The sequence below is a fragment of the Pseudomonas sp. MLB6B genome (assembly GCF_054508135.1).
The window spans coordinates 973,899-1,089,241 of sequence record NZ_CP199313.1; the positions used below are offsets into that span (position 1 = coordinate 973,899).

Here is a 115,343-nt window from a genome sequence, read left to right on the forward strand (position 1 = left end):
CTTCTTCGCCTTCATGGTGCTTGGCCTGGTGGCGCGCCTGTTCGGCTTCTCGGTGATCAAGATCATGCGCATCATGAAAGACGAGCTGATCCTGGCCTACTCCACCTCCAGTTCGGAAACCGTGCTGCCGCGGGTGATCGAGAAGATGGAAGCCTATGGGGCGCCGAAGTCGGTGTGCAGCTTCGTGGTTCCGACCGGCTACTCGTTCAACCTCGATGGCTCGACCCTGTACCAGAGCATCGCCGCCCTGTTCATCGCGCAGCTGTACGGCATCGACCTGTCGATCGGCCAGCAATTGCTGCTGGTGCTGACCCTGATGGTCACCTCCAAAGGCATCGCCGGCGTGCCGGGTGTGTCGTTCGTGGTGCTGCTGGCGACCCTGGGCAGCGTGGGCATTCCCCTGGAAGGCCTGGCCTTCATCGCCGGTGTCGACCGCATCATGGACATGGCACGCACTGCCTTGAACGTGATCGGCAACGCCTTGGCCGCCCTGGTCATCGCCCGCTGGGAAGGCATGTACGACTCGGTCAAAGGCGAGGCGTACTACAACTCGCTGCCGCACATGACTGGCAAGCAGGCCGCGACCGGCGCCGCCACCCGTTCCTCGCAGGCGGTCAAGCAGTAAGCTGGACCTGCGCGGGCTCGCCCGCGCCCCTGGAAAGCCCCGCGGGGTCGCCACAGCGTTCACTCACCTGAACCGTGACGGCCCACCGGGGCTTTTTCGTGTCCATGCAGATCACGCCGGTTACCTGGCCCGGTGGCGACGACGACTGCGCTATGATGCGCACTTTTTCCAGGGAGACTCGCAAATGCTCAACGGCCTGTGGCTCGGCTTTTTCCTGGTAGGCGCCATCTCCGCCTTGGGGCAGTGGCTGATCGGCGGCAACGCCGGGATCTTCGCGGCCATGGTGGAAAGCATCTTCGCCATGGCCAAGCTGTCGGTCGAAGTGGTGATCCTCATGTTCGGCACCCTGACCCTGTGGCTGGGCTTTCTGAAGATCGCGGAAAAGGCGGGCATCGTCGAATGGCTAGCCAAGGTGCTCGGGCCATTGTTCGCCCGGCTCATGCCGGAAGTGCCCAAGGGCCACCCGGCGCTGGGCCTGATCACCATGAACTTCGCCGCCAACGGCCTGGGCCTGGACAACGCCGCCACGCCCATCGGCCTGAAGGCCATGCGCGCCCTGCAGGAGCTCAACCCCAGCAGCACCACGGCAAGCAACGCGCAGATCCTCTTCCTGGTGCTCAACGCCTCCTCGCTGACCCTGCTGCCGGTGACCATCTTCATGTACCGCGCCCAGCAAGGCGCGCCCGACCCGACCCTGGTCTTCCTGCCTATTCTGCTGGCCACCAGCATTTCCAGCCTGGTGGGCCTGCTGTCGGTGGCGGTCATGCAGCGCCTGCGCCTGTGGGACCCGGTGGTGCTGGCCTACATGATCCCCGGCGCCTTGCTGCTGGGCGGTTTCATGGCCTTTCTCGGCACCCTGTCGGCCGCAGCGTTGGCCAGCCTGTCGTCGATCCTGGGCAACCTCACGTTGTTCGGGGTGATCGTCACCTTTCTGGTGGTCGGCGCGCTGAAGCGGGTGCAGGTGTACGAGGTGTTCGTCGAAGGCGCCAAGGAGGGCTTCGACGTGGCCAAGAGCCTGCTGCCGTATCTGGTGGCCATGCTGGTGGCGGTCGGCGTGCTGCGCGCTTCCGGCGCCTTGGAGCTGGCCCTGGACGGCATCCGCCATGCGGTCGGCTGGTTGGGCCTGGACACGCGCTTTGTCGACGGCCTGCCCACGGCGCTGGTCAAGCCGTTCTCCGGCAGCGCGGCACGGGCCATGATGATCGAGACCATGCAAGCCCAGGGTGTGGACAGTTTCCCGGCGCTGGTGGCGGCGACGATCCAGGGCAGCACGGAAACTACCTTCTACGTGTTGGCCGTGTATTTCGGTGCGGTCGGCATCCAGCGCGTACGCCATGCCGTGGGCTGCGCCCTGCTGGCCGAGCTGTGCGGCGTGGTGGCAGCGATCTGCGTGTGCTACTGGTTCTTCGCCTGAGCGTCTGCGACGACCTTGAAGCGCAGCACGCCGATCACCTGGCCGTCCTCGGTCAGTACCCGCACCTGCCAGCGGCCGACCGGGTCGGGTGGGAAGTTCTGTTTGTGGCTCCAGGCGCGGTAGCCTTCCTTGCGCCCGCCGCGGATATCCAGGGCGATGCGGTCGACCTCTTTGCCGTCCTTCTGCCACACGTGGTAGATGCGTTCGTCGAGCCCGCGCGGCGCATTGATCGAGGTGTAGGCGTACAGGCCATTGCCGCCGATGCGGCTGGCCGGCACTTCCTTGAGCGAGTCGCCCGGCTCGCGGTTGTTGACCTGGGTGCTGACGGCCACTTCGGTCATCCACAAGGTCGCCGGCGGCACCCAGGAGCGCAGCATCCAGCCGCCGCCACCCACCGCCAGGGTGATCAGCACCAAGGCCACGCCGTTGCGCCAGTTGTTGATCGGGAAGCTGCTGACCAGGCTGGGGAACGACAGGGCCATGGCCGCCACCAGGGCCAGCTTGAAGCTTTGCGCAGTGGTCAGGTGCAGGATGATCGGCAAGGCGGTGAGCAGGGCGGCGAACAGCGTCAGCATGTGCAGCGCCATGAATAGCCAGCGCCGCGGCGCCAGCCAGCGGTAGTACAGCGGGTCGACGATCGAGATCAGCCCCGCCGCCCCCAGCAGTCCGGTGAACACCGACTGGCCACTGTTCCAGGTGGTGGTGACGAAGAAGAACGGCAACACGAAGAACAGGCTTTCCTGGTGGATCATCTGCGTCGCGTAGCGCAGCAGCGGCTGCGGAATCTCGCGCTTGAACAGGCGCGCGAAGAGCTTGGTCAGGCTGTTCTCCAGCATCAGCCAGACCCAACTGACCAGCAGCACGATGGCGATCCAGCTCGCCAGGCTGGCCTGGCGGTCGACCAGGATGAAGCTGCCGATGCCCGACAGGAAACCGCCCAGGGCGATCACGCCGGGGTAGCGTTTGAGCAGTTCGATGATGCGTTGCACGAGGCGAGGAATGGGCAGCATGGGTTAGCGACAAGACCCCGAAAGGAAAGCTGCGTCGGCGCGGGTGCCGACGCTGGCCGAAGGATAGCGCCGAATCATCGTTGCCGTGTAGCGCCAGTGGGGCGAGGCGCCGGTTGGCGTCGCCGACGGCGCAACAGGCCGATGGCCAGCACCGATGACAGGATCAAGGCCAGCAGCAGGCCGATCCAGCCGTACAGCCCGTCGTACCCCAACAGCGGCTGCTCGATGCGCAGGTAGCCTGGGTACTTGAGCAGTTGTGCGAGCGCGGCGTTGGCCTCCTTGAGGCTGACCTTGCGCAGCGCGGCGATCGGGTCTTTGTAACGGCCGTCTTCATAGTTGTTGAGCCCGCCCCAGTAATAGTCGGCCAGGGCGCTGTTGCCCTGGGTGGTCCAGCTTTCCCGGGCGATGGCCGCTTCCTTGATGCGGGCGAAGGTGGCGGGGTCGAGCCCATCCTTGCGCAGTTGCTCGAACAGCGCTTCGAAGGCGCTGATGGCCGCATCGACGTCTTCGCGCTCCAAGTCTGCGGTGAGGCTGAGCATGCCGCTGTCGCCATAGCTTTCGCGCTTCACCGAAGGGCCGTACGACAGCCCATGGCGCAGGCGCAGTTGCTGGTACAGCGCCCAGTCCAGGTAACGCGATAGCAGCTCCAGGGTCTGGTCATGCTCGTTGTCGAGCACAGGTTCGATGAACAGCCAGCTCAGCTTGGCGGTATCGCCCAGCCAACCCCGGTTGAGCGTGCGCCTGGCCTCGGCCTGATGGGTGATGGTGTCCAGATCGCGGCGCTCGCCGGGCTCGGTGGCCGGCAGTTCGGCGAAGGTGCGCTCCAGATAGGCGGGCAGCAATTTGTCCAGGCCGCCGACGACGATCAGGGTCATGTTGTTGGCGGCGTACCAGTGTTCGCGCGCCTGGGTGACCTGCTCCAGGCTGAAATCGGTGACGTCGGAGCGTTCCGGGCATTTGAGGCCCAGCTCCTGCGCCACTTGTTCAGTGGCGCGCTGGCCGATGTCCTGGCGGTCCAGCCAGCGTTGCAAGTGGCCGTAATGGCCGCCGTCCTCGCGTTCGATGATGGCTTTGGCCTTGGCCAGCGCCTTGGCGTCGATGCGCGTGTCGCGCACGATCGCCAGCAACAGGTCGAGCACCTTGCGCTGGTTGCGCGCCGGGGCCTCGATGACGAAGGTGGTGTCGGCACTGCTGGTGAAGGCGTTCCATTCGCCGCCCAGGGCCTGCAGACGCTCTTCCAGGCCGCCTTCGCCGGAGTCGTCGATGCCGCTGAACAGCAAGTGTTCGATCAGGTGCGGCAACTCGCGCTGCTCGCAGGGGAAGTCGTCCAGGCCCACGCCGACCACCAGGCGGATCGACACGTGGTCGCGCTCGTAACCCGACTTAAGTACCACCTGCAAGCCGTTGGGCAACAAGTAGCCTTCGACCTTGGAGCGGTCGAGCGCCAGTGACGGCAAGGCGGCGAGCAACAGGCAGACGAACATCAGGTAACGCATGGGCAGGTCCGGCACTCTCCGAGATGAGCGGGTTCAGGCTTGACGGGGTTCCTCGGCCTCGCTGTCGAGCAGTAGCCCGCCGGTGTCCGAGCCGCCCAGTACCACATAGGCACTGCTGCAGAACAAAGAGTTCAAACGCTTCATGTCGGCGATCAGCTCCAGGTGCAGCGAGCTGGTCTCCAGGCTTTGCACCACCTTGCGCTGCAAACGGCTGACATGGGCATGGGCCAGACGCCGTTCCTGGGCGCGGAAGCGGCGCTTTTCGCGCAGCAGCAGGCGCGCACTTTCCGGGTCGGCGCTGAAGAACACCGAGAGGCCCAAGCGCAGGTTGGCCAACAACTGTTCCTGCAAGCCGGTCAGCTCGTCCAGGCCCACGGCGGAAAACTCGCGGCGCTGGCTGGTCTTCTGCTGCTGGACCTTGCGCAGCATGCGTTCGATCAGGTCGCTGGAAAGCTTGAGGTTGATCGCCAGCTCGATGATTTCGGCCCAGCGCCGGTTGTCGTGCTCGCTGAGGTCTTCACGGGTCATCTGCGCCAGGTACAGTTTGATGGCGCTGTACAGCGCGTCGGCATCTTCGCCCAAGGCCCGTACGCGCTGAGCCATGGCCGGCTGGGTACCGCGCAGCGCACCGAGCATGGCGGTCAGCAGGTTGTCGACGATGTCGCCCAGGCGCAGGGTTTCCCGCGCCGCGTTGGCCAGGGCCAGGCTGGGCGTTTCCAAGGCAGAGGGGTCGAGGTGGCGCGGCAGGGTCTGGCTGTCGCCGTCGTCCTGCTCGGGCAGCAGGGTGTTACAGATGCGCCCCATGTACTTCACCGTAGGCAGCATCAGCAGGCAGCGCAGGGTGTTGTAGAGCAGATGGAAGCCGATCACCAGTTCCTGGGCGCTGTAGCTCAGGCTGTCCATCCAGCTCACCAGCGGGTTGAGCACGGGGATGATCAGCACCAGGCCGATCAGCTTGTACAGCAGGCTGCCCAGGGCCACACGGCGCCCGGCGGTGTGCTGCATGCGCGCACTGATGAAGGCCAGCAGGCCGCTGCCGATGTTGGCGCCCACCACCAGGCCGATGGCCACCGGCAGGCTGATCAATTCGGAGCCGGCCAGGGTCGCGGTCAGCAGCACGGCGGCCAGGCTGGAATAGGAGATCATGGCGAACAGCGCACCGACCAAGGCGTCGAGCAGGATGTCGCCGGTCAACGAGGCGAACAGCACCCGCACGCCTTGCGCCTGGGTGATGGGCGCCGCGGCCTGCACGATCAGTTCCAGCGCCAGGATGATCAGCCCCAGGCCGATCGCCACACGGCCCATCTGGCCGACGCGCGTCTGCTTGCGCGACAGGAAGAAGATCACCCCGACGAAGATCAGCAGCGGCGACAGCCACGACAGGTCGAAGGTCAGCACCCGGGCCATCAGCGCCGTGCCCACGTCGGCACCGAGCATGATCACCAGCGCCGGAGTCATGGCCATCAGGCCCTGGCTGACGAACGAGGTGACCAGCATGGCCGTGGCGTTGCTGCTCTGCACCATGGCCGTGACCACGATGCCGGCGATGAACGCCAACGGGCGTTTGTCCATGTTCTGGCCGATCACCCGGCGCAGGTTGGAGCCATACACCCGCAGGATGCCGGTACGCACGATGTGCGTGCCCCACACCAACAGGGTGACGGCCGATAGCAGGTTGAGCAGGGTCAGCATGGGCAAGCCCCCCTTCGAACGATGCCCTGAGCGGGCCAATGGATGACGCGGTGAGCCTGGCCTTGGACGGGCGATTCTGGCAGGTCTCACTCAAGCTGTAGTTGCCGTGGGCAATGGCTGCCAGCTTGGCACGGCTGAAATATATTTGAAACATTTGCCGCTGTGGAGGCCGCACGGTAGCGGCTGGCGCACCGGTATGCCCTCAGCCCAGGCATGCCGGCGCGGGAAGGACGTCTCAGAGGCTGCCGAACAGCGGGAAGATGCCCATCAGCAGTGCGGCGAACAGGATGCACAGGCACACCAGCACGGCCCACTTCAGGGTGAAGCGCTGGTGGTCGCCGAACTCGATGCCGGCCAGGGCAACCAACAGGTAAGTGGAAGGCACCAAGGGGCTGAGCAGGTGCACCGGCTGGCCGACGATCGACGCACGGGCCATTTCCACCGGGCTGATGCCGTAGTGGCTGGCCGCTTCGGTCAGCACTGGCAGCACGCCGTAGTAGAAGGCGTCGTTGGACATGAAGAAAGTGAACGGCATGCTCACGATCGCGGTGATGACCGCCAGGTACGGCCCGAGCGCCTCGGGGATGACCGCGAGCAGGCTCTTGGACATCGCCTCGACCATGCCGGTCCCGGACAGGATGCCGGTGAAGATGCCCGCCGCGAAGATCAGCCCGGTGACTGCCAGCACGCTGCCGGCATGGGCGGCGATGCGGTCCTTCTGCTGTTGCAGGCAGGGGTAGTTGACGATCATGGCGATGCTGAAGGCCACCATGAACAGCACCGGCAGCGGCAGGAGCCCGGCGATCAGCGCCACCATCAGGGCGGCGGTCAGCGCACCGTTGAACCACAGCAGCTTCGGCCGCCGCGCTTCGGGGAATTGCGAGACGCTGATGTCGCCATGGTCGATGTCGTCGGTCGGCAGGCGCAGCTCGCCAAGTCGGGCACGCTCGCGCTTGCCGTAGCAGTAGGCGATGGCGAGGATCGCCAGCACACCGGCGGCCATGGCCGGGATCATCGGTACGAAGATGTCCGACGGGTCCACCTGCAATGCACTGGCCGCGCGTGCGGTAGGGCCGCCCCACGGGGTCATGTTCATCACGCCACCGGCGAGGATGATCAGCCCGGCCATGATCCGCGGGCTCATGCCCAGACGGCTGTACAGCGGCAGCATGGCCGCGCAGCAGATCATGTAGGTGGTGGCGCCGTCGCCGTCGAGCGAGACCACCAGGGCCAATACGGCGGTGCCGACCGACACCTTCAACGGGTCGCCCTTGACCAGCGCGAGGATCTTGCGCACCGCTGGGTCGAACAGGCCCGAGTCGATCATCAATGCGAAATAGAGGATGGCGAACATCAGCATCACGCCGGTGGGCGCGAGCTTGCTGATGCCCTGCAGCATCATCGGCCCGATGTCGCCGGCGAAACCGCCGAACAAAGCGAACAGGATCGGCACCAGGATCAGGGCGATCAAGGCCGACAGGCGCTTGGTCATGATCAGGTACATGAAGGTGATGACCATGGCGAAGCCGAGGAAGGTCAGCATGGCGGTACTCCAGGCGTGGGGATGCGGACGGAAAAGACGCGTCGGGTCAGCGCGGGACGGGCGGGGCCAGGAGTAGGGGAAAGGGAAGTACGGGCGCGTGGGCACGGAAGGACATCGGTATCACCATTTTATTGTTGTTGGATTGGCCAGGCGCACGGCCTTGGCGGACCGGTCCATTGCCGGTCATGGCGACATCCTAGGGGGCGAAGCTTTCAGCCAGCTTTCGCGTTGGGGGCGGCGATGGAAGGTCGGCGCCGCCTATACGGCGCCGGGGGTGGGCTCAAGGCAGTTGCAGGCCGCCCGCAGCTTTGTGCAGGGCGCGCAGGTGGTCGCCGATCAGGCGGGTGTTGGCTTCGACCGCCGAGATTTCCTTGGCCCGGTCCGGGGAGAGCAGGGCGCGCACTTCCTTGTCCAGGTTGGTGCTCAAGCGCAGCAGCTGAGCCTGGCGCTCGCCGGCGGTCTTCTCCAGGTAGGCGCGTTCGGCCGGTTGCGGCAAGCCGTAACCCTGCGTACCGAGCAATTCGGCCGGGCGGCTGAGGAAGCCGCTGTTGGCGAGCATCTGTTGCAGCACGTCGTTGGCGTTGTCGACCGAGCCGTCCTTCGACGTGCTGGCGTTGAGGTAGCGCTGCTTGACCTCGTCCTGGGCCAGCAGCAGCTGGCGGCGCAGGCTGGCCTGCTCGAGCAGCAGCAGGGCCGCGCTGGTGCGCAGGTCGGCCTTGGGGAACCAGGCGCGGCGTTTTTCGGCATCCTGGGCCAACCAGTCCTCGACGTTCGTCTGCGGCACCGGCAGCTGTTTGCGCAACACGTCGAACATGGCCTGGAAACGGTCGCGGTAGGAGTCGAAGCGGTAACCCAGACGCAGGGCGCGCTTCGGATCGTCGAGCACGCTGGTATCGGCCAGGCCACGGCCCTTGAGCACTTCCAGCAAGCCGTTGGGCATGATGCTGTCCAGGTCGTTGAAGCGCGGGTTGCCAGTGCCGCTGCGCAGCAGCTTGAGCGACTCCACGGCGCAGTTGTTGGACAGGAAGTAATAATTGCCGTCGTAGCTCCAGTGCATCTCGGCGGCCTGACGCACCACGTTTTCCACTTCCGCGCGGCTCAGCTTCAGCGGCACGGAGGCCAGGCTGCGCAATTCGGTCTTGGTGTACTCGTCGATCACCTGGCCCAGCGGCAGCACGAACAGCCGCGACGGGTAGTTGCCGACCAGGCCGTCCCAGCTCGACAGCTGGACGTCGTTGACGAAGGCGCGGTACGACAGCACCAGATGCTGGTCGAGGTCCAGCCGGCAATCCGGGCCGCGTGGCCGGCCCGGCGCGCAGATGACCAGGCGCAGCATGCTGTGGCCCCAGCGGCTGACCCAGTTCTGGTTGGCCTCGGCCAGCAGGTAGTCGACTTCGTAGACGCGCTCGGGGTCGATCTCGCCCAAGGGCTGGCGGGCGAAGTCGTTGCCGGCGTTGATGAAAGGCAAGCCCTTGGCGCAGGTGTCCTGCTGGGGTGCCCAGCCGAAGTGCTCGCGCAGATACCGGTTCAGGGCCGGGCGGCGGCAGCCGTAGCTGGGGTCGAGGAGGAAGTACTCCATGTTCACGGCCACGAACTCCTTCGGGCTGCTCAGCTCGTAGGCATCCGGGCTGCGTACGTTCTGGCCGTTCCTCTGCTCGCGCTCGCCGCGGCGGCCGACGTATTGCTGCCAGCCGGCGAGGTCGAGCAGGCGCGGGTCGTCGCTCAAGGTGAAGCGGCGCTCGGTCTGGCCGCGGCATCGCTCGGGCAGGCCGATCTTGCCCAGGCTGCCGAGCTGACGTTGGCAACGGTTGAGCAAGGGGCGTTCGGCGGCCGACCACAGGCGGGCGCGGTCGTAGATATGGGTGAGTTCGTGCAGCACGGTGGCCAGCAGCTCCTCGCGCACCGTGCCGTGTGGGCGCTGGGTCTTCTGCGTGGCGGCGCTGCCGTCGACCAGGCCGGGCAATAGGCGCCGGTTCAGATCGAGGGTGTCGACCAGCGAGGCCTGCCCGTAGGCATCGGCCGGCATGTTCGCGCTCCAGCTGACGCGCACACGACGGTCGAGCTGCTGCCTGAAGCGTGGCGGCAGCTTGCTCAGGGCTTCGTCGAGCAGGATCTGGGTGGCCTGGCGTTGCGCGGCATCGAGGTCGGCGTCTTGCAGGTTAAGGCGCAGGTCGGCCAGTACGGGCGCGCCCAGTAACGTCAGTGCGCAACCGAGAAGCCAGGCACGCACGCCCTTCACAGTGCCAGGATGGCTTCTGCGAGCATCTGGTCGCTGGCGCCACGCGCCTCGGGCAGGCGTTCGCGCAAGGTGCCGAAGGCGGCTTCGAGCTGGGCGCCGCGGATGTCGCCGTTGGTGGCGACGAAGCTGGCGGCGTCGTCGTGGGCCTCGCGCACGACTTTGGAGTCGCGGATCGAGGTGGTGGTGTCGGAGGTGAAGTCGATCGAACGGCCGAAGGCGCGGACGATGATGTTGCTGGTGGCCACCAGCGTTTGGGCCTGGGCCAGGTCGGCCAGCAGGAACAGCCCCAGGGTGGCGGCGATCAGCGGTTTACGCATGGAGCATCTCCAGAAAATACGGTGGAATCGAGGATGGAGCATTGGACGAGGATTGCGCGCGCCAGTTCAAGGTCATCGGCAGATTGTGCGGGTCGTGCCTGGCGCAATGCCAGCAGTGCTGCTTCGAGGCGCGCGCCGCGTATCCGTCCGGCGCTGGCGACGAACGCCGCGGCATCGTCACGGGCTTCGGACAACAGCTTGCGGTCGAAGGGGGCAGTGGTCAGTTGGCTCGTGCCGTAGCTGCCGATCACCAGGCCTTGGGTGGTGGTGTCGAAGGCGAAGGCATGGGGCAGAGCCAACAGGCAGATCAAGGCGAGCGGATAACGCATGGGCGGTCTGGGTAGCAGCGGTTGAGCGGGCACGGTCGGTCTGCCGCACGGGCCTGGACCCGTGCGGCGATGGCGACGTTACAGCGCGAGGATGGCCTGGGCCAGTTGCGCATCGCTGGCCTGCAGGCTTGGCGCCTGCTGGCGGATGAAGCTGAACGCGCTTTCCAGCTTGGCACCGCGGATCTCGCCTTGGCTGCCGACGAAGCTGGCGGCATCGTCACGGGCAGCCTGTACGATCTTGTTGTCGCGCAGCGACGAAGAGGCGTCAGACGTGGCGTGGGTGGACGCAGCGATGCCGTCGACCACCGCATCGGTGGTGACGATGAAGCTGGAGGCCTGGGCAGTGCCGGCCAGGGTGAGCAACAGTGCGGCGCCAAGCAGCGTTTTACGGGACATGGGATGAGACTCCTGACTAAGTCGAAGATCGATCTGCGTATCGGACGCTCGCAGTGGCCGTTAGGGTACGTCTGCAACGGGGCTTTCTAGCAGAGGCATAACGGCAACGTAGCACATGGAGTTATTTCCAGATGTAAGCTGGTTATAACTGTACCTGGATAAATTGAGATTTTCTAAACTGTACCTCTAGCGGAATTGATCGCTCTAGCCCGGCTTTTGGAATAAAAAAACCCGTCGCAGTTCCCTGCGACGGGTTTTTCGAAAGCGTTGCCGGCGAACCGGCTAGCCAGGGTTCAACGCCAGAACGGCTTGCCCAGCTCTTCGTAACGTTGCGATTCGCTGATACCAGCGTCAGCCAGCAGGCGCGCGTCGAGACGGGCCAGTTGACGACGGCTGGACAGGCGGCGCTGCCACAACATCAAGGTAGAAAAAGCACGCAGCGGCAGCGAGGCCTGGGCGTTGGAGGATTGTTCGAAAGCCAGATCGGAACTGAGTGTACGTTCCATGATGTCGTCCTTCCGCTTATGGCGGGATTAGATAGTGATTAACTGATGCCAATCATCCTCCTCCCGTGTCCAGAACAGTAGGTACAGTTCAGGGGTATTGCATGTGCTCAGTTAACTGTGAAATGCAGCTGTTGCACCTGAAAACGGCACAACTGTACTGGTCTGCACTGATAGAGTGCAAAACTACTTTCGTTGCTTGCTATGAATAGCGTTTATCTCCTTGTCCGGCAGTACAGTAGAACAGTTTTTTATGGATCGAGGCGTACAGTCATCAACAAAACAAAACCCGCCAAACATGCCGCTTAGGTTTCGGCATCTCGGGCGGGTTTGCTCCTTCGACGGTGCGGCTACACTGCGAGCATCCGCCCACCTGCTTCGAGGTTCTCATGCCAGCTCAACGCCTCGCGCAGGATGTGCGGGGTATGCCCGCCGCGCGCGCAGGCACGGGTGAAGTAGTCGTCCAGAGCAGCGCGGTAGTCCGGGTGTACGCAGTTGTCGATGATGACCCGCGCCCGCTCGCGCGGTGCCAGGCCACGCAGGTCGGCCAGGCCTTGTTCGGTGACCAGGATATCGACGTCATGTTCGGTGTGGTCGACATGGCTGACCATCGGCACCACGCTGGAAATGGCACCGCCTTTGGCGATCGACTTGGTGACGAAGATGGCCAGGTGCGCGTTGCGGGCGAAGTCGCCCGAGCCGCCGATGCCGTTCATCATCCGCGTGCCGCATACGTGGGTGGAGTTGACGTTGCCGTAGATGTCGAACTCCAGTGCCGTGTTGATCCCGATGATGCCCAGGCGCCGCACCACTTCCGGATGGTTGGAGATCTCCTGCGGGCGCAGCACCAGTTTGTCCTTGTAGCGCTCCAGGTTGCCGAACACATCCGCGTTGCGCCGTTCGGACAGGGTGATGGAGCTACCGGAGGCGAAGCTCATCTTGCCGGCGTCGATCAAGTCGAAGGTGGAGTCCTGCAGCACTTCGGAGTACATGGTCAGGTCATCGAAGGGCGAGTCGATCAGGCCGCACATCACTGCGTTGGCGATGCTGCCGATGCCGGCCTGCAGCGGGCCGAGGCGGTTGGTCATGCGCCCGGCGTCCACTTCCTGCTTGAGGAAGGCGATCAGGTGGTCGGCGATGCCTTGGGTTTCGTGATCCGGCGGCAGCACGGTGGACGGCGAGTCGGGCTGGTTGCTGATGACGATGCCGACGATCTTGGCCGGGTCGATGGGGATGGCGCGGCTGCCGATGCGGTCGTCGACCTTGATCAGTGGAATCGGCGTGCGGGTGGGCCGATAGGTCGGAATGTAAATGTCGTGCAGCCCTTCCAGATTGGGGTTGTGCGACAGGTTGATCTCGACGATCACACGCTTGGCGAAAATGGCGAAGCTGGCCGAGTTGCCCACCGAGGTGGTCGGCACGATATGCCCCTGCTCGGTAATCGCCACCGCCTCGATGACGGCGATGTCCGGCAGCTTGAGCTGCTGGTTGCGCAGCTGCTCCACGGTTTCGGACAGGTGCTGGTCGATGAACATGACCTTGCCGTCGTTGATCGCGCGGCGCAGGGTGCTGTCGACCTGGAACGGCATGCGCCGGGCCAGCACACCGGCTTCGGTGAGTTGCTTGTCGAGGTCGTTGCCCAGGCTGGCGCCGGTCATCAGGCTGATCTGCAACGGCGAGTGGCGCGCGCGCTCGGCCAGTGCATGGGGCACGGCCTTGGCCTCGCCGGCGCGGGTGAAGCCGCTCATGCCGACGGTCATGCCGTCTTCGATCAGGCCAGCGGCGTCGGCTGCACTCATTACTTTGCCGTGCAGGGAGGACAAGCGAATACGATCACGGTACATGGATTTTTTCTCAGGCTACTCAAGCAAGATGCGCAGTCTAGTGCCTTCGCCGGGTGCCGTCCCACGACCAAGGTCTATGAAAGGTGGGGTTTGGAGGGCTGTTCGTCAGGTGAAACCTTCGTTTCGCTCGCTGCACAGGGGCGTCGACGTGCGATTCGACTCGCTACAGGCTGCAAAGCGGCCAAGCGCTACCCGGCGCTGCTTCTATATATAGAAGCAGTGCCTCTGGCGGGGCGCGAGCCTACGGCGTCAGGTTTCCTGTCGAGTGGCGCTGCAAGCTTCGTACTGCGTGGCGTTGTCGACCAGCCATCGGCGAAAGGCGCGAAGCGATTCGGAGGCTACCTTGCGTTCGGGAATCATCAGGTAGTAGGCCTTGTCGCTAGTCAGCGCATGCTGGTGAGCGATCACCAACCTGCCCTCCAGCAATTCGCGCTGAATGAGGAAAGGCGGAATCAGCGCAATCCCCATGTGGTGCATGGCCGCCTGGGCCAGCATGGAAAACAATTCGTAACGCGGGCCGGCGAGGTCTTGGGCGATGCTCAGATCCAGCGAGCCGAACCACTGTCGCCAGGCATAGGGACGAGTGGTCTGCTGCAGCAAGGGCAGGGTCGCAATCTCGCTCGCCGATAGCGTGCTCTGCTGACCAAGCCAGTCAGGGCTGCATACGGGCAGAGGGTTCTCGCTCATCAACCGATGCGCCTGGGCACCTGGCCAGTCGGCGTCGCCGAAGTAAATGGCCGCGTCGAACGTGGTGTCGGCGAACAGGAAGGGACGAGTGCGGTTGGTGAGGTTGACGGTCACTTGCGGGTGCTTGGATTGGAAGTCCTTCAGCCGCGGCAGCAGCCACTGCGTACCGAAAGTCGGCACCACGGCCAGCTCGATCACGTTCGCGCCCTGCTGGCGCATGACCGATAGCGTGTCGCGCTCCACCGCATCCAGTTGTGCCGCGACTTGACGACTGTACGACAGCCCGGCTTCGCTGAGTTTCACCCCGCGCTGCGAGCGTCGGAACAATTCCACGTTGAGGAAGGCTTCCAGTCCCGCGATCTGTCGGCACACGGCGCCTTGGGTCAGGGACAGTTCACAGGCCGCCTTGGTGAAGCTCTCGTGGCGTGCGGCGGCTTCGAAGCAGATCAGGGCGGTGGTGCTGGGGATTGTGCGTCGCATGTACGTTGGGCTCACTCTTTGAGGTGCTTAGGGGCAGAACTCCCGATTTCCAAAGTGAGAAATTAGCACTGATAGGTGCGTATTCGTGGTTTGTCGGATGAGCCGATCGGGCCTAGGATCAATTCACTTCCGCATTGCTCTCATACCTGAGGATTTCGCCCATGGCCGACAAGGCGCATTTCAACTGGATCGATCCGTTGCTGCTCGACCAGCAGCTCACCGAAGAAGAACGCATGGTGCGTGACAGCGCTTTCCAGTTCGCCCAAGACAAACTGGCTCCGCGAGTGATCGAGGCCTTTCGTCATGAGCGGACCGATGTCGCGATCTTCCGCGAGATGGGTGAGATCGGTCTGCTCGGCGCGACGATTCCGGAAGCCTATGGCGGCAGCGGCCTCAACTACGTGTGCTATGGCCTGATCGCCCGGGAGGTGGAACGCATCGATTCAGGCTACCGCTCGATGATGAGCGTGCAGTCGTCCCTGGTGATGGTGCCGATCAACGAATTCGGCAGTGAGGCGCAGAAGCAGAAATACCTGCCGAAGCTGGCGAGCGGGGAGTGGATCGGCTGCTTCGGCCTGACCGAGCCCAACCACGGGTCCGACCCAGGCGCCATGATCACCCGGGCGCGCAAGGTCGACGGCGGTTATCGCCTGAGCGGCGCGAAGATGTGGATCACCAACAGCCCCATTGCCGACGTATTCGTGGTCTGGGCCAAGGACGACGAGGGCGACATTCGCGGTTTCGTTCTGGAGAAAGGCTGGGAAGGGCTGAGCGCTCCGGCGATTCACGGCAAGGTCGGGCTGCGTGCGTCCATCACGGGGGAAATCGTCATGGACAACGTGTTCGTGCCCGAAGAGAACCGTTTCCCCGAAGTGCGCGGCCTCAAAGGCCCGTTCACCTGCCTCAATTCCGCGCGCTACGGCATTTCCTGGGGGGCGCTGGGAGCGGCGGAGGCTTGCTGGCACACCGCTCGCCAGTACACCCTCGACCGTCAGCAGTTCGGCCGGCCCCTGGCGGCCAACCAGCTGATCCAGAAGAAGCTGGCCGACATGCAGACCGAGATCACCTTGGGGTTGCAGGGCTGTCTGCGTTTGGGGCGGATGAAGGATGAAGGCACGGCGGCAGTGGAGATCACCTCGATCATGAAGCGCAACTCCTGCGGCAAGGCGCTGGACATCGCGCGGCTGGCGCGTGACATGCTCGGTGGCAACGGCATCTCGGACGAGTTCGGCGTGGCGCGTCACCTGGTCAACCTGGAGGTGGTCAACACCTATGAAGGCACCCATGACATCCATGCGCTGATCCTGGGGCGGGCGCAGACCGGTATCCAGGCGTTCTATTGATAGAGGTGCAGGGTATGGGCGCGCTATCGCATGTACGGGTACTGGACCTGTCGCGGGTACTGGCCGGGCCTTGGGCCGGGCAGATTCTCGCCGACCTCGGGGCAGACGTCATCAAGGTAGAGCGGCCAGGCAAGGGTGACGACACCCGCGCCTGGGGGCCGCCCTTCCTGAAGGGTGCCGACGGACGCAGCACGGGCGAAGCGGCTTACTACCTTGCGGCCAATCGCAACAAGCGTTCGGTGACCATCGACTTCACTCAGGCGCAAGGCCAGGCGCTGGTGCGGGCCTTGGCGGCCAAGTCGGATGTCGTCATCGAAAATTTCAAGGTAGGCGGGCTGTCAGCCTATGGGCTGGACTACGAGAGCCTCAAAACGATCAACCCCAAGCTCATCTATTGCTCCATTACAGGGTTCGGCCAGACAGGGCCCTATGCCAAGCGCGCGGGCTACGATTTCATGATCCAGGGCTTGGGTGGATTGATGAGCCTCACCGGGCGGCCGCAGGGTGAAGCCGGAGCGGGCCCGGTGAAAGTAGGGGTAGCGCTGACCGACATTCTTACAGGGCTTTACTCGACGTCCGCGATTCTGGCCGCCTTGGCGCACCGCGAGCAGACCGGGATCGGCCAGTGCATCGACATGGCGCTGCTCGATGTGCAGGTCGCGTGCCTGGCCAACCAGGCCATGAATTATCTGACCACGGGCAATGCACCGCAACGCTTGGGTAATGCCCACCCGAACATCGTTCCTTATCAGGACTTTCCTACGGCCGATGGCGATTTCATCCTGACGGTGGGCAACGATGGGCAGTTCCGCAAGTTCGCCGAGGTGGCAGGGCAGCCGCAGTGGGCCGACGACCCACGGTTCCATAGCAATGCCTTGCGCGTCGCCCACCGGGCTGAGCTGATTCCGCTGATTCGGCAAGCGACGGTGTTCAAGACCACGGCGCAGTGGGTCGAGCAGCTGGAGCGTGCAGGGGTGCCCTGTGGGCCGATCAATGACCTGGAAGGGGTATTCAAAGATCCGCAGGTGATTGCGCGAGGGCTGGCCATGAACCTGCCCCATGCGTTGGGCGGAGAGGTGCCGCAGGTGGCCAGCCCGATTCGCTTGTCCGAGACGCCGGTGGAGTATCGTCGCGCCCCCCCTTTGTTGGGCGAGCATACCGAGTCGGTGTTGAGTGACGTACTGGGTTTGCAGACTGGCGAACTGGCCGAGCTCAAGGTGGCGGCTGTTATATAGAAGGGTTTTGACGGTCTGGAGAGTAAATGTCATTTATTTCAAATAAGCCCTTGACCCCTCGCCAGATCTCTTTATACTGCGCACCAATTCCGGGGCAAACGGAGCGGAAAACTCCTTGAGATTCAATGAGTTGAACGTTTTCTGAAGGCTGGAAGCGCTTCGATCTTCTGATCGGCAGCGGTGAAAAAGGCAGTTGACAGCAGGTTGTAACGCTGTATGATTCGCCTCCCGCTACGAGAGATCGCAGCGAGCCAAGTGGTTGAAGTTGAACGAGATTCTCGCAAAACACTTCAAAATAAACACTTGACAGACACTGAGGACAGCGTAGAATGCGCGCCTCGGTTGAGACGAAAGGCTCAACCAACCGCTCTTTAACAATTTGAATCAAGCAATTCGTGTGGGTGCTTGTGAGTACGGACTGATAGTCACCAAGATTATCAGCATCACAAGTGACCATGCGAGAAATCACATAGTCATTTGAGATTGCTGAGCCAAGTTTAGGGTTTCTTAAAAACCCAAGCAGTATTGAACTGAAGAGTTTGATCATGGCTCAGATTGAACGCTGGCGGCAGGCCTAACACATGCAAGTCGAGCGGATGAGAAGAGCTTGCTCTTCGATTCAGCGGCGGACGGGTGAGTAATGCCTAGGAATCTGCCTGGTAGTGGGGGACAACGTTTCGAAAGGAACGCTAATACCGCATACGTCCTACGGGAGAAAGCAGGGGACCTTCGGGCCTTGCGCTATCAGATGAGCCTAGGTCGGATTAGCTTGTTGGTGAGGTAATGGCTCACCAAGGCGACGATCCGTAACTGGTCTGAGAGGATGATCAGTCACACTGGAACTGAGACACGGTCCAGACTCCTACGGGAGGCAGCAGTGGGGAATATTGGACAATGGGCGAAAGCCTGATCCAGCCATGCCGCGTGTGTGAAGAAGGTCTTCGGATTGTAAAGCACTTTAAGTTGGGAGGAAGGGCAGTCAGCGAATACCTGGTTGTTTTGACGTTACCGACAGAATAAGCACCGGCTAACTCTGTGCCAGCAGCCGCGGTAATACAGAGGGTGCAAGCGTTAATCGGAATTACTGGGCGTAAAGCGCGCGTAGGTGGTTTGTTAAGTTGGATGTGAAATCCCCGGGCTCAACCTGGGAACTGCATCCAAAACTGGCAAGCTAGAGTATGGTAGAGGGTGGTGGAATTTCCTGTGTAGCGGTGAAATGCGTAGATATAGGAAGGAACACCAGTGGCGAAGGCGACCACCTGGACTGATACTGACACTGAGGTGCGAAAGCGTGGGGAGCAAACAGGATTAGATACCCTGGTAGTCCACGCCGTAAACGATGTCAACTAGCCGTTGGAATCCTTGAGATTTTAGTGGCGCAGCTAACGCATTAAGTTGACCGCCTGGGGAGTACGGCCGCAAGGTTAAAACTCAAATGAATTGACGGGGGCCCGCACAAGCGGTGGAGCATGTGGTTTAATTCGAAGCAACGCGAAGAACCTTACCAGGCCTTGACATGCAGAGAACTTTCCAGAGATGGATTGGTGCCTTCGGGAACTCTGACACAGGTGCTGCATGGCTGTCGTCAGCTCGTGTCGTGAGATGTTGGGTTAAGTCCCGTAACGAGCGCAACCCTTGTCCTTAGTTACCAGCACATCATGGTGGGCACTCTAAGGAGACTGCCGGTGACAAACCGGAGGAAGGTGGGGATGACGTCAAGTCATCATGGCCCTTACGGCCTGGGCTACACACGTGCTACAATGGTCGGTACAGAGGGTTGCCAAGCCGCGAGGTGGAGCTAATCTCACAAAACCGATCGTAGTCCGGATCGCAGTCTGCAACTCGACTGCGTGAAGTCGGAATCGCTAGTAATCGTGAATCAGAATGTCACGGTGAATACGTTCCCGGGCCTTGTACACACCGCCCGTCACACCATGGGAGTGGGTTGCACCAGAAGTAGCTAGTCTAACCTTCGGGAGGACGGTTACCACGGTGTGATTCATGACTGGGGTGAAGTCGTAACAAGGTAGCCGTAGGGGAACCTGCGGCTGGATCACCTCCTTAATCGACGACATCAGCCTGCTGATGAGCTCCCACACGAATTGCTTGATTCATTGTACGAAGACGATGCTGTAACGCGACCCTGTTATAGGTCTGTAGCTCAGTTGGTTAGAGCGCACCCCTGATAAGGGTGAGGTCGGCAGTTCAAATCTGCCCAGACCTACCATTTCATGGTGCGGCTAGACGCTACGACACACGGGGCCATAGCTCAGCTGGGAGAGCGCCTGCCTTGCACGCAGGAGGTCAGCGGTTCGATCCCGCTTGGCTCCACCACCTTTTAGCATCGTTTGCCTGTTCAGAACTTAGAAATGAACATTCCACTCACGGTTTGAGTGCGCTGAATGTTGATTTCTGACTTTTGTCAGATCGTTCTTTAAAAATTCGGATATGTGATAGAAATAGACTGATGGCCACTTTCACTGGTGGTGATCAGGCTAAGGTAAAATTTGTGAGTTCTGCGCGTAAGCGCAAATTGCGAATTTTCGGCGAATGTCGTCTTCACAGTATAACCAGATTGCTTGGGGTTATATGGTCAAGTGAAGAAGCGCATACGGTGGATGCCTTGGCAGTCAGAGGCGATGAAAGACGTGGTAGCCTGCGAAAAGCTTTGGGGAGTCGGCAAACAGACTGTGATCCAGAGATCTCTGAATGGGGGAACCCAGCCAGCACAAGCTGGTTATCTTGTACTGAATACATAGGTGCAAGAGGCGAACCAGGGGAACTGAAACATCTAAGTACCCTGAGGAAAAGAAATCAACCGAGATTCCCTTAGTAGTGGCGAGCGAACGGGGACCAGCCCTTAAGTTGGTTTGAGATTAGTGGAACGCTCTGGAAAGTGCGGCCATAGTGGGTGATAGCCCCGTACACGAAAATCTCTTGTCAATGAAATCGAGTAGGACGGAGCACGAGAAACTTTGTCTGAATATGGGGGGACCATCCTCCAAGGCTAAATACTACTGACTGACCGATAGTGAACCAGTACCGTGAGGGAAAGGCGAAAAGAACCCCGGAGAGGGGAGTGAAATAGATCCTGAAACCGTATGCGTACAAGCAGTGGGAGCCTACTTTGTTAGGTGACTGCGTACCTTTTGTATAATGGGTCAGCGACTTATATTCAGTGGCGAGCTTAACCGAATAGGGGAGGCGTAGCGAAAGCGAGTCTTAATAGGGCGTTTAGTCGCTGGGTATAGACCCGAAACCGGGCGATCTATCCATGGGCAGGTTGAAGGTTAGGTAACACTGACTGGAGGACCGAACCGACTACCGTTGAAAAGTTAGCGGATGACCTGTGGATCGGAGTGAAAGGCTAATCAAGCTCGGAGATAGCTGGTTCTCCTCGAAAGCTATTTAGGTAGCGCCTCATGTATCACTGTAGGGGGTAGAGCACTGTTTCGGCTAGGGGGTCATCCCGACTTACCAAACCGATGCAAACTCCGAATACCTACAAGTGCCGAGCATGGGAGACACACGGCGGGTGCTAACGTCCGTCGTGAAAAGGGAAACAACCCAGACCGTCAGCTAAGGTCCCAAAATCCTGGTTAAGTGGGAAACGATGTGGGAAGGCTTAGACAGCTAGGAGGTTGGCTTAGAAGCAGCCACCCTTTAAAGAAAGCGTAATAGCTCACTAGTCGAGTCGGCCTGCGCGGAAGATGTAACGGGGCTCAAACCAGGTACCGAAGCTACGGGTATCACCTCTTGGTGATGCGGTAGAGGAGCGTTCTGTAAGCCTGTGAAGGTGAGTTGAGAAGCTTGCTGGAGGTATCAGAAGTGCGAATGCTGACATGAGTAACGACAATGCGAGTGAAAAACTCGCACGCCGAAAGACCAAGGTTTCCTGCGCAACGTTAATCGACGCAGGGTTAGTCGGTCCCTAAGGCGAGGCTGAAAAGCGTAGTCGATGGAAAACAGGTTAATATTCCTGTACTTGCGATTGTTGCGATGGAGGGACGGAGAAGGCTAGGCCAGCTTGGCGTTGGTTGTCCAAGTTTAAGGTGGTAGGCTGAGATCTTAGGCAAATCCGGGATCTCAAGGCCGAGAGCTGATGACGAGTTGCCTTTAGGCGACGAAGTGGTTGATGCCATGCTTCCAAGAAAAGCTCCTAAGCTTCAGACAATCGGGAACCGTACCCCAAACCGACACAGGTGGTTGGGTAGAGAATACCAAGGCGCTTGAGAGAACTCGGGTGAAGGAACTAGGCAAAATGGCACCGTAACTTCGGGAGAAGGTGCGCCGGTGAGGGTGAAGGACTTGCTCCGTAAGCTCATGCCGGTCGAAGATACCAGGCCGCTGCGACTGTTTATTAAAAACACAGCACTCTGCAAACACGAAAGTGGACGTATAGGGTGTGACGCCTGCCCGGTGCCGGAAGGTTAATTGATGGGGTTAGCGCAAGCGAAGCTCTTGATCGAAGCCCCGGTAAACGGCGGCCGTAACTATAACGGTCCTAAGGTAGCGAAATTCCTTGTCGGGTAAGTTCCGACCTGCACGAATGGCGTAACGATGGCGGCGCTGTCTCCACCCGAGACTCAGTGAAATTGAAATCGCTGTGAAGATGCAGTGTATCCGCGGCTAGACGGAAAGACCCCGTGAACCTTTACTATAGCTTTGCACTGGACTTTGAATTTGCTTGTGTAGGATAGGTGGGAGGCTTTGAAGTGGGGACGCCAGTCCTCATGGAGCCATCCTTGAAATACCACCCTGGCAACTTTGAGGTTCTAACTCAGGTCCGTCATCCGGATCGAGGACAGTGTATGGTGGGTAGTTTGACTGGGGCGGTCTCCTCCCAAAGAGTAACGGAGGAGTACGAAGGTGCGCTCAGACCGGTCGGAAATCGGTCGTAGAGTATAAAGGCAAAAGCGCGCTTGACTGCGAGACCCACACGTCGAGCAGGTACGAAAGTAGGTCTTAGTGATCCGGTGGTTCTGTATGGAAGGGCCATCGCTCAACGGATAAAAGGTACTCCGGGGATAACAGGCTGATACCGCCCAAGAGTTCATATCGACGGCGGTGTTTGGCACCTCGATGTCGGCTCATCACATCCTGGGGCTGAAGCCGGTCCCAAGGGTATGGCTGTTCGCCATTTAAAGTGGTACGCGAGCTGGGTTTAGAACGTCGTGAGACAGTTCGGTCCCTATCTGCCGTGGACGTTTGAGATTTGAGAGGGGCTGCTCCTAGTACGAGAGGACCGGAGTGGACGAACCTCTGGTGTTCCGGTTGTCACGCCAGTGGCATTGCCGGGTAGCTATGTTCGGAAGAGATAACCGCTGAAAGCATCTAAGCGGGAAACTTGCCTCAAGATGAGATCTCACTGGGATCTTGAATCCCCTAAAGGGCCGTCGAAGACTACGACGTTGATAGGTTGGGTGTGTAAGCGCTGTGAGGCGTTGAGCTAACCAATACTAATTGCCCGTGAGGCTTGACCATATAACACCCAAGCAATCTGCCAAGCGCAGGTTGGGTGGAAGACGCATCGACGAAGATTCGCACACAAATCATCACATATCCGAATTGGCTGGCACGTCGGCAACGACGAACCGGCAACCGAATTTCTTGACGACCATAGAGCATTGGAACCACCTGATCCCATCCCGAACTCAGCAGTGAAACGATGCATCGCCGATGGTAGTGTGGGGTTTCCCCATGTGAGAGTAGGTCATCGTCAAGATTCATTTCGCAAAACCCCTATCTGCACATGCAGGTAGGGGTTTTGTCTTTAAGTAGAGACTACAGAGATTCGCGGGTACGTCCTACGGACGGGCCCGCATACAGAATTTCTTGACGACCATAGAGCATTGGAACCACCTGATCCCATCCCGAACTCAGCAGTGAAACGATGCATCGCCGATGGTAGTGTGGGGTTTCCCCATGTGAGAGTAGGTCATCGTCAAGATTCATTTCACAAAACCCCTATCTGCGTGAGCAGGTAGGGGTTTTGTCTTTTCACGGGTTTGAAAATCCCAAGCAGTAGCTCTGGAAATAAAGTCGCAAACGAACCAATGCTGGGTCGAGCGAATCTAGAACCCAGGGTTAGTCGCTAAGCTAGGGCCGCCCCAAGCACCACCGTTGATCGAAACACACCATAATGGTGGCTAAGTGCGATTGCGTTCCGGCAAGGCCGGCCGCACCATCGCTGCACTCGATGTTTTGAATGGACTCCCCCGTGGCGATCACCAGGATGCTCACAGTTGCCGCGCGGCGTTGCGGCCTTGCCGTACTGCTAGGTTGCTTGCTGCTGGGCGGGCTGCATGCGGAGTGGGATTTCTCGCTGATCAGCCGCCGCGCCGAAGCGCTATATGGGCCGCTAGGCACAGGCCAAGGTCGTATCGATGCCTGGCAAGCCATGCTGGACAGTCCACGCTCAGGCAGCGAGCAGGCGCGTCTGGAGCAGGTCAACAGCTTTTTCAATCGGCAGCTGCGTTATGTCGAAGACATCGATCTCTGGCATGAAACCGATTACTGGGCCACCCCCGTGCAATCACTGATGAAAGGTGCCGGAGATTGTGAAGACTATGCGATCGCCAAATACTTCAGCCTGCGGCACATGGGTATACCCAGCGAAAAATTGCGCATTACCTACGTTAAAGCACTGCGGCAAAACCGTGCGCACATGGTACTCACCTACTATTCGACGCCCCAGGCACAACCCCTGGTGTTGGACAGTCTCATGGACGCCATCAAACCCGCCAGCCAGCGGCCCGACCTGCTTCCCGTGTATGCCTTCAACGCCCAGGGCCTCTGGCTACCTGGTGCGGGAGGTAATCGCAAGGTCGGTGATACCAAGCGCTTGTCGCGCTGGCAGGATGTCTTGAAGAAAATGCAGGCCGAAGGATTTGCGGCCGACTCGATCGATTGAAGGAGCGCGGATGTCCCTGTTCAAACAACTGCTGTTGGCAATCTGCCTGTTTCTGCTGATCGCTTTCAGCGGCAGCTTCATCGTCAGCCTGGAGAGTTCGCGTAGCCAATACGTGAACCAACTGCGCTCTCATGCACAAGACGCGGCTACGGCGCTTGCGCTGTCGCTGACGCCCAACATCGACGACCCGGCCATGACCGAGCTGGTTGTCAGCTCGCTGTTCGACAGCGGTTACTACGCCAGCATTCGTGTCATCGACCTCGATACCGACAAGGTTCTGGTCGAACGCCAGGCCGAGCCTGACAGTGGTGGTGTACCGCGCTGGTTCGTCAGCCTGATCGGCCTGGGCGCGGAAGGCGGCGACGCGATCGTTAGCCGCGGCTGGCAGCAGGCTGCCCGGGTCGAGGTGGTCAGCCACCCGATGTTCGCGTTGGCCAAGCTCTGGCAGAGCGCTTTGGGCAGCCTGGCCTGGCTGCTGCTATGTGGCGTGATCAGCGCCGTGCTTGGAGCGCTACTGCTGCGTCGCCAACTGCGGCCCCTCGATGCCATGGTCGCGCAGTCCCAAGCCATTGCGCGTCGTGAGCTGGTGAGCATCTCCCCGGTGCCGCGTACTCCCGAACTGCGCCGCGTGGTGCTGGCCACCAACCTCATGGTGGAAAAGCTCAAGGCGCTGTTCGCCGAGCAAGCCGAGCGCAGTGAGAAGCTGCATGCCGAATCGTATCAGGACAGCCTCACAGGCCTGGCCAACCGGCGTTACTTCGAGATGCAGCTGGCGGCGAAGGTCAGCAACCTCGAAGAGACCCGTGCTGGTTATCTGCTGTTGTTGAGGGTCATGGACCTCAGTGGCCTGAACCTGCGCCTGGGTGGGCAGCGCACCGACCAACTGCTGCAAGCCGTCGGCCAGCAGCTGCAACGCGCCTGTGCCCGCCACCCGGAAACCCATGACCTGATCACCCGAAGCCGCGGCGGTGAGTTCGCTGTGCTGGCCCCTGGCATGGTGCACGAAGACGCCGTTCGCCTCGCCCAGGCCCTGACCGTCAGCCTGCAGGACTTGCATGCCACCGGCGCCAGCGACATCAGCCCGATCGCCTGCATCGGCGTCGCCCCTTACAGTCCAGGGGATGCGCCCCAGGCACTGCTCAAACTGGCCGACGAGGCCCTGGCGCGCGCAGAAAGCCAACCCGAGCCCGGCTGGGTCTGCCTGGAGCAGGGGATGTCGGCACAAGCGGCCGACAGCCAGCACGCTTGGCATGAACGCCTCGACCGTGCGCTGAACCAGGGGCTTTTCGCACTGTTCCTGCAACCGGTGGTCGACGCCGACAATGCCGAGCGGGTGCTGCATCACAAAGTCATCTCTCGTCTGGACGACGGCGCGGAAGTGCTGGCCGCTGGCCGTTTCCTGCCTTGGTTGGAGCGCTTCGGCTGGACGCCCAGGCTGGACCTGCTAGTGATCGAAAAGGTACTGCAGCACCTGCGCGAGCATCGCCAGCCGCTGGCCCTGAACCTGTCGGGTGCGATCCTGACCGATCCTGTAGCCCTGCAACGCGTGTTCGACCTGCTGGGCAAGCACAGCGCCGTCGGTGCTCACCTGACCCTGGAAATCGGCGAGGAACAGTTGCCCGAGCAGGCCAAGCTCGAAGAGCTGACCCGTCGCCTGCACGCCTTGGGCTTCGCCGTGGCCCTGCAGCGCTTCGGCGGTCGTTTCAGCATGATCGGCAACTTGGCCGACCTGGGGCTCGCCTATTTGAAAATCGATGGCGGTTATATCCGCAACATCGATACCGAACCGCACAAACAGCTGTTCATCGAGGCCATTCAACGCGCAGCCCACAGCATCGACATTCCGCTGATTGCCGAGCGGGTCGAAACCGAGGGCGAGTGGCGGGTGCTCAAGGAAATGGGTGTGCAAGGCATCCAGGGGCAACTGACGGGCGAACCAGCGCCCTGGCGTTGAGCGGCGCAGGCGCGGGTCAGGCCAAGGCGGCCTGAACCTGCGTCATCCAGTGCGGTGTAGGCGTTATCAGATCAAACCGGTATCGGCATCCTCTTCTATGAGATCGGTGAGGCTGCCCAGTGCCTTACGCGCCTTCTTGCGCTGATTCAGCTTGGTCTGTGCGCCTTGCGGCAAGTCGCTCAAGTGAATCACGCCCTTGCTGGTCAGAACCTCGATGAGGTCTTCCAGTACCCGGATCATGTCCAGATCGCTCTGCTTGAGCTGCTTCAAGCCATTCTGCAACTGATCGTCGGAGAACCATTCCTGAATTTCGGCATGGTCGGCCGGCAACTCCTCGGTGTACCCCTCATAAGGCGTGGCTTGCACCTGTTGCAGCTTGCCCCGCGCATTGCGGTGGACGTAGAACATGGCGAATCCTCGAGACGATGGTGCGTTGTTGTAGTGGTCAGCATAGGCAGGATTTGACGCCTGCCCGGGTTTCGCCGATGCCGGCGACCCTGAGGTCGCCGGCCTGCTGATCAGGTATTGGAGTTGTCGATCTTGATGGTCGGGTCCGCACCGCTGATCAGCGAGTTGATGGACGTGTTCGACCAGTTGACGCCTTCGAGCTTGATCGACACATCGGCGTTGGCCAAGCCACCTGCTGCGTTGAGCTTGCCTTCGCTGCTGACCTGCAAGGTCGACTCTCCTCCGACCGTGGTGATCTTCAGATAGTTGTCGATAGTGCTGCCACGCTCGCCCTGCAGCAAGTCGCTGAGGTCGAGGCGATCGCCTTCGCTAGGTTTGAAGTCCTTGATCACGTCGTTGCCGACGTCGCCGGATTTCCACACGAAGGTATCGGCACCCGAGCCACCGCTGAGGATATCGTCGCCCTTGCCGCCCACCAGCACATCGTTGCCGCTGCCACCGAACAGCATGTCGTTGCCTTCGCCACCGTAGAGGGTGTCGTTGCCGCTGCCGCCGAGCAGGATATCGTTGCCCTTGCCGCCGTCCAAGGTGTCGTCGCCACCCTGGCCGAAGATCAGGTCGTTGCCGGCGCCGCCCAGGAGGGTGTCGTTACCGTCGCTACTGCGCGAGACGTCGAACTCGGTGTAATGCTCGGACACATACTGGTGCATCATCCGCGCATCCACGTCACCCGCATCCAGGCCCAGCTTGTTGGCCACGTAGTTCTGGATAGCTTCAACGCCCGAACCTGGGATCGAGTCGAAGCTGACCAGGTCCCCGAAGATGATGTCGTTGCCATCGCCACCGTCGACTTGGTCATTGCCCGGCTGGATTACCTCGGTATGGCCGAGGATGGCATCGGCAAGTTTGCTCGAGTCGATGTTGTATTGCGGCACGCCATCGGAGTCGTACTTGGCCAGATCGCTGGCCTTGAGTTCTGGCCCCAGGCCGATAGCCTCCACCGAACTCAGCGCTGCAAGCAGCTTGTAGCCGTCTGCTGAGTTGGAGATAGCGCTGCTGGTCGTGGTGCCATCGCCACTTAGGGACGACAGCTCGTAACCGCCGTTACCTTCGGCGTGAATGGTGCCAGTGGTCACATTGCTCCAGTAAGAGCCAAACCAGCTAGAAAAGCGTGCTTGCGCGACCAGGTTGCCACTGCTGTCGATCGATACGCGATTGTTGGAATCGAGCTGATAGTTGGTAACCGTGTTTCCTATTTTGTAACTGATGCTGGACAGGAAGGTATCCAACTTGACGGAGCTGTTTGCCAGCGTCGGGTTGGCCTGCTCGCCGGTTTGGTAGTAGGTCGGCTGGCCATCGGTGATGAAGTAGGTCTGGCTGATACCGGTGCTACCCCCATCCTTTAGGTTCTGGAACCAGTTGGCAGTAGTCTTGAAGGCATCTTCGTAGTTAGTGCCGCCGGCGGCACTCATGGTCTTCAGGGCAGTGAGGAGGGTCTGAAGACCGGCATCGTTGAGTTTGACCGCCACGGTGCTCTTCACTTGGGTCGCGAAGTCCACCAGCAGGATATTCACCGTACCCGACAGGTCACCTTTTACGCTCGTGGCCAAAGTCTGGAACACCGACGTCAGCGAATTTTGCGCGTCCGTCACGCCTTTTGTGCCCATGCTCGACGAAGTATCGACCACGAAGGCAAGGTTGTAGTCCTTGCCCTTGACCACGTGCAGACCAGTGACGTCGGACACGATGATGTCGCTGGCCACAGTGCCGGTGCCCACATCGTTGCCGGCGCTGAGGTTGCTGGTGGCATAGGTGTCCGGGTACACGGTGACCTTCAGCGAGCCCTCGGTGGTCGCGGTGCTGCCGCCAACGCTTTCGCTGGAGACCGACGTCACCTTCACGTCGAACTGGCCGTAGTAGTAAGCCGGTGGCTTGATGACCAGGCTGGCCATGTTCCACCCGCTGACGTCCACGGCGGTCGCGCCCACGGTCAGGCTGTGGCCGGCGTTATCGCTGACCACGGAGCCGGATGGGATACCGCTGAGTTTGACCGACAGGGTTTCCGAACCGTCAGTGTCGGTCAGCGCGCTGCTGATGCCGACCAGTTTGACGCTACCGTTCTCCGGCCCTTCGTTGAGCTTGTAGCCGTCGTAGTAGCCCTGGCCGCTGCTGCCGTGCAGGTCCGAAACGCTGACGCCTGCGTTGATCAGCGCGGTGACGTTCTGGTACATCGGCACCGCGGCGCTGTTCAGGTCGCCGGCCGTGCCATTACCCACCTTGACGTTGATGTCGTAACTGCCTGGACCTGCCTGGTTGGCGTGGTAGATCTCCACGGTGTAGTAGCCGTTGGTGGTCGGGGTGTAGCTGCCCGACACCGTGCCACCGCCACCCCAGGTCGATGTGACCACGTTCTTGCCGCCGATGGTGACCAGCACGCTGTCGTCGGCCACGCCGCTGAAGGTGTAGGTCTTGCCGGCTTCCAGGTAGATCAGGCCCGACGTTTTCGAGCCGGTGTTGGGGCTGACGTTGGCATCGGACTGTACGTTGGTGACCGACTCGCTTTTGCTCGCCGCACCGGAGTTGGCGAACACGGTTTTCAACGCGTCGCCCGTGATGCCGTTACCGTTGGTGCCCAGGCCGTTGAGGCTGTTCCACGTCTCTTTGGTCAGGCCCAGAGAATTGACATTGTTGGTCCCGATGTTGAGGGTCGGCGCATCGGCGACAGGGGTGATGTCGACCTTCAACGTGGCTTCGCTGCCCGGAGTGATGCCGTCGGTAGGCTTGAACTTGACCTGCGCGTAGTCCGCCTGCTTGTTGCCGACGCCGCTACCGCCATAGGCGTCCACACCCGACTGGTTGGCCAGCGGCACGAACTTGAGCTTGCCGGCGGCGATGTCGGCCTGGCTGATGGTCTGGTTCAGGGTCACGTTCACCCAAGTGGTGCCGTTGTTGTACTTCAGGCTGCCCAGGTCGGGCAGTTTAGTGATGGTCACACCCAGGCTCGACACCGGGCTGTCGACGTCGCTGACGTTGAAGTTGCTCCAGGACAGCACCAGATCGGTGTCTTCGATGCCGGTGACTGCGCCGCCAGCCGAGACCGGTGCGTCGTTGACTGCGATGACGTTGACCGTAGTGGTGGCGGTGTTGGAGACGTTGACGCCGTCGGTCACGGTGACGGTGATCACGCGCGGGGTGGTGCTCGGATCCTCGCTGGCGTTGTAGAACGAAATGTTCTTGATCGCCTGGGCGTAGTCGGCCAGCGAAGCGTTGCCGCTCAAGGTCAGTACCACTTTGCCGTCGGTGCTGTTGGCGTTGATGGTGATGCCGTTGACGCTGTTGCCCAGGTTGAGTGCGTCGCCTGGCTGACGGTTGGTCAGCGTGATGGTCGCGCCGGTCAGTTGGGTGCTGTCGAAATCGGTGATCGTCAGATCGACGTCGCCGATCGACACGCCATTGGCCTGATTCTCGGTGAAGGTGACCTGGTAGTCGCCGCCGGTCTTGCCGCTCGAGTCGTTGGCGTCCAGATCCAGCACCGGTGCCGGCTCGAACAGCTGCGTCGTGACGCTGCCCGCCGTGCCGCTGACCACCAGACCCTCGAAGTTGCCGCCCGTGGCGGAATCGACCTTGACCGTGAAGGTTTCGGTGCCTTCGGTGATGTTGTCCTTGATGGTCGGCACGTTGAAGGTGGCCTGAGTACTGCCGGCCTTGATCACCACCGTGGCGACGCCTACGTAGTCGGTGCCGTTGGTAGCGGTGCCGCTGTAGCTGAGCTTGACCGTGACATCGGTCTGCGGCGCGTTGCTCAGGTTCAGCGTGTAGGTCGCGTTGTTGCCTTCGGCGACCTGGCTGCTGCCGGTGATGCTCAGCGTGGTGTTGTTGATCGTGTCGGTCACCGAGGTCACGGCCGGGGTGCTGACGTAGGCTAGATTCTCGAAGTTGCCACCCGTAGCGTTGGTGATCTGGGCGCTGACAGTGGAAGCACCGATGTACACGTCGTCCGCTGGTGCGGCGACGGTCACGCTGCCGCTGCTCTGATTGGCGGCAATGGTGATGGTCTGGCCATTGCTGAGTGTGACCGTCACAGGCGTACCGGCCGGGTTGCTCAGGGATGCGGTATAGACGATGGAGCCACCTTCGGCCACGGTCGGCGTCGCGCTCAGGGTGAGCGTGGTGGTGTCTTGAACATCGGTGACGGTAGTAGTGGTGGTTGCCTTGTTGGCCACCAGGTTTTCGTAGTTGCCGCCGCTGACGGTACTGATGCTGTTGGTGACCGGAGCATGGCCTTGGTAGACGTCGTTGCTCACCGGGGTGCTGACGGTGCCCGAGCTTTGGCCGACTGCGATGGTGATGGTTTCGCCATTGGCGAGTTTCACCACCACAGGCGTGCCGGTGACCGGGGCGCTGACGGTCGCGGTGTAGACGACCGAACCGCCCTCGGCTACCGATGGGGTGGAGGTCAGGGTTACGGTCGAAGTGTCGACCACGTCGGTGACAGTGGTCGTTACCGTGCCTTTGTTCGCCACCAGGTTTTCGTAGTTGCCGCCCGAGACGCTGCTGATGTTGTTGGTGACAGCGGCGTGACCGACGTACACGTCGTTGGTGACCGGGGTCGTTGCGGTACCGGAGCTTTGGCCGACGGCGATGGTGATGGTTTCGCCGTTGGCGAGCTTCACCACAACCGGGGAGCCGGTCACCGGAGCGCTGACGCTGGCGGTGTAAACGATCGAACCGCCTTCGGCTACCGATGGGGTTGCGGTCAGGGTCACGGTCGAAGTATCGACAACGTCGGTGACGGTGGTCGTTACAGCGGTCTGATTAGCGACCAGGTTTTCGTAGTTGCCGCCCGAGACACTGCTGATGTTATTGGTGACAGCGGCATGGCCAACGTACACGTCGTTAGTGACCGGCGCGGTGGCAGTGCCGGAACTCTGACCGACCGCGATAGTGATGGTCTCGCCGTTGGCGAGTTTCACCACGACTGGGGAGCCGGTGACCGGAGCGCTAACGCTGGCGGTGTAAACGATCGAACCGCCTTCAGCTACCGATGGGGTTGCGGTCAGGGTCACGGTCGAAGTATCGACAACGTCGGTGACGGTGGTCGTTACAGCGGTCTGATTAGCGACCAGGTTTTCGTAGTTGCCGCCCGAGATGCTGCTGATGTTGTTGGTCACAGCGGCGTGACCGACGTACACGTCGTTGGTGACCGGAGTCGTTGCAGTGCCGGAACTCTGGCCAACTGCGATAGTGATGGTCTCGCCATTGGCGAGTTTCACTACAACTGGGGAGCCGGTGACCGGAGCGCTAACGCTGGCGGTGTAAACGATCGAACCGCCTTCGGCTACCGATGGGGTCGCAGTCAGGGTCACGGTCGAGTTATCGACAACGTCAGTGACGGTGGTCGTTACAGCGGTCTGATTAGCGACCAGGTTTTCGTAGTTGCCGCCCGAGACGCTGCTGATGTTGTTGGTCACAGCGGCGTGACCGACGTACACGTCATTGGTGACCGGCGTGGTGGCAGTGCCGGAGCTCTGACCGACTGCAATAGTGATGGTCTCGCCATTGGCGAGTTTCACTACAACCGGAGTGCCAGTCACCGGCGCGCTGACGCTAACGGTGTAGACGATCGAACCGCCTTCAGCTACCGATGGGGTCGCGGTCAGGGTCACGGTCGAGGTATCAACTGTGTCGGTGACGGTTGTAGTTACGTTGCCCTGGGTAGCCACCAAGTTTTCATAGTTGCCGCCCGAGACGCTGCTGATGCTGTTGGTGACAGCGGCATGGCCAACGTACACATCGTTAGTGACCGGCGTGGTGGCAGTGCCGGAGCTCTGACCGACTGCAATAGTAATGGTCTCGCCATTGGCGAGTTTCACTACAACCGGGGAGCCAGTCACTGGTGCGCTGACACTGGCGGTGTAAACGATCGAACCACCTTCAGCTACCGATGGCGTCGCGGTCAGGGTAACGGTCGAGGTGTCGACTGTATCGGTGACGGTGGTCGTTACAGCACCTTGGTTAGCAACCAAGCTCTCGTAGTTGCCGCCGGACACATTGCTGATGCTGTTGGTGACAGCGGCATGGCCAACGTACACATCGTTAGTGACCGGCGTGGTGGCAGTGCCGGAGCTCTGACCGACTGCAATAGTAATGGTCTCGCCATTGGCGAGTTTCACTACAACCGGGGAGCCAGTCACTGGTGCGCTGACACTGGCGGTGTAAACGATCGAACCACCTTCAGCTACCGATGGCGTCGCGGTCAGGGTCACGGTCGAGGTATCGACCGTGTCGGTGACGGTAGTCGTTACAGCACCTTGGTTAGCAACCAAGCTCTCGTAGTTGCCGCCGGACACTGTGGTGATGTTGTTAGTCACAGCAGCGTGACCAACGTACACGTCGTTAGTAACCGGAGTCGTTGCAGTGCCGGAACTCTGGCCGACAGCGATGGTAATGGTTTCGCCATTGGCCAGTTTCACTACAACCGGAGTGCCGGTGACCGGAGCGCTGACGCTAGCGGTATAGACGATCGAGCCGCCTTCAGCTACCGATGGGGTCGCGGTCAGGGTCACGGTCGAGGTATCGACAACGTCGGTGACGGTGGTCGTTACAGCGGTCTGATTAGCGACCAGGCTTTCGTAGTTGCCGCCCGACACTGTGGTGATGTTGTTAGTCACAGCGGCGTGACCGACGTACACGTCGTTAGTGACCGGCGTGGTGGCAGTGCCGGAACTCTGACCGACCGCGATAGTGATGGTCTCGCCGTTGGCGAGTTTCACCATAACAGGAGAGCCGGTAACCGGCGCGCTGACGCTGGCGGTGTAGACGATCGAGCCGCCTTCAGCTACCGATGGGGTCGCGGTCAGGGTCACGGTCGAGGTATCGACAACGTCGGTGACGGTGGTCGTTACAGCGGCCTGATTGGCGACCAGGCTTTCATAGTTACCGCCCGACACTGTGGTGATGTTGTTAGTCACAGCGGCGTGACCGACGTACACGTCGTTAGTGACCGGCGTGGTGGCAGTGCCGGAGCTCTGACCGACTGCAATAGTGATGGTCTCGCCATTGGCGAGTTTCACTACAACCGGAGTGCCAGTCACCGGCGCGCTGACGCTAGCGGTGTAGACGATCGAACCGCCTTCAGCTACCGATGGGGTCGCGGTCAGGGTCACGGTCGAGGTATCAACTGTGTCGGTGACGGTTGTAGTTACGTTGCCCTGGGTAGCCACCAAGTTTTCATAGTTGCCGCCCGAGACGCTGCTGATGTTGTTGGTGACCGCGGCATGGCCAACGTAAACATCGTTAGTAACCGGCGTAGTAGCAGTACCGGAACTCTGGCCGACGGCGATGGTGATGGTTTCGCCGTTGGCGAGTTTCACCACGACCGGGGAGCCGGTGACCGGAGCGCTGACGCTAGCGGTGTAAACAATCGAACCACCTTCAGCTACCGATGGGGTCGCGGTCAGGGTCACGGTCGAGGTATCGACCGTGTCGGTGACGGTAGTCGTTACAGCACCTTGGTTAGCAACCAAGCTCTCGTAGTTGCCGCCGGACACATTGCTGATGCTGTTAGTCACAGCGGCGTGACCAACGTACACGTCGTTAGTGACCGGCGTGGTGGCAGTGCCGGAACTCTGACCGACCGCGATAGTGATGGTCTCGCCGTTGGCGAGTTTCACCACGACTGGGGAGCCGGTGACCGGAGCGCTAACGCTGGCGGTGTAAACGATCGAACCGCCTTCAGCTACCGATGGGGTTGCGGTCAGGGTCACGGTCGAAGTATCGACAACGTCGGTGACGGTGGTCGTTACAGCGGTCTGATTAGCGACCAGGTTTTCGTAGTTGCCGCCCGAGATGCTGCTGATGCTGTTGGTCACAGCGGCGTGACCGACGTACACGTCGTTGGTGACCGGAGTCGTTGCAGTGCCGGAACTCTGGCCAACTGCGATAGTGATGGTCTCGCCATTGGCGAGTTTCACTACAACTGGGGAGCCGGTGACCGGAGCGCTAACGCTGGCGGTGTAAACGATCGAACCGCCTTCGGCTACCGATGGGGTCGCAGTCAGGGTCACGGTCGAGTTATCGACAACGTCAGTGACGGTGGTCGTTACAGCGGTCTGATTAGCGACCAGGTTTTCGTAGTTGCCGCCCGAGACGCTGCTGATGTTGTTGGTCACAGCGGCGTGACCGACGTACACGTCATTGGTGACCGGCGTGGTGGCAGTGCCGGAACTCTGACCGACCGCGATAGTGATGGTCTCGCCATTAGCAAGTTTCACTACGACCGGGGAGCCAGTCACCGGCGCGCTGACGCTAGCGGTGTAAACGATCGAACCGCCTTCAGCTACCGATGGTGTAGCGGTCAGGGTCACGGTCGAGGTATCGACCGTGTCGGTGACGGTAGTCGTTACGGCACCTTGGTTAGCAACCAAGCTCTCGTAGTTGCCGCCGGACACATTGCTGATGCTGTTAGTAACCGCAGCATGACCGACATACACATCGTTAGTGACTGGGGTAGTCGCAGTGCCAGAACTCTGACCGACCGCGATAGTGATGGTCTCGCCATTAGCAAGTTTCACCACGACTGGCGAGCCGGTGACTGGTGCGCTGACACTGGCGGTGTAAACGATCGAGCCACCTTCAGCTACCGATGGGGTCGCGGTCAGGGTCACGGTCGAGGTATCGACAACGTCGGTGACGGTGGTCGTTACAGCGGCCTGATTAGCGATTAGGTTTTCGAAGTTGCCGCCGGAAACACCAGTGATATTGGCGGTTACCGGAGCGTGGCCTTGATAGACATCATTGCTGACCGGAGTATTGACGGTGCCAGAAGTCTGGCCGACCGCGATGGTGATGCTCTGGCCATTGCTCAGAGTGACCACTACCGGCGAGCCAGTTACGGCATCGGCGACGGTCGCGGTGTAGACGATGGTGCCGCCTTCGGCAACCGATGGAGTGGCTGACAGCACCACAGTAGTGGTGTCCTGAATATCGGTAACCTGAGTAGTGACTGGCGCCTGGTTGGCTACCAAGTTCTCGTAGTTGCCGCCCGACACTGTGGTGATGTTGTTGGTCACTGCGGAGTGGCCGACGTACACGTCGTTGGTAACCGGAGTCGTTGCAGTGCCGGAGCTCTGACCGACCGCGATAGTGATGGTCTCGCCATTGGCAAGTTTCACCACAACCGGGGAGCCGGTGACCGGTGCACTGACACTGGCGGTGTAAACGATCGAGCCGCCTTCGGCTACCGATGGGGTAGCGGTCAGGGTCACGGTCGAGTTATCGACAACGTCAGTGACGGCGGTCGTTACAGCGGCCTTATTAGCGACCAGGTTTTCGTAGTTGCCGCCCGAAATGCTGCTGATGTTGTTGGTCACAGCAGCGTGACCGACATACACATCGTTGGTGACCGGAGTCGTTGCAGTGCCGGAGCTTTGGCCGACGGCGATAGTGATGGTTTCGCCGTTGGCGAGTTTCACCACGACTGGCGAGCCAGTCACCGGCGCGCTGACGCTGGCGGTGTAAACGATCGAGCCGCCCTCGGCAACAGATGGAGTAGCGGTCAGGGTCACGGTCGAGGTATCGACTGTGTCGGTAACGGTTGTAGTTACGTTGCCTTGGGTTGCGACCAAGTTTTCATAGTTGCCGCCCGAGACGTTGCTGATGCTGTTGGTCACAGCGGCGTGACCGACATACACATCGTTAGTGACCGGAGTCGTCGCAGTGCCGGAGCTTTGGCCGACGGCGATAGTGATGGTTTCGCCATTGGCGAGTTTCACCACGACTGGCGAGCCGGTGACCGGAGCGCTGACGCTGGCGGTGTAAACGATCGAACCGCCTTCGGCTACCGATGGGGTAGCGGTCAGGATCACGGTCGAGGTATCGACCGTGTCGGTGACAGTCGTGGTTACGTTGCCTTGGGTGGCGACCAAGTTTTCATAGTTGCCGCCCGAGACGTTGCTGATGCTGTTGGTCACAGCGGCGTGACCGACATACACATTGTTAGTGACCGGAGTCGTCGCAGTGCCGGAACTCTGACCGACCGCGATAGTGATGGTCTCGCCGTTGGCAAGTTTCACTACGACCGGGGAGCCAGTCACCGGCGCGCTGACGCTGGCGGTGTAAACGATCGAGCCACCTTCAGCTACCGATGGTGTAGCGGTCAGGGTAACGGTCGAGGTATCGGCCGTGTCGGTGACAGTCGTGGTTACGTTGCCTTGGGTGGCGACCAAGTTTTCATAGTTGCCGCCCGACACTGTGGTGATGTTGTTAGTCACAGCGGCGTGACCGACGTACACATCGTTGGTAACCGGAGTCGTTGCAGTGCCGGAGCTTTGGCCGACGGCGATAGTGATGGTCTCGCCGTTGGCGAGTTTCACCACAACCGGGGATCCGGTGACTGGTGCGCTGACGCTAGCGGTGTAAACGATCGAGCCGCCTTCTGCTACCGATGGCGTCGCTGTCAGGGTAACGGTCGAGGTATCGACCGTGTCGGTGACGGTAGTCGTTACAGCACCTTGGTTAGCAACCAAGCTCTCGTAGTTGCCGCCAGACACATTGCTGATGCTGTTGGTCACGGCGGCGTGACCGACATACACGTCATTGGTCACTGGCGTAGTCGCAGTGCCGGAACTCTGGCCGACGGCGATGGTGATGGTCTCGCCGTTGGCGAGTTTCACCACGACTGGGGATCCGGTAACCGGTGCGCTGACGCTAGCGGTGTAAACGATCGAGCCGCCTTCTGCTACCGATGGCGTCGCTGTCAGGGTAACGGTCGAGGTATCGACCGTGTCGGTGACGGTAGTCGTTACAGCACCTTGGTTAGCAACCAAGCTCTCGTAGTTGCCGCCAGACACATTGCTGATGCTGTTGGTCACGGCGGCGTGACCGACATACACGTCATTGGTCACTGGCGTAGTCGCAGTGCCGGAACTCTGGCCGACGGCGATGGTGATGGTCTCGCCGTTGGCGAGTTTCACCACAACCGGGGAGCCGGTGACCGGAGCGCTGACGCTGGCGGTGTAAACGATCGAACCGCCTTCAGCTACCGACGGGGTCGCGGTCAGAGTTACGGTCGAAGTATCGACAACGTCGGTGACGGTGGTCGTTACAGCCGTCTGATTAGCAACCAGGCTTTCATAGTTGCCGCCCGACACTGTGGTGATGTTGTTAGTCACAGCAGCGTGACCGACGTACACATCGTTGGTAACCGGAGTCGTTGCAGTGCCGGAACTCTGACCGACAGCGATAGTGATGGTCTCGCCATTAGCAAGTTTCACCACGACTGGCGAGCCGGTGACTGGTGCGCTGACACTGGCGGTGTAAACGATCGAGCCACCTTCAGCTACCGATGGGGTCGCGGTCAGGGTCACGGTCGAGGTATCGACAACGTCGGTGACGGTGGTCGTTACAGCGGCCTGATTAGCGATTAGGTTTTCGAAGTTGCCGCCGGAAACACCAGTGATATTGGCGGTTACCGGAGCGTGGCCTTGATAGACATCATTGCTGACCGGAGTATTGACGGTGCCAGAAATCTGGCCGACCGCGATGGTGATGCTCTGGCCATTGCTCAGCGTGACCACGACTGGCGAGCCAGTTACGGCGTCGGCAACGGTCGCGGTGTAGACGATGGTGCCGCCTTCAGCGACCGATGGAGTCGCGGAGAGCACCACGGTGGTGGTGTCCTGAACATCAGTAACGGTCGTAGTGACTGGTGTTTGGTCAGCGGTCAGATTTTCATAATTGCCACCCGATACGCTCGCGATGTTGTTGTCCACAGGCGCATGGCCTTGGTAGACATCGTTGCTGACCGGAGTCGTGACGGTACCTGCACTTTGACCAACAGCAATGGTGATGGTCTCGCCATTGGCGAGTTTCACCACAACTGGGCTGCCAGTAACTGGTGCGTTGACGCTGGCGGTGTAAGTAATCGAACCGCCTTCGGCAACAGATGGGGTGGCCGTCAGCGTTACGGTAGTGGTGTCCTGTACGTCGGTGACTTGCGTAGTAACAGGTGCCTGGTTGGCTACCAAGTTCTCGAAGTTGCCGCCCGATACGGTGGTGATATTTGCCGTGACCGGTGCATGGCCTTGGTAAACATCGTTGCTAACTGGAGTGTTAACCGTGCCCGAAGTTTGACCAACCGCGATGGTGATGCTCTGGCCGTTGCTCAGCGTGACCACGACTGGCGAGCCAGTTACAGCATCGGCGACGGTCGCGGTGTAGACGATGGTGCCGCCTTCAGCAACCGATGGGGTGGCCGACAGCACCACAGTAGTGGTGTCCTGAACATCGGTAACCTGAGTAGTGACTGGCGCCTGGTTGGCTACCAAGTTTTCGTAGCTGCCGCCCGATACGGTAGTGATGTTTGCCGTGACGGGTGCATGACCTTGGTAAACATCGTTGCTAACCGGCGTGTTGACCGTGCCAGAAGTCTGGCCAACCGCGATGGTGATGCTCTGGCCATTGCTTAGAGTGACCACTACCGGCGAGCCGGTTACGGCATCTGCAACGGTCGCGGTGTAGACGATGGTGCCGCCTTCAGCGACCGATGGGGTAGCGGAGAGCACCACAGTAGTGGTGTCCTGGACGTCGGTAACCTGACTAGTGACTGGTGCCTGGTTGGCTACCAGGTTCTCGTAGTTGCCACCCGATACGCTCGCGATGTTGTTGTCCACAGGCGCATGGCCTTGGTAGACATCGTTGCTGACCGGAGTCGTGACGGTACCTGCACTTTGACCAACAGCAATGGTGATGGTCTCGCCATTGGCGAGTTTCACCACAACTGGGCTGCCAGTAACTGGTGCGTTGACGCTGGCGGTGTAAGTAATCGAACCGCCTTCGGCAACAGATGGGGTAGCCGTCAGCGTTACGGTAGTGGTGTCCTGTACGTCGGTGACTTGCGTAGTAACAGGTGCCTGGTTGGCTACCAAGTTCTCGAAGTTGCCGCCCGATACGGTGGTGATATTTGCCGTGACCGGTGCATGACCTTGGTAAACGTCATTGCTAACCGGCGTGTTGACCGTGCCCGAAGTTTGGCCGACCGCGATGGTGATGCTTTGGCCATTGCTCAGAGCAACTACCACCGGCGAACCGGTTACAGGCGAGGCGACGGTCGCGGTGTAGACGATGGTGCCGCCTTCGGCGACCGACGGGGTAGCCGACAGCACTACGGTAGTGGTGTCCTGGACGTCGGTGACTTGCGTGGTAACAGGGGCCTGGTTGGCTACCAGATTCTCGAAGTTGCCGCCGGAGACGCTGGTGATGTTTGCCGTGACCGGTGCATGACCTTGGTAAACGTCATTGCTAACCGACGTGTTGACCGTACCCGAAGTTTGGCCGACCGCGATGGTAATGCTCTGGCCATTGCTCAGAGCAACTACTACCGGCGAACCGGTTACAGGCGAGGCGACGGTCGCGGTGTAGACGATGGTGCCGCCTTCGGCGACCGACGGGGTAGCCGACAGCACTACGGTAGTGGTGTCCTGGACGTCGGTAACCTGAGTAGTGACTGGCGCCTGGTTAGCTACCAAGTTTTCGTAGCTGCCGCCCGATACGGCGGCGATGTTCGCCGTGACAGGCGCATGACCTTGGTAAACATCGTTGCTAACCGGCGTGTTGACCGTACCCGAAGTCTGGCCGACCGCGATGGTGATGCTCTGGCCGTTGCTCAGCGTGACCACGACTGGCGAGCCAGTTACAGCATCAGCGACGGTCGCGGTGTAGACGATGGTGCCGCCTTCAGCGACCGATGGAGTCGCGGAGAGCACCACGGTGGTGGTGTCCTGAACATCAGTAACGGTCGTATTGACTGGTGTTTGGTCAGCGGTCAGATTTTCATAATTGCCACCCGATACGCTCGCGATGTTGTTGTCCACAGGCGCATGGCCTTGGTAGACATCGTTGCTGACCGGAGTCGTGACGGTACCTGCACTTTGACCAACAGCAATGGTGATGGTCTCGCCATTGGCGAGTTTCACCACAACTGGGCTGCCAGTAACTGGTGCGTTGACGCTGGCGGTGTAAGTGATCGAACCGCCTTCGGCAACAGACGGGGTCGCCGTCAAGGTTACGGTAGTGGTGTCTTGGACGTCGGTGACTTGGGTAGTAACCGGCGCTTGGTTAGCTACCAAGTTCTCGTAGCTGCCGCCCGATACGGTGGTGATGTTTGCCGTTACAGGTGCATGACCTTGGTAAACGTCGTTGCTAACCGGCGTGTTGACCGTGCCTGAAGTTTGGCCGACCGCGATGGTGATGCTCTGGCCATTGCTCAGCGTGACCACGACTGGCGAGCCAGTTACGGCGTCGGCAACGGTCGCGGTGTAGACGATGGTGCCGCCTTCGGCAACCGATGGAGTAGCGGAGAGCACCACGGTAGTGGTGTCCTGAACATCGGTAACCTGAGTGGTGACCGGCGCTTGGTTAGCTACCAAGTTCTCGTAGCTGCCGCCCGATACGGTGGTGATGTTTGCCGTTACAGGTGCATGACCTTGGTAAACGTCGTTGCTAACCGGCGTGTTGACCGTACCGGAAGTCTGGCCGACCGCGATGGTGATGCTTTGGCCATTGCTCAGCGTGACCACGACTGGCGAGCCAGTTACGGCATCAGCGACAGTTGCGGTGTAGACGATGGTGCCGCCTTCAGCAACCGATGGGGTAGCGGAGAGCACCACGGTGGTGGTGTCTTGAACATCGGTAACCTGAGTGGCAACCGGCGTTTGATTAGCTACCAAGTTCTCGTAGCTGCCGCCCGATACGGTGGTGATGTTTGCCGTGACAGGTGCATGACCTTGGTAAACATCGTTGCTGACCGGCGTGTTGACCGTACCCGAAGTTTGGCCGACCGCGATGGTGATGCTTTGGCCATTGCTCAGCGTGACTACGACTGGCGAGCCAGTTACGGCATCAGCGACAGTTGCGGTGTAGACGATGGTGCCGCCTTCAGCAACCGATGGAGTGGCCGTCAGCGTTACGGTAGTGGTGTCCTGAACATCGGTAACCTGAGTGGTAACCGGCGTTTGATTAGCGATCAGGTTCTCGTAGTTGCCGCCCGATACGGTAGTGATGTTTGCCGTGACCGGTGCATGACCTTGGTAAACGTCGTTGCTAACCGGCGTGTTGACCGTGCCCGAAGTTTGGCCGACCGCGATGGTGATGCTTTGGCCATTGCTCAAGGTAACCACTACTGGCGAGCCAGTCACGGCGTCGGCGACAGTTGCGGTGTAGACGATGGTGCCGCCTTCGGCGACCGATGGAGTCGCAGAAAGCACCACGGTAGTGGTGTCCTGAACGTCAGTAACGGTTGTGGTAACCGGCGCTTGGTTAGCTACCAAGTTCTCGTAGTTGCCACCCGAAACGCTTGCAATGCTGTTGTCCACAGGCGCATGGCCTTGGTAGACATCATTGCTGACCGGAGTCGTAACGGTACCTGCACTTTGACCAACAGCAATGGTAATGGTCTCGCCATTGGCAAGTTTGACCACGACCGGACTGCCAGTAACTGGTGCATTGACGCTAGCGGTGTAAGTGATCGAACCGCCTTCGGCAACAGACGGGGTAGCCGTCAGCGTTACGGTAGTGGTGTCGACCACATCCGTAACTGAGGTGGTGACGGCCGTCTGATTAGCGACCAGATTTTCGAAGTTGCCACCGGAAACACCAGTGATATTGGCGGTTACCGGAGCGTGGCCCTGATAGACATCATTGCTGACCGGGGTGTTGACCGTACCTGAAGTCTGGCCGACCGCGATGGTGATGCTTTGGCCATTGCTCAAGGCAACCACTACTGGCGAGCCGGTTACAGCGTCGGCGACGGTCGCGGTGTAGACGATGGTGCCGCCTTCAGCAACCGATGGAGTCGCAGAAAGCACCACGGTAGTGGTGTCCTGAACGTCAGTAACGGTTGTGGTAACCGGCGCTTGGTTAGCTACCAAGTTCTCGTAGTTGCCGCCCGATACGGTGGTGATGTTTGCCGTTACAGGTGCATGACCTTGGTAAACGTCGTTGCTAACCGGCGTGTTGACCGTGCCCGAAGTTTGGCCGACCGCGATGGTGATGCTTTGGCCATTGCTCAGCGTGACCACGACTGGCGAGCCAGTTACGGCGTCGGCGACGGTCGCGGTGTAGACGATGGTGCCGCCTTCGGCAACCGATGGCGTAGCGGAGAGCACCACGGTGGTGGTGTCCTGAACATCGGTAACCTGAGTAGTGACCGGCGCTTGGTTAGCTACCAAGTTCTCGTAGCTGCCGCCCGATACGGTGGTGATGTTTGCCGTTACAGGTGCATGACCTTGGTAAACGTCGTTGCTAACCGGCGTGTTGACCGTGCCCGAAGTTTGGCCGACCGCGATGGTGATGCTTTGGCCATTGCTCAGCGTGACCACGACTGGCGAGCCGGTTACGGCGTCAGCGACGGTCGCGGTGTAGACGATGGTGCCGCCTTCAGCGACCGATGGGGTAGCGGAGAGCACCACGGTAGTGGTGTCCTGAACATCGGTAACCTGAGTGGTGACCGGCGCTTGGTTAGCTACCAAGTTCTCGTAGCTGCCGCCCGATACGGTAGTGATGTTTGCCGTAACGGGTGCATGACCTTGGTAAACATCATTGCTAACCGGCGTGTTGACCGTGCCCGAAGTCTGGCCAACCGCGATGGTGATGCTTTGGCCATTGCTCAGCGTGACCACGACTGGCGAGCTGGTTACGGCGTCAGCGACGGTCGCGGTGTAGACGATGGTGCCGCCTTCAGCAACCGATGGAGTCGCAGAAAGCACCACGGTAGTGGTGTCCTGAATGTCAGTGACGGTTGTGGTAACCGGCGCTTGGTTAGCTACCAAGTTCTCGTAGTTGCCACCGGAAACACCAGTGATATTGGCGGTTACCGGAGCGTGGCCCTGATAGACATCATTGCTGACCGGGGTGTTGACCGTACCCGAAGTCTGGCCGACCGCGATGGTGATGCTTTGGCCATTGCTCAGCGTGACTACGACCGGCGAACCAGTTACGGCGTCGGCGACGGTCGCGGTGTAGACGATGGTGCCACCTTCAGCAACCGATGGAGTGGCCGTCAGCGTTACGGTAGTGGTGTCCTGAACATCGGTAACGGTCGTAGTGACCGGTGTTTGGTCAGCAGTCAGATTTTCATAATTGCCACCCGATACGCTCGCGATGTTGTTGTCCACAGGCGCATGGCCTTGGTAGACATCGTTGCTGACCGGAGTCGTAACGGTACCTGCGCTTTGACCTACAGCAATGGTGATGGTCTCGCCATTGGCAAGTTTGACCACGACCGGGCTGCCAGTAACTGGTGCGTTGACGCTAGCGGTGTATGTGATCGAACCGCCTTCGGCAACAGACGGGGTGGCCGTCAGCGTTACGGTAGTGGTGTCGACCACATCTGTAACAGAGGTGGTGACGACCGTCTGATTGGCGACCAGGTTTTCGAAGTTGCCGCCGGAAACACCAGTGATATTGGCGGTTACCGGAGCGTGGCCCTGATAGACATCGTTGCTGACCGGAGTATTGACGGTACCGGAAGTCTGGCCGACCGCGATGGTGATGCTCTGGCCATTGCTCAGAGTGACCACTACCGGCGAACCGGTTACAGGGGACGCCACAGTCGCGGTATAGACGATGGTGCCGCCTTCGGCGACCGATGGAGTAGCGGAGAGCACCGCGGTGGTGGTGTCCTGGACGTCAGTAACGGTTGTGGTAACCGGCGTTTGGTTAGCTACCAAGTTTTCGTAGTTGCCACCCGAGACGCTCGCGATGCTGTTATCCACAGGCGCATGGCCTTGATAAACATCGTTGCTGACCGGAGTCGTGACGGTACCTGCACTTTGACCAACAGCAATTGTGATGGTCTCGCCATTGGCAAGTTTGACCACGACCGGGCTGCCAGTAACTGGTGCGTTGATGCTGGCGGTGTAAGTGATCGAACCGCTTTCGGCAACCGATGGGGTGGCCGTCAAGGTTACGGTAGTTGTGTCTTGTACGTCGGTGACTTGCGTAGTAACAGGTGCCTGGTTGGCTACCAGATTCTCGAAGTTGCCGCCCGATACGGTGGTGATATTTGCCGTGACCGGTGCATGGCCTTGGTAAACATCGTTGCTAACGGGAGTGTTGACCGTGCCCGAAGTTTGGCCGATTGCGATGGTGATGCTCTGGCCATTGCTCAGCGTGACCACTACCGGCGAGCCGGTTACAGCATCGGCGACAGTCGCGGTGTAGACGATGGTGCCGCCTTCAGCAACCGATGGAGTCGCGGAGAGCACCACGGTAGTGGTGTCCTGAACATCGGTAACGGTCGTAGTGACTGGTGTTTGGTCAGCAGTCAGATTTTCATAATTGCCACCCGATACGCTCGCGATGTTGTTGTCCACAGGCGCATGGCCTTGGTAGACATCGTTGCTGACCGGAGTCGTAACGGTACCTGCACTTTGACCCACGGCAATAGTGATGGTCTCGCCATTGGCGAGTTTGACCACGACCGGACTGCCAGTAACTGGAGCATTGACGCTGGCGGTGTATGTGATCGAACCGCCTTCGGCAACAGACGGGGTGGCCGTCAGCGTTACGGTAGTGGTGTCCTGGACGTCGGTGACTTGCGTAGTAACAGGTGCCTGGTTGGCTACCAGATTCTCGAAGTTGCCACCGGAGACGCTGGTGATGTTTGCCGTTACAGGTGCATGACCTTGGTAAACGTCGTTGCTAACCGGCGTGTTGACCGTACCCGAAGTCTGGCCGACCGCGATGGTGATGCTTTGGCCATTGCTCAGCGTGACCACGACTGGCGAGCCAGTTACGGCGTCGGCGACGGTCGCGGTGTAGACGATGGTGCCGCCTTCAGCGACCGATGGCGTAGCGGAGAGCACCACAGTAGTGGTGTCCTGAACATCGGTAACCTGAGTGGTAACCGGCGCTTGGTTAGCTACCAGGTTCTCGTAGTTGCCGCCCGAGACGCTCGCAATGCTGTTGTCCACAGGCGCATGGCCTTGGTAGACATCGTTGCTGACCGGAGTCGTAACCGTACCTGCGCTTTGGCCTACCGCAATGGTGATGGTCTCGCCATTGGCAAGTTTGACCACGACCGGATTGCCAGTAACTGGTGCGTTGACGCTGGCGGTGTATGTGATCGAACCGCCTTCGGCAACAGACGGGGTGGCCGTCAGGGTTACGGTAGTGGTGTCGACCACATCCGTAACAGAGGTGGTGACGGCCGTCTGATTGGCGACCAGATTTTCGAAGTTGCCACCGGAAACACTAGTGATATTGGCGGTTACCGGAGCGTGGCCCTGATAGACATCATTGCTGACCGGGGTGTTGACCGTACCCGAAGTCTGGCCGACCGCGATGGTGATGCTTTGGCCATTGCTCAAGGCAACCACTACTGGCGAGCCGGTTACAGCGTCGGCGACGGTCGCGGTGTAGACGATGGTGCCGCCTTCAGCAACAGATGGGGTAGCCGTCAGCGTTACGGTAGTGGTGTCCTGAACATCGGTAACCTGAGTGGTAACCGGCGCTTGATTAGCGATCAGGTTCTCGTAGTTGCCACCCGAAACGCTCGCGATGCTGTTATCCACAGGCGCATGGCCTTGATAAACATCGTTGCTGACCGGAGTCGTAACGGTACCTGCGCTTTGACCAACAGCAATGGTAATGGTCTCGCCATTAGCAAGTTTGACCACGACCGGGCTGCCAGTAACTGGAGCATTGACGCTGGCGGTGTATGTGATCGAACCGCCTTCGGCAACAGACGGGGTAGCCGTCAGCGTTACGGTAGTGGTGTCCTGAACATCGGTAACCTGAGTGGTAACCGGCGCTTGATTAGCGATAAGGTTCTCGTAGTTGCCACCCGAAACGCTCGCGATGCTGTTGTCCACAGGCGCATGACCTTGGTAGACATCGTTACTGACCGGAGTCGTAACGGTACCTGCGCTTTGGCCTACAGCAATGGTGATGGTCTCGCCGTTGGCAAGTTTGACCACGACCGGGCTGCCAGTAACTGGCGCGTTGACGCTGGCGGTGTAAGTGATCGAACCGCCTTCGGCAACCGATGGAGTCGCAGAAAGCACCACGGTAGTGGTGTCCTGGACGTCGGTAACCTGAGTAGTGACTGGCGCTTGGTTGGCTACCAGGTTCTCGTAGTTGCCACCCGAAACGCTTGCAATGCTGTTGTCCACAGGCGCATGGCCTTGGTAGACATCGTTGCTGACCGGAGTCGTAACGGTACCTGCACTTTGACCCACGGCAATAGTGATGGTCTCGCCATTGGCAAGTTTGACTACGACCGGACTGCCAGTAACTGGTGCATTGACGCTAGCGGTGTAAGTGATCGAACCGCCTTCGGCAACCGATGGGGTGGCCGTCAAGGTTACGGTAGTGGTGTCCTGAACATCGGTAACTTGAGTAGTGACTGGCGCCTGGTTGGCTACCAAGTTCTCGTAGCTGCCGCCCGATACGGTAGTGATGTTTGTCGTGACCGGTGCATGACCTTGGTAAACGTCGTTGCTGACCGGCGTGTTGACCGTGCCCGAAGTTTGGCCGACCGCGATGGTGATGCTTTGGCCGTTGCTCAGCGTAACTACCACTGGCGAGCCAGTTACAGCATCAGCGACGGTTGCGGTGTAGACGATGGTGCCGCCTTCGGCGACCGATGGGGTGGCCGTCAGCGTTACGGTAGTAGTGTCCTGTACGTCGGTGACTTGTGTAGTTACAGGTGCCTGATTGGCTACCAAGTTCTCGTAGCTGCCGCCCGATACGGTGGTGATGTTTGCCGTGACCGGTGCATGACCTTGGTAAACGTCGTTGCTGACCGGCGTGTTGACCGTGCCCGAAGTTTGGCCGACCGCGATGGTGATGCTTTGGCCGTTGCTCAGCGTAACTACGACTGGCGAACCGGTTACGGGGGAAGCGACGGTCGCGGTGTAGACGATAGTGCCGCCTTCAGCAACCGATGGAGTGGCCGACAGCACCACGGTAGTAGTGTCCTGAACGTCGGTAACAGTCGTGGTAACCAGTGTCTGATCGGCGGCCAGGTTTTCGAAGTTGCCGCCGGAAACGGCAGAGATATTGGCGGTTACCGGAGCATGGCCCTGATAGACATCATTGCTGACTGGAGTATTGACGGTGCCAGAAGTCTGGCCGACTGCGATGGTGATGCTCTGGCCATTGCTCAAAGTGACCACTACCGGCGAACCGGTTACAGGCGAAGCCACGGTCGCGGTATAGACGATGGTGCCGCCCTCGGCGACCGATGGGGTAGCGGAGAGCACCACGGTGGTGGTGTCCTGGACGTCAGTCACGGTTGTGGTAACCGGCGTTTGATTAGCTACCAAGTTCTCGTAGTTGCCACCCGAAACGCTCGCAATGCTGTTATTCACAGGCGCATGGCCTTGGTAAACATCGTTGCTGACCGGAGTCGTAACGGTACCTGCACTTTGGCCTACGGCAATAGTAATGGTCTCGCCATTGGCGAGTTTGACTACGACCGGGCTGCCAGTGACAGGCGCGCCTACCGAAGCGGTGTAGGTAATGACACCGCCTTCAGCAACCGACGACGCAGCCGTCAGCGTGACGGTAGTCGCATCGATGGTGTCGGTAACCGCGGTAACCGCCGGTGCACCATTGACTGCGAGGTTCTCGAAGTTGCCGCCGGTAGCACCAGTGATCTGCGCACTGACATTGCCGCCATCGATGTAAGGATCATCGCCCGGTGCAGCGACAGTGACGCTGCCCGAAGTTTGATTAGCGGCAATGGTAATCACCTGACCATTGCTCAGGGTGACGGTTACCGGAGAGCCGGCAGGGTTGCTCAGCGTCGCGGTGTAGACGATTGAACCACCCTCGGCGACTGAAGGCGTAGCTGCCAAGGAAAGCGTAGTGGTAGTGGCGACGTCAGTAACGGCCGTCGTGACTGTGGATTGGTCAGCAACCAAATTCTCGTAGTTGCCGCCCGAAACGTTGGTGATGTTGTTAACGACCGGAGCGTTGCCCTGGTAAGCATCGTCAGCCACTGGAACGCTGACGGTCCCCGAGCTTTGACCAACAGCAATGGTGATGGTCTGGCCGTTCGCCAAGGTCACCAAAACTGGACTGCCAGTTACCGGCGCACCCACCGACGCGGTGTAAGTAATGACACCGCCTTCGGCAACCGACGACGCGGCCGTCAGCGTGACGGTAGTCGTATCGATGGTATCGGTAACCGCAGTAACCGCCGGTGCACCATTAACCGCCAAGTTCTCGAAGTTGCCGCCGGTAGCACCGGTGATCTGCGCACTGACATTGCCGCCATCGATGTAAGGATCATCGCCCGGTGCAGCGACAGTGACGCTGCCCGAAGTTTGATTAGCGGCAATGGTAATCACCTGACCATTGCTCAGGGTGACGGTTACTGGAGAGCCGGCAGGGTTGCTCAGCGTCGCGGTGTAGACGATTGAACCACCCTCGGCGACTGAAGGCGTAGCTGCCAAGGAAAGCGTAGTGGTAGTGGCGACGTCAGTAACGGCCGTCGTGACTGTGGATTGGTCAGCAACCAGATTCTCGTAGTTGCCACCCGAAACGTTGGTGATGTTGGTAACGACCGGAGCGTTGCCCTGGTAAGCGTCGTCAGCCACTGGAACGTTGACGGTCCCCGAGCTTTGACCAACAGCAATGGTGATGGTCTGGCCGTTCGCCAAGGTCACCAAAACTGGACTGCCAGTTACCGGCGCACCCACCGAAGCGGTGTAAGTAATGACACCGCCTTCGGCAACCGACGACGCGGCCGTCAGCGTGACGGTAGTCGTATCGATGGTATCGGTAACCGCAGTAACCGCCGGTGCACCATTAACCGCCAAGTTCTCGAAGTTGCCGCCGGTAGCACCGGTGATCTGCGCACTGACATTGCCGCCATCGATGTAAGGATCATCGCCCGGTGCAGCGACAGTGACGCTGCCCGAAGTCTGGTTGGCGGCAATGGTGATCACCTGACCATTGCTCAACGTCACAATGACTGGGGAACCAGCCGGATTGCTCAGCGTGGCGGTGTAAACGATCGAACCGCCTTCAGCAACAGACGGAGTGGCCGCCAACGACAAAATCGTCGTCGTGGCTACGTCAGTAACAGCGGTCGTAACCGTCGATTGGTCAGCAACTAGGTTCTCGTAGTTACCGCCCGAAACATTGGTGATGTTGGTGACTACTGGAGCGTTGCCCTGGTAGGCGTCGTCAGCCACTGGGACATTGACGGTTCCCGAGCTTTGACCGACAGCGATGGTAATAGCTTGGCCGTTGGCAAGCGTGACGACTACAGGCGTGCCTGTGACAGGTGCTCCAACCGAAGCGGTGTAGGTAATGACACCGCCTTCAGCAACCGACGACGCAGCCGTCAGCGTGACAGTAGTCGTGTCGATAGTGTCAGTGACCGCGGTAACCGCCGGTGCACCGTTGACTGCCAAGTTCTCGAAGTTGCCGCCGGTAGCGCCGGTGATCTGTGCACTGACATTGCCGCCATCGATGTACGGATCATCGCCTGGTGCAGCGACAGTAACGCTGCCCGAAGTCTGGTTGGCGGCAATGGTGATGACTTGGCCGTTGCTCAACGTCACGGTGACTGGAGAACCAGCCGGATTGCTCAGCGTGGCGGTATAGACGATCGAACCGCCTTCAGCCACGGACGGGGTAGCCGCCAACGACAAAGTCGTCGTCGTGGCGACGTCAGTGACAGCAGTAGTGACCGAAGATTGGTCAGCAACCAAATTCTCGTAGTTGCCGCCCGAAACGTTGGTGATGTTGTTAACGACCGGAGCGTTGCCCTGGTAAGCATCGTCAGCCACTGGAACGCTGACGGTTCCCGAGCTTTGACCGACAGCAATGGTGATGGTCTGGCCGTTCGCCAAGGTCACCAAAACTGGACTACCGGTAACCGGCGCGCCCACCGAAGCGGTGTAGGTAATGACACCGCCTTCAGCAACCGACGATGCGGCCGTCAGCATGACGGTGGTCGTGTCGATAGTGTCAGTGACCGCGGTAACCGCCGGTGCACCATTAACCGCCAAGTTCTCGAAGTTGCCACCGGTAGCACCGGTAATCTGCGCGCTGACATTGCCGCCATCGATGTAAGGATCATCGCCCGGTGCAGCGACAGTGACGCTGCCCGAAGTTTGATTAGCGGCAATGGTGATGACTTGGCCATTGCTCAACGTCACGGTGACTGGCGAACCGGCCGGATTGCTCAGCGTGGCGGTGTAGACAATCGATCCGCCTTCAGCAACAGACGGGGTAGCTGCCAACGACAAAGTCGTCGTCGTGGCGACGTCAGTAACAGCGGTCGTGACTGTCGATTGGTCAGCAACCAAATTCTCGTAGTTGCCACCCGAGACAGCAGTAATGTTGGTGGTAACAGGCGCATTGCCTTGATAGGCATCGTCAGCCACTGGAACGTTGACGGTCCCCGAGCTTTGACCAACAGCGATAGTGATGGTCTGGCCGTTCGCCAAGGTCACCAAGACTGGGCTACCGGTAACCGGCGCGCCCACCGAAGCGGTGTAGGTAATGACACCGCCTTCAACAACCGACGACGCAGCCGTCAGCGTGACGGTGGTCGTGTCGATAGTGTCAGTAACGGCGGTAACCGCCGGTGCACCGTTGACTGCGAGGTTCTCGAAGTTGCCACCGGTAGCGTTGGTGATCTGCGCACTGACATTGCCGCCATCGATGTAAGGATCATCGCCTGGTGCAGCGACAGTAACGCTGCCCGAAGTTTGATTAGCGGCAATAGTGATGACTTGGCCATTGCTCAGGGTGACAGTCACCGGAGAGCCGGCAGGGTTGCTCAGCGTCGCGGTATAAACGATCGAACCGCCTTCAGCGACTGAAGGCGTAGCTGCCAAGGAAAGCGTAGTGGTGGTGGCGACGTCAGTGACAGCAGTAGTAACCGGCGATTGGTCAGCAACCAGATTCTCGTAGTTGCCGCCCGAAACGTTGGTGATGTTGGTAACGACCGGAGCGTTGCCCTGGTAAGCATCGTCAGCCACTGGAACGCTGACGGTTCCCGAGCTTTGACCAACAGCAATGGTGATGGTCTGGCCGTTCGCCAAGGTCACCAAGACCGGACTGCCGGTAACCGGCGCGCCCACCGAAGCGGTGTAGGTAATGACACCGCCTTCAGCAACCGACGATGCGGCCGTCAGCGTGACGGTGGTCGTGTCGATAGTGTCAGTAACGGCGGTAACCGCCGGTGCACCGTTGACTGCGAGGTTCTCGAAGTTGCCACCGGTAGCGTTGGTGATCTGCGCACTGACATTGCCGCCATCGATATACGGATCATCGCCTGGTGCAGCGACAGTGACGCTGCCCGAAGTCTGATTGGCGGCAATGGTAATCACCTGACCATTGCTCAGAGTGACGGTTACCGGCGTGCCAGCTGGGTTGCTCAGCGTCGCGGTGTAAACGATCGATCCGCCTTCAGCAACAGACGGGGTAGCCGCCAGCGACAAAGTCGTCGTCGTGGCTACGTCAGTAACAGCGGTCGTAACCGTTGATTGGTCAGCAACTAGGTTCTCGTAGTTACCGCCCGAAACGTTGGTGATGTTGGTAACGACCGGAGCGTTGCCTTGGTAAGCATCGTCAGCCACTGGAACATTGATGGTTCCCGAGCTTTGACCAACAGCAATGGTGATGGTCTGGCCGTTCGCCAAGGTCACCAAGACCGGACTGCCGGTAACCGGCGCGCCCACCGAAGCGGTGTAGGTAATGACACCGCCTTCGGCAACCGACGATGCGGCCGTCAGCGTGACAGTAGTCGTGTCGATAGTGTCAGTAACGGCAGTAACTGCCGGTGCACCGTTGACTGCGAGGCTCTCGAAGTTGCCACCGGTAGCGCCGGTAATCTGCGCGCTGACATTGCCGCCATCGATATACGGATCATCGCCTGGTGCAGCGACAGTGACGCTGCCCGAAGTCTGGTTGGCGGCAATGGTAATGACCTGACCATTGCTCAGGGTGACGGTTACCGGAGTACCAGCCGGATTGCTCAGTGTCGCGGTGTAGACGATTGAACCGCCCTCGGCGACTGAAGGCGTAGCTGCCAAGGAAAGCGTAGTGGTGGTGGCGACGTCAGTGACAGCAGTAGTAACCGGCGATTGGTCAGCAACCAGATTCTCGTAGTTGCCACCCGAAACGTTGGTGATGTTTGTGGTGACAGGCGCATTGCCTTGGTAAGCATCGTCAGCCACTGGAACATTGATGGTTCCCGAGCTTTGACCAACAGCAATGGTGATGGTCTGGCCGTTCGCCAAGGTCACCAAGACCGGACTGCCGGTAACCGGCGCGCCCACCGAAGCGGTGTAGGTAATGACACCGCCTTCGGCAACCGACGATGCGGCCGTCAGCGTGACAGTAGTCGTGTCGATAGTGTCAGTAACGGCAGTAACTGCCGGTGCACCGTTGACTGCGAGGCTCTCGAAGTTGCCACCGGTAGCGCCGGTAATCTGCGCGCTGACATTGCCGCCATCGATATACGGATCATCGCCTGGTGCAGCGACAGTGACGCTGCCCGAAGTCTGGTTGGCGGCAATGGTAATCACCTGACCATTGTTCAGGGTGACGGTCACCGGAGAGCCGGCAGGGTTGCTCAGCGTCGCGGTATAAACGATCGAACCGCCTTCAGCGACTGAAGGCGTAGCTGCCAAGGAAAGCGTAGTGGTGGTGGCGACGTCAGTGACAGCAGTAGTAACCGGCGATTGGTCAGCAACCAGATTCTCGTAGTTGCCACCCGAAACGTTGGTGATGTTTGTGGTGACAGGCGCATTGCCTTGGTAAGCATCGTCAGCCACTGGAACATTGATGGTTCCCGAGCTTTGACCAACAGCAATGGTGATGGTCTGGCCGTTCGCCAAGGTCACCAAGACCGGACTGCCGGTAACCGGCGCGCCCACCGAAGCGGTGTAGGTAATGACACCGCCTTCGGCAACCGACGATGCAGCCGTCAGCGTGACAGTAGTCGTGTCGATAGTGTCAGTAACGGCAGTGATCGCCGGTGCACCATTGACTGCGAGATTCTCGAAGTTGCCACCGGTAGCGTTGGTGATCTGTGCACTAACGTTGCCGCCGTCGATGTACGGATCATCGCCTGGTGCAGCGACAGTGACGCTGCCCGAAGTCTGGTTGGCGGCAATGGTAATAACCTGACCATTGCTCAGGGTGACGGTCACCGGAGAGCCAGCAGGGTTGCTCAGCGTCGCGGTATAAACGATCGAACCACCTTCAGCGACTGAAGGCGTAGCTGCCAAGGAAAGCGTAGTGGTAGTGGCAACGTCAGTAACGGCGGTCGTAACTGTCGATTGGTCAGCAACCAGATTCTCGTAGTTGCCACCCGAAACGTTGGTGATGTTAGTGACTACTGGAGCGTTGTCCTGGTAAGCGTCGTCAGCCACTGGAACATTTACGGTCCCCGAGCTTTGACCAACAGCAATGGTGATGGTCTGGCCGTTCGCCAAGGTCACCAGGACTGGACTGCCGGTAACCGGCGCGCCCACCGAAGCGGTGTAGGTAATGACACCGCCTTCGGCAACCGACGATGCAGCCGTCAACGTGACAGTAGTCGTGTCGATAGTGTCAGTAACGGCAGTGATCGCCGGTGCACCATTGACTGCGAGGTTCTCGAAGTTGCCACCGGTAGCGTTGGTGATCTGTGCACTAACGTTGCCGCCGTCGATGTACGGATCATCGCCTGGTGCAGCGACAGTGACGCTGCCCGAAGTCTGATTAGCGGCAATGGTAATCACCTGACCATTGCTCAGGGTGACGGTCACCGGAGAGCCAGCAGGGTTGCTCAGCGTCGCGGTATAAACGATCGAACCACCTTCAGCGACTGAAGGCGTAGCTGCCAAGGAAAGCGTAGTGGTAGTGGCAACGTCAGTAACGGCGGTCGTAACTGTCGATTGGTCAGCAACCAGATTCTCGTAGTTGCCACCCGAAACGTTGGTGATGTTAGTGACTACTGGAGCGTTGCCCTGGTAAGCGTCGTCAGCCACTGGAACATTTACGGTCCCCGAGCTTTGACCAACAGCAATGGTGATGGTCTGGCCGTTCGCCAAGGTCACCAAGACCGGACTGCCGGTAACCGGCGCGCCTACCGAAGCGGTGTAGGTAATGACGCCGCCTTCGGCGACCGACGACGCAGCCGTCAGCGTGACAGTAGTCGTGTCGATAGTGTCAGTAACGGCAGTGACCGCCGGTGCACCATTGACCGCCAAGTTCTCGAAGTTGCCGCCGGTAGCGTTGGTGATCTGTGCGCTGACATTGCCGCCATCTACATACGGATCATCGCCCGGTGCAGCGACAGTGACGCTGCCCGAAGTTTGATTAGCGGCAATGGTGATGACTTGGCCATTGCTCAACGTGACGGTGACTGGAGAACCAGCCGGATTGCTCAGCGTCGCGGTATAGACGATTGAACCGCCCTCGGCGACTGAAGGCGTAGCTGCCAAGGAAAGCGTAGTGGTAGTGGCGACGTCAGTAACGGCCGTCGTGACTGTGGATTGGTCAGCAACCAGATTCTCGTAGTTGCCACCCGAAACGTTGGTGATGTTGGTAACGACCGGAGCGTTGCCCTGGTAAGCGTCGTCAGCCACTGGAACGTTGACGGTCCCCGAGCTTTGACCAACAGCAATGGTGATGGTCTGGCCGTTCGCCAAGGTCACCAAAACTGGACTGCCAGTTACCGGCGCACCCACCGACGCGGTGTAAGTAATGACACCGCCTTCGGCAACCGACGACGCGGCCGTCAGCGTGACGGTAGTCGTATCGATGGTATCGGTAACCGCAGTAACCGCCGGTGCACCATTAACCGCCAAGTTCTCGAAGTTGCCACCGGTAGCGTTGGTGATCTGCGCACTGACATTGCCGCCATCGATATACGGATCATCGCCTGGTGCAGCAACAGTGACGCTGCCCGAAGTCTGGTTGGCGGCAATGGTGATCACCTGACCATTGCTCAACGTCACAATGACTGGAGAACCAGCCGGATTGCTCAGCGTTGCGGTGTAAACGATCGAACCGCCTTCAGCAACGGACGGGGTAGCCGCCAACGACAAAGTCGTCGTCGTGGCTACATCAGTGACGGCTGTCGTAACTGGCGATTGATCAGCCACCAGGTTTTCAAAATTACCACCCGTAGCACCGGTAATGCTGACACTGACCGGAGCCTGGCCTGCGTAGGCATCATCGGCTGGAGCCGGGACATTGATGCTGGCAGTGGCTTGGCCGGCCTGGATGACCAGCGTCTGGCCGTTGGACAGTGTGACGGTGACCGGAGTCTGCGCCGGGTTGTCCAGCGCCACGGTATAGGTGATCACGCCGCCTTCGTTCACGCTGGGCGTGGCGCTCAGGGTAAGCGTAGTGGTGTCGATGGTATCGAGAATCTGTGTCACGGCTGGTGTAGTGTCGGCCAGCACAGGCTCGCCACCACCGCTGCCGCTGACGATGCTGGCAGAGACATCACGGTCGTCGATGTAGACGGTGTCGCCTGGATTGACGTTGACGTTGACGCTACCTTGGCTTTGCCCGGCCGGGATGAGGATCACGGCACCGTTGGACAGCGTAAGACTCAGGTCCGAGAGCGGAGGGCGGTTGACCGTAGCGGTATAGACGATGACACCGCCCGCTTCGCTGACGGTGGGCGTTGCGGCCAATGTCACGGTAAGGGTGGTGGCGTCCGTACCGGTGTTCCCGCCACCAGTGGTGCCAGTGCCGCCCCCGGTTCCTTCATCGGTCCCGGTTCCAGACCCTCCACCGGTTCCAGTCCCTGCATCAGTTCCAGTTCCGCCACCAGCTCCGGCCCCCGTACCGGTTCCAGTTCCAGCCGCATTCGCATTCCCCGTGCTGGTGTCTTGCCCACCGGTTTGCACGTCGTCGGCAGCGGCTGCGAACTGCAGCGGTTCGGTCGGGTAGCCAATAGTCGGGTCGACCTCACCGCCTACTTCGCTCAGCAGCACGAAGCTGTGACCGCCACCCGCAGCGCCGCCTGGGTTGCCGGTCTGTCCAGCGGCAGGCGCTTCCAGTTCGGTGGTCGGGTCGAGACCAGCGGCGATCGCTTGCTGCAGCTCTTGCACCGACGGCGCGGACTGCGCGGTGGCCTCACTCAGTTCAGCCGCCTGGTCGGGCACATTGGCGGCCCACTGCATGTCGCGGCCAAGGTCCAGCATGCGGCCATCGGTGAATTCCAGTGTGACGGCACCCGCTTCGCCAGTAAGGACCTGCTCGCCGGCATAGATCCGGTCGCCCTCGATCAAAAACCGCCGTACACCTTCTGCCGAAACGGCGACGACTTGACCCACGATGGTTTTGACGATGGCGACGACACTGCTCATTGGACCTTCTCCGGTTGGATCCCCTGTCGGCCGGCAGGCCTCGCACGTCCGCGTGCGCGTATGAACAGAAGAGAGTTGCGATGCCGCGAGTAGCGACAAACGGCTTAAAGTTTGTTTAACGCACTAAATAAGCGTGTCGTGGATAAAAGCGTGACCGAGTCGAAATTTCACGCAAATTGGGAACATGACATATCGAAAATCTGGTAGCTGCCAATTCTTACTTTTGCACTAGTGGGTATGCAATAGCCCAGACGGTGTAATCGGTAAGTAAATGACCCCTTCAGGCGCGCTAGGTTTCCCAGCATAGCCGCTCTGCAACGGGGCGTATGGACAGGATCGATCGATATTTCCGGCATGATGCCTCTATGATGGCCCTTGCAGGTGGGTCGCGTCGCTGCAAGTGACGTGCGCTTGAAAAAAAATCGCCTTGCATCCACTCGATCTGCGGTTAGGCTTGAGGCATTGCGTGACGGATATCTCATATCTCGGCATTGGCGCGTGGAAGTTTAGGCGCTCGCAAACAGGCCTGCTTTTCCGCTTGTTGGGCCTTGGCGAGGTTTGAACTTTGCCGCAAAACGCAGCGTCTGCACTGTGCAGTCGTGATGAACCTAACCTCTGGGTGTTCGCGATCGATGCGGCCCCCCTTTTAAGTCCCAGACATCGCCGCTCCATGTCGCGCCGGCGTCTGGTCGAACCCCGCCAGCTTGGAGAGAGTGCCCGCGTGGAATCCGAAGTCAGTCGAGTGCACCTCAGTCACGACCCCCGCAGCCAGCACGACGATCCACTGCTAGACAGTCTGCTGACGCTATGTGTCCTGCATCAGAAACCTGCCAGCCGCGCCATGCTCACCACGGGCCTGCCGCTTCCCGCGCAGCGCCTGAGCCCCGAGCTGTTGCCACGCGCGGCGGCCCGCGCGGGTCTGCAAGGGCGCTTGCTGCAGCGCAAGCTGCAAGACATCCCGAAGATTGCCATGCCCGCCATGCTGCTGCTCAAACGTGGTCGCAGCGCTGTGCTGCTGGGGTGGGAAGGTGAAGATACGGCCCGCTTGCTGCTCAGCGAGAGCGACGGCGGCGAAGTGCGCATCACCCGGGAGGCGCTGGAAGACGACTACAGTGGCAAAGTGTTTTTCGCCCAGCCTCAGCACAAATACGACGTCAACCACGGCAACCTCATTCCACGTGCCAAATCCTGGTTCCGCGATACCCTGCTGCGCAGTAAATGGCTCTACGCCGACGCCATCGCCGCCAGCCTGATCATCAACATCATCGCCATGGCGGCGCCGCTGTTCGTGATGAACGTGTATGACCGCGTGGTCCCCAACCAAGCCACCTCGACCCTCTGGGTGCTGGCAGTGGGCATCGGCCTGGCCTACGTCTTCGACCTGGTGCTCAAGGGCTTGCGCAGCCTGTGCCTTGATCTGGCCGGTAAAAAGACCGATTTGATCATCTCCGCCACATTGTTCGAACGCATCGTCGGCATGGCCATGAAATACCGCCCTGCGCGGGTCGGTAGCTATGCGCAGAACATTCACGAGTTCCAAGGGCTGCGCGACTTCCTGGCATCCTTGACCCTCACCAGTCTGATCGACCTGCCGTTCACCCTGCTGATCCTCATGGTGATCGCCATCATCGGTGGGCATCTGGTGTGGATTCCGGTCCTGGCTTTCCCGCTGGCGCTGGGTATCGGCTACGCCTTGCAAAAACCGTTGATGGCGACCATGGAACGCACCATGGCGTTGGCTTCCGAGCGCCAGTCGAGCCTGATCGAAACCCTGGCGGGGCTGGACGCGATCAAGGTCAACAACGCCGAGAGCGAACGCCAGTACCTGTGGGAGCAGACGCTAGGCACGCTCAGCCGGCTCGAATTGCGGGTCAAGGTGCTGTCGGGCCTGGCCATGAACATCACCATGCTGATCCAGCAACTGGCCGGTGTGGCGATGATCTGCGTGGGCGTCTACTTGATCATCGCTGGCGATCTGAGCATGGGCGGCCTGGTGGCCTGCTACATGCTCAGCGGCCGTGCGCTTGGCCCGCTGGGCCAGCTCAATGGGCTGCTGGCGCGTTACCAGCAAGCCAAGGTCACCATGACTGCTACTGACCAGATGATGAGTCTGCCGCAGGAGCGCAATTTCGAAGAGCGCCCACTGAGCCGTCAGGTGTTGCAGGGCGCTCTGGAATTCCGCGGTGTGGACTTCACCTACCCCAATCAGCAGAACAAGGCGCTCAAAGGCATCAACCTGATCATCCGCCCTGGCGAGAAGGTCGGCATCATCGGCCGCAGCGGCTCCGGCAAAAGCTCGCTGGCCAAGTTGATCGTGGGCCTGTACGAGGCCGAAAACGGCTCGTTGCTGGTCGATGGCGTGGACATTCGGCAAATCGATGTCAGCGAGCTGCGCCACAACGTCGGCTACGTGCCGCAAGACATCCAACTGCTGGCCGGTACCCTGCGCGACAACCTGGTCAGTGGCGCACGCTATATCGAGGACGAGCTGATCCTGCAAGCCGCCGAGTTGTCGGGCGTGCACGAGTTCGCCCGCCTGCATCCTGATGGCTACGAATTGCAAGTAGGCGAGCGCGGGCAAAACCTGTCCGGTGGGCAACGCCAGAACGTCGCTTTGGGCCGGGCACTGTTGCTCAGCCCGCAAATCCTGCTGCTCGACGAGCCTACCAGCGCCATGGACAACACCGGCGAGGAACGTCTGAAGCAGCGGCTGCAGGCGGTCATCGAAGGACGCACCGTCTTGCTCGTCACCCACCGCGCTTCCTTGCTGTCGTTGGTGGACAGGCTGATCGTCATCGACCGCGGCAGCGTAGTGGCCGACGGTCCGAAAGCGGCTGTCATGGATGCACTGAAGAAGGGGCAGATCAGTGTCGCTTAAGTTCGATATCGGCCAGTTCAAGAACGGCCTGCGCGAGTACTTCAAAGGCAAGCGCTCGCTCGCCGGGCAGCCTCTGCCGGAAGTCAACAAGGCACTGATCGAGGATGCTCCTCGAGTCGTGCGTCTGACCATCTGGGGCATTCTGCTGTTCTTCCTGTGCTTCGTGCTGTGGGCCTGCTTCGCGCCCATCGACGAAGTGACCCGGGGCGAAGGCAAAGCCATCCCCTCCTCGAAGATCCAGAAGGTGCAAAACCTCGAGGGCGGTATCGTCGCCGAAATCTTCGCCAAGGAAGGCGAGGTGGTGGAAATCGGCCAGCCTCTGCTGCGCCTGGACGAAACCCGTTTCGTCTCCAACGTCGGTGAAACCGAAGCCGAACGTGTGTCCATGGCTTTGCGCGTCGAACGCCTGAGTGCGGAAGTCGAAGGCCGGCCGTTGCAGATCGACGAGAAGCTGCGCCAGGCCGCCCCGAGCCAGGCCGCCAGTGAGGAATCGCTGTACCAGAGCCGTCGCCAGCAACTCAACGACGAGCTGGGCGGTTTGCAACAACAGCTTGTGCAGCGCCAGCAAGAACTGCGTGAGTACGGCTCCAAGCGTGCCCAGTACGCCAACAGCTTGCAGTTGCTACGCCAGGAAATCGGAATGTCCGAGCCTTTGGTAGCCAAGGGCGCGGTATCGCCTGTGGAAATCCTTCGCCTGCGCCGTTCGGAGGTCGAAATCCGTGGCGAGATGGACGCCACTGCATTGGCCATTCCCCGTGCGGAAGCCGCCATCAGGGAGATTCAAAGCAAGATCGAAGAAAGCCGCGGCAAATTCCGCAGCGATGCGCTTACCCAACTCAACGAAGCGCGCACCGACCTGAACAAAGCCACCGCGACCAGCAAGGCGCTCGACGACCGGGTCAACCGCACCATGGTGACCTCGCCCGTACGCGGGATCGTCAAGCAGCTGCTGATCAACACCATCGGCGGCGTGATCCAGCCGGGCAGCGACATCGTCGAGATCGTACCGCTGGACGACACCTTGGTGATCGAGGCGAAGATCCTGCCCAAGGACATCGCCTTCCTGCATCCGGGGCAGCATGCCACGGTCAAGTTCACGGCCTATGACTACACGATCTACGGTGGGCTGGATGCGACTCTGGAGCAGATCGGCGTCGACACCATCACCGACGAAGACAAGAAGACCACCTACTACCCCATACGCTTGCGCACCGAACGCAGCCACCTGGGCAGCGACGCCAAGCCGCTGTTGATCATCCCTGGCATGGTCGCCACGGTCGACATCAAGACCGGTAAGAAAACCATCATGAGCTACCTGCTCAAGCCCATCATCAAAGCGCGGGACGAGGCGCTGCGCGAACGCTGATGATGTCGTGAAGCGCTATAGCGAACGCCCCTTGATTGGGGCGTTTTCTTTTCCCATCGATGTTGTCGGGCCGGTGCGGTGCCTGCGTATGCAAGACTCAAGTGCCCGGTCGATATTGCAACGCCTCGCCCAGATGCGGGCGGGCGATGTCCGAAGCCCCATCGAGGTCCGCCAGGGTACGCGCCACCTTGAGCAAGCGATGTGCCGCGCGCAGCGACAGGCTCAAACGTTCACAGGCGTTTTCCAGCCAAACCTGATCGTCGCTGCCCAAAGCGCAATGGGCGTGCAGGCCTTTCATGTCGAGAAAGGCGTTGGCGCGGCCTTGACGCTGCTGTTGCAGATCGCGCACTTCGGCTACCCGCTTGGCGATGTCGGCGCTGCGCTCGCCGCTGGGGGCCTGGCTGAGGACGGTGCTCTCGCGGGCGACGGTGAGGTGCAGGTCGATGCGGTCGAGCAAGGGGCCGGAAAGCTTGTTGCGGTAGCGCTGGACCTGCTCGGTACTGCAACGGCAACGGCCGCTAGGGTCGCCCAGATAGCCGCAGGGGCAAGGGTTCATCGCCGCCACCAACTGGAAGCGCGCCGGGAAACGGGTCTTGTCGCGTGCCCTGGCGACCACGATCTCGCCCGATTCGAGCGGCTCGCGCAACACCTCCAACACGCGCCGTTCGAACTCGGGCAACTCGTCGAGAAACAGCACGCCATGGTGCGCCAGGGTGATTTCGCCGGGCCGTGGCCGGCTACCGCCGCCGACCAGCGCCGGCCCTGAAGCGGAATGGTGCGGATGGCGGAACGGACGCTGTGGCCAGGCATTGAGCGGGCCATGGCCGCTGACTGAACGGATGGCCGCCACCTCCAAGGCCTCCTGCTCGTTGAGGGGCGGCAACAGGCCCGGCAGGCGGCTGGCCAAAAGGGTCTTGCCGGTGCCGGGCGGGCCGGTGAACAACAGGTTGTGCGCCCCGGCCGCCGCTACGGTGAGTGCCCGCTTGGCTGCTACCTGGCCTTGCACGTCGCACAGATCGGGGTAGGGGTGGCTATGCAGGAGCAGACCGTTGGCGGCGTAGGGCGTGAGCGGAGTCCGGCCCGTCAGATGGCCGACCAACTCCAGCAGGTGGCCGACCGCATAGACCGCCAGGCCACTGGCCAGGCTCGCTTCCTCGGCGTTTTCCATGGGCACCACCAGCGCGCGCCCGGCCTCGCGCGCGGCCAGTGCTGCCGGCAGTACGCCCTGCACCGCACGCAACGCGCCCGACAAGGCCAACTCGCCGAGGCATTCGTATTCACCGAGACAATTGGCCGGCACCTGGCCACTGGCGGCGAGAATGCCCAAGGCGATGGCCAGGTCATAGCGACCGCCGTCCTTGGGCAGGTCGGCGGGAGCCAGGCTGAGGGTGATACGCCGGGCCGGGTATTCGAGCTGGGAATTGACGATCGCGCTGCGCACCCGGTCCTTGCTTTCCTTGACCGTCGCTTCCGGCAGACCCACCAAGGTGAGGGTGGGCAAGCCATTGGCCAAGTGGGTTTCGACACTGACGGCAGGCGCCTGGACGCCCACTTGGGCGCGGCTGTGGACGAGGGCTAGGGCCATGGACACTCCGTTGTCGCTGTAGGGAACCGCTTCCTGCGGCAGGGCAAGCATAGGCGGCGGAGCGGTCGCAGGAGGGGAGCAATCGAGACAAGATTTTTCGCATCTGTCCCATGGCCCGATCAAGGCCAGGCTACAGCTCGATCAGGCGTCAGTCCGGCTTTGGCGTAGCGGGTGCGACGGGCGCGAAGCGTGCCTCGAGTTCGGCCACTTGCTGCTCCAACTGCTCGAGACGGGCCCGCGTGCGTGCGAGTACCACCATCTGGCTATCGAATTCTTCGCGACTGACCAGATCCAGTTTGCTGAACGCGCCTTGCATCAGCGCCTTGAACTGGCTTTCGATTTCGCCGCGAGGTTGTGTGGCGTCGCCGTTGAACAGGCGTGAAGCCTGGTCGCTGAGCGCATCGAGAAAGGCTTTGGGCGCGAGCATGATCGAGCTGTCCGTGAAGAGAAGAAGAGGCGCGAGTGTACCATGGCGAATTCCACGGCCCGGGGTGCACCGTTTTTGCGCGCAGGTGCCCTTCACCCTGCACCGCAATTGTGCATGTTCGGCGTCAGTCGCCAGCGGTCCTTTTTGGGTTTCGCGCTGCAATGCTCTCAACTCAAGGGCTTGGTCGATTTGGCAAGGTTTCTGCAATGCCTTCCCACGACAGGCACCGAAGTAGGCCTAACACGACGTCAATCGGTTACTGAGTCGGCAGTGAACAGGACGACGCCATCGACGCGTTACAAAGCCAGGCGCTGCGCTTAGACTTGAGACGGGTTTGTTTTCCTGGGGCAAGTCCATCACATCGGGAGAGAGTTGCATGAAACTAGTCACTGCCATCATCAAGCCGTTCAAGCTGGACGACGTCCGCGAATCGCTGTCGGAAATCGGCGTACAGGGCATCACCGTCACCGAAGTCAAAGGTTTCGGTCGGCAAAAAGGCCACACCGAGTTGTACCGCGGCGCCGAATACGTCGTCGACTTCCTGCCCAAGGTCAAGATCGACGTCGCCATCGACGACAAGGACCTGGACCGGGTCATCGAGGCCATCACCAAAGCGGCCAATACCGGCAAGATCGGCGACGGCAAGATCTTCGTGGTCAATCTGGAACAGGCGATCCGCATCCGTACCGGCGAAACCGATACCGACGCGATCTAACGCCGCAGCACCGCCTCAGCAAACCCCAACGCCCCAGGAGATAACAACATGACTCTGCGTCAGATCGCAGGGCTTGGCGCCCTGTTGCCGCTCGTAATACCCGGCCTCGCCTTGGCCGACGAAACTGCCCCGGTGCTCAACTCCGGCGACACCGCCTGGATGCTCACCGCCACGGCCTTGGTGCTGTTCATGACCATTCCTGGCCTGGCGTTGTTCTATGGCGGCATGGTGCGTTCGAAGAACGTGCTGTCGGTCATGATGCAGTGTTTCGCTATCACCGGCCTGATCAGCCTGCTGTGGGTCGTCTACGGCTACAGCATCGCGTTCGATACGACGGGCATGGAAAAAGGCGTGACCAACCTCAGCTCCTTCGTCGGCGGCCTGTCCAAGGCGTTCCTGAGCGGCGTGACCCCCGCCAGCCTGACTTCGGCCACGGCGCTGTTCCCGGAAGCGGTGTTCATCACCTTCCAGATGACCTTCGCCATCATCACCCCTGCGCTGATCGTCGGCGCGTTCGCCGAGCGCATGAAGTTCTCTGCCATGCTCATCTTCATGGCCATCTGGTTCACCCTCGTTTACGCACCGATCGCGCACATGGTCTGGAGCGGTGACGGTGCGCTGATGTGGGACTGGGGTGTGCTGGACTTCGCCGGCGGTACCGTGGTGCACATCAACGCCGGTATCGCCGGTCTGGTCTGCTGCCTGGTGCTGGGCAAGCGCAAAGGCTACCCCACCACGCCCATGGCGCCGCACAACCTGGGCTATACCCTGATCGGCGCGGCCATGCTGTGGATCGGCTGGTTCGGCTTCAACGCAGGTTCCGCCGCAGCCGCCAACGGCACCGCCGGCATGGCCATGCTGGTCACCCAGATCGCCACTGCCGCTGCGGCGCTGGGCTGGATGTTCGCCGAGTGGATCGGCCACGGCAAACCGAGCGCCCTGGGCATCGCCTCCGGTGTGGTGGCGGGCCTGGTGGCCATTACCCCGGCAGCCGGTACCGTGGGCCCGATGGGCGCACTGGCCATCGGCCTGATCTCGGGTGTGGTGTGCTACTTCTGCGCCACCAGCCTGAAACGCAAGCTGGGCTACGACGACTCCCTCGACGCCTTCGGCGTACACGGTATAGGCGGTATCGTCGGCGCGATTCTGACCGGTGTGTTCGCGGCACCTGCCCTGGGCGGCTTCGGCGCGGTGACCGACATCGCCGCGCAGGTTTGGGTACAGACCAAGGGCGTGCTGTTTACCGTTGCCTACACCGCTGTGGTCACCTACGTGATTCTGAAGGTGCTGGACAAGGTGATGGGGCTGCGGGTCAACGAAGAAGAAGAGGCAGTCGGTCTCGACCTGGCTCAACACAACGAGCGCGGCTACAACCTGTAAGCGCGGCGCCACGAAAAATCAGCCCGGCTTGCCGGGCTTTTTTTTGTCGGAGTGTTCAACAATCCAGGTTGCGCTGCGCCCTGTGCTCCATCGTGGCGGTGCGGTCAAAAAACTTACAAGTCACGGTGCCTTCAGAGCGCTTTGCTTTTTCCACGGGCACGCTAGAATGCGCGCCACAGTGCAGTTTGCGGTCCAAGCGAATGGTGTTTGCCAGTGCGCATCGGGCGTTGAGGCAGATGCTTCGAGGCAGCTCCGAATGTGACTGCGGTACGCATACGTCACCTGAGGCGAGCATAGCCCTTTTGCGAAAAGCCACCGCTCAGCGCCGTGCGCACTACAGGCGCTGCTGACCGGGCAAATCGGGCCGCACTGCGTGGAATTATTTCTGTCGATCGCCGGTCTACGGCGTCAACAGGCGAAAAAACCAACTACATCTGCTTTTCGCAAGTCATGAGGCACATATGAGCGACGACGATCTGGAAAACGACGAACTCGAAGTAGGCGACGAGGACGAGGCTGACGAGGGCCTCGAATCCGCCGCCGAAGATGGCGCGGACGACGCGGCCGGCGACGACAGCCCCGCACCGGCTGCCAAAGGCAAGGCCAAGGCCGTTTCGGTAGAGGAACTGCCTAGCGTCGAAGCCAAACAGAAAGAGCGCGATGCGCTGGCCAAGGCCATGGAGGAGTTTCTTTCCCGTGGCGGCAAGGTGCAGGAAGTCGAGGCCAACGTGGTCGCCGATCCGCCCAAGAAGCCGGACAACAAGTACGGCAGCCGCCCTATCTGAGCCGTGCCGCACCTGAAAAGCCCGCCGTCGCTGCGGGCTTTTTCATGCCTGTCAGGCCCAACGCGCGAGCACGTCTGGCAACTGCGATAGGCGCTGGATCTGTGCATCCGGCGCGACTGACCCTTTCCAAGGCAAGCCCTGTGGGTTGAACCACACCGCCTTGAGCCCGGCGCGCTGCGCCCCGGCGATGTCGTCGCCAGGGTGATCGCCCACGTGCACCGCGCTCGAAGCGGCTACGCCGCTGCGGCGCAGGGCCTCCAGGAAGGGCGCCGGGTCGGGTTTGCCGATGCCGACGTCCTCGGCGCACAGGGCGAAATCGAAATAATCCGCCAGGCCCAGGCGCCGCACATCGGCATTGCCGTTGGTGACCACACCCAAGGTGTAACGCTGGCCGAGCAGCTCCAGCATAGGCTGCACCTCAGGGAAAATCTCCAGTTGGTGCCGTGCGTGCAGGAAGGTTTCGAAACCCTCGGCGGCGAGTGCTTCGGCGGTCTGCTCGTCGTACCCGGCATCGGCCAGGGCATGGAACAGCACCCGCCGCCGCAGCTCGCTGATGCGATGCTTGAGGCCAGGCTCTGCCAGCACCAGCCTGGCGCGCACGTCCTGCAGGTGTTCGACCGGCATTGCCGCCAGCTTGGGCGTGTTGGCCTGCAGCCAGTCGCGCAGGATGACTTCGGCGCTGGCGATCACCGGGGCGGTGTCCCACAAGGTGTCGTCGAGGTCGAAGGTGATCAGCTGGATGCTCATGGGTCTGTGCCTTTCGTGCGTTTGGCCCGGGGGTGGGCGCTGTCGTACACCGAGGCCAGGTGCTGGAAGTCCAGGTGGGTGTAGATCTGCGTGGTGCTGATGTCGGCGTGGCCGAGCATTTCCTGTACGGCGCGCAGGTCCTGGGACGATTCCAGCACATGGCTGGCGAAGGAGTGGCGGAGCATGTGCGGGTGCAAGTGTTGGCCCAGCTCGCGCTCGCCGGCGAGCTTGAGGCGCATCTGAACCGCGCGCGGGCTGAGGCGCCGGCCCTGGCGGGTGATGAACAGCGCGTCGTCCAGCGGGGCACCGAGTCCGCGCAGTTTGAGCCAGATGTGCAGCGCCTCGCGGGCCTTGCGGCCTACCGGCAGGATGCGCGTCTTGTTGCCTTTGCCGAGCACCTGGACCAGACCGTCGCCCAGGTCCAGGTGGGCGCGGTCCAGCTGGATCAGCTCGGACAGGCGCAGGCCGGAGGAATAGAACAGTTCGAGGATCGCCTGGTCGCGGCGGGCGATGAAGGTGTCGTCGACGCCACCGTCGAGCAGTTGCACGGTGCGGTCGGTGTCCAGGGTCTTGGGCAGGCGCCGTTCACCTTTGGGCGGCGACAGGCCGGCGGCGGGGTCGTGCTGGCACAGGCCCTCGCGCACCAGGTAACGGTACAGCCCGCGTATGGCCGACAACAGCCGGGCCAGGCTGGCGGACGACTGCCCGTCGTGGTGCAGCCGTGCCACGAGCTGGCGCACCTGCTGCAACTGCAGGTCGGTCCAGCGTTCGATGCCCTGCTTGGCGCAGTAGTCGAGCACCTTCTGCAAGTCGCGTCGGTAGGCCAGACGGGTGTGTTCCGATACCTGGCGCTCATTGCGCAGGTGCGCGCAATAGGCGTCCAGCTCGGCGTTCATCAGCGCACCGAGCGCAGGGTTTGGGTGAAGCGCGGGATCACGCGGCCCAAGACCTCGGCGATGTGGCTGAGAAACAGCGAGCCGACACTGCTCTTGTAATGCTGAGGGTCGCGGCTGCCGATGGCCAGTACCCCGTGCAGGCCCTGGTGCTCGAGGGTGGCGACGGCGCTGGAGCCGACGTCCTTGCGCTGTTGCTCGCCGAACAGGAACGCCAGTTCATGCTCGCGCAGGTTGCCGCTGACCGGTTTGCCGCTACCCATCAGCGCGCCGATGGCCACCTGCGCTTCGCTGCTGGAAACCCAGCGGCCCACAGGTGTGGCGTGCTCGCTGAACAGGATCAGGCTGACGAAGGGCACCTTGAAGTCCTGGCGCAGGCTGTCTTCGACGGCGATCACCACTTCTTCCAGGCTACCCGCATCGAGCAGGTCGAGGATCAGGCGACGAGTCTTGTCGAACAGCCGGTCGTTGTCGCGGGCGACGTCCATCAACTGCGACAGCCGATGGCGCATCTCGATGTTGCGCTCGCGCAGCAGCTTGAGCTGGCGCTCCACCAGCGACACGCTGTCGCCGCGCTGGTGGGGAATGTGCTGTTCGAGCAGCAGTTCGTCGTGCTCGGCGAAGAACGTCGGGTGTTCGCGCAGGTAGGCGATCACCGCTTCGGTATCGAGGCTCGCGGCCTGGGGTACTGGCTGATCGGTCATGGGCGCTTACTCGGTTAGAGGCGAACCTGTCCTTCATAGACACGCACGGCAGGACCGGTCATGCGCACCGGCAGGCCCGGTCCGGCCCACTCGATGTGCAGGCGTCCGCCGGGCAGGTCGAGGCTTACCGGCGAATCCATCCAACCTTGGCTGATCGCCGCTACGGCGGCGGCGCAGGCGCCCGTACCGCAGGCTTGGGTTTCACCCGCGCCGCGCTCCCAGACCCGCAGGTTGGCATGGTGGCGGTCGACGACCTGGATGAAGCCGGCGTTGACCCGCTGCGGGAATTGCGGGTGATGTTCGATCTTCGGCCCCAGGCTGTGCACCGGCGCGCTGTCGATGTTTTCGACGCGCAGCACCGCATGGGGATTGCCCATCGACAGCGCGGCGATCGGATACGCCTGGCCGTCGATCTCCAGCGGGTAACTCAGCGCTTGGGCCGGTGCCACGAACGGGATGTCGGCCGGCACGAAGCGCGGTGGCCCCATGTCGACGCACACCTGGCCGTCGTGCTGTACGTCGAGCTCGATGATGCCGCTCTTGGTTTCCACACGGATCAGCTTCTTCGCGGTCAGGCGCTTGTCCAGTACGAAGCGGGCGAAGCAGCGCGCACCGTTGCCGCACTGTTCGACTTCGGAGCCATCGGCGTTGAAGATCCGGTAGCGGAAGTCCACTTCAGGATTGCTCGGCGCCTCGACGATCAGCAGCTGGTCGAAGCCGATGCCGGTGTGCCGGTCACCCCATTGCCGGGCATGCTTGGGCTGGATGTGCGCGTGCTGGCTGACCAGGTCGAGGACCATGAAGTCGTTGCCCAGGCCGTGCATCTTGGTGAAACGCAGCAGCATGGGTTCACTCCGGCAGCAGGCTTTCGCCGGCGAACAGTTCGGGGATGGTTTCGCGGCGGCGCACTTCGAAGGCCCGATCACCGTCGACCAGCACTTCGGCGCAGCGGCCACGGGTGTTGTAGTTCGAGCTCATGACGAAACCGTAGGCACCTGCCGAACCCACGGCCAGCAGGTCGCCTTCGGCCAGGGCCAGAGCACGCGACTTGGCGAGGAAGTCGCCGGTTTCGCAGATCGGCCCGACGATGTCGTAGTCGCGGCCCGGCTCGTCGCGCGGGGTGACGGCGCTGACGGCCATCCAGGCCTGGTACAGGGCCGGGCGGATCAGGTCGTTCATCGCTGCGTCGATGATGGCGAAGTCCTTGTGCTCGGTGTGCTTGAGGTATTCCACACGGGTCAGCAGCACGCCGGCGTTGGCCACGATGTAGCGGCCCGGTTCGAACACCAGGGCCAGGTCGCGCCCGCCGACGCGCTCGCGCACCGCTTGGATATAGTCGGCCACCAACGGCGGTTGTTCGTCGCGATAGCGCACGCCGACGCCACCGCCGAGGTCGAGGTGGCGCAGGTGGATGCCGCACTCGCCCAGGCGGTCGATCAGCATCAGCAAGCGGTCGACCGCGTCGAGGAAGGGTTCCAGCGTGGTCAGCTGCGAGCCGATGTGGCAATCGACTCCGACGACTTCCAGGTTCGGCAACTGCGCCGCACGCACGTACAGCGCTTCGGCATCGCTAATGGCGATACCGAACTTGTTTTCCTTGAGGCCGGTGGAAATGTACGGGTGGGTGCCGGCATCGACGTCGGGGTTGACGCGCAGCGACACCGGCGCCTGCTTGCCGAGTTCGGCGGCCACCACTTGCAGGCGCTCGAGCTCGTCGGCCGACTCTACGTTGAAACAGTGCACGCCCACTTCCAGGGCGCGGCGCATGTCGTCGCGGGTCTTGCCGACGCCGGAGAACACCACGCGGTCGGCGCGCCCGCCGGCGGCCAGCACCCGCTCCAGCTCACCGCCGGAAACGATGTCGAAGCCGGCGCCCAATCGTGCCAAGACGTTCAGCACGCCCAGGTTGGAGTTGGCCTTGACCGCGTAGCAGACCAGGTGCGAAGTGCCTTGCAGGGCATCGACGTAGCTGCGGTACTGCGCTTCGATGTGCGCACGCGAATAGACGTAGGTCGGCGTGCCGAAGCGCTCGGCGATGGCCGAAAGCGCCACGTCTTCCGCGAACAGTTGGCCGTTGCGGTAGTTGAAAGCGTCCATGGAAATCCCTTAGTGCTGGTGCGACGTGTGCTTGCCTTGACCGTCCTTGCTGTCGTCAGGCAGGTACAGAGGACCTTTCTGACCGCAGGCCGAAACGAGGCAGGCCACCGCGACCAGCGCCGCGAGGGAGGAAATCAGACGCTTCATGGGCGAAATCCTTTGAAATAAGCAGTATTTGCGCCCGAGTATACCCAGCGCCCGGCACCTTGCCTATGTGAGCGCCCGTCGGCCTGACGGCCTGATCCATGGCGATCGGCGCTATTCTTTGCATTCCTGGCAAAGCGTCCGTATCTTGCCCGGCTTGCACGTCAGCCGCCCTTTCCGAGGTTCCCGCAATGAGTTTGAGCGAAGCACGTTTCCACGATCTGGTCGACGCCACGCAGCAGGCGCTCGAAGACCTGTTCGACGAAAGCGACATGGACCTGGATATGGAAAACTCCGCAGGCGTACTGACCGTGAAGTTCGAAAACGGCAGCCAGCTGATCTTCAGCCGCCAGGAGCCGCTGCGCCAACTGTGGCTGGCCGACCGTTCCGGTGGCTTCCATTTCGATTACGACGAAGAAACCGGCAAGTGGACCTGCGAGAAAAGCGAAGAACTGCTGGGCGAGATGCTCGAGCGCATCGTCTGGGAACGGGCGGGCGAGAAACTGGACTTCTCCGAGATCTGATATGAGCACGCCCGTCCGCCCACCCAAGCCCCTCTACAGCAACGTCAGCCCGGCGGTGAAGTCGCCGTGCATCAGTATCTGCCGGCTCGACGAGCACAAGGTGTGCACTGGCTGCCAGCGGCCGGTGGAGCACATCCGCGAGTGGCGTTCGGCCGACGACGCCCGGCGCCGGGAAATCTGCCGCCAGGCCGAGGCACGCCGTCGAGCCTGAGGTGTGGGCTTGAGTATTCGCCCTGCTGTGTTAGGGTCGGTCGATGCGTCGCCGACGCCACACGCTTCCACAAACCCCGCCCTTGGGCGGGGTTTTGCTTTATTCGCCGGATGCTATTTCCGTTCACAGGAGCCTGACTGGACCATGAGCACCAAGCCTTCCCTCATCCTCACCCGACTGGACGTACAGCGTCTGGAGCAACTCATCGACAGCCTCGACGAATCCGTGCCGGGCGTGCTCGCCCTGCAGGAGGAACTCGACCGCGCCGAGCAGGTAGTGGGGCATGGCGAAGTGCCGAAGGGTGTGGTGACCATGAATTCCCGGGTGCATTGCCAGGAGCAGGGCAGTGGCAAGGACTACCACCTGACCTTGGCCTACCCCAAGGACGCCGGCAAGGAACACCACGTGTCGGTGCTCGCGCCTATCGGTGGGGCGTTGCTGGGGTTGTCGGTGGGCGATGAGATCGACTGGCCCGCTCCCGGCGGCAAGACCCTCAAGCTCAAGTTGCTGGCGGTGGAGTATCAGCCGGAGGCGGCGGGCGATTTCACTTTGTGAGTGGAGGTGAGGCCCGTCACCTCGGGCCTCCTGCAAGCCGGTCAGCTGCCGTGCATCGACTGCGCGCGCAGTCGGCAGGCGTGGATACAGTTGTCGACCAGCCGACTGCGCAGTGTCCAATCGGTATTGATGATGGCGAATTTCTGGATATAGCTTTCCAGGTCTCGAGATTCGAACCACAGGTCGACCTTGTCGCTGAAGTCGTCAGGGGTGAACACCACTTTGTTGTATTTGGCGCATTGGATCGACCAGAGCCTGCCACTGCGATTTTCGTTCGCCGCCTGATCCATGAACGTCTTGAGCGCGTCGGTCGAAGGCGTGTTTTCGCCCATCCACACTTGCTCCACCCCAGGCCAATGCTCACCGCGTTTGGCGTGGTGATAGGCGATGACCACGGTTTTTCCAGGGTGCTCGCGCCATAGTTGGTCCAGCGTGAGGTCATGCAACGCATAGGGGATCACGCGTTGACCCATGCGCTTTTGCAACATGTCCTGTAGCCATGTGTGCTCGCTGTCGCTGAAGTTGTCCAATTCGTGGAAATCGAGGATGACGATTTCCCGTTGGTTGGCGCGGTCCTCGTAGAAGTGGTTGAGCCGGTCGACCACATCGCCAAGCAGCGTGCGCCCCGAGGGATTCATGTGGTAGAGCTTGTAGCGGCCGATTTCGTCCGGCGTGTACTCAGGGTTGGCGCGCACGCGCAGGTCGAGCACCCGAACGCCGTTCTGGATCTGCTCGATACACGGCAGATCCTGGGTCACTTCCTGGGGTACGGTGAAGCCGCCGGCCTTTTTGTCCATTCCCGAGTCATGGCTGCCTGGCAGGATCAATTGGTCGATGCGCAGGCAGCCGATTTCAGGCGAGTCGCCCATCCAGTGTTGGTGATTCATGTAGCGCTCCTCAAGGGTCTATGAAGGCGCCAGGATTGGGCTTTGCGCGTCAAAGGTGCAGCCGGAAGCGGCACACGGGTAGTGGTGCTGCCGGTATAGGTTTGCCAGCGAGACAAGACTTCATTGGAGGTATCGTTCGGTCGCTGGCTTGTCGTGCAGATCGCTATCCGAGCCCTAGGCCGTCCAGCAGCACTTGGATGCGGTACGCGATGGCCTCTGCATGTAGATGACCGAAGCAGCGTACTTTCACCTGCGGCCGCCTCTGGCCCTGGCCGCGCCCCTCGTGCAGCTCGCCCAAGCACCGAACTAGCGCGCCCTCGCCCTCATAGCGCCGAACCAGCACTTCATTCCAACTGTTGAGGGTAAGTTGATCGAGGCTCAGCACCCACTGCTCGAGTGCTCCGGTACTGCTCAGCGCGTCGATGTGCGGGCTCGCGATCGGCACGTGGGAAGCGCGATCTGGATGCAGCGGGTCGCCCCCGACATTGACCAGCAACAGAATCTCGTTCGCCACACTGGGCTGAAGCAGGTCGGTGTCATTGATCGCCGGCAGTGGCAGCGGTAAATGCTGGCGCAGACAGTCCAATACAGCGGACAGCGTCCGCTCGTTCAGATCGCTGGTGCCTGGGTGCAGTACCAGGCGTGTGCTGCTGTCGATCACGCCGTTGCGATGGGCCCAGGTGAGCAGTTCGACCAGCTCGCGGTTGCGTTTGATCGGGGTGATGGCCGGCCATGCATGGGCTGTCAGTTCGCCGGGATACAGCGCCCAACGATGGCTGCCGGAATCCTGTCGGTTGGGCGAATGCACCAAGGTCAGGACGTCTTCGGCCAGATCCGGCGCGATGCCTGGGTTGACGACTTCGATCTTGCCGGCGCGGCGTTCGAAGGCGGCGTACAGGCGGCGCCCCAGGACGTCCAGGTCACGTTGCTCGGCACAACTGTCGGCCGTGCTGTCGCGGGCATAGCGGGCCAGAAAGCGGTATGCGTGGTTCAGCTCCGTCACCAGTTCGCGGCGCGACTGCAGAACCTGGCCGACCTTCCACTGGCTACGGCCGTCGAGCAGCCGTAACGTGCGCTCGTCCCAGCCCCATTGTTCGGTCAGGCGCCGCAGCAGACTGCGCTGCCAGCCGCTGCGGCCCTGTTCGGCGCTGCCGAGCTTCTGGTCGACCTTGAGGTAGAGGCTGCGCCGTACCAGCTCTAGGCGCCGGGTTTCGCCACGTCGCAGCAGGTAGTGCTCGATGCGCCTGTACACCATCACGTAAGGGTCGAGCTCGTCGAGGTCGAGACGATTGGCATGCACCGCGGCCTTGAAATCCAGGCTCAGGCAGCGCAAGGCGGGATGGTCGCTGGCATAGGCTTCGGTCAGGAGCAGTTTGAGCAATGACTTGTACGGCGATTCGAGGCCTTTGTAGAGCTGCCAGAGCCCGGCACCGACGAACTCCTTGGGCGGAATCCACGCCAGGTGGCCCAGGTCGAAATGTTCGTGGGGGTGGATGAAGCGTTTGTCGAGCAGTGTCTGGGTATACGCCTGGTAGCGGTCCTCTTCGGACACCGGCACCAGCCACCACACCGGGGTCTGCCCGGCCAGCCAGATGGCCGTGCGGTAGAACTCGTCGAGCAACAGATAGTGCTGGGTATGGCCGCAATCGTCGGAGCTCAGCGTGCCCGTGCGCTCGCCACGGGCAAAGCCGGCGCTGTCGATCAGAAACAGATGGGCGTCTGCGCCTTGGGTCGCGGCCCAGTCTTCCAGCGCCTGGCATTTGCGCCCCAGCTCGGCCAGCGCGTCGTTATCGAGATCGGCGCGGTGGCACACCCACACGTCCATATCGCTTTGCTCGGCTTGCGCCAGGGTGCCAAGGCTGCCGATCAGGTAAATGCCCAGAAGCGGGCGAGGGGCATCGCCGCGCTGCGGCCTGTATTCGAAGGCGCGGGTCAGGCGCTGGGCCTCGAGCAAGGCGCCGAGGTCCGGCTCGAAGCCGGCGATGCCTGCGGGTGCGGTGCTCGAAACGTAGCCGGGCAACAGGGGATGGTTGATGTGCAGCAGGAGCGGCAGCAGGGTCAGTACCCGCTGCTGGCGGCTCGACAAGCCCTCGCGGGCACGCCATAGGCGTCCCTGACTGAGCTGCAGGAAGCGCGCGCGCAGAGTGGCCAGCACCTTGCGGTCGATGCCTTGGGCAAGGTCTGGGCGAATCTCGTGGCGATGACTCATTGCGCACTCGGCGGCGGGGGCTGCGCGAGTTTAGCCTGAGTGACAGGCGGGAATAAGGGGATGGTGAAAAATTGGCGTCATTTTTACATCGGTACGGGCCAGGCCGCTGTTGCCCGGCTTGGCCCGTTTTGCGCAGTGGCCCTTCAGGCCGGCTGTGCGACGCCCAGGATGGTGAGCAATTGCTGCGCGCTTTGCGCGGCGTCGATCCCCAAGCTGGTCAGGTAACCACCGTCGGGCTGGCTGAGCAGTTGCTTGTCGTGCAGGCGTTGGGCGGCGCCGATCAGATCGGGAGAAGCGTTGCTGTGAACTTTGATGCCTTCTTGAGTGCTATCGAGGTTGAACAGGGCGAGGACTTCGAGTTCAGCGATCAGGTCAGGGGTAAAGGACATGGCGACTCCAGACTTCCGAGGATGGAGAACGGCGCCGCCTGCGGTTGGGCGGCGCCTGAACCTGGAGTGTAGTCAGACTTATTCGTCGTCGCCTTGATCCATCGCAGCGGCCAGCTCCGGGGGCAGCTCGGGCAAAGCGCGCAGGGCCTGCTCGTACCAGGCGGTGTCGAACGGGCGGTCGTCGGCGAGCATGTTCTCGATCTCGAAGGCCAGCACCATGGCCATCAGCATGAGGCTGTCTTCGCGCGGCACACCCACGAGGGTCAATTTGTTCAGCGTGGCCTTGGTCGCCGGCGGTTCACCGCTGGCGATCTGGTTTTCGATGACTTCGATCAGCGCATCCTGTGCGGAGGATGGGTCGTCGTCGTTGTCGAAGTCGTCGGACTGGTTCATGGCAGTGCTCCTGAAAGGTGAAGGCACAGTCTGCCATGCCCGTCCTGGCAATGTCCGCCCATCGACCGCAGGCATGACGCTGGTCAGCGCTGCGGCGGCGGGCTATAAACCCTCGCTCCAACCCCACACGGCCTGGAGGCTGTTCCAATGCTCAAGCTGCATGGTTTTCCGGTAAGCAACTACTACAACATGGTCAAGCTGGCATTGCTGGAGAAGGGCGTGCCCTTCGAGGAAGTGCAGTTCTTTCCTGGGCAGACGTCCCAGGCGCTGTCGGTAAGCCCACGTGGCAAGGTGCCGGCGTTGGAGACCGAGCATGGGCTGCTCAGCGAGACCAGCGCGATCCTCGACTACATCGAACGCACCCAGGGCGGCACGCCGCTGCTGCCGAGCGACCCTTTCGCCCAAGCGAAAGTGCACGAATTGATGAAAGAAGTGGAGCTGTACATCGAGCTGCCGGCACGGACCTGCTACGCCGAGGCGTTCTTCGGCATGCCGGTGGAGCCGCTGGTGAAGGAAAAGGCCCGTAGCGAACTGCTCGCAGGCTTTTCCACGGTCGAGCGCAACGGCAAGTTCGCCCCCTATCTGGCAGGCGGGCAGTTGACCTTGGCCGATGTGATGTTCGCGTTTTCCGTAGACCTTGCGGTCGCGACCGCGAAGAAGGTGCTGAACCTCGACCTGCTGGCCGACTTCCCGAAAATCGCCACCTTGCTCGCCAAGTTGGGCGAGCACCCGCACATGGCGAAGATCCAGGCCGACAAGGACGCCGCCATGCCGGGGTTCCTGGAGATGATGCGCAACAAGAAGTGACGCACCGCGCAAGCGGTGCGAAGGCGGGGGCGTTGGCGCCCCCGGGCTTCAGCGCGCGGCCAACAGCTCGCGGCCACGTGCGGCGGCGGCGCGCACCTGTGCAGGTGCGGTGCCGCCGATGTGGTTCCGGGCGTTGACCGAACCTTCCAGGGTCAACACCGCGAACACGTCCTGCTCGATCTGGTCGCTGAACTGGCGCAGTTCTTCGAGGCTCATCTCGGCCAGGTCCTTGCCGCTGTCGACGCCGTACTTGACCGCGTGGCCGACGATCTCGTGGCAGTCGCGGAACGGCAGGCCGCGGCGCACCAGGTAATCGGCCAGGTCCGTAGCGGTGGAGAAACCGCGCAGTGCCGCCTCGCGCATGATGGCATGGCGCGGCTTGATCGCCGGGATCATGTCGGCGAAGGCGCGCAGCGAGTCGCGCAGGGTGTCGGCGGCGTCGAACAGCGGTTCCTTGTCTTCCTGGTTGTCCTTGTTGTAGGCCAGCGGCTGGCCTTTCATCAGGGTCAACAGGCCGGTCAGGGCGCCGAACACGCGGCCGCTCTTGCCACGCACCAGCTCCGGCACGTCGGGATTCTTCTTCTGCGGCATGATCGAGCTGCCGGTGCAGAAACGGTCGGGCAGTTCGATGAACTGGAATTGCGCGCTGGTCCACAGCACCAGCTCTTCGGAGAAGCGCGACAGGTGCATCATCGCCAGGCTGGCCGCCGCGCAGAATTCGATGGCGAAGTCGCGGTCCGAGACGCCGTCGAGGGAGTTGCCCGACACCGCTTCGAAGCCCAGCAGCGAGCAGGTCAGGTTGCGGTCGATGGGGTAGGTGGTGCCGGCCAGCGCGGCGCTACCCAGCGGCATGCGGTTGGTGCGCTTGCGGCAGTCGACCAGGCGCTCGTAGTCGCGGCTGAGCATTTCGAACCAGGCCAGCAGGTGATGGCCGAAGGTCACAGGTTGAGCGGTTTGCAGATGGGTGAAGCCCGGCATGATGGTGTCGGCTTCGCGCTCGGCCTGTTCCAGCAGGCCCTGCTGCAAGCGGGTGATTTCCGCCAGGATCAAGTCGATTTCGTCACGCAGCCACAGGCGGATGTCGGTGGCGACCTGGTCGTTGCGGCTGCGTCCGGTGTGCAGTTTCTTGCCAGTGATGCCGATGCGATCGGTCAGACGCGCTTCGATGTTCATGTGCACGTCTTCGAGGTCAACGCGCCAGTCGAACGCACCGGCCTCGATTTCGCCCTGGATGGTCTGCAGGCCGTCGACGATGGTGTCGCGTTCGGCGTTGGTCAGCACGCCGACTTGCGCCAGCATGCTGGCGTGGGCGATCGAACCCATGATGTCGTGGCGGTACAGGCGCTTGTCGAAGTCGACCGAGGCGGTGAAACGGGCGACGAAGGCGTCGACCGGCTCGCTGAAGCGGCCGCCCCACGACTGATTGGTCTTGTCGATGGTCATGGATTCACTCATTGCAGGCGTGAAGAAAAGTGCCGCCGATGATATCAGGGGTTATCCAGCCTGTCGCAAGACGCCGCGGGCGAACAATGATCGGCATTTATAGGGACCGACTTCACAACGATCGATTCATGGATTGAACGGCAGCGTTCCAGGGAGCGTCTACAGTTGCACAGAGGCTCGGCAGAAACCGCCTGGCCACTGAATCTTTGGCCATTGCATCGGTCTAGAGCGTGGTTACGGTGCCGGTCCACCGCCACCTGTCTACGCCACCGCCCGTGCGAGACTCACTCAGGAATCCAGCGTAATCATGAATGTCCTGATCGTTGACGATGAATCCCAATCCCGCGACCGTCTCAATCGGTTGTTGGGCGAATTAGAGGGTTATTCCGTGCTGGAGCCGAGCGCCACGAATGGCGAAGAGGCCCTGGCGCTCATAGACAGTCTCAAGCCTGACGTCGTACTGCTCGACATCGGCATGAAAGGGCTCGATGGCCTGCAGGTGGCAGCGCGCCTGTGCGAGCGCGAAGCACCGCCCGCGGTGGTGTTCTGCACAGGCGACGATGAGTACGGCAGCGGGGCGTTTTCCGATAGCGGTTTGAGCTATGTCACCAAGCCCATCGAGTTGGCCGCATTGCGCGACGCCTTGCGCAAGGCCGAGCGGCCGAACCGCACGCAATTGGCCGCGCTGACCCGCCCGGCCAACGAAGCGGGCGGCGGTCCGCGCAGCCACATCAGCGCGCGCACCCGCAAAGGCATCGAACTGATTCCACTGGCACAGGTGGTCTATTTCATTGCCGACCACAAATACGTGACCCTGCGCCATGAAGGCGGCGAGGTGCTGCTGGACGAGCCGCTCAAGGCGCTCGAGGACGAATTCGGTGACCGCTTCGTACGCATCCACCGCAATGCGCTGGTGTCGCGCGAGCGCATCGAACGGCTGCAACGCACGCCGCTCGGCCACTTCCAGCTTTACCTCAATGGTCTGGATGGCGATGCTCTGACCGTCAGCCGACGGCATGTCGCCGGCGTGCGCAAGATCATGCCGCAGCTCTGATGGCCGTAGCCTAAGGCCCTCTCATGCGCCAAGGAAGGCGTGCCATGACCTGGGTCTGCTGGCCAGGCAGGGTGATTTGCTATCATCGGCAGCATTTCCTTTGCTTCGGTGTGCTTCATGTCTACTCGCGAAATCCGCATTGCCACCCGTAAGAGCGCGCTTGCCCTTTGGCAGGCCGAGTATGTGAAGGCGCGTCTGGAGCAGGCCTACCCCGGGTTGCACGTGTCCCTGGTGCCCATGGTCAGCAAAGGCGACAAGCTGCTCGACGCGCCGCTGGCGAAGATCGGCGGCAAGGGCTTGTTCGTCAAGGAGCTGGAAACGGCGCTGCTGGAAAACCAGGCAGACATCGCCGTCCATTCCATGAAAGACGTGCCGATGGATTTCCCCGAAGGCCTGGGCCTGTTCTGCATTTGTGAACGCGAAGACCCGCGCGACGCCTTCGTCTCCAACCGGTTTGACAGCCTGGAGGCCCTGCCGGCCGGCAGCGTGGTAGGTACGTCCAGCCTGCGCCGCCAAGCCCAGTTGCTGGCACGCAGACCCGACCTGCACATTCATTTCCTGCGCGGGAACGTCAATACCCGCTTGGCCAAACTCGACGATGGTGAATACGACGCCATCATTCTTGCGGCGGCGGGTTTGATCCGCCTGGGCTTCGAAAACCGCATCACCTCCACTCTCAGCGTCGAAGACAGCCTGCCGGCCGGTGGCCAGGGCGCTGTGGGCATCGAGTGCCGCAGTGAAGACACCGAAATCCATGCCTTGCTGGCGGCGCTCGACCATACCGACACGGCCGATCGGGTCATCGCCGAGCGTGCCTTGAACAAGCGCCTCAATGGCGGCTGCCAAGTGCCGATCGCCTCCTATGCCGTGCTCGAAGGCGATCGTCTGTGGTTGCGCGGCTTGGTTGGCCAGCCCGATGGCGCGCAGTTGCTCACCGCCCAGGCCCATGCGCCGCGTGCGGAGGCTGAGGCGCTGGGGGTGCAGGTGGCCGAGGCGCTGTTGGCCCAGGGGGCCGGCGACATTCTCAAAGCCGTTTACGGTGAGGCTGGCCAGCCTTGAGCGGCTGGCGTCTGCTGCTGACACGCTCGCGCGAGGACAGCCAGGCGGTGGCCGATTACCTGCGTACGGCCGACATCTTTTGCAGCAGCCTGCCGTTGCTCGACATCGAGCCGGTGGCCCTGGCCGCCGCGCAACGCGATTGCTTGGGCAGGCTGCACGACTATCAGGCGTTCATCGTGGTCAGCAAGCCGGCAGCGCGGCTGTTGTTGCAGCATCTGCACAGCGCTGGGCTGCAAGCGCCCATCCAGGCCTGGTTTACCGTGGGCGAAGCGACCGGGTGCGTCCTACGGTCCCATGGGTTGCAGGTCAGCTGGCCGAACGACGGCGACGACAGCGAGGCGCTGCTGGCCTTGCCAGCGCTGGCTCAGGCACTGGCGGCGGATCGGCCGCAGGTGCTGATCGTACGTGGGGTGGGAGGTCGCGAACTGCTGGCCGAGCGTCTTGCCGAGCAAGGTGCTAGGGTCGATTATCTGGAACTGTATCGCCGTGGCCTGCCGGCTTATTACCCCGGCGTGCTGACCGAACGGGTCGACAGGGAACGCCTCAATGGCCTGGTGGTCAGCAGTGGGCAAGGTCTTGAACATTTGCACCGACTGGCGGGCGTCGATTGGCCTCGCCTGTCAAGAATGCCGTTATTCGTGCCCAGCTCCCGTGTCGCTCAGCAGGCGCGCGAGCTGGGTGCGCAACAGATTGTGGAATGCCGTGGCGCCAATGCCGCGGCCTTGCTGGCAGCTGTGCAGCACAGTGCTGTACCTGCCTTGTCAGGGCGCTGAGCCATGCGCGGCGCCCCTCTGCGAAGGATGGATACGTGAGCGAAACTGTCTTGTCCAAGAACGATCAGCCCGCGGCGCCGGAAACGCCGAAAGCCCCGCCGGTCAAGCCTGGCAAACCCGCCAAGCGCTCGGGCGCAGGCATCGCCACCCTGGCCCTGTTGCTGGGGGTGGCAGGCGTCGCCGCTGGCGGTTGGAGCGTATGGCAGGTGCGCCAGTTACAAGGCAGCGAGCAAGGGCAGGGGCAGAGCCTGCAAGCGCTGAACGAGCGCGCCAATGCCCTGCAACAGCGCGAGCAGCAGATCACCACACAGTTGGCCAGCCTGCCGGCAGCCAACGTTCTGGAAGATCAGCGCCGCCTGGTGGCGCAGCTTCAAGGTGATCAGCAGCGGTTGGGGCAGCGCGTCGAGACCGTGCTGGGCGAAAGCCGCAAGGAATGGCGCCTGGCCGAAGCCGAGCACTTGCTGCGCCTGGCCACCCTGCGCCTGTCTGCTTTGCAGGACATCACCAGCGCCCGCGCCCTGGTCGAAGGCGCGGACCAGATCCTGCGCGAGCACAGCGATCCGGGGGCCTTCGCCGCCCGTGAGCAGCTGGCGCGCAGCAAGGCCGCGCTCGACAGCATCGAGCAACCCGACCGCACTGGCCTGTTCCTCAAACTGGCTGCGCAGCGCGAGCAAGTGGCACAACTGAGCGCGCAAACCCCCGAATTCGATGCCAATGCCGATGCCATGGGCGCCTTGAAGGGCGAGGGCGACGTGGCGACCCGCCTGTCACGCTGGGGGCAGCAGGTCTCGAAATACTTCCAGGTCGAGTTCAATGCCGACAAGAACGTCAAGCCGCTGCTCGCCGGACAGTCGCTGAACCAACTGCGCCTGGCTTTGAGCCTGACCCTCGAACAGGCACAGTGGGCTGCGCTCAATGGCGAGGCCAGTGTGTACGACAAGGCCCTGGACGAGGCGCGCAGCGTGCTGGTTGCCAACTTCAACCCCGACAACCCGCAAAGCAAGGCCATGCTCGAAAGTCTCAACCAATTGGCAGAGCAGCCCGTGGCAGTCAAAGTGCCCGATCTGAGCGAAAGCCTGGCTGCCGTGCAGACCTACATCCAGCGTCGCAGCCAGCCAAGCGAGAACGAAGGGGCCAAGCCATGAAGCGCGTCTACCTGCTGGCGGTCTTCGCGATCGTCGTTGCGGCGGCGCTGGGCATCGCCATCGCCAAGCACAGCGGCTACGTGATGATCGCCTACGGCGGTTTCCGCTACCAGTCCGGCCTATGGGCGGCGCTGGGTGCGCTGTTGGTAGTGGTGCTGGTGCTCGGATTGCTGCGTTATCTGATCGGTCTGTTGCTGACGTCCACCGGCGTGATCAACCCCTGGTCGCGACGCAACCGCAGCCGTCGCACGCGCATCGCCATCGAGCAGGGTCAGTTGGACCTGGCCGAGGGTCGCTGGGCCAGTGCCCACAAGCACTTGCGCCGCGCCGCCGAAGCCGAGCGCCAGCCCCTGCTGTTCTACCTCGGCGCTGCGCGGGCTGCCAACGAATTGGGCCAGACGCAAGAGAGCGACAACCTGCTCGAGCGTGCGCTGGAACGTCAGCCCCATGCGGAACTGGCCATCGCCCTGGCCCATGCACAACTGCAAATGGACCGCGCCGACAACGACGGTGCGCTCGATACGCTGCAGGCCATGCAGGAACGCCACCCCAACAACGTGCAGGTACTGCGCCTGTTGCAGCGGTTGTACCTGGAGCGTGGCGACTGGCCTGCGCTGGTTCGCCTGCTGCCCGACCTGCGCAAGCACAAGGCACTACCGGCCAACGAGCTGGCGTTGTTGGAGCAGCGCACGTGGGGCCAGAACCTGGGCCTCGCGATCACCCGCGGCGAAGAGGGCAACACGGCGCGCCAGTCACTGGAACGTACCTGGCAACAACTGACCGCTGCGCAGCGCCAAGAGCCACAACTGGTATTGGCCTATGCCGAACAGATGCGTCAGGCCGGTGCCCAGGAGGAGTCGGAACGGGTACTGCGCGCCGCCATCAAGCGCCAGTACGAAAGCCATCTGGCGCGCTCGTACGGGTTGGTCCGCGGCGAGGATCCGGTGCGTCAGCTGCAAACCGCCGAAGGCTGGCTCAAGGACCATCCTCAAGATCCTAGCCTGCTGCTGACGCTGGGCCGGTTGAGTTTGCAGAACCGCCTGTGGGGCAAAGCGCGCGACTACTTCGAAAGCAGCCTGCGCCTGGAGCGCAACCCCGAAGCCTGCGCCGAACTCGCCCGCTTGCTGGGTGCCTTGGGTGAAACCGAACGTAGCAACCACTTGTTCCAGGAAGGCCTGAACCTGTTGGACGAGCGCCTGTTGGCGTTGCCACTGCCCGAAACGGTACGCGTCTGAGCGACCCTCCCGGCTCCCCAGGCCAGGGGAGTCGGGGCCTGTTTCTTTTTCCTAGGCGTAACGCAACGAGTTACGCGTTGTCCTAGGCCGCTTCCTACATTTTCTTACCTCCTTTCTTGGAGATTAAACGACTTGTCTGCTCTGTAGCGCCTTGAAACAGAGGACATCTTTCCTTACCGTCTCAAACCACTATTTCATCTCCGGGAATGTCACCTGTCATGTCGCTGTCTCGGCTGCGTACTTTGTTCTTTCCCGCTGTATTGAGCTCGCTGATGCTTCTGGTCGGTTCGTTGAGCCTGCTTCCCCAAGCCGGTCTCGAACGGTGCGCCTTGTGCTATAGCCAGCGTTTCCTGCTTGCTGCATACCTACTGTTGGGTGTCTGCGCGCTGATCCATGGCCCGGGTCGGCGCGGTGCGCGGCGCTATGCATTCGGGTTGTCGGGTTGTGCGGCACTGGGTGGGTGGCTGGCAGCGCGCCAGGTCTGGTTGCAAGGCAGCTACGAAACGGCGCAGGCTTGCTCGGTGCCACTCACGGCGCTCCTCGACCTGCCCCTGAAGCCACTGCTGCAGCAGTTGCTGCTGGGTGTGCCGAGTTGCTCGCCGATCCGTTGGAGCTTCCTCGACCTGACCTTGCCGGAATGGAGCCTGCTGGCGTTTCTCGGCTTGGCATGCCTACCGCTGTCGTACCTGCTGAGCTACCGCTTTCGCCGTTTGACCAACCAGCTCACCTAGGCCGTCCACGCCAGAGCGGTCGACCGACGGTGCGCCGCATGCGGATTAAACGCTTGTATGAAGTTAGTGCCCTGCGTACCTTGATGGCCGCGCTTTGCGGGAATAATCTCCCACATCGCATGCTGAAAAATACACGTGCTCGATGCCCTTTTACTGGTGTCATTCATGTGCTGCACGATGGCAGCACTCGGTGCGAGGGCATCCATTCACAAGGGACGAGACCGCCATGTTAGAGAGTTGTCAGAATGCCCAGGAACGCTGGGGTGGGGTTCACCAGCTGATCGACCGCTGGTTGGAAGAACGCCATGAGCTGGTCAAATCCTTCAGAGCGCTGCGCGACGCCAAACCGGCTTTCGCCGACAAACAGCACAACACCGGTTTCTGCGAAATCCTCGTCGACTACGTGTCCGGTTGGCACTTCGGTATCTGCGAACAGTTGATCAACGAAGCCAAGGCATTCGGCGACGACCGCGCTTTACGCCTGGCCGACGAAATCAATCCCCGCATCGACGAAATCACCCAGATCGCCTTGGCGTTCAACGACCATTGCGAGCAGGCCGAATGCAAGGACAACGAGCGTTTCGCCAAAAAGCTGGGTGAGCTGGGCAGCCTGCTGCGCGAACGCTTCGAGCTCGAAGACTGCCTGATCGAAGTGCTGCACAACGCGCACAAGGAAGAAGAAGCGTTGAAGGTGTAGCGCTAGGTCGCGACATCCAGCAATTCGATTTCGAATACCAGCGGTGTATAGGGCGCGATGAGGTCTCCCGCGCCTTCGGCACCGTAGGCCAGGGCCGAAGGCACGACCAAGCGCCACTTGGCGCCCACCTTCATGGCCGGAAGCGCCACCTGCCATCCCTCGATCACCGAGCTCAGGTTGAACCACTGCGCCGCTTCGCTCCGATCGAACACACTGCCGTCCGGCAGCATTCCCGCATAGCGCACTTGGACCCGCCCGTTGGGCTGCGGCTGCGTGCCTGTACCAGGCGTCAGCACTTCATACAGCATACCTTTGGCGAGTGCCTGCGCGCCGGGGCGGGCACGCTGCTCGGCCATGAAGCGTTGCTCGCTCGCATGGGCCTGGTCGATCTGCGCCTGTTCGGCCAATGCGGCGGCCTGTGCTTCATGCCGTTCGAGCAACACGTGCATGCGCGCCTGGTCGAGTTTGGGCGGCTGTCCACGGTACGTGTCGCCAAGTCCTTCGAGCAGCGCCTCGATCTGCAGATCGGGCACTTCCTGGCGCAACCGCTCGCCCAGGCTGGCGCCCAGGCTGTAGGCCAGGTCGTGCCGATCGGTTTGCTGGGTATCGGCGGCGACCGCTGCCAGCGGTAGGCACAGGCCCAGAGCGAACATCAAATGACGGGACACGGCGAGCTCCTCGAATCGAGCGGCAAGTATGCCAGCGTTACTCCCTATTGAGTGCAGGTCCATTGATGCAGGGCGCTAGCAGGCCAGGCAACAGAGGCTTAGTATGAGTCGCACTTTCGTCAGCCAGGATGTCCATCATGTCGGCAAAGAAGAAACCCGTCAGTACGCCGTTGCACCTGCTTCAACAACTGTCGGACAGTTTGTTGGAACACTTGGAAGAGGCCTGTGCGCAAGCCCTGGCCGATGCCGAGAAACTGCTGAGCAAACTAGAGAAGCAACGGGTCAAGGCCCAGGACAAACTTCACGACGCGCGCGCGAAGTTGCAGGATTCGGCAAAAGCGGGCAAAGCCAAGGCGCAAGGCAAGGCACAGAAAGTCGCTGGCGAACTGGAAGAACTGCTCGATTCGCTCAAGCAGCGCCAATCGGAAACCCGCACCTACATCCAGCAACTCAAGCGCGATGCGCAAGAAAGCCTGAAGTTGGCCCAAGGCGTCGGCAAAGTCCGCGAAGCGGCGGCCAAGGCCCTGGAGCAACGCGCGGCAGGGACCAAGGCCGGGCCTGTCGACGCTCCGAGTAAACCTGCACCAGCGCCGGGCAAACCCGCACCTGCCAAGCCGGTGCCGCGCAAGCCCGCCCCTGGCAAGCCGGCAGCCGGCAGAACGACCGCCAGCACGCCGGCCTCCAGCGCCGCCGCGGTTCCAGCCGCAAGTCAACCGGCGCCGCGCAAGCCTGCGGTGAAGCGCGTACCACGTCCTGCGCTCGAGGCAGTGAGCGAAGCCGACGTCCCCTCCGCAGGGGCTGCGGGCCAAGCTGCCGCGAAGCCGGCGCCACGTAAGCCGGCACCGCGCAAGCCTGCCGCCAAGCCAGTCGCAGCGGAAGCGGAGCCCAAGCCAACCGACGGCCAAGCCGCCACGCCTGCGGACGCTGCTCAGTCGTCCGACGCGTAAAGGGTCTGCGCCGCGACGCGCAGCACCGCTAGCGCGTCGTGGTGCTGGCTGGCTGGCGGTGCCAGCCATGCCAGCCAATCGCCCTCTTCGGCATCGCCCGCTGGCCAGTGGGCGGTACAGCACGCCAGACGCTGCAACAGCGTTCGTTCGGCATCCAACTCCAACTGCTTGACACGCTCGCGCAGGCTGGCCAGCGTCGAGTCATATTGCGCCATTGCCTTCCAGCTCCCCCGCAGTTCGCGCAGAGGCGCCACGACCTGCGCCTGCCAAGGCATGCAGACCGCGCGCAACGCCTGTACACGCTCTTCGCTCGGCGCCACGCGGCGTGCCTGCAGCCAACTGGCGCACAGCAGCAGGCAGACATCGGCGCCCTGTTCCTGCAACGCTAGACAAGCCGTTTCGACGCCGTTCTGGCCGTACAGCGCCAGGGCGAAATTCCATAGATCGGTAGGCATGCTGGGGCTCGCACTAAAGGGCCGAGGAAGCTGGTAGACTCCGCGACCATCATGATCAGACTATCGAACCTCACTTTACAGCGTGGTCCTCAGCGCCTGCTAGACAGCGCCGAAATGACCCTGCACACCGGCCACAAAGCCGGCCTGATCGGTGCCAACGGCGCCGGTAAATCCAGCCTGTTCGCCTTGTTGCGCGGCGAGCTGTCGCCCGATGGCGGCGACTGCCAGGTACCGGGCGACTGGCGCATCGCGCACATGCGTCAGGAGGTCGACACCCTCGACCGTGTGGCCGTGGACTACGTGCTCGATGGCGACTTGCGCCTGCGCCAGGTCCAGCGCGAGCTGGAGGCTGCCGAAAAGGCCCACGACGGCACCGCCCTGGCGCGCTTGCACAGTGAACTCGACAGCGCCGACGGCTATACCGCCGATGCCCGTGCGCGCAAGCTGCTGGCGGGCCTGGGCTTCAGCAACGAGCAGATGGACCGGCGCGTCGGCGACTTTTCCGGTGGCTGGCGGATGCGTCTGAACCTGGCGCAAGCGCTGATGTGCCCGTCCGATCTGTTGCTGCTCGACGAGCCGACCAACCACTTGGACCTCGACGCCATCCTCTGGCTCGAAGACTGGCTCAAGGGCTACCCCGGCACGCTGTTGCTGATTTCCCACGACCGCGACTTCCTCGATGCGGTGGTCGACCACGTGCTGCACGTCGAACAGCGCAAGCTCAACCTCTACAAAGGCGGCTACAGCGCGTTCGAACGCACCCGTGCCGAACGCCTCGCACAGCAGCAACAGGCCTACGAGAAGCAACAGGCCCAGCGCGCGCACATGGAAAAGTACATCGCCCGCTTCAAGGCCCAGGCCACCAAGGCCCGCCAGGCGCAGAGCCGGATCAAGGCCCTGGAGCGCATGGAAGAGTTGTCCGCCGCCCATGTCGATTCACCGTTCGACTTCGTCTTCCGCGAATCGCACAAGCTGTCCAACCCGCTGCTCGACCTGTCCGAAGGTCAACTCGGCTATGCCGACAAAGTCGTGCTGGCCAAGGTCAAGCTGCAACTGGTGCCCGGCGCGCGCATCGGCCTGCTGGGCCCGAACGGGGCGGGCAAGTCGACCCTGATCAAGAACCTGGCTGGCGAGCTGCAACCCATCGCCGGCCGCCTGGTACGCGGCGAGAACCTGGCCGTGGGCTACTTCGCCCAGCATCAGCTCGACTCGCTCGACGACAAGGCCAGCCCCTTGCTGCACCTGCAACGCCTGGCCCCCAGCGAGCGCGAGCAGACCCTGCGCGATTTCCTCGGCGGCTTCGATTTCCACGGCGGCCGTGTCGACGAGCCAGTGCTGAACTTCTCCGGCGGCGAAAAGGCGCGCCTGGCCCTGGCCCTGATCGCCTGGGAACGGCCCAACTTGCTGCTGCTGGACGAACCGACCAACCACCTCGACCTGGAAATGCGCCTGGCGCTGACCATGGCCTTGCAGGAATTCAGCGGCGCCGTGGTGGTGGTCTCTCACGATCGGCATCTGCTGAAAAGCACCACCGACGACTTCCTGCTGGTGGCCGAGGGCAAGGTCGAGCCGTTCGATGGCGATCTGGACGACTACAGCCGCTGGCTGCTCGACTACCGCCAGCGCAGCGCTCCAGCCGTGTCCGGCCCCGTCAACCCGGACAAGACCGACAAGAAGGCTCAGCGCCAGGCTGCCGCCGCCCTGCGCCAGCAGTTGGCACCGCACAAGAAGGCCGCCGACAGGCTGGAAACCGAGCTGAGCAAGGTGCACACCCAGCTCGCCGAGATCGAAACCGCCCTGGGCGATAGCGGCCTCTACGAGGCGGCGCGCAAGGACCAGTTGCGCGAACTGCTGGCGCGCCAGACCACGCTCAAGCAGCGCGAGGGCGAACTGGAAGAGGCGTGGATGGAAGCCCTGGAAACCCTGGAGTCGATGCAGGCCGAACTCGAAGCCTTGTCGTGAAACCGTCCCGCTTGCGCTATTCCTGGCGCAGCGGGGCAGGGCGGTCGTTGAAAGCGCTGGCGGTTTTCTCTGCGCCCGCTTAGCGTAACGCCCTGTAAAAATTTCAGACGAGGTGTGCGATGTCCATTGAAACCTGGTTGGCGTTCTTCGCCGCGTCTTGGGTGATCAGCCTTTCGCCGGGCGCGGGTGCCATCGCCTCGATGTCCAGTGGCCTGCAATACGGCTTCTGGCGTGGTTACTGGAACGCGTTGGGCCTGCAACTGGGGCTTTTGATGCAGATCGCCGTGATCGCCGCTGGCGTGGGCGCCATCCTCGCGGCTTCGGCTACTGCGTTCCAGGTGATCAAGTGGTTCGGCGTGGGGTATCTGGTCTACCTCGCCTACCGTCAATGGCGCGCCCTGCCGATGGACATGGGCGACGATACCGGCGTCCGCCCGCTGGGCAAGCCGCTGGTGCTGGTGGCACGTGGTTTTCTGGTCAACGTCAGCAACCCCAAGGCGCTGGTGTTCATGCTGGCCGTGCTGCCGCAGTTCATCGACCCGCACGCCGCACTGCTGCCGCAGTACCTGACCATCGCCGCCACCATGGTCTGTGTCGATCTGCTGGTCATGGCGGGCTATACCGGGCTGGCCTCGCGGGTCTTGCGTCTGTTGCGCACGCCGCGTCAGCAGAAACGCCTCAACCGCACCTTCTCCGGGCTGTTCCTGGGCGCCGCGGCCTTCATCGCCACCCTACGCCGCGCACCTCTCTAAACTATCCGGTCAGCCCTCGGGCGGAAGATTTCAGGAACCTGCGCCCAGTGCGCCGCTGTCTACGTTGGGTGGGTGTGGCAATCGCCCGCCTCGACGTCAACCAGCCGGCGCATTCCGACCTTTCGGGCCGGCGCAGAGGAGGCAACATGGACGCACCAATTCATCCCTTTTCCGAGATCTTCCAGCAACTGGGCCTGGATGATGACCCCGTCGAAATCGACCGCTGGCTGACCACCCACGGTCCGCTGGACAACGACGTCAAGCTGGTCGACGCGCCGTTCTGGACCGATGCCCAGCGCGCGTTTCTGAAGGAAAACTACATCGCCGATTCGGACTGGATCGTGATGATCGACCAGCTCAACGTGGCGCTGCACGAGCACAAAGACTGAGTCTTTACCCACATGTCGATCCATCAGCGCCGTGATGGCTCAAGCGTGATCAACCCGTGGGAGCGACTTCAGTCGCGATGGGCGGCACAGCCGCCCTGATCCAAACGAAATCACTTATTGCTGTAAAACTGCACCCGCCACCACGTTCAATCACCGCGAATATACTGCTCCAACTGCGCGATCAACCCCGCCTGCTCGGCAATGGTCTCCTTGACCAGGTCACCGATCGACAACAGCCCCAACAACGCCCCGTTGCTCACCACCGGCAAGTGGCGAAGATGACGATTGGTCATCAAGTTCATGCAGTATTCCAAGTTCTGCTTAGGCTCCACCGTCACCACAGGCGAACTCATGATTTCGCGTACCGGCGTCGCGGCCGACGAACGCCCCTTGAGCACCAGCTTGCGCGCATAGTCCCGCTCACTGAAGATGCCGACCACCTGACCGTCTTCCACCACAGGCAGCGCACCGATGTTCTTCTCCGCCAGCAGCTTGAGCGCCTCGAGCACGGATTCATCCGGGCCGATGGTGTAGGCGGTCTGGTGCTCGGATTTGGCCTTGAGGATTTGTTCGACGTTTTTCATGGGAGCCTCTGCGGAAGTGGGGTCGACGAGCGCGCGCCGGTTGCGCAAGCATCGTGCACGGCGCGCCAGGGCACAACGCAGAAAACGGCATCGACCCGATTGAAAAACGCCATGGGGTTTCGATTGCCGGTTTCTGTCTTCGAGCGCCTTAAGCATCACCGCTCAGGTGAAGATCAGACTGAACACGATCATCAGCAGCAACCCGCCCAACATGATCAACCCCTGCCTCAGCACAGGGCCACTGAGCGGCACATGCCGCCATACGCGCTGGAGCCAGGCGGCAGGCGAATCGCCGCGCGTCACCACATCGACGAAGCGGATCGCGCCGAGCAGCGTCAACGGCCCCAGCACCCAACCCACAGGCGGCAACTGCAGGGACCAGACGGACACCAGTGCAGCCAGCAGCAGGCAGGGCAGCAGGTGGCGCAGCAAGAGCACGCCATTGCCCTGGCGCACCAAGCCTCCAGGCAGCAGACGCAAGCTGAGCCCGACATCGGCCAACACCCGTGCGCGTGCCACTTTCGACCACAGTCGCCACGCGTAGTGGCCCACCCCCACCAGCAACAGGGCAAGCGCCAGCGGCATGCCGACCGTCAACAGCAGGCTGTCGTCTCCGTGCGTGTTCCGGTGCGTCAGCATCGTCACGCTCAACACGGACCACAGCAGCAACATCGTGTACACGTGCGCCCAGCCCCAATAACCGCGCGGCGACCAGGCGCGCCAGTCGACGAAGGGGGTACGTTGCAGACGCTCCGGCAGTTGCGGGTGGATCGCCAGCACCTCTTCGAGCCCTGCACAGGCTTGCCAGTCTTCGAGCGTGAAACGATCGGCCCACTGCCGACGTTGCGCCGGCGCAAGGTCGGCGAACAGGAACCAGGCGGCTCGCTGCGCTGCATCGGCAGCCGGTAAGGCCAGGCGTTCGCGCAACGACGCCTCCCACTGGTAGCCGGCCTGGCGCTGGCTCAAGACCTGCCATTGGCTGGCATCACCAGGCAGATGGCCGAGGGTTTCGTCCCAGCCGTTCAGCGCGCAGACCTGCTCGAAGAAAGCGGGTGGCCAGTGTTCGGCGTGCAGCAGCAGGTCGGCGATGCGTGCCTGGAAACGCGTACGGCGGTCCAGTGGCGCCAGCCAGACGCTGGCCAGAGCCGTGCGCATGAGTTCGAGCGCGTGCGAATGCCGAGCTTGCGCCATTGCCTCGCGCAGCTGACCGAGCGCGCGCGTGGCCAGCCGGTCGGCGAGCACTTCCAGCTCGCCCGTGGGCAGGTGAGGCGCCTGTGCGGCGCTCAGCCAGCCCAGCCTGGACTGCGCCCAGTCGAGCACTGCAAAGTCCGTACGTTGCACACAGCGGCGTAGGAGGTGGCGCTCGAACGCTTCTTCCAAACCGGCCTGACGGGCCTGGGCCAGACCCTGGTCGAGGTCCCCGTCGAGCAGCGTTTCGATCGATGCCGCGGTGTTCGGCGCAGCCGTGGCCACGGGTGGTACGGCAATGGGCAGCGGCTCATCGGCGTCACCCATCGTTTCGACGGGGCGAACGGGGGTGGGCGACGTTTGCGGTACGTCTGCATCCGTGGCGCTGTCGTCAGGGCACGGCAGTACACCCTCGACATCGTCCTCGTTCTCGGTACATTGCTCGCGCCAGCGGGCATGCTCCAACGCGCCTTCGTAGGCTTCGCGCAGCCGCTGGAACGCGGCCGGGTCTTCGTCGGGGCGGTGGACTTTCAGCAGCCGCGCGTAGGCGCGCTTGATGGCGCGCTCGTCGGCATCGTGGGCCAGCCCCAGGGTTTTCAGATGCATGATCAGCCCTCACAGACGGCGTTCGAGGTGTTCCAGACGCTCCACCAGCGCAACCCGCGCTTCACGCAACGCACGCTCGTCCTGCCGCTCCAGCGCATGCTGGAACTGCTTGGCCAGCTCGGCGACGTATTCGCGGGTATCGCCCAGGCTCTCTTGGTACAGGCGCTCCAGGCGCGCCATCAACAGGCTGTTCACCTGTTGCTCGCGTGGGTGCACCTTGAGCGTCGCCAGGGCCTCGAGGCGTTGGGCGATCTCTTCGGGGCTGAGCACCCCAGGATTGTTCTCGATCACCAGGGTGCGCTGCTCGCCGGTCAGCGGAATGTGCACCTGGGCTTCGAGCAGGCCGTTGATGTCATAGGTGAAGCGCACCTCGATGCCGACATCGCCCCCTTTGCGTGGCGGCACAGGCACTTCCAGTTCGCCGAGAAAGATGTTGTTGCTCACCAGGCGGCTCTCGCCCTGGAAGATGCGGACCCTGACCACCGTCTGCGCTTCGTCGATGGTGTACACGGTCTGTTCGCGGCTGACCGGCACCACGCTGTTGCGCTCGATGATCGGCAGGTACAGGCCGCCGATGCGGCGCTGGCCTTCACTGGACGTCGTCTCGATGCCCAGGGTGTAAGGGCTGACATCGGTCAGCACCACCTCTTCGAGCGAAGCGTGCCGGGCTTTGAGCGCTGCCTGGATGGCTGCGCCCTGGGCCACCACCTCGTCGGGGTTGAGCTGCATGGCCGGAAAGCGTCCGAACAGGCTGGCCACCAAACGTCGCACCAGTGGCATGCGCGACGTACCGCCGACCAGCAATACCTCGTCCAGATCGGCAGCCTTGATGCGCGCATCGCGCAAGGCCCGTTCGATCGGCGCGCGCAGGCGATCGAGCAAGGGTTGGTAGAGGCGGGCAAGCTCGTCCTGGGTGATCGGCAGGCTCCATTCGCGCTCGCCGTCGCGTACCGTGAAGGTGGTGTGCGGTTGCTGGCCGAGCGCATGGCGCACCCGCTGCGCCTCACGCCGCAGACGTTGGGCCAATGCGCCTTCGGTTGCGGTCGGCAAGGGCTGGGCATGCGCGGCGGCGCGCACGTGGGCGACCAGCAGGTCGTCGAAGTCCTCACCGCCGAGGAAGTTGTCCCCGGCGCTGGCGCGCACCTCCATGACCCCCTCGAACAGCTCCAGCACCGACACGTCGAACGTGCCGCCGCCCAGGTCGAAGACCAGAAAGGTGGCCTCTTCCTTGTGGTGCAGCCCATAGGCAAGCGCCGCTGCCGTGGGTTCGTTGATCAGCTTCTCGACCTTCAGCCCGGCCAACTGGCCGGCGACGCGCGTGGCCTTGCGCTGGGCATCGCTGAAATAGGCCGGCACGCTGATCACCGCTTCGGTCACCGGCTCGCCCAGGTAGCGCTCGGCATCTTCCTTGAGGCTGCGCAGCAGCAGGGCCGACAACTCTTCGGGACGGTAGGCGCGTTCGCCCAATAGGGTTTCCCGGGCGCTGCCCATGTGCCGCTTGAACAGCGCGGTGGTGGCTTGCGGGTGTGTCTGCAAGCGCTCGCGGGCGACGTCGCCGACGATCAGTTCGCCACGGTCGTCCAGGCCGACCACGCTGGGCGTCAGCAGCTTGCCGAGGGCATTGGGAACGAGCTGCGCGGTTTCTGCGTTCCAGACCGCTACCAGGCTGTTGGTGGTGCCCAGGTCGATGCCGATGATCATGTCCATCTACTCCTTGTTGATACGCGGCACATGAGCGGTGACGCGTCGACATGGGGCATTAGAGCGGCAGGAAGACAAAGGTTCGATGCGCAAGGACGACGTTTGCGCAGGCATGCAAAATCTTCATGGTTGATAGCATTAAGTCATCACTGCTGTGGTCTGAAGTGGAATCCTTTCGTTCCCATTGGTGCAACATGCTCGCCCTCGTCCCCGACAGCCCTCGCCCGCAAAACCTGGAAGTCCTCAAGGCGGTCGAGCGCAGAATCACTTCGGGCGGCATGCGCCTGCGTTTCGACGATGAGCTGGAGCGTCGCTACGACATGGACACACGCAAGCGACGCTTGCGCTTCCTGACGGCCGTCGGTATCGGCGGTGCGTGCGTCTACAACCTGTTTCTCATCAGCGACTGGCTGGCACTGAACGACCTGTTCACCTACGTCGCACTGGGGCGGGTGGGCCTGATCACGCCGATGATCGTGCTCATGCTGCTGATCAGCCAGCGCTTGACCGCCCGTTGGGCGTTGGAGACGGTCTCGGCCACCGGTACGGTCCTGGCGTCGCTCATGCCGCTGCTGGTGATGATCCACAGCGCCAGCCCCTATCGGCTCCACTATCAGCTGGGTATGTCGTTGCTGATGGTCTACTGCACCATGATCCAGCAGTTGCCCGTGCGCTTCGCGGCTGCCGCGCTGGGGTGCATGCTGGCCATCCAGCTGGTGACCACCTGGGTAGCCGGGTTCATGGACACAGTGATCTGGCAGGCCAACGCGATTTTCTATGTCTCGACGGCGGTGCTGCTGTTGATGGCGTCTTACTTTCTGGAGCGAGGTAGCCGTTTGAGTTACCTGTTCGCCTTGCGCGGACGGTTGCTGCAGGAGCAGCTGACCGAAATGGCCCGAACCGATCCGTTGACCCAGCTCTTCAACCGGCGCTACCAAGGCGAAGTCATCGCCTCGATCTGGGAACAGGCGCTGCACACGCCGACCCGCGTGGCCGTGATCCTGTTGGATATCGACCATTTCAAGACTTACAACGACAGCTATGGGCACGTGCAGGGCGACACCTGCCTCAAACTGTTGAGCCGCACCATCCACCAGACCGCGCAGGAGGCGGGGGCGCTGGCGTTCCGCTTCGGCGGTGAGGAGATGCTGATTCTGATGGTGGGTGCCGATGCGAACCAAGCCCGTAACTTGGCCGAGACGCTTCGCGCAGCGGTACACGAGCTGAACGTACCCCACCCGGTGCTGGGCGATCAGGCGCGGGTGAGCATCAGCCTGGGCTTGGCTCAGGGCGTGGCGCCCTCCATCAGTGCAGGCGCATTGATCGGCTCGGCGGACACGGCGCTGTACGCTGCCAAGGGTGCTGGGCGTAATTGCTTGAGGTGCGCGTAGTCCGGTCGTTGCCGACCTCGCCATGTACGAAGCTGAGGTGACGAAATGGCAGGGCAGACTGGGGGGGATGCTGTCGGAAACGCTGACCCCTTGTGACACAAGGGGAGGAAAGATGGCGCACTCGGCGGGATTCGAACCCACGACCACTGCCTTCGGAGGGCAATACTCTATCCAGCTGAGCTACGAGTGCAACGGGGCGCAATCATACCCATGTCTGCCGATGGCGTCCATTGCCTTGATTCGTGGGCCTTTTCCCTTGTCTTTGTCGGGCGCAGGCCTCAAGCCCTGCCCGTAATACGCTCATGCACATACCCTCAACACCTCCTGCTCGCTGGTGATGCCAGCGGCCACCTTGTCTTCACCGCACTGACGCAGGCTGCGCAGCCCTTCGCCGGCCGCCAGCTGACGCAGGCGTTGCACGTCCGCGTCGGCATCGATGTGCTGGCGCAGCAGGTCGCTCATCACCAGCAGTTCGAACAGCCCGGTGCGTCCGTGGAAGCCGGTGCCGCGGCACTGCGGACAAGTGCCGCTCCCTGGCCGCGCCTGGGCCTGGCACTGCTGGCAAAGCGTACGCACCAGCCGTTGGGCCATGACCCCGACCAACGTGGCCTTGATCAGGTAGGTGGCAACGCCCAGTTCCTGCAGACGAGTGATGGCGCTGCACGCATCGTTGGTGTGCAGGGTCGAAAGCACCAGATGCCCGGTGAGCGCCGCTTGGATCGCCACCTGGGCCGTCTCCTGGTCGCGGATCTCGCCGATCATGATCACGTCCGGGTCTTGGCGCAGCAGGGCGCGCACGCCGCTGGCGAAACCCAAGTCGAGCGCAGCGTGCACTTGCAGTTGGTTGAGCGCCGGATGCAGGCGCTCGATGGGGTCTTCGATGGTGCACAGGTTGATCTGTGGCGAGGCCAGACGGTCGAGGCTGGCGTACAGGGTTTGGGTCTTGCCCGAGCCGGTCGGGCCGGTGACCAGGATCATGCCCTGGCGTTGTCGCAGCAGGTGCTCCCAGCGTTGCAGCGTCGCGCCTTCCAGGCCCAGGCGGGTGAAGTCCTGCTGTAGCTGTTGAGGGTCGAACAGACGGAGCACCAGCTTTTCCCCGAACGGCGTGGGCAGGCTCGACAGGCGCAGCTCGATCTCCTGCCCGCTCGGCAGTCGGCTGTGCAGACGGCCGTCCTGCGGGCGCCGCTTTTCCGCCACGTTCATCCGCCCCAGGTGCTTGAGGCGGCTGGTGACGGCCAGGGTGACGCCCGTGGGGAAGGCATAGACCGGGTGCAGCAGCCCGTCGATGCGGTAACGCAACTGCCCTTTGTCGCGCCGCGGCTCCAGGTGGATGTCGCTGGCGCGCTGTTCCACGGCGTACTGCAGCATCCAGTCGACCAGGGCCACGGTGTGTGCGTCTTCGGCGCTGGCGGTTTCAGGGGTGCGGTTGTCGGCGAGCAGTTGTTCGAGTTGCGCCACTCCTGCACCGTGCTGGTGGCTGGCACCGGCCACTTGCCGCGCCAGCTGCCCGCAAGCCGCACCGATCTGGCGGATCGACGCCGGGTTGGCCATCACCCGATGGATCGGCCGGCCCAGGCTGCGCAGCAGATCGGCTTCCCACTCTCGTTGATAGGGTTGGGCGCTGGCGATGGTGATGCCGCTGGCGTCGGCGGCGACCGGCAGGATGCCGTGGCGCTGGGCGAAGGCTGTGGAGACCAGGCCCGTGGCGTGGCTCAAGTCGAGTTGCAGCGGGTCGAGATGCCGGTAAGGCTGGCCGACCTTGGCCGCCAGCCACTGGCACAGGCCGTCGAGGTCCAGGGTGGCGCTCGGGTCGCCCTGCGCCAGGTTGGCGATCAGTTCCAGCGGGTGCATCTGTGCTTGGTGCTTGGCGGCGTCGAGTACCGCCAGGGCGGTGGTGGCCGACAGGCGCTGCTCGGCCAACAAGGCGTCGAGCAGGCGGTTGAGATCGAGGTTGTGGTCGGGCGTGGCGAACATCGTGGGCATCCTTGCCGGGGAAAGGTCGCCCAACGGTAGCCCGCGTCATGCGGTCACATGGCGCAATGGCTTTGCTGAATCTTTCCGGATTCCCGAAGGGTCACCTCAGCCACGCACACGAGGTTGCGCATCTTTTGCGCGATCAGCTCGGCACGCTGCCAGCTCAAGCCGCCTACCTCGATGCCCACGGTGAGCAGATCGTCCTGCTGGCTGGCCTGGACCGCGTGGGGCATCAGCGATTGCAACGCGAACAGGTTCAGAATGCGGCACAGGCTGTCGGGTTCGGCTTCGACCGTGACGCGGTAGCTCACGTACAGGGGCGCAAGGCTGGGTGCGAAGTGGTTCGGGCGGGCTGGGGTGTCGAGTTGGACGAGTGCGTTCATGGCGGTCTCCAGAAGTCGGAAGCATTCTGGCATGCGGCTGTTGCGATTATTTCGCTATGATTCTTCTGTTTTAGGGTATCGATAGATCGTTTGATTCGCAGAAAAGCCTTTGGGGAATTGATCATGCAAAGCGAGCTGGATGCTTATGACCGCCGGATCCTCGAGGTACTGCAAGAAGACGCCTCGCTGTCCAGCGCGCAGGTGGCCGAACGCGTGGGCCTGTCGCAATCGCCCTGCTGGCGGCGCATACAACGCTTGAAGGAAGAGGGGGTGATCCGCGCGCAGGTGACCCTGCTGGATCGCAGGAAGGTGGGGCTGAACACGCAGATCTTCGCCGAAGTGAAGCTCAACGCTCATGGTCGCTCGAACTTCACCGAATTCACCGACGCGATTCGGGAATTTCCGGAAGTGCTGGAATGTTATGTGCTGATGGGGTCGGTGGACTTTCTGTTACGCATCGTGACCTCGGACATCGAGGCCTACGAGCGTTTCTTCTTCGAAAAGCTGTCGAACGTGCCCGGCATCCAGGAGGTGAACTCGATCGTCGCGCTGTCGGAGATCAAGTCCACCACCTGCCTGCCCTTAGCGCGTTGAGGCGGATTTGAGCAGGTACTTCCAGCCGCGGCTCTGATCGACCGCGCGGGCTTGTTCGATGCGCGCTTCTAGCAGTTGCTCGCGCACCTCGGCTTCGTCGTCGCCCAACGGTTGCTCGGCCAGTTGCTGCAACTTGTTGAGGTCGCCGTACAGGCGGTCGAGCTGCGGCGCTTCGAGCACCTGGCGGGCATGGTGCAGCCAGCTTTGCAGGCGCTCGATGCGCGGCAGTTGCTCGCCGAGGTCTTCTGGGCGCTGCACGTACAGCGCCAGTTGCAGGTCGCGGCCTTCCTCGCCCAGCAGGTGCATCAGCCAGCTGGCCAGTTGCGCCTTGCCCTGACGCTCGCCACGCTTGCTGCGCTCGACGGTCCAGCTGCGGGCCAGCAACCAACGCGAGGTGTCCAGCGAGAACTGACCCCAGCGTGGGTCTTGCAGCTCTTCGGCGAACTGCTCGGGCGCAGCGCGGCGGATGTCTTCGTCGTCGTTGCCGGCCTGGACCAGCGGGCGCCAGTCTTCCAGCAGCGCGTCGAGGCTGGTGCGCAGCGCACGCGTGGTGGGGCGTGGAGCGGCCTGGCCGAGGCTGGCGACCAGCGCACGCAATTCGGCGAGGCACTTGACCCAGTCCTGTAGCAAGCTCCAATGCCCGTTGTGGCGGTATTGCTCGGCCAAGCGCTGGCTGCTGCCCAGCAGTTGCCAGGCCAGGGCAGCGAAGGCGTCGTCCAGGGCCATGTCCGGTGCCAGATCGGTGGCCGGCAGGTCCAGGTCGTAGCTGGCCGGGTCGAGCAGGCGATAGCCGCGCTCGGCCTTGCTGATGTCGCAGGGCATCAGGGCGTGGGTGGCGGCCAGTTCGGCGGCCAGTTCCAGCAACGCTTCGGCGTTGCCTTCGCGCAGCTCCAGCTCGACTTCGCAGATGTCTTCCTTGCGCTTGCCCGCCACGACCGAGCCCTGGTCGAGGGCGACTTCGATCACCACTTTCGCCTTGCCGCGACCCCAGGCGATTTCGGCGTATTCGCGGGTGAAATCGGTGCTGAACAGCGGTTTGATGGTTTTCTTGTCGAGCGCGGCCAGTGCCTCGGGCCAGCAAGTGGCGTCGAGTTTTTTCAGATCGAGCTTGGGTTTGTCCAGCGGCCATTCGAACTCTTGACGCTCGGACAGCCCGGCGACGCTGCGGCCGCGGCACTTGAGGGTCTGGATGATGACCTCGCCGTCGCGGCGCAGGCGCAGCGCCACTTGGGCAGCCGACAGGTCGCCCTCGGCGGTGTCGAAGTACTGATTGGTCAGCTCGCGGGTCTGCCAGCCGGACTTGTTGCGCTTTTTCAGCAGGGGGTGCTCGCGCAGGGCGGCAAGGGTCTCGCGGCTGGCGCGGAGTTTGAGTTCGGTTTCTGTGGGCATGGCGGGGCTCGGAGCTGGGGCGTGAATGTGCGCCAGTCTACAGCAGTCGCGCGCCTACCGCTGCGCCGGGCCGTCGGTCAAGCGGGAAGCCTTGCCCCAAGCGCTGTCCGCGTTGTTATGATGACCGCAGACCATGAGGAGAGCGCGCATGCCACTGCCATCGTTGAAAGACCAGTTCGCCGCGCTGATCGCCGCGCCTTCCGTCAGCTGTACCCAGCCGTCACTGGACCAGTCCAATCGCCCGGTCATCGACCTGCTCGCCGGCTGGCTGGGCGACCTGGGTTTCGCCTGTGAAATCCAGCAGGTCACTCCCGGCAAATTCAACCTGCTGGCCACCCGCGGCAGCGGCCCGGGCGGTCTGGTGCTGGCCGGGCACAGCGACACCGTGCCGTTCGACGAGCAGCTGTGGCGCACCGACCCGCTCAAGCTGACCGAGCAGGACGGCCGCTGGATCGGCCTGGGCAGTTGCGACATGAAAGGCTTCTTCGCTCTGGTGATCGAGGCCGTGCAACCGTTGCTGGCGCATGATTTCAAGCAGCCGCTGCTGATCCTCGCCACTTGCGACGAAGAAAGCTCCATGTCCGGCGCCCGCGCCCTGGCTCAAGCCGGGCAACCACTCGGGCGCGCTGCAGTGATCGGCGAGCCCACCGGGCTGCGGCCGATCCGCATGCACAAGGGCATTCTCATGGACCGCATCGACATTCTCGGGCGCAGCGGCCACTCCTCCGACCCAAGCCTGGGCCATAGCGCGCTGGAAGCCATGCACGCGGTGATGGGCGAGCTGATGGGTTTGCGTCAGCAATGGCAGAGCACCTACAGCAATCCGCAATTCTCGGTGCCGACACCGACCATGAACTTCGGCTGCATCCACGGCGGCGACAACCCCAACCGCATCTGCGGCCAATGTTCGCTGGAGTTCGACCTGCGGCCCTTGCCCGGCATGGACGTCGAGCAACTGCGCGCGGCCATCGGCGCCAAGCTGCGGCCCCTGGCCGAGCGCCACGAGGTAAAGATCGACTACGCGCCGCTGTTCCCGGAAGTGCCGCCCTTCGAACAAGCCGCCGATACCGAACTGGTGCGCCTGGCCGAGCGTCTGACCGGATACGCCGCCGAAGCCGTGGCCTTCGGCACCGAGGCGCCGTACCTGCAACAGCTGGGCTGCGAGACCATCGTGCTCGGCCCGGGCGACATCCGCTGCGCCCACCAACCTGGCGAATACCTGGACATGTCACTTCTGGACCCGACCGTGCGTCTATTGCGGGATCTGATCCAGCACTACTGCCTGCACTAAACCACCCGCTACCGTTTTTCGTCTTGCCACAAGGAGCGTACGCGTGACCGCAAGCCTGTTCCGACGATGATCCTGAACGCCGTTCGCATCTCCGTTCTCCGTCCACTTAGCCACAGGCCCCGTCATGCCCGAATACGTCAATTGGTTGCGCCATGCTTCGCCCTACATCAATGCCCACCGCGACTGCACCTTCGTGGTGATGCTGCCCGGTGAAGGCGTCGATCATCCCAACTTCGGCAATATCGTCCACGACCTGGTGCTGTTGCACAGCTTGGGTGTACGCCTGGTGCTGGTGCACGGCTCCCGGCCGCAGATCGAAAGCCGCCTGGCCGCCCGCGGCCTGGCGCCGCGCTACCACCGTGGCCTGCGCATCACCGATGCGCCGACGCTGGAATGCGTGATCGACGCCGTGGGCGCGCTGCGCCTGGCCATCGAGGCACGCCTGTCGATGGACATCGCCGCCTCGCCCATGCACGGTTCGCGGCTGCGCGTCGCTGGCGGCAACCTGGTCACCGCGCGGCCCATCGGTGTGCTGGAAGGCATCGACTACGTGCACACCGGCGAAGTGCGGCGCATCGACCGCAAGGGCATTGGGCGCCTGCTCGACGAGCGTTCCATCGTGCTGTTGTCGTCGCTGGGCTATTCGCCCACCGGCGAGATCTTCAACCTGGCCTGCGAAGACGTCGCCACCCGCGCGGCTATCGAACTGGGCGCCGACAAGCTGCTGCTGTTCGGTGCCGAACCGGGCCTACTGGACGAGAGTGGCAAGCTGGTGCGCGAGCTGCGTCCGCAACAGATCCCGCCGCACCTGGCCCGCTTGGGCAGCGACTACCAAGGCGAGCTGCTTGATGCTGCGGCCCAGGCGTGCAAGGGCGGGGTGATGCGCAGTCACATCGTCAGCTACGCCGAAAACGGCGCGCTGCTGACCGAGCTGTTCACCCGCGACGGCAGTGGCACGCTGGTGGCGCAGGAGCAGTTCGAGATCGTGCGCGAGGCCACCATCGAGGATGTCGGGGGGTTGCTCGACCTGATCAGCCCGCTGGAAGAGCAGGGCATTCTGGTGCGCCGCTCGCGGGAAGTGCTGGAGCGCGAAATCGAGCAATTCAGCGTGGTCGAGCGCGAGGGCATGATCATCGCCTGCGCGGCGCTGTACCCGATCGCCGATTCCCAAGCCGGGGAGTTGGCCTGCCTGGCGGTGAACCCCGAGTACCGCCACGGCGGGCGCGGCGACGACCTACTCGAACGCATCGAAAACCGTGCGCGGCAGTTGGGCCTGGACACCCTGTTCGTCCTCACCACCCGCACCGCCCACTGGTTCCGCGAGCGCGGCTTTGCGCCCAGCGGCGTGGAACGGCTGCCAGCGGCACGTGCGTCGCTGTACAACTTCCAGCGTAATTCGAAGATTTTCGAGAAGTCGATTTGAGGGGAGGGGATTAGTTTGGCCAGGTGGTAATCCAAAAAAACCTGCTATGAGCGTTAGGCTAGGCAAGTTTGACTAATGCTATCTTGCGGTCCACCGACGGTAAAAACGAAGGACCAGCCTCTTGAATTTTCCTATTTGGGCGCCGTACAGACCTCTGTAGGAAGGCGTAAGTCGCGATAAGTAGCAGAGCCGGTTCTGGCCCGGCTCTAGCTGGGGGTTATGTTTTAGCCCAGTGCCCGCGAAGGCGAGTTTCAGTGAGCTATGCTGTGATCCTTTAGGATTGAGGTGGCAACATGGAGTTTCATGTTCGTCCCGCTGCAGCCGAAGATGCAGTAGCGATCAGCCATGTAGCGCTAGCCGCCTTGCACGAGTCAGACTCACTAGACTATCCGCCTGAGGTGATTGCTGAGGTTGCGCGGAGTTTTGCCCCTGAAGTCATCACCGCTCAACTTTCGACGCGCAGAGTTTTTGTAGCATTGCTGGGTGAAACAGTTATCGGCACCGCCGCGCTCGACGGTCCCGTAGTCAGGGGTGTTTTCGTTGAGCCGACTCATCAGAAACACGGTATTGGCCAACATTTGATGCACGTCATTTATGCCGCTGCTGCCCACGCTGGCATTTAGGCAGTATGCGTACCCTCGTCGATAACAGCTGAACATTTCTATACCGCATTGGGCTATCGAAAAGTCCGTGACGCGTTTCATGGTGTGGAGCGTACTATCGTTATGGAAAAACGACTCTAGGATCAGTGCAGGCTGGTTATCCAGTTGTCGACCTTGGCGCTGTGATTCACAACCTGCGTCCGCTGAGCGCCTACGTCCTCTGCCAACGCCATGAAGCGGAACGTTGTCTTAGACGCAGCATCTTCGTCTGCTTCGAGCTACATACGGGTAACCGTTCTGAACGGTTGGAGCGGCGCTACTTCAGCGAAAGCATCATGGTCATGGGCGCTAAGTCTGGACAGGGACTAAATCCTGCGTGTTTGGCGTAAAACTCGGCAAGACGATCGTTGAGAGGATGGACGATGAGCGCCGTAGAGCCAATCATTTCCGAGGCGATGATGCAGCGCTCTATCGCATCGGCCAGTAACGCCAGAGAAAGACCTCGTCCGCTTGCTGCAGACGTGACACCCATGCGGCCCATTACAGTAACCGGGAGGGGGTCTGGTGCATTGCGGCGGATCTTCGCGGTGACGCCGTGCCGACGGTCAATGGCACTGTTGGATAGCGTGTAGTAGCCAGCCACCTCATCAGTGCCTTTAAAGCACACCACATAAACGACTGCGTGCTTGGCCTGCTGTGCTTTAAGCGCCTTGTTATACAAATATTCGTTAACCGAAGGCTCGCCACAATCAAAGGTCGTTGTCACATGGTGACTTTCCAGCTTCGTTGGAGGTGTCAACTCCATGGCTTGGGTGCTGCAAGCAGTGCTTTGACGCGTTCGTTAGCGCTTAGCGGGTTCGCCTCGAGGGCTCTTTCGAAGCGCTCGAACGCTTCATCGCTGAGCAGAAAAAGCTTGCGATCCACGATGACTTCCTCCGCCCGGCGGCAGGCAGCATCGAGAATGAAGCTGGTCCGGTCAACACAGAGAATCTCAGCAGCGGCGTCAATCAGATTCCGCCGTTTCAAGTCCGCCCTCATGTTGATAGATACGGGCTTTACGCCTACTTCAGGGACGTTTCTGTCCATTACGTTGCTCCCTCGGAACAGGACTACGTGGAATGCCTCACCAGCTTGAAGGTGCGAGCTGACGGCTACAAATTGCTTGCTTCATGAACACGGGGTCAACCTACGACTCACGGTGGGCAACCGCTCGAAAATTCGGCTTGGTAGATAGTCACAGACTCTAACACGTCGTGTAGCTAATGTGTATTTGTGTAGCATTTTGCGACACAAAACCTGCTGAGGGATGTGCGTAATTTCAGAAACAGGTGGGCCTGCTTCGATATGGCACAATGCGGGCCTGTGTCTCCCAGCGCCACATAGCAAAACGCCGCCCCTGAGGGCGGCGTTTCCATTCGCATCAGACCGTATGCAAGTACCAGTTGTACTCAAGGTCGGAGATGGAGTGTTCGAATTCCTCCAGCTCGCTTTCCTTGCAGGCGACGAAGATGTCGATGTACTTGGGATCGATGTACTTGTTGAGGATCTCGCTGTCGTCCAGCTCGCGCAGGGCGTCGCGCAGGTTGTTCGGCAGGCTTTGTTCCAACTGCTCGTACGAGTTGCCTTCGATGGGCGTGCCGGGTTCGACTTTGTTGGTCAGGCCGTGGTGCACGCCGGCCAACACTGCGGCCATCATCAGATACGGGTTGGCATCGGCACCGGCCACGCGGTGCTCGATGCGCACGGCGTCGGGCGAGCCAGTCGGCACGCGCAGGGCTACGGTGCGGTTGTCCAGGCCCCAGCTCGGCGCGTTTGGCACGTAGAACTGCGCGCCGAAGCGGCGGTACGAGTTCACGTTCGGGCAGAGGAAAGCCATGGACGCGGGCAGGGTCTCGAGCACACCGCCGATCGCGTGACGTAGCGCGGCGTTCTGCTCGGGATCCTCGCTGGTAAAGATGTTGTTGCCGTCTTTATCCAGGATCGAAATGTGTACGTGCAGCCCGTTGCCCGCCTGGCCCGGATAAGGCTTGGCCATGAAGGTGGTGTCCATTTCATGGTCGTATGCGATGTTCTTGATCAGGCGCTTGAGCAGCACGGCGTAGTCGCAGGCTTTGAGCGGATCGGGCACATGGTGCAGGTTGACTTCGAACTGTGCCGGGGCGCTTTCCTTGACGATGGCGTCGGCCGGAATGCCCTGTTCCTTGGCGCCTTCGAGGATGTCCTGCAGGCAGTCGGCATATTCGTCGAGGTCGTCGATCAGGTAGACCTGGGTGGACTGCGGACGCTTGCCGGAAATGGGCGAGCGCGGCGGCTGCGGACGGCCGTTCACGTTCTCCTGGTCGATCAGGTAGAACTCCAGCTCGAACGCCGCGCAGATGGTCAGGCCCATGTCGGTGAATTTGCTCACCACTTGGCGCAACACTTCCCGCGGGTCGGCGAAGAACGGCTCGCCTTCGATTTCGTGCATGGTCATCAGCAGTTGCGCGGTGGGGCGCTTCTGCCAGGGCTCGTTGGAGAGCGTGTCGGGGATCGGATAGCAGATGCGGTCGGCATCGCCGATGTCCAGACCCAGCCCTGTGCTTTCGACGGTCGAACCGTTGATGTCGAGGGCGAAGAGGGAGGCCGGCAGGTTGATGCCCTTCTCGTAAACCTTGTGGAGGCTGGTGCGCTCGATGCGCTTGCCACGCACCACACCATTCATATCTGCAATCAGAAGGTCAACGTAGAGAACCTCAGGATGTTCCTTAAGGAACGCGTTCGCTTCGTTAAGCTGAACGGCACGCGGGGGTACCGACATGATGCAACACCTTTGTTGTTAAAAATATCAATCAAGGGGGGCTTGCCAACTCAGTCAATCGCAAAGCGTTTACCAAGTCAAGCCAGGCCCCTGATGCCCTGAAATGGCTCATCTACGGCAGATTTGCTGCAATTTGGGGCTCGGCATTATGTGCCATTTTAGTCGAGAACGGATATAGCGCCCTTGGCGTATTCTATTTTTTACAGGGCAGTTGTATAAAAAAATGGACACCGCTAAGCTCCGACTCACCCAGAACAGAACAATACGAGGGTGTCATGGTCCGCTCCCGTCGACCTGAAAAATCCGTCTGCCCATCGCCGGCAGCGGGCTGGCACGTATGCGGTGATACCGTTGCCAGGCAAGCGCCAATGCGCCGCGCACTGACCGCAATAGTTGACGTTGCCACTCGCTCGCCTCGTGCCGAAGGTATGCGCTTTCCCTCTGCCCACAGGCACTACCTCAATGATGACCCGTCATGCAGGCCGTTTTGCTTTAGCCATGCAGTGCAGCCAGAATCAAAACGCAGGCCCGTCCAGGCGGTCTGATGCATCGTGCCGGCCTTCGCCTGCAGCCGCATGACCCCACCCTGCGCGTACTCGCCGGGTCATACCATCCTCTGAGGTATTTATGAGTAACAACCTCGACCAGCTCACCGATTGGTTGAAAGAACACAAGATCACCGAAGTGGAGTGCCTGATCAGCGACCTGACCGGCATTACCCGCGGCAAGATTTCACCGACCAACAAGTTCATCGCCGAAAAAGGCATGCGTCTGCCCGAAAGTGTGTTGCTGCAGACGGTGACCGGCGATTATGTCGACGACGACATCTATTACGAACTGCTCGACCCGGCCGACATCGACATGATCTGCCGCCCCGACGAGAGCGCCGTGTACCTCGTGCCCTGGGCCATCGAACCCACCGCCCAGGTGATCCACGACACCTACGACAAGAAAGGCAACCCGATCGAGCTGTCGCCGCGCAACGTCTTGAAGAAGGTGCTCAAGCTCTACGCCGACAAAGGTTGGCAGCCCATCGTCGCGCCGGAGATGGAGTTCTACCTGACCAAGCGCGCCGAAGACCCGGACTTCCCGCTGCAACCCCCGGTCGGCCGCTCGGGGCGCCCGGAAACCGGTCGGCAGTCGTTCTCCATCGAGGCCGCCAACGAGTTCGATCCGCTGTTCGAAGACGTCTACGACTGGTGCGAATTGCAGGAGCTGGACCTCGACACGCTGATCCACGAAGACGGCACCGCGCAGATGGAGATCAACTTCCGTCACGGCGACGCGCTGCACCTGGCCGACCAGATCCTGGTGTTCAAGCGCACCATGCGCGAGGCCGCGCTCAAGCACAACGTGGCCGCGACCTTCATGGCCAAGCCCATGACCGGCGAGCCGGGCAGCGCCATGCACCTGCACCAGAGCGTGATCGACCTCGCCACCGGCAAGAACATCTTCGCCAACGATGACGGCAGCATGAGCGCGCTGTTCCTCAACCACATCGGCGGCCTGCAGAAATTCATCCCCGAGGCGCTGCCGCTGTTCGCGCCCAACGTCAACTCGTTCCGCCGTTTCCTGCCCGACACCTCGGCGCCGGTGAACGTCGAGTGGGGCGAAGAAAACCGCACCGTCGGCCTGCGCGTGCCGGATGCCACGCCGCAGAACCGCCGCGTCGAGAACCGCCTGCCCGGCGCCGATGCCAACCCCTACCTGGCCATCGCCGCCAGCCTGCTGTGCGGTTACATCGGCATGGTCGAGGGCATCGAGGCCAGCGCTCCGGTGGTGGGTCGCGGCTATGAGCGGCGCAACCTGCGCCTGCCGCTGACCATCGAAGATGCCTTGGAGCGCATGGAAAACAGCCGTGCCCTGGAGCAATACCTGGGCAAGAAATTCATCGCCGGCTACGTCGCCACCAAGCGCGCCGAGCATGAAAACTTCAAACGCGTCATCAGTTCCTGGGAACGCGAGTTTCTGCTGTTCGCAGTCTGATCAATCCTGGGTCGCTGCGGCGGCCCATGGCCCAAAGGAGAAGCACATGAGCGTCGTCAACCCGCAAACCCGTGAATGGCAAGCCCTGAGCAGCGAGCACCACCTTGCGCCCTTCAGCGACTATAAGCAGCTGAAGGCCAAGGGCCCGCGCATCATCACCAAGGCCAAGGGCGTGCACTTGTGGGACAGCGAAGGCCAACAGATCCTCGACGGCATGGCCGGGCTGTGGTGCGTCGCCGTCGGTTACGGCCGCGAAGAGCTGGTGCAGGCTGCCGAAAAGCAGATGCGCGAACTGCCGTACTACAACCTGTTCTTCCAGACCGCCCACCCACCGGCGCTGGAATTGGCCAAGGCCATCACCGAGGTGGCGCCGGCGGGCATGAGCCATGTGTTCTTCACCGGATCCGGTTCCGAAGGCAACGACACCGTGCTGCGCATGGTCCGCCACTACTGGGCGCTCAAGGGCAAGCCGCACAAGCAGACCCTGATCGGCCGGGTCAACGGCTACCATGGCTCGACCGTGGCCGGGGCGAGTCTGGGCGGCATGAGCGGCATGCACGCCCAGGGCGGCTTGCCGATTCCCGGCATCGTGCACATCGCGCAGCCGTATTGGTTCGGCGAAGGCGGCGACATGACGCCGGAGGCTTTCGGCACCTGGGCCGCCGAGCAGCTTGAGCAAAAAATCCTCGAGGTGGGCGAAGACAACGTCGCGGCCTTCATCGCCGAGCCCATCCAAGGGGCCGGCGGGGTGATCATCCCGCCCGACACCTACTGGCCGAAGATCAAGGAAATCCTCGCCCGCTACGACATTCTGTTCGTGGCTGACGAAGTGATCTGCGGTTTCGGCCGCACCGGCGAGTGGTTCGGTTCCGACTACTACGGCCTCGAACCCGACCTGATGACCATCGCCAAGGGCCTGACCTCCGGTTACATCCCCATGGGCGGGGTGATCGTGCGCGACGAGGTGGCCAAGGTGATCAGCGAAGGCGGCGACTTCAACCACGGCTTCACCTATTCCGGCCACCCGGTGGCCGCCGCCGTGGGCCTGGAAAACCTGCGCATCCTGCGTGACGAGAAGATCATCGACAACGCCCGCAGCGAAGCGGCACCGTATTTGCAGAAACGTCTGCGTGAACTGCGGGACCACCCCCTGGTCGGCGAAGTCCGCGGCCTGGGCCTGCTCGGTGCCATCGAGCTGGTCAAGGACAAGGCCACGCGCAGCCGCTACGAGGGCCAGGAAGCCGGGATGATCTGCCGCAATTTCTGTTTCGACAACGGGCTGATCATGCGCGCCGTGGGCGACACCATGATCATCGCGCCGCCGCTGGTGATCAGCCATGCCGAAATCGACGAACTGATCGAGAAGGCGCGCAAGTGCCTGGACCTGACCTTGCAAGCGCTCAATTGAAGCCAGGCTTTTTCAGGCAGCACTCAGCGAAATGGCACTAACCGCTTGGATTGCCCGTCTTGGTTGAAACGGCGCGGGTTAACTTGCCAGACTATGTCTGTAAGAAAAGCGCCGAATGAAGGTCGGTAAATACGAAGCCAAACGCAGCAAAGCGCTTGCCTTCGAGCCACTCCGACCCTCGCTCGGCGTCTTTTCGGGCAACACCTGGTGACGTAGGGCTGTTGAACCACTGAACACGACAAAAAATCTGGAGCACTACACATGAAGAAAATGGGCAAGACGCTGCTGGCCGCTTCCCTGATGGGCGCCGTGGCCACCGCTGCCATGGCGGACGACAAGGTGCTGCACGTCTACAACTGGTCCGACTACATCGCCCCCGACACCGTGGCCAAGTTCGAGAAGCAGAGCGGCATCAAGGTCGTGTACGACGTGTTCGACAGCAACGAGACCCTCGAAGCCAAGCTGCTGGCGGGCAAGTCGGGCTACGACATCGTGGTGCCGTCGAACAACTTCCTGGCCAAGCAGATCAAGGCCGGCGTCTATCAGGAGCTGGACAAGTCCAAGCTGCCGAACTGGAAGAACCTCGATGAGGACCTGCTCAAGGCCGTGGGCGACGCCAGCGACAAAGGCAACCAGCACGCCTTCCCCTACATGTGGGGTTCGATCGGCATCGGCTACAACCCGGAGAAGGTCAAGGCCGCGCTGGGCGTGGACAAGATCGATTCGTGGGACGTGGTGTTCAAGCCCGAGAACATCGCCAAGCTCAAGAGCTGCGGCGTGAGCTTCCTCGATGCGCCGACCGAGATGATCCCGGCCGCGCTGCATTACCTGGGCAGGCCGACCGACAGCAAGGACAAGGCCGACCTCAAAGCGGCCGAAGACCTGTTCCTGAGCATTCGCCCGTCGGTGGCCTACTTCCACTCCTCCAAGTACATCTCGGACCTGGCCAACGGCAACCTGTGCGTGGCGGTCGGCTACTCGGGCGACCTGGAGCAGGCCAAGACCCGCGCTCACGAAGCGGGTGACAAGGTCAAGCTGGCCTACAGCATTCCCAAGGAAGGCGCCGGCACCTTCTACGACATGGTCGCCATCCCCAAGGATGCCGAAAACGTCGAGGCCGCCTACAAGTTCATGGACTTCCTGATGCAGCCGGAAATCATGGCCGAAATCACCAACGCCGTGCGTTTCCCGAACGGCAACAAGGCCGCGACCCCGTTGGTGGACAAGGACATCACCAGCGACGCGAGCATCTACCCGTCGGCTGACGTGAAAAAGCACCTTTATGCGATCAGCGACCAGGATCAACCGACCCTGCGCCTGATGACCCGCAGCTGGACCAAGATCAAATCGGGCAAGTAGCCCTGTTGGGCACCCTCTGGGCCGGGACTTTCCGGCCCGGGCGGTGAGCAAGGCACATGAACATTGCGGCAGCCAGCCTACACAGGTAAGTTGCGCGCCGGTTTAGCCTGCGCGGATGCGTTCGCCGTGACCCCAGGCACACTTTGCGAGGACCACCCACTTGTCTATTTCCATGTTGCGCAAGGCCTTGATGGCCGGCGCGGGGCTGACGCTGGCTTGCAGCGTCCAAGCGGCGGACACGGTTCATCTGTACAACTGGTCCGACTACATCGGGCCGACCACGTTGGCCGATTTCGAGAAGGCCACCGGCATCAAACCGGTGCAGGACGTGTTCGACTCCAACGAAACCCTGGAAGGCAAACTGCTGGCCGGTCGTACCGGCTATGACGTGGTGGTGCCGTCCAACCATTTCCTCGGCAAGCAGATCAAGGCGGGTGCGTTCCAGAAGCTCGACCGCAACCTGCTGCCCAACTATGCCAACCTCGACCCGTCGCTGATGAAGCGTCTGGAGAAGAACGACCCTGGCAATCAATACGCCGTGCCTTACCTGTGGGGCACCAACGGCATCGGCTACAACGTCGACAAGGTCAAGGCCGTGCTGGGCGTCGACAAGATCGACTCCTGGGCCATGCTGTTCGAGCCGGAAAACATGAAGAAGCTCTCGCAGTGCGGGGTCGCCTTCCTCGACTCGGCCGACGAGATGCTGCCTGCCGTGCTCAACTACATGGGCCTGGACCCCAACAGCAGCAAGGCCAAGGACTATCAGGCCGCCGAAAAGAAACTGCTGGCCGTGCGCCCGTACGTGACCTATTTCCACTCCTCGAAATACATCACGGACCTGGCCAACGGTGACATCTGCATAGCCGCCGGTTTCTCCGGCGACGTGTTCCAGGCCAAATCCCGAGCCGAAGAAGCCAAGAAGGGCGTACACCTGGCCTACGCCATTCCCAAGGAAGGCGGCAACCTGTGGTTCGACGTGCTGGCGATTCCCAAGGACGCGCCCAATACCGAGCAAGCCCATGCCCTGATCAATTACCTGCTCGAACCCGAAGTGATCGCGCAGGTGAGCGACTACGTCGGCTACGCCAACCCCAATCTCAAGGCCAAGGCCCTGATGGATCAGGCGGTGGCCACCGACCCTGCCGTATACCCGGCGCAGGATGTGCTGGACAAGATGTTCGTCAACGCCGAGTTGCCCCCCAAGGTGCAACGCCTGATGACCCGTAGCTGGACCAAGGTCAAGTCGGGCAAGTAATCCTCCGGGCCCGCCCTCGAAGCGGCGGGCCGTCACATCCTGTTGGGAGTTTTCATCCATGCCACTCGCCTCCGGCGCCCACAAGAAAGCCCTCGAAGGCGCCCAGCAGCCCAAGCAGGTGCTGGTCAAGATCGACCGGGTAACGAAAAAATTCGACGAGACGGTCGCTGTGGACGATGTGTCCCTGGAAATCCGCAAGGGCGAGATCTTCGCTCTGCTGGGCGGCTCCGGGTCCGGCAAGTCGACCCTGCTGCGCATGCTCGCCGGCTTCGAACGCCCCACCGAAGGGCGGATCTTCCTCGATGGCGTGGACATTACCGACATGCCGCCCTACGAGCGGCCGATCAACATGATGTTCCAGTCCTACGCGCTGTTCCCGCACATGAGCGTGGCGCAGAACATCGCCTTCGGTCTGCAACAGGACAAGATGCCCAAGGCCGAGATCGACGCCCGCGTGGCCGAGATGCTCAAGCTGGTGCACATGACCCAGTACGCCAAGCGCAAACCGCACCAGCTGTCCGGCGGCCAGCGCCAGCGGGTGGCCCTGGCCCGTTCGCTGGCCAAGCGTCCCAAGCTGCTGCTGCTCGACGAGCCGATGGGCGCGCTGGACAAGAAGCTGCGCTCGCAGATGCAACTGGAACTGGTGGAGATCATCGAGCGCGTTGGTGTGACCTGCGTCATGGTCACCCACGACCAGGAAGAAGCCATGACCATGGCCCAGCGCATCGCCATCATGCACCTGGGCTGGATCGCGCAGATCGGCTCGCCGGTGGACATCTACGAGACGCCCACCAGTCGTCTGGTATGCGAGTTCATCGGTAACGTCAACCTGTTCGACGGTGAGGTGATCGACGATGCCGAGGGCCATGCGCTGATCGCTTCGCCGGAGCTGGAGCGTTCGATCTACGTCGGCCACGGCGTCAGCACCTCGGTGGAAGACAAGCACATCACCTACGCCCTGCGCCCTGAGAAGCTACTGATCACCACCACCCAGCCCACCTTCGAGCACAACTGGTCGCGCGGCAAGGTCCACGACATCGCCTACCTGGGCGGGCACTCGGTGTTCTACGTCAAGCTGCCTAGCGGCAAGGTCGTACAGTCGTTCGTGGCCAACGCCGAGCGCCAGGGCGCGCGGCCGACCTGGGACGACGAAGTGTACGTGTGGTGGGAAGACGACAGCGGCGTGGTACTGCGCTCATGAAAATCCGCAAGCTCAAGCGAGCCTTCAAACGCCTGGTGCCGGAGGGCCGGCATCTGGTCATCGGCGCGCCGTTCCTATGGCTGTTCCTGTTCTTCATGCTGCCGTTCTTCATCGTGCTGAAGATCAGTTTCGCCGAAGCCGACGTCGCCATTCCGCCTTATACCGAGATCTACACCTTCGTCGAAGACAAGATCCAGATCGTGCTGAACCTGGCCAACTACGGCCTGCTCGGCGAGGACGAACTGTACCTGGCGGCCTACCTCGGCTCGCTCAAGGTGGCCTTCATCAGCACGTTGCTGTGCCTGTTGATCGGCTATCCGATGGCCTATGCGATCGCCAATGCGCGCAAGGATATCCAGACGGTCCTGCTGCTGCTGATCATGATGCCGACCTGGACGGCCATCCTCATCCGCGTCTACGCCTGGATGGGCATTCTCAGCAACAACGGGCTGCTCAACAGCTTCCTGATGTGGCTGGGGCTGATCGACCAGCCGTTGCAGATCCTCAACACCAACCTCGCGGTGTACATCGGCGTGGTCTACTCCTACCTGCCGTTCATGATCCTGCCGCTGTACGCCAACCTGGTCAAACACGACCAGAGCCTGCTGGAGGCTGCGTCCGACCTGGGTTCGAGCACCTTCAACAGCTTCTGGAAGATCACCGTGCCGCTGTCGAAGAACGGCATCGTCGCCGGCTGCATGCTGGTGTTCATTCCGGTGGTGGGCGAGTTCGTCATTCCCGAACTGCTCGGCGGCCCAGAGACCCTGATGATCGGCAAGGTGCTGTGGCAGGAGTTCTTCAACAACCGCGACTGGCCGGTAGCGTCCGCCCTGGCGGTGGTGATGCTGGCGATCCTGATCGTGCCCATCTTGCTGTTCAACCGTAGTCAGGCCAAAGAGCTGGAGGGCAGGGCATGAAACGTTTCGGTTTCTCGAAGCTGATGCTGGTACTGGGCCTGGTGTTCATCTACCTGCCGATGGTCATCCTGGTGATTTATTCGTTCAACGCCTCCAAGCTGGTGACAGTGTGGGGCGGCTGGTCGGTGAAGTGGTACGTGGGCCTGCTCGACAACACCCAGCTGATGGGTTCGGTGATGCGCTCGCTGGAGATCGCCCTGTACACCGCCGTGGCGGCGGTGGCCCTGGGCACGCTGGCGGCCTTCGTGCTCACGCGCATCACGCGCTTCAAGGGCCGCACGCTGTTCGGCGGCCTGGTCACCGCGCCATTGGTGATGCCCGAGGTGATCACCGGCCTGTCGCTGTTGCTGCTGTTCGTGGCCATGGCGCAGATGATCGGCTGGCCGCAGGAGCGCGGCATCGTCACCATCTGGATCGCCCATACCACGTTCTGCGCGGCCTATGTGGCCGTGGTGGTGTCGGCACGCCTGCGCGAGCTGGACCTGTCCATCGAGGAAGCGGCGATGGACCTGGGCGCGCGGCCGTGGAAGGTGTTCCTGCTGATCACCATCCCGATGATCGCGCCGTCGCTGGCGGCGGGCGGCATGATGTCGTTCGCGCTGTCGCTGGACGACCTGGTGCTGGCGAGCTTCGTTTCCGGACCGGGTTCGACGACCTTGCCGATGGAAGTGTTCTCGGCCGTGCGCCTGGGCGTGAAGCCGGAGATCAACGCGGTGGCGAGTTTGATTCTGCTGTCGGTGTCGCTGGTGACCTTCCTGGTCTGGTACTTCAGCCGCCAGGCCGAAGAGCGGCGGCGCAAGGCGGTGCAGTTGGCGATCGAGGAAGGCGCTATGGCAAATGCCGGACAGGCAAAGGCCTAGAGACTGAAGCGGTAGCTGTATCGTCGTGCTCGGAACCCTTCGCGGGCAGGCCTGCGAGGGGTTCGATGCTGTTATCAGACATCTTCCCCCTGGGCAGCATTTCAATGTCTGTTTTTCATGCGCGTCGAGATTCCCCCCGAAGTGTTACTGGCATTTTTGCCAGTTTGCATTGACTTGTTTTCAGCTCAAGCTCCCCGTTGAATAAGCCGTCTGTGATGGCGTTGGAAAAATGACTCAGGATGGGACTGTAATGAGCACTGGGGAAAACGATAAAGCGGGGGCTGGGAAGCTTACAAGCTATACGGTTCATGGGTATGCAGTTATCGCCGAGCGTAAGAGTGCCCTTCGTTATGCGGGCGAATATGGGTTGGATCGCGTCTACCTTTTGGGCAACGGTTTTCGAGCCTACAGCCCGACGTTGATGCGTTTTTTTTCCTCGGACGCTTACAGCCCCTTCGAATCGGGCGGCGTGAACGCGTACGCGTACTGCTCGGGAGATCCGATAAGTTTTTCCGACTCGAGTGGGCGAGCGCGATACAGAATTGCCCACGTACCTAAAGCCAAAAAGGTCGAACCATCGCTGGGAAGGCCTGGCGATAATGTGCAGCCACCGACGATTCAGCAAGATCGACTGCCCGCCATAAATGAACAACCGACGC

74 protein-coding genes, 3 tRNA genes, 4 rRNA genes and 2 pseudogenes (2 of these 83 cut by a window edge) are annotated in these 115,343 nt (G+C 61.7%); 45 read left to right on the plus strand and 38 right to left on the minus strand.

What is annotated here, in order from left to right; translation table 11 throughout:
- Positions 1–625: the 3' portion of a glutamate/aspartate:proton symporter GltP gene (gene gltP / locus ACSMEV_RS04220; RefSeq protein ID WP_459207378.1), read on the plus strand. The gene continues 722 nt to the left of window position 1, outside the view; 625 of the gene's 1,347 nt are visible here — the last part of the coding sequence; its start codon lies beyond the left edge, outside the window; its stop codon occupies positions 623–625.
- A gap of 184 nt (positions 626–809) precedes the next feature.
- Entirely contained in the window at positions 810–2,039 is a 1,230-nt protein-coding gene (locus ACSMEV_RS04225; protein ID WP_459207379.1) for a nucleoside recognition domain-containing protein, read from the plus strand.
- Here ACSMEV_RS04225 and ACSMEV_RS04230 read toward each other — a convergent pair.
- From ACSMEV_RS04230 to ACSMEV_RS04280, 11 genes are all read right to left on the minus strand, one after another.
- The gene (locus ACSMEV_RS04230; RefSeq protein WP_459207380.1) at positions 2,021–3,049 is read right to left on the minus strand and encodes a DUF5924 family protein; all 1,029 of its coding nucleotides are present in this window, start codon (positions 3,047–3,049) and stop codon (positions 2,021–2,023) included. The genes ACSMEV_RS04225 and ACSMEV_RS04230 overlap by 19 nt on opposite strands.
- Before the next feature lie 74 nt (positions 3,050–3,123).
- On the minus strand, positions 3,124–4,545 hold the full coding sequence (locus ACSMEV_RS04235) for a M16 family metallopeptidase (protein WP_459207381.1): 1,422 nt from the start codon (positions 4,543–4,545) through the stop codon (positions 3,124–3,126).
- A 33-nt stretch (positions 4,546–4,578) separates the two neighbouring features.
- Entirely contained in the window at positions 4,579–6,237 is a 1,659-nt protein-coding gene (locus tag ACSMEV_RS04240; RefSeq protein WP_459207382.1) for a Na/Pi cotransporter family protein, read from the minus strand.
- Positions 6,238–6,472: 235 nt separating this feature from the next.
- Positions 6,473–7,780, minus strand: a complete 1,308-nt coding sequence (locus tag ACSMEV_RS04245) for a CitMHS family transporter (RefSeq protein ID WP_459207383.1) — start codon at positions 7,778–7,780, stop codon at positions 6,473–6,475.
- Positions 7,781–8,060: 280 nt separating this feature from the next.
- On the minus strand, positions 8,061–10,019 hold the full coding sequence (locus ACSMEV_RS04250) for a DUF7844 domain-containing protein (RefSeq protein ID WP_459207384.1): 1,959 nt from the start codon (positions 10,017–10,019) through the stop codon (positions 8,061–8,063).
- The gene (locus ACSMEV_RS04255) at positions 10,016–10,336 is read right to left on the minus strand and encodes a DUF2388 domain-containing protein (RefSeq protein ID WP_459207385.1); all 321 of its coding nucleotides are present in this window, start codon (positions 10,334–10,336) and stop codon (positions 10,016–10,018) included. The genes ACSMEV_RS04250 and ACSMEV_RS04255 overlap by 4 nt, the downstream gene beginning before the upstream one ends.
- Entirely contained in the window at positions 10,321–10,665 is a 345-nt protein-coding gene (locus tag ACSMEV_RS04260) for a DUF2388 domain-containing protein (RefSeq protein WP_459207386.1), read from the minus strand. Before ACSMEV_RS04260 ends, ACSMEV_RS04255 begins: the two co-directional genes overlap by 16 nt.
- A gap of 78 nt (positions 10,666–10,743) precedes the next feature.
- Positions 10,744–11,061, minus strand: a complete 318-nt coding sequence (locus ACSMEV_RS04265) for a DUF2388 domain-containing protein (RefSeq protein ID WP_459207387.1) — start codon at positions 11,059–11,061, stop codon at positions 10,744–10,746.
- Between the two features lie 293 nt (positions 11,062–11,354).
- A complete protein-coding gene (locus ACSMEV_RS04270; RefSeq protein WP_296267266.1) occupies positions 11,355–11,567 on the minus strand; it encodes a DUF1127 domain-containing protein in 213 nt (70 codons plus the stop codon).
- Positions 11,568–11,914: 347 nt separating this feature from the next.
- Positions 11,915–13,408 carry an acetyl-CoA hydrolase/transferase family protein gene (locus ACSMEV_RS04275; RefSeq protein WP_459207388.1) on the minus strand — a complete coding sequence of 498 codons (1,494 nt, stop codon included), beginning with the start codon at positions 13,406–13,408 and terminating at the stop codon, positions 11,915–11,917.
- Positions 13,409–13,657: 249 nt separating this feature from the next.
- A complete protein-coding gene (locus tag ACSMEV_RS04280) occupies positions 13,658–14,575 on the minus strand; it encodes a LysR family transcriptional regulator (protein WP_459207389.1) in 918 nt (305 codons plus the stop codon).
- Between the two features lie 161 nt (positions 14,576–14,736).
- On the opposite strand from ACSMEV_RS04280, the gene ACSMEV_RS04285 reads away from it, so the two are divergent.
- The 10 genes from ACSMEV_RS04285 (at position 14,737) to lapD (ending at position 26,020) form a co-directional block, all read left to right on the plus strand.
- Positions 14,737–15,918 (plus strand): acyl-CoA dehydrogenase, encoded by a 1,182-nt coding sequence (locus tag ACSMEV_RS04285; protein WP_459207390.1) that lies wholly within the window; start codon positions 14,737–14,739, stop codon positions 15,916–15,918.
- A gap of 14 nt (positions 15,919–15,932) precedes the next feature.
- Positions 15,933–17,153, plus strand: coding sequence for a CaiB/BaiF CoA transferase family protein (locus ACSMEV_RS04290; RefSeq protein ID WP_459207391.1), 1,221 nt, complete (start codon positions 15,933–15,935; stop codon positions 17,151–17,153).
- Positions 17,154–17,680: 527 nt separating this feature from the next.
- Positions 17,681–19,217: ribosomal RNA gene (locus tag ACSMEV_RS04295) — 16S ribosomal RNA — on the plus strand.
- 86 nt (positions 19,218–19,303) lie between these two features.
- Positions 19,304–19,380, plus strand: a tRNA-Ile gene (locus ACSMEV_RS04300).
- Positions 19,381–19,411: 31 nt separating this feature from the next.
- Positions 19,412–19,487 (plus strand) — tRNA-Ala (locus tag ACSMEV_RS04305).
- Positions 19,488–19,744: 257 nt separating this feature from the next.
- Positions 19,745–22,637, plus strand: a 23S ribosomal RNA gene (locus ACSMEV_RS04310).
- A gap of 125 nt (positions 22,638–22,762) precedes the next feature.
- Positions 22,763–22,878 (plus strand): 5S ribosomal RNA (gene rrf / locus ACSMEV_RS04315).
- Between the two features lie 109 nt (positions 22,879–22,987).
- A 5S ribosomal RNA gene (gene rrf, locus ACSMEV_RS04320) occupies positions 22,988–23,103 on the plus strand.
- The 16S, 23S and 5S rRNA genes sit together here with 2 tRNA genes alongside, the layout of an rRNA operon.
- A gap of 258 nt (positions 23,104–23,361) precedes the next feature.
- Positions 23,362–24,066, plus strand: a complete 705-nt coding sequence (lapG, locus tag ACSMEV_RS04325; RefSeq protein ID WP_459207392.1) for a cysteine protease LapG — start codon at positions 23,362–23,364, stop codon at positions 24,064–24,066.
- Between the two features lie 10 nt (positions 24,067–24,076).
- Complete coding sequence (gene lapD / locus ACSMEV_RS04330) at positions 24,077–26,020, plus strand: cyclic di-GMP receptor LapD (RefSeq protein ID WP_459207393.1); 1,944 nt, start codon at positions 24,077–24,079, stop codon at positions 26,018–26,020.
- Between the two features lie 66 nt (positions 26,021–26,086).
- Here lapD and ACSMEV_RS04335 read toward each other — a convergent pair whose 3' ends face one another.
- Together ACSMEV_RS04335 and ACSMEV_RS04340 are read right to left on the minus strand one after the other, a co-directional pair.
- On the minus strand, positions 26,087–26,428 hold the full coding sequence (locus ACSMEV_RS04335) for a tryptophan synthase subunit beta (protein WP_459207394.1): 342 nt from the start codon (positions 26,426–26,428) through the stop codon (positions 26,087–26,089).
- Positions 26,429–26,538: 110 nt separating this feature from the next.
- A complete protein-coding gene (locus ACSMEV_RS04340) occupies positions 26,539–56,769 on the minus strand; it encodes an immunoglobulin-like domain-containing protein (RefSeq protein WP_459207395.1) in 30,231 nt (10,076 codons plus the stop codon).
- A gap of 721 nt (positions 56,770–57,490) precedes the next feature.
- On the opposite strand from ACSMEV_RS04340, the gene ACSMEV_RS04345 reads away from it, so the two are divergent.
- Both ACSMEV_RS04345 and ACSMEV_RS04350 read left to right on the plus strand, forming a co-directional pair.
- The gene (locus tag ACSMEV_RS04345) at positions 57,491–59,647 is read left to right on the plus strand and encodes a type I secretion system permease/ATPase (protein WP_459207396.1); all 2,157 of its coding nucleotides are present in this window, start codon (positions 57,491–57,493) and stop codon (positions 59,645–59,647) included.
- Positions 59,637–61,013: an HlyD family type I secretion periplasmic adaptor subunit gene (locus tag ACSMEV_RS04350; protein ID WP_459207397.1), complete on the plus strand. Its 1,377-nt coding sequence runs from the start codon at positions 59,637–59,639 to the stop codon at positions 61,011–61,013. The genes ACSMEV_RS04345 and ACSMEV_RS04350 overlap by 11 nt, the downstream gene beginning before the upstream one ends.
- 97 nt (positions 61,014–61,110) lie before the next feature.
- Here the strand turns inward: ACSMEV_RS04350 and ACSMEV_RS04355 are convergent, their stop codons facing one another.
- Positions 61,111–62,598, minus strand: a complete 1,488-nt coding sequence (locus ACSMEV_RS04355; RefSeq protein WP_459207398.1) for a YifB family Mg chelatase-like AAA ATPase — start codon at positions 62,596–62,598, stop codon at positions 61,111–61,113.
- A 148-nt stretch (positions 62,599–62,746) separates the two neighbouring features.
- A complete protein-coding gene (locus ACSMEV_RS04360; RefSeq protein WP_459207399.1) occupies positions 62,747–63,025 on the minus strand; it encodes an accessory factor UbiK family protein in 279 nt (92 codons plus the stop codon).
- 376 nt (positions 63,026–63,401) lie between these two features.
- Here ACSMEV_RS04360 and glnK point away from each other — a divergent pair, with 376 nt between their 5' ends.
- The 3 genes from glnK (at position 63,402) to sutA (ending at position 65,905) form a co-directional block, all read left to right on the plus strand.
- Complete coding sequence (gene glnK, locus ACSMEV_RS04365; RefSeq protein WP_002555808.1) at positions 63,402–63,740, plus strand: P-II family nitrogen regulator; 339 nt, start codon at positions 63,402–63,404, stop codon at positions 63,738–63,740.
- Positions 63,741–63,788: 48 nt separating this feature from the next.
- Positions 63,789–65,120: an ammonium transporter gene (locus ACSMEV_RS04370; RefSeq protein WP_459207400.1), complete on the plus strand. Its 1,332-nt coding sequence runs from the start codon at positions 63,789–63,791 to the stop codon at positions 65,118–65,120.
- A gap of 461 nt (positions 65,121–65,581) precedes the next feature.
- Positions 65,582–65,905 (plus strand): transcriptional regulator SutA, encoded by a 324-nt coding sequence (sutA, locus tag ACSMEV_RS04375; RefSeq protein WP_459207401.1) that lies wholly within the window; start codon positions 65,582–65,584, stop codon positions 65,903–65,905.
- A gap of 51 nt (positions 65,906–65,956) precedes the next feature.
- Here the strand turns inward: sutA and ACSMEV_RS04380 are convergent, their stop codons facing one another.
- The 6 genes from ACSMEV_RS04380 to lptM are packed head-to-tail and all read right to left on the minus strand — an operon-like array spanning position 65,957 to position 70,493.
- Positions 65,957–66,652, minus strand: coding sequence for an HAD family hydrolase (locus tag ACSMEV_RS04380; RefSeq protein ID WP_459207402.1), 696 nt, complete (start codon positions 66,650–66,652; stop codon positions 65,957–65,959).
- Positions 66,649–67,548 (minus strand): tyrosine recombinase XerC, encoded by a 900-nt coding sequence (xerC, locus tag ACSMEV_RS04385; RefSeq protein WP_459207403.1) that lies wholly within the window; start codon positions 67,546–67,548, stop codon positions 66,649–66,651. Before xerC ends, ACSMEV_RS04380 begins: the two co-directional genes overlap by 4 nt.
- Positions 67,548–68,249, minus strand: coding sequence for a DUF484 family protein (locus tag ACSMEV_RS04390; RefSeq protein WP_459207404.1), 702 nt, complete (start codon positions 68,247–68,249; stop codon positions 67,548–67,550). The genes xerC and ACSMEV_RS04390 overlap by 1 nt, the downstream gene beginning before the upstream one ends.
- A 14-nt stretch (positions 68,250–68,263) precedes the next feature.
- Positions 68,264–69,094, minus strand: a complete 831-nt coding sequence (gene dapF / locus ACSMEV_RS04395) for a diaminopimelate epimerase (RefSeq protein ID WP_459207405.1) — start codon at positions 69,092–69,094, stop codon at positions 68,264–68,266.
- 4 nt (positions 69,095–69,098) lie between these two features.
- Positions 69,099–70,346, minus strand: a complete 1,248-nt coding sequence (lysA, locus tag ACSMEV_RS04400; RefSeq protein WP_459207406.1) for a diaminopimelate decarboxylase — start codon at positions 70,344–70,346, stop codon at positions 69,099–69,101.
- 9 nt (positions 70,347–70,355) lie between these two features.
- The gene (lptM, locus tag ACSMEV_RS04405) at positions 70,356–70,493 is read right to left on the minus strand and encodes an LPS translocon maturation chaperone LptM (RefSeq protein ID WP_296269168.1); all 138 of its coding nucleotides are present in this window, start codon (positions 70,491–70,493) and stop codon (positions 70,356–70,358) included.
- A 188-nt stretch (positions 70,494–70,681) separates the two neighbouring features.
- Here lptM and cyaY point away from each other — a divergent pair, with 188 nt between their 5' ends.
- The 3 genes from cyaY (at position 70,682) to rnk (ending at position 71,780) form a co-directional block, all read left to right on the plus strand.
- Complete coding sequence (gene cyaY, locus ACSMEV_RS04410) at positions 70,682–71,014, plus strand: iron donor protein CyaY (protein WP_314492489.1); 333 nt, start codon at positions 70,682–70,684, stop codon at positions 71,012–71,014.
- Between the two features lies 1 nt (position 71,015).
- Positions 71,016–71,225 (plus strand): DUF1289 domain-containing protein, encoded by a 210-nt coding sequence (locus ACSMEV_RS04415; protein ID WP_459207407.1) that lies wholly within the window; start codon positions 71,016–71,018, stop codon positions 71,223–71,225.
- A gap of 144 nt (positions 71,226–71,369) precedes the next feature.
- Positions 71,370–71,780, plus strand: a complete 411-nt coding sequence (gene rnk, locus ACSMEV_RS04420; protein WP_459207408.1) for a nucleoside diphosphate kinase regulator — start codon at positions 71,370–71,372, stop codon at positions 71,778–71,780.
- Between the two features lie 41 nt (positions 71,781–71,821).
- On the opposite strand, the gene ACSMEV_RS04425 is transcribed toward rnk, so the two are convergent.
- The 4 genes and pseudogenes from ACSMEV_RS04425 to ACSMEV_RS04440 all read right to left on the minus strand — a co-directional run bounded on the left by ACSMEV_RS04425 (position 71,822) and on the right by ACSMEV_RS04440 (position 75,658).
- Complete coding sequence (locus tag ACSMEV_RS04425; protein WP_459207409.1) at positions 71,822–72,667, minus strand: PI-PLC domain-containing protein; 846 nt, start codon at positions 72,665–72,667, stop codon at positions 71,822–71,824.
- A gap of 169 nt (positions 72,668–72,836) precedes the next feature.
- Positions 72,837–74,876 (minus strand): annotated as a pseudogene (locus ACSMEV_RS04430) (class I adenylate cyclase); the annotation flags it as partial.
- Positions 74,877–75,019: 143 nt separating this feature from the next.
- Positions 75,020–75,265, minus strand: a complete 246-nt coding sequence (locus ACSMEV_RS04435) for a TIGR02647 family protein (RefSeq protein WP_296269163.1) — start codon at positions 75,263–75,265, stop codon at positions 75,020–75,022.
- A 78-nt stretch (positions 75,266–75,343) separates the two neighbouring features.
- Positions 75,344–75,658 (minus strand): hypothetical protein, encoded by a 315-nt coding sequence (locus ACSMEV_RS04440; protein ID WP_296269162.1) that lies wholly within the window; start codon positions 75,656–75,658, stop codon positions 75,344–75,346.
- Positions 75,659–75,805: 147 nt separating this feature from the next.
- On the opposite strand from ACSMEV_RS04440, the gene ACSMEV_RS04445 reads away from it, so the two are divergent.
- A complete protein-coding gene (locus ACSMEV_RS04445) occupies positions 75,806–76,465 on the plus strand; it encodes a glutathione S-transferase family protein (RefSeq protein ID WP_459207410.1) in 660 nt (219 codons plus the stop codon).
- A 48-nt stretch (positions 76,466–76,513) separates the two neighbouring features.
- Here ACSMEV_RS04445 and argH read toward each other — a convergent pair whose 3' ends face one another.
- A complete protein-coding gene (argH, locus tag ACSMEV_RS04450) occupies positions 76,514–77,908 on the minus strand; it encodes an argininosuccinate lyase (protein WP_459207411.1) in 1,395 nt (464 codons plus the stop codon).
- Between the two features lie 307 nt (positions 77,909–78,215).
- Here argH and ACSMEV_RS04455 point away from each other — a divergent pair, with 307 nt between their 5' ends.
- The 7 genes from ACSMEV_RS04455 (at position 78,216) to rsd (ending at position 84,602) form a co-directional block, all read left to right on the plus strand.
- Positions 78,216–78,962 carry a LytR/AlgR family response regulator transcription factor gene (locus ACSMEV_RS04455; RefSeq protein ID WP_459207412.1) on the plus strand — a complete coding sequence of 249 codons (747 nt, stop codon included), beginning with the start codon at positions 78,216–78,218 and terminating at the stop codon, positions 78,960–78,962.
- Positions 78,963–79,079: 117 nt separating this feature from the next.
- A complete protein-coding gene (gene hemC, locus ACSMEV_RS04460; RefSeq protein ID WP_459207413.1) occupies positions 79,080–80,021 on the plus strand; it encodes a hydroxymethylbilane synthase in 942 nt (313 codons plus the stop codon).
- Complete coding sequence (locus tag ACSMEV_RS04465; RefSeq protein WP_459207414.1) at positions 80,018–80,794, plus strand: uroporphyrinogen-III synthase; 777 nt, start codon at positions 80,018–80,020, stop codon at positions 80,792–80,794. Before hemC ends, ACSMEV_RS04465 begins: the two co-directional genes overlap by 4 nt.
- A gap of 35 nt (positions 80,795–80,829) precedes the next feature.
- A complete protein-coding gene (locus tag ACSMEV_RS04470; protein WP_459207415.1) occupies positions 80,830–81,939 on the plus strand; it encodes a uroporphyrinogen-III C-methyltransferase in 1,110 nt (369 codons plus the stop codon).
- On the plus strand, positions 81,936–83,174 hold the full coding sequence (locus ACSMEV_RS04475) for a heme biosynthesis HemY N-terminal domain-containing protein (RefSeq protein WP_459207416.1): 1,239 nt from the start codon (positions 81,936–81,938) through the stop codon (positions 83,172–83,174). The genes ACSMEV_RS04470 and ACSMEV_RS04475 overlap by 4 nt, the downstream gene beginning before the upstream one ends.
- A 218-nt stretch (positions 83,175–83,392) precedes the next feature.
- A complete protein-coding gene (locus ACSMEV_RS04480) occupies positions 83,393–83,905 on the plus strand; it encodes a disulfide bond formation protein B (RefSeq protein ID WP_459207417.1) in 513 nt (170 codons plus the stop codon).
- A 226-nt stretch (positions 83,906–84,131) separates the two neighbouring features.
- Positions 84,132–84,602 carry a sigma D regulator gene (rsd, locus tag ACSMEV_RS04485; RefSeq protein ID WP_459207418.1) on the plus strand — a complete coding sequence of 157 codons (471 nt, stop codon included), beginning with the start codon at positions 84,132–84,134 and terminating at the stop codon, positions 84,600–84,602.
- A 2-nt stretch (positions 84,603–84,604) separates the two neighbouring features.
- Here rsd and ACSMEV_RS04490 read toward each other — a convergent pair whose 3' ends face one another.
- On the minus strand, positions 84,605–85,270 hold the full coding sequence (locus tag ACSMEV_RS04490; RefSeq protein ID WP_459207419.1) for an FKBP-type peptidyl-prolyl cis-trans isomerase: 666 nt from the start codon (positions 85,268–85,270) through the stop codon (positions 84,605–84,607).
- Positions 85,271–85,407: 137 nt separating this feature from the next.
- On the opposite strand from ACSMEV_RS04490, the gene ACSMEV_RS04495 reads away from it, so the two are divergent.
- On the plus strand, positions 85,408–86,217 hold the full coding sequence (locus tag ACSMEV_RS04495) for an AlgP family protein (RefSeq protein ID WP_459207420.1): 810 nt from the start codon (positions 85,408–85,410) through the stop codon (positions 86,215–86,217).
- Here ACSMEV_RS04495 and ACSMEV_RS04500 read toward each other — a convergent pair.
- Positions 86,199–86,672: a TIGR02444 family protein gene (locus ACSMEV_RS04500; RefSeq protein ID WP_459207421.1), complete on the minus strand. Its 474-nt coding sequence runs from the start codon at positions 86,670–86,672 to the stop codon at positions 86,199–86,201. The two genes, ACSMEV_RS04495 and ACSMEV_RS04500, sit on opposite strands and share 19 nt — an antisense overlap.
- Positions 86,673–86,723: 51 nt before the next feature.
- Between ACSMEV_RS04500 and ACSMEV_RS04505 the strand changes: the two genes are divergently transcribed.
- The 3 genes from ACSMEV_RS04505 to ACSMEV_RS04515 all read left to right on the plus strand — a co-directional run bounded on the left by ACSMEV_RS04505 (position 86,724) and on the right by ACSMEV_RS04515 (position 89,775).
- A complete protein-coding gene (locus ACSMEV_RS04505; protein ID WP_459207422.1) occupies positions 86,724–88,634 on the plus strand; it encodes an ATP-binding cassette domain-containing protein in 1,911 nt (636 codons plus the stop codon).
- A gap of 119 nt (positions 88,635–88,753) precedes the next feature.
- Positions 88,754–89,386, plus strand: coding sequence for a LysE family transporter (locus ACSMEV_RS04510; protein WP_296269149.1), 633 nt, complete (start codon positions 88,754–88,756; stop codon positions 89,384–89,386).
- A gap of 146 nt (positions 89,387–89,532) precedes the next feature.
- Positions 89,533–89,775, plus strand: coding sequence for a DUF2789 domain-containing protein (locus ACSMEV_RS04515; RefSeq protein WP_413049072.1), 243 nt, complete (start codon positions 89,533–89,535; stop codon positions 89,773–89,775).
- 146 nt (positions 89,776–89,921) lie between these two features.
- Here the strand turns inward: ACSMEV_RS04515 and ACSMEV_RS04520 are convergent, their stop codons facing one another.
- The 3 genes from ACSMEV_RS04520 to ACSMEV_RS04530 all read right to left on the minus strand — a co-directional run bounded on the left by ACSMEV_RS04520 (position 89,922) and on the right by ACSMEV_RS04530 (position 93,854).
- Complete coding sequence (locus tag ACSMEV_RS04520) at positions 89,922–90,359, minus strand: CBS domain-containing protein (RefSeq protein WP_459207423.1); 438 nt, start codon at positions 90,357–90,359, stop codon at positions 89,922–89,924.
- A 162-nt stretch (positions 90,360–90,521) separates the two neighbouring features.
- Entirely contained in the window at positions 90,522–92,153 is a 1,632-nt protein-coding gene (locus tag ACSMEV_RS04525) for a J domain-containing protein (protein ID WP_459207424.1), read from the minus strand.
- Positions 92,154–92,162: 9 nt separating this feature from the next.
- Entirely contained in the window at positions 92,163–93,854 is a 1,692-nt protein-coding gene (locus ACSMEV_RS04530; protein WP_459207425.1) for an Hsp70 family protein, read from the minus strand.
- A 194-nt stretch (positions 93,855–94,048) separates the two neighbouring features.
- Between ACSMEV_RS04530 and ACSMEV_RS04535 the strand changes: the two genes are divergently transcribed.
- Positions 94,049–95,245 (plus strand): GGDEF domain-containing protein, encoded by a 1,197-nt coding sequence (locus ACSMEV_RS04535; RefSeq protein WP_459207426.1) that lies wholly within the window; start codon positions 94,049–94,051, stop codon positions 95,243–95,245.
- Between the two features lie 113 nt (positions 95,246–95,358).
- Here ACSMEV_RS04535 and ACSMEV_RS04540 read toward each other — a convergent pair.
- The 3 genes from ACSMEV_RS04540 to ACSMEV_RS04550 all read right to left on the minus strand — a co-directional run bounded on the left by ACSMEV_RS04540 (position 95,359) and on the right by ACSMEV_RS04550 (position 97,602).
- A tRNA-Arg gene (locus tag ACSMEV_RS04540) sits at positions 95,359–95,435 on the minus strand.
- Between the two features lie 110 nt (positions 95,436–95,545).
- Positions 95,546–97,219, minus strand: a complete 1,674-nt coding sequence (locus ACSMEV_RS04545; RefSeq protein WP_459207427.1) for a GspE/PulE family protein — start codon at positions 97,217–97,219, stop codon at positions 95,546–95,548.
- Positions 97,220–97,272: 53 nt separating this feature from the next.
- Positions 97,273–97,602, minus strand: coding sequence for a hypothetical protein (locus ACSMEV_RS04550; protein ID WP_459207428.1), 330 nt, complete (start codon positions 97,600–97,602; stop codon positions 97,273–97,275).
- Positions 97,603–97,725: 123 nt separating this feature from the next.
- On the opposite strand from ACSMEV_RS04550, the gene ACSMEV_RS04555 reads away from it, so the two are divergent.
- Positions 97,726–98,196 (plus strand): Lrp/AsnC family transcriptional regulator, encoded by a 471-nt coding sequence (locus ACSMEV_RS04555; protein ID WP_459207429.1) that lies wholly within the window; start codon positions 97,726–97,728, stop codon positions 98,194–98,196.
- Here the strand turns inward: ACSMEV_RS04555 and ACSMEV_RS04560 are convergent.
- Positions 98,185–99,585 carry a CYTH domain-containing protein gene (locus tag ACSMEV_RS04560; RefSeq protein ID WP_459207430.1) on the minus strand — a complete coding sequence of 467 codons (1,401 nt, stop codon included), beginning with the start codon at positions 99,583–99,585 and terminating at the stop codon, positions 98,185–98,187. The two genes, ACSMEV_RS04555 and ACSMEV_RS04560, sit on opposite strands and share 12 nt — an antisense overlap.
- Before the next feature lie 148 nt (positions 99,586–99,733).
- Here ACSMEV_RS04560 and argE point away from each other — a divergent pair, with 148 nt between their 5' ends.
- From argE to ACSMEV_RS04575, 3 genes and pseudogenes are all read left to right on the plus strand, one after another.
- Positions 99,734–100,876 carry an acetylornithine deacetylase gene (gene argE, locus ACSMEV_RS04565; protein WP_459207431.1) on the plus strand — a complete coding sequence of 381 codons (1,143 nt, stop codon included), beginning with the start codon at positions 99,734–99,736 and terminating at the stop codon, positions 100,874–100,876.
- A 124-nt stretch (positions 100,877–101,000) separates the two neighbouring features.
- Positions 101,001–102,299 carry an amino-acid N-acetyltransferase gene (gene argA / locus ACSMEV_RS04570; RefSeq protein ID WP_459207432.1) on the plus strand — a complete coding sequence of 433 codons (1,299 nt, stop codon included), beginning with the start codon at positions 101,001–101,003 and terminating at the stop codon, positions 102,297–102,299.
- Between the two features lie 293 nt (positions 102,300–102,592).
- Positions 102,593–103,042 (plus strand): annotated as a pseudogene (locus ACSMEV_RS04575) (GNAT family N-acetyltransferase).
- Between the two features lie 175 nt (positions 103,043–103,217).
- Here the strand turns inward: ACSMEV_RS04575 and ACSMEV_RS04580 are convergent.
- The 3 genes from ACSMEV_RS04580 to ACSMEV_RS04590 all read right to left on the minus strand — a co-directional run bounded on the left by ACSMEV_RS04580 (position 103,218) and on the right by ACSMEV_RS04590 (position 105,698).
- Entirely contained in the window at positions 103,218–103,706 is a 489-nt protein-coding gene (locus tag ACSMEV_RS04580; protein WP_459207433.1) for a hypothetical protein, read from the minus strand.
- Positions 103,697–103,987, minus strand: coding sequence for a type II toxin-antitoxin system TacA family antitoxin (locus ACSMEV_RS04585; RefSeq protein WP_459207434.1), 291 nt, complete (start codon positions 103,985–103,987; stop codon positions 103,697–103,699). The genes ACSMEV_RS04580 and ACSMEV_RS04585 overlap by 10 nt, the downstream gene beginning before the upstream one ends.
- Before the next feature lie 334 nt (positions 103,988–104,321).
- On the minus strand, positions 104,322–105,698 hold the full coding sequence (locus tag ACSMEV_RS04590; protein ID WP_459207435.1) for a glutamine synthetase family protein: 1,377 nt from the start codon (positions 105,696–105,698) through the stop codon (positions 104,322–104,324).
- A gap of 627 nt (positions 105,699–106,325) precedes the next feature.
- On the opposite strand from ACSMEV_RS04590, the gene ACSMEV_RS04595 reads away from it, so the two are divergent.
- The 8 genes from ACSMEV_RS04595 to ACSMEV_RS04630 form a co-directional block, all read left to right on the plus strand.
- Positions 106,326–107,684, plus strand: a complete 1,359-nt coding sequence (locus tag ACSMEV_RS04595; protein WP_296269136.1) for a glutamine synthetase family protein — start codon at positions 106,326–106,328, stop codon at positions 107,682–107,684.
- 46 nt (positions 107,685–107,730) lie between these two features.
- On the plus strand, positions 107,731–109,092 hold the full coding sequence (locus ACSMEV_RS04600) for an aspartate aminotransferase family protein (RefSeq protein ID WP_459207436.1): 1,362 nt from the start codon (positions 107,731–107,733) through the stop codon (positions 109,090–109,092).
- Between the two features lie 261 nt (positions 109,093–109,353).
- The gene (locus ACSMEV_RS04605; RefSeq protein ID WP_459207437.1) at positions 109,354–110,451 is read left to right on the plus strand and encodes a polyamine ABC transporter substrate-binding protein; all 1,098 of its coding nucleotides are present in this window, start codon (positions 109,354–109,356) and stop codon (positions 110,449–110,451) included.
- A 160-nt stretch (positions 110,452–110,611) separates the two neighbouring features.
- Complete coding sequence (locus ACSMEV_RS04610; RefSeq protein ID WP_459207438.1) at positions 110,612–111,706, plus strand: polyamine ABC transporter substrate-binding protein; 1,095 nt, start codon at positions 110,612–110,614, stop codon at positions 111,704–111,706.
- A 58-nt stretch (positions 111,707–111,764) separates the two neighbouring features.
- Positions 111,765–112,907, plus strand: coding sequence for a polyamine ABC transporter ATP-binding protein (gene potA, locus ACSMEV_RS04615; protein WP_459207439.1), 1,143 nt, complete (start codon positions 111,765–111,767; stop codon positions 112,905–112,907).
- 35 nt (positions 112,908–112,942) lie between these two features.
- On the plus strand, positions 112,943–113,824 hold the full coding sequence (locus ACSMEV_RS04620; RefSeq protein ID WP_296269185.1) for an ABC transporter permease subunit: 882 nt from the start codon (positions 112,943–112,945) through the stop codon (positions 113,822–113,824).
- On the plus strand, positions 113,821–114,684 hold the full coding sequence (locus ACSMEV_RS04625; protein ID WP_459207440.1) for an ABC transporter permease subunit: 864 nt from the start codon (positions 113,821–113,823) through the stop codon (positions 114,682–114,684). Before ACSMEV_RS04620 ends, ACSMEV_RS04625 begins: the two co-directional genes overlap by 4 nt.
- A gap of 250 nt (positions 114,685–114,934) precedes the next feature.
- Positions 114,935–115,343: the 5' portion of an RHS repeat-associated core domain-containing protein gene (locus tag ACSMEV_RS04630; protein ID WP_459207441.1), read on the plus strand. 377 nt of this gene lie beyond the right edge of the window; only the first 409 of its 786 coding nucleotides appear in the window; it begins with the start codon at positions 114,935–114,937; the stop codon falls past the right edge of the window.

Coding starts and splice junctions, on each gene's coding strand:
- ACSMEV_RS04335 (WP_459207394.1), bottom strand. CDS start 26,428: ATGTTCTACGTCCACCGCAATGCGCGGGGCAAGCTGCAACAGGTGCAA.
- potA (WP_459207439.1), top strand. CDS start 111,765: ATGCCACTCGCCTCCGGCGCCCACAAGAAAGCCCTCGAAGGCGCCCAG.
- dapF (WP_459207405.1), bottom strand. CDS start 69,094: ATGCTGCTGCGTTTCACCAAGATGCACGGCCTGGGCAACGACTTCATG.
- ACSMEV_RS04600 (WP_459207436.1), top strand. CDS start 107,731: ATGAGCGTCGTCAACCCGCAAACCCGTGAATGGCAAGCCCTGAGCAGC.
- ACSMEV_RS04390 (WP_459207404.1), bottom strand. CDS start 68,249: ATGACCGATCAGCCAGTACCCCAGGCCGCGAGCCTCGATACCGAAGCG.
- argH (WP_459207411.1), bottom strand. CDS start 77,908: ATGACCATCGACAAGACCAATCAGTCGTGGGGCGGCCGCTTCAGCGAG.
- ACSMEV_RS04225 (WP_459207379.1), top strand. CDS start 810: ATGCTCAACGGCCTGTGGCTCGGCTTTTTCCTGGTAGGCGCCATCTCC.
- ACSMEV_RS04550 (WP_459207428.1), bottom strand. CDS start 97,602: ATGAACGCACTCGTCCAACTCGACACCCCAGCCCGCCCGAACCACTTC.
- ACSMEV_RS04455 (WP_459207412.1), top strand. CDS start 78,216: ATGAATGTCCTGATCGTTGACGATGAATCCCAATCCCGCGACCGTCTC.
- ACSMEV_RS04555 (WP_459207429.1), top strand. CDS start 97,726: ATGCAAAGCGAGCTGGATGCTTATGACCGCCGGATCCTCGAGGTACTG.
- ACSMEV_RS04270 (WP_296267266.1), bottom strand. CDS start 11,567: ATGGAACGTACACTCAGTTCCGATCTGGCTTTCGAACAATCCTCCAAC.
- ACSMEV_RS04370 (WP_459207400.1), top strand. CDS start 63,789: ATGACTCTGCGTCAGATCGCAGGGCTTGGCGCCCTGTTGCCGCTCGTA.
- rsd (WP_459207418.1), top strand. CDS start 84,132: ATGTTAGAGAGTTGTCAGAATGCCCAGGAACGCTGGGGTGGGGTTCAC.
- ACSMEV_RS04500 (WP_459207421.1), bottom strand. CDS start 86,672: ATGCCTACCGATCTATGGAATTTCGCCCTGGCGCTGTACGGCCAGAAC.
- ACSMEV_RS04580 (WP_459207433.1), bottom strand. CDS start 103,706: ATGGAGTTGACACCTCCAACGAAGCTGGAAAGTCACCATGTGACAACG.
- ACSMEV_RS04520 (WP_459207423.1), bottom strand. CDS start 90,359: ATGAAAAACGTCGAACAAATCCTCAAGGCCAAATCCGAGCACCAGACC.
- ACSMEV_RS04530 (WP_459207425.1), bottom strand. CDS start 93,854: ATGATCATCGGCATCGACCTGGGCACCACCAACAGCCTGGTAGCGGTC.
- lysA (WP_459207406.1), bottom strand. CDS start 70,346: ATGGACGCTTTCAACTACCGCAACGGCCAACTGTTCGCGGAAGACGTG.
- ACSMEV_RS04525 (WP_459207424.1), bottom strand. CDS start 92,153: ATGCATCTGAAAACCCTGGGGCTGGCCCACGATGCCGACGAGCGCGCC.
- ACSMEV_RS04290 (WP_459207391.1), top strand. CDS start 15,933: ATGGGCGCGCTATCGCATGTACGGGTACTGGACCTGTCGCGGGTACTG.
- ACSMEV_RS04545 (WP_459207427.1), bottom strand. CDS start 97,219: ATGTTCGCCACGCCCGACCACAACCTCGATCTCAACCGCCTGCTCGAC.
- ACSMEV_RS04595 (WP_296269136.1), top strand. CDS start 106,326: ATGAGTAACAACCTCGACCAGCTCACCGATTGGTTGAAAGAACACAAG.
- ACSMEV_RS04510 (WP_296269149.1), top strand. CDS start 88,754: ATGTCCATTGAAACCTGGTTGGCGTTCTTCGCCGCGTCTTGGGTGATC.
- glnK (WP_002555808.1), top strand. CDS start 63,402: ATGAAACTAGTCACTGCCATCATCAAGCCGTTCAAGCTGGACGACGTC.
- xerC (WP_459207403.1), bottom strand. CDS start 67,548: ATGAACGCCGAGCTGGACGCCTATTGCGCGCACCTGCGCAATGAGCGC.
- ACSMEV_RS04275 (WP_459207388.1), bottom strand. CDS start 13,408: ATGTACCGTGATCGTATTCGCTTGTCCTCCCTGCACGGCAAAGTAATG.
- ACSMEV_RS04535 (WP_459207426.1), top strand. CDS start 94,049: ATGCTCGCCCTCGTCCCCGACAGCCCTCGCCCGCAAAACCTGGAAGTC.
- ACSMEV_RS04240 (WP_459207382.1), bottom strand. CDS start 6,237: ATGCTGACCCTGCTCAACCTGCTATCGGCCGTCACCCTGTTGGTGTGG.
- ACSMEV_RS04625 (WP_459207440.1), top strand. CDS start 113,821: ATGAAACGTTTCGGTTTCTCGAAGCTGATGCTGGTACTGGGCCTGGTG.
- ACSMEV_RS04560 (WP_459207430.1), bottom strand. CDS start 99,585: ATGCCCACAGAAACCGAACTCAAACTCCGCGCCAGCCGCGAGACCCTT.
- argE (WP_459207431.1), top strand. CDS start 99,734: ATGCCACTGCCATCGTTGAAAGACCAGTTCGCCGCGCTGATCGCCGCG.
- ACSMEV_RS04515 (WP_413049072.1), top strand. CDS start 89,533: ATGGACGCACCAATTCATCCCTTTTCCGAGATCTTCCAGCAACTGGGC.
- lapG (WP_459207392.1), top strand. CDS start 23,362: ATGGACTCCCCCGTGGCGATCACCAGGATGCTCACAGTTGCCGCGCGG.
- ACSMEV_RS04590 (WP_459207435.1), bottom strand. CDS start 105,698: ATGTCGGTACCCCCGCGTGCCGTTCAGCTTAACGAAGCGAACGCGTTC.
- ACSMEV_RS04585 (WP_459207434.1), bottom strand. CDS start 103,987: ATGGACAGAAACGTCCCTGAAGTAGGCGTAAAGCCCGTATCTATCAAC.
- hemC (WP_459207413.1), top strand. CDS start 79,080: ATGTCTACTCGCGAAATCCGCATTGCCACCCGTAAGAGCGCGCTTGCC.
- argA (WP_459207432.1), top strand. CDS start 101,001: ATGCCCGAATACGTCAATTGGTTGCGCCATGCTTCGCCCTACATCAAT.
- ACSMEV_RS04505 (WP_459207422.1), top strand. CDS start 86,724: ATGATCAGACTATCGAACCTCACTTTACAGCGTGGTCCTCAGCGCCTG.
- ACSMEV_RS04495 (WP_459207420.1), top strand. CDS start 85,408: ATGTCGGCAAAGAAGAAACCCGTCAGTACGCCGTTGCACCTGCTTCAA.
- ACSMEV_RS04230 (WP_459207380.1), bottom strand. CDS start 3,049: ATGCTGCCCATTCCTCGCCTCGTGCAACGCATCATCGAACTGCTCAAA.
- ACSMEV_RS04440 (WP_296269162.1), bottom strand. CDS start 75,658: ATGAACCAGTCCGACGACTTCGACAACGACGACGACCCATCCTCCGCA.
- ACSMEV_RS04340 (WP_459207395.1), bottom strand. CDS start 56,769: ATGAGCAGTGTCGTCGCCATCGTCAAAACCATCGTGGGTCAAGTCGTC.
- ACSMEV_RS04435 (WP_296269163.1), bottom strand. CDS start 75,265: ATGTCCTTTACCCCTGACCTGATCGCTGAACTCGAAGTCCTCGCCCTG.
- rnk (WP_459207408.1), top strand. CDS start 71,370: ATGAGCACCAAGCCTTCCCTCATCCTCACCCGACTGGACGTACAGCGT.
- ACSMEV_RS04415 (WP_459207407.1), top strand. CDS start 71,016: ATGAGCACGCCCGTCCGCCCACCCAAGCCCCTCTACAGCAACGTCAGC.
- ACSMEV_RS04480 (WP_459207417.1), top strand. CDS start 83,393: ATGTCGCTGTCTCGGCTGCGTACTTTGTTCTTTCCCGCTGTATTGAGC.
- ACSMEV_RS04285 (WP_459207390.1), top strand. CDS start 14,737: ATGGCCGACAAGGCGCATTTCAACTGGATCGATCCGTTGCTGCTCGAC.
- ACSMEV_RS04255 (WP_459207385.1), bottom strand. CDS start 10,336: ATGCGTAAACCGCTGATCGCCGCCACCCTGGGGCTGTTCCTGCTGGCC.
- ACSMEV_RS04260 (WP_459207386.1), bottom strand. CDS start 10,665: ATGCGTTATCCGCTCGCCTTGATCTGCCTGTTGGCTCTGCCCCATGCC.
- ACSMEV_RS04380 (WP_459207402.1), bottom strand. CDS start 66,652: ATGAGCATCCAGCTGATCACCTTCGACCTCGACGACACCTTGTGGGAC.
- lptM (WP_296269168.1), bottom strand. CDS start 70,493: ATGAAGCGTCTGATTTCCTCCCTCGCGGCGCTGGTCGCGGTGGCCTGC.
- ACSMEV_RS04445 (WP_459207410.1), top strand. CDS start 75,806: ATGCTCAAGCTGCATGGTTTTCCGGTAAGCAACTACTACAACATGGTC.
- ACSMEV_RS04245 (WP_459207383.1), bottom strand. CDS start 7,780: ATGCTGACCTTCCTCGGCTTCGCCATGGTCATCACCTTCATGTACCTG.
- ACSMEV_RS04425 (WP_459207409.1), bottom strand. CDS start 72,667: ATGAATCACCAACACTGGATGGGCGACTCGCCTGAAATCGGCTGCCTG.
- lapD (WP_459207393.1), top strand. CDS start 24,077: ATGTCCCTGTTCAAACAACTGCTGTTGGCAATCTGCCTGTTTCTGCTG.
- ACSMEV_RS04355 (WP_459207398.1), bottom strand. CDS start 62,598: ATGGCCCTAGCCCTCGTCCACAGCCGCGCCCAAGTGGGCGTCCAGGCG.
- ACSMEV_RS04360 (WP_459207399.1), bottom strand. CDS start 63,025: ATGCTCGCGCCCAAAGCCTTTCTCGATGCGCTCAGCGACCAGGCTTCA.
- ACSMEV_RS04475 (WP_459207416.1), top strand. CDS start 81,936: ATGAAGCGCGTCTACCTGCTGGCGGTCTTCGCGATCGTCGTTGCGGCG.
- ACSMEV_RS04605 (WP_459207437.1), top strand. CDS start 109,354: ATGAAGAAAATGGGCAAGACGCTGCTGGCCGCTTCCCTGATGGGCGCC.
- sutA (WP_459207401.1), top strand. CDS start 65,582: ATGAGCGACGACGATCTGGAAAACGACGAACTCGAAGTAGGCGACGAG.
- ACSMEV_RS04265 (WP_459207387.1), bottom strand. CDS start 11,061: ATGTCCCGTAAAACGCTGCTTGGCGCCGCACTGTTGCTCACCCTGGCC.
- ACSMEV_RS04235 (WP_459207381.1), bottom strand. CDS start 4,545: ATGCGTTACCTGATGTTCGTCTGCCTGTTGCTCGCCGCCTTGCCGTCA.
- ACSMEV_RS04280 (WP_459207389.1), bottom strand. CDS start 14,575: ATGCGACGCACAATCCCCAGCACCACCGCCCTGATCTGCTTCGAAGCC.
- cyaY (WP_314492489.1), top strand. CDS start 70,682: ATGAGTTTGAGCGAAGCACGTTTCCACGATCTGGTCGACGCCACGCAG.